Genomic DNA, 81,606 nt, shown 5'->3' on the forward strand with positions numbered 1-81,606 from the left:
CCCCTGAGGCACGCGATGGCCGCGGTCGACCGCGCCGCCACCCTGGTGCGCAGCCTGCTGGCCTTCGCCCGGCAGCAGCCCCTGGTGCCGGTGCCGCTGGACGTCAACGCGCTGGTGAGCGGCATTGCCGAGCTGATCGAGGGTGCGCTCGGCCCCTCCGGCCGGCTCGACACGCGCCTCGCCCCGGGCCTCGGCCCGGTCTGCGCCGACCGCAACCAGCTGGAGAACGCGATCCTGAACCTCGCGGTGAATGCCCGCGACGCCATGGCGGGCCAGGGCACGGTGACGATCGCGACGCGGGCCGTTCCGCCCGAGGAAGCCCGGCAGATCCCCTCGCTGCGGGACACGGACTACGTCCTGCTCAGCGTCACCGATACCGGCTGCGGCATGGCCCCGGAAGTGGCCGAGCGGGCGCTCGAACCCTTCTTCACCACCAAGCCGCTGGGCCAGGGCACCGGCCTCGGCCTCTCCCAGGTGTTCGGCTTCGTGACGCAATCCGGCGGCCACGTGGCGCTCGCCAGCGCGCCGGGCGCGGGAACCACCGTCTCCCTGTACCTGCCGGGGCAGGCAGCGGCGCAGGCGCGGACCGCCCCTTCCGGCCCCGCCACCGACCCGGTAGCATGCCTCGGGGGAACCGCGAGGCCGGCATGACACGGGTGGCGCACGATGGGGGGTGAGCGGACGGCCAGCGTCCTCGTTGTCGAGGATGAGATGCTCCTGCTCGACCTCGTCACGGCGGAGCTGGAGGATGCCGGCCTGTCGGTGATCCAGGCCTCGGACGGCGAAGCGGCCCTGGCGGTGCTGGAGAGCGATGCGGCGGTGGATCTCCTGTTCACCGACATCCGGCTGCCCGGCCGGCTGGACGGCTGGCATCTCGCCGAGGCGGCCCGCAGCCTGCGCCCGGACCTGAAGGTGATCTACGCCACGGGCTTCAGCAGCAACGCGCCGCGGCTCCTGCCGGACAGCCTGTTCTTCTCCAAGCCCTACCGTCCGTCGGTCATCCTCGCGGCCATCCGGAAGTTCGGCCTGTCCTGACCTGCCGTATCGTCCGGCCCGGCCCCCCGACAATCCCCTCTCTCACGCCGCCATCCCGGCGCCGGGAGGGCCGGCCGGACGCACCGCATCGATGCGTTACGCCCAAGAGGACTGCGCACCATTTCTTGACACCCGTTCGACCTCTAGGTCATCTGACGGTGGCACTTGCGCTCCGGACCGCCACCGGGCGACTAAGTCGCGCGGGACCGGAGGGAGGCGGGTCCGGATGGTCGGTTGGCTTGGCAGGTTCCTGGGGCATGGGCCGGTCTCTCCGGTCGCCGCATCGGTCGGCCTTCTGGCGGCAGGCTCGACCGCCCTGTTCGCTGTTCTCCTGGCCGCCCTCCTGACCACCGTCCTGGCCGCGCAGCCCTCGGCGGCGGTCGTCCTGCGCCTCGCCGCCGCCGCGGCGCTCGCCCTCGCGGGGGCGGTTCTCGGCGCCCTGACCCTGGCCCTGCTCGCGAACCGGGACGGGCGCGAGACGGCGGCGATCCTCGCCGCGGCGACCCACCCGACGGAGCACGGGCGGGCGCAGGATGCCCTGGCGCAGACATCGGCGCGCCTCGCCAAGACCCTCGACTGCATGGATCAGGGCCTGGTGATGGTCGGGCCGGACCGGACCGTGCAGGTGGCCAACCGCCGCGCGCTCGAACTCCTCGATCTCACGCCCGAGTTTATCGCGGCGCGGCCGACCTACCGCGCCTTCCGGGCCGCGGCGCGCCGCAGCCCGCGCTGGGGCAGCCTCGCGGACGACACGCCGCTGCGGCTCTCGGAGGAGGACGAGGGCGAGCGGCGGACGATCGCCCTGCGGCACACCCCGGACGGGAGGGCGCTCGAGATCCGCACCCTGCGTACCGACGACGGGGGGATGATCCAGACGCTCACCGACGTCACCGACCGGCGCAAGGCCGAGGACCGCTACCGGCTTCTGGCCGAGAACGCCACCGATCTCGTCTCCCTCTGGCCCAGCGCCGATTCGGGCCGCATCTACGTCTCGCCCTCGGCGCGGTCGGTGGTGGGCTGGGAGCCGGAGGAATTCGCGCGGCTGCCGCTGGCCCGGCGCATCCATCCGGACGACCTGCCGCGGGTGGCGGCCGAGATCGCCGACCTGACCGCCGCGAAGCCGCGGCGGGTGAGCGAGCACCGGATGCGCCACAAGGCCGGGCACCACGTCTGGGTCGAGGCGGCGTTCCAGCTCACCAAGGCCGGCACCCCGGAAGAGGCGCTGATCGTGTCGGCCCGCGACGTCACCGCCCGGCGCGCCGCCGACGCGGCCCTGCGGGAAAGCGAGGCGCGTCACCGCCTGCTGGCCGAGCGCACCGGGGACATCATCGTCCGGGCCGACCTCGACGGGACGCTGCGCTATCTTTCGCCCGCCGTGGAAGGGGTGACCGGCTACACCCCCGAGACGCTGCTGAACCGCAGGGCGACCGACCTCATCGATCCGGAGGATCGCGCGGCGGTGCGGCGGGCCTACCGGCGCCTGCTCGTGGCCGCGCCCGGGACGAAGACGAGTCTCACCTACCGGGCGCGCCACCGGCTCGGCCACGCCGTCTGGCTTGAGGTCAACCCGACACTGCTGCGCGACGAGACTACGGGGCAGCCGCTCGGCTACGTCGACGTGGCGCGGGACGTGACGGTGCGCATGGCAGTAGAGGCGGAACTCGCCGCCGCCCGCGAGCAGACCGAGGCCGCCCGCATCGAGGCCGAGCAGGCGAGCCGGGCCAAGAGCGACTTCCTGGCCTCGATGAGCCACGAGATCCGCACGCCGCTGAACGGCATTCTGGGCTACACGGAGCTGCTGCTCGACGATGCCGCCCTGAGCGAGGCCCAGCGCCGGCAGGCGGAGCGGATTCGGTCGGCGGGCTCGGCGCTGCTGACCGTCGTCAACGACATCCTCGACTTCTCGGAGATCGAGGCGGGGCGGGTCGAGCTCGACCCCGCCGCCTTCGACCTGCGCGGCCTGACCGACAACGCGGTCGCGATCGTGGGGCAACTCGCCGAGCGCAAGGGCCTGGGCATCGATGTGAGGGTGGATCCGGCCGTGCCGGCCCGGCTCGTCGGCGACCAGAACCGCCTGCGCCAGATCCTGCTCAACCTCCTCAACAACGCCCTCAAGTTCACGGAGCGCGGCACGATCGTCCTCGCGGTGACGCGCGCCGCCTGCGGCGCGGTGCGGTTCGCCGTCACGGATACGGGCATCGGCATCGCGCCCGAGCGGCAGGGCCGGCTCTTTCAGCGCTTCAGCCAGGTCGACGGCTCGATCCGACGCGAATTCGGCGGCACGGGGCTCGGGCTCGCCATCTCGAAGAAGCTGGTGGAGCGGATGGGCGGCACGATCGGCGTGGAGAGCCGCCTGGGCGCGGGCTCGACCTTCTGGTTCGCGGTCGGCCTGCCGGCGGCCGGGACGCCGCCGCGGCCGCCTCCCCCGCAGGCACCGGAGCGGACGGTGAGCCCCCGGCGGATCCTCCTCGCCGAGGACTTGGTCATGAACCAGGAACTCGTCCGCGCGGTGCTGGAGCGGGCAGGCCACACGGTCGAGGTCGCCCAGGACGGCTGGGAAGCGGTCATCGCCGTCCAGACGAATCCCTACGACCTCGTGCTGATGGACGTGCAGATGCCCGGCATGGACGGGGTGACGGCGACGCGGCACATCCGGTCGCTACCCGGCCCGATGGGCGAGGTGCCGGTCATCGCTCTCACGGCCAACGTCCTGCCCGCGCAGGTGGCGGCCTTCCGCGCCGCCGGCATGAACGACCACATCGGCAAGCCCTTCCGGCGGGAGGAACTGCAGGCGGCGGTCGAGCGCTGGACGAGCGGGGCGCCCGGCCGGCAGGCCCCGGTCGACCGGACGGTCTACGAGGACGTCGCGGGCCTGCTCGGCCCGGCGCGCCTCGCCCGCCTCCTCGACGACCTCGCCCGCGAGATCGGGGACCGGCTGAGCGATGCCTGCCTCGACGGCTCGGATCTCGCCCGGCTGCGGGGCGACGCCCACGGGCTCGCCTCGGCGGCGGGCCAGCTCGGCTTCGCGGAGCTGGCCCGCCTGTGCCGGGATCTGGAGCGGGCCTGCCGGGAGGAGCGCGACCGGCCGGGGCCGGACCTCGCGTCGATCCTGGCCGCCCTGCGCCAGGCCCGCGACCGTGCCCTCGGGGAGATCGGCCGCCTGCGTCCGGCCGCGTGAGCGGGCCGGCCGGGCCGCGCGGCACCGGCCGGGCCGCCGGTTCAGGCAGGAGGACAGGACGTCGCGCTGCAGCGCCCGGACCGATCTCGACGAGACGGTCTCGGCCGCCGGGCTCAGCCCTCGGTCAGCCTGAGCCCGATCACCCCCGCGGCGACGAGGCCGAGGCAGAGCAGGCGGGCCGGGTTCGCGGGTTCGCCGAAGGCCACGAGGCCGAGCGCCGCCGTGCCGATCGCCCCGACCCCCGTCCAGACCGCGTAGGCGGTGCCGACGGGCAGCACCCGCACGGCCTGCCCCAGCGCCGCCACCAGGGCGGCGAGGAGCAGGAGCGAGACGAGGCTCCAGCCCGGCCGGGTGAAGCCCTCGTTGAGCTTCATGGCGCCGGCCCAGGCCACGTCGAGCAGCCCCGCCAGCAGGAGGAGCGCCCAGGCGAGCGGGACGCTCACGGCCGCGCCCCGGTCGGCACCGCGAGGCCGCGCTGCACGGCCGGCCGCGCCGCCACCGCCTCGTGCCAGCGCCGCAGGTGCGGATAGGGCGCGAGGTCGAGCCCGAGTGTCGGACCGGCGATGCGGATCCAGGGCCACGTCATCACGTCGGCGACCCCGTAGGCCTCGCCCGCGAGGTGGGCCCCGCGCGCGAGCTGCCCGTCGAGGACGCGAAACAGCCGTTCGGCCTCGCGCTCGAACCGGGCGATCACGGCGGGCGGCTTCTCGGGGGAAAAGATCTTCCAGGTCCAGATCTGGCCGAGGGTCGGGCCGACATGGGCGGCCTGGAACAACACCCATTGCAGGGCCGTGTCACGCGCCTCGGCGGTGCCGGGCAGGAGCACGCCGGAGCGCTCCGCGAGGTAGAACAGGATCGCCCCCGACTCGACCAGCGTGCGGCCGCGGTCGGGATCGACGATCACCGGGATCTTGTTGGCGGGGTTGAGCGCCAGGAAGTCCGGCCGGTGCTGGTCGCCCCGCTCGATGTCGACGAGACGGACCTCGTAGGGAAGGCCGGTCTCTTCGAGCATGATCGAGGCCTTGTGCCCGTTGGGCGTGGCGTAGGTGTGGAGCTGGATCGGCGTCATGGCGGGGTCGGCATCCGGTGAGAGCCGGAAGCATGTGCGGACACCCCACCGCCTGCCATCTGGATTTCCGCCCGGCCGGCCTGCACAGATGCACAGGGTGACGGGGTTGAACGCCCGATCCGCGGCGCATCCGCCGCACAGGGGAGTGCACTCATGCACAGGACGATCGCCTGGGACGACCTGCGCCTCGTCCTGGCGGTGGCCGAGCAGGGCTCGCTCGCGGCGGCCGCACGGGTGCTCGGCGTCAACCACACCACGGTGCTGCGTCGGGTCAACGCGGTCGAGGCCGCCCAGGGCGTGCGCCTGTTCGAGCGGCTTCCCGGCGGCGTCGCGCTCACGGCGGCGGGCGAGGAGGTGCGGGACGCAGCCCGCGCGATGGCGGAGGCGGCCGCCGCGATTGAGCGCCGGCTCGCGGGCCGGGACCTGAGGCTCGCCGGCTCCCTGCGGGTGACGACCACCGACACCCTGATGGCCGCGGTCCTGCCCGGCATCCTGGCGGACTTTCGGGCGGCGCACCCGGGCGTGACGGTCGAGGTCTCGACCGCCCACGCGGTGGCGAACCTGACCCGGCGCGATGCCGACGTGGCGATCCGCCCCTCGCGCGAGCCGCCCGAGATCCTGGTGGGGCGGCGCGTGGCGGGCATCGCCTTCGCGCGCTACGCCCGTGCGGCCGATGCGGCGGGCTGGCGCGGCGAGGCTGCCGACCCGCCCTGGCTCGGCCTGGACGACAGCCTCGCGGCCACCGCGCTGGGGCGCTGGCTGCGCGGGATGCCGGGGGCGCGGGTGGTGCTGCGGGCCGATTCCCTGCTGGCGCTGGCCCAGGCCGCCGCGGCCGGCCTCGGGGTCGCCCCCCTGCCCTGCTATCTCGGCGACGCGACGCCCGGCCTCGCCCGGCTCGATCCGGCGCCGCTCGCGGAGGTGGAGAGCGCGCTCTGGGTGCTCACCCATCCGGACCTGCGCCGCACCGCGCGGGTGCGGGCCTTCACGGACTTTGCCGCGCGCGCCCTCGCGCAGCGCCGCGCCCTGTTCGAGGGGACGGGCGGACCTCCGTCCTGAGGCCGTAGCTGGCGAAGCCCTCCAAGACCTCGTCGATCTCCGCCCGCGACAGGATCACCGGGCCGCCTTCGAGTTGCAGGCTGTAGTAGTACTGCTTGGCGAGGGCTTCGAGTTCCACCGCGCGCCACATCGCCTTCTCCAGGCTGTCGCCGATGGCGATGATGCCGTGGTTGGCGAGCAGGCAGGCGGTGCGCCCGTCGAGCGCCGCCAGCGCCTCCCGCGACAGCGCCTCCGTGCCGTAGAGGGCATAGCCCGAGCAGCGCACGTCGTGCCCGCCGAAGGCCGCCACCATGTAGTGGCAGGCCGGGATCGCGCGCCGGGCGATGGCCAGGGTGGTGGCGAAGGTGGGGTGGGCGTGCACCACCGCGTGGGCGTCGGGCCGGCTGCGCAGGATGTCGCGGTGGAAGCGCCACTCGGTGGAGGGCTTGAGCGGCCCCTCCCACACCGTCCCGTCGCCGTCGAGCGGCAGGGCGGCGATCATCTCGGGCGTCATGCGGTCGTAGGGCGTGGCGCTCGGGGTGAGCAGCATGCGCGCGCCGCAGCGGGCCGAGATGTTGCCCGAGGTGCCCTGGTTGAGGCCGCTGCGGTTCATCTCCAGGCAGAGCGCCACGATGGTCTGCCGCAGGGTCGCCTCGTCCACACCGTCTCTCCCGCCCGGTTCCGAGCCCTGTGTGGCGCACGAGGCCGCCCGGACACAAGCACCCCGAAAATCCATCCCGCCCGCGCGCCGTCATCGGCGTGTCATCGATCAGCCGGCTGAATGTCGAGGTGCAATACAATGCATGCCCCGGCGACGTCTTCAGCCGGCAAGGTATCCTTCCGTGACGGCTTGAAGTCGTCATGTTTCTGTTAAGGACATCCACTACCGCTCGGTCCCCGAAACCGGGCGCGCGGACTCGGACCGCCCGACATCCGCCCGTCGCCGACGCGCCCTCCTCCCACCCGTCCCGAGGTGTCGATCGATGTCGCCCCATTCGAACAGCCACGCCGCTTCCGCCGACGACCTCCCGGCGCGCGACCTCGACACGGATGCGGTGGCGCGGGCCTACGGGCGCTGGGCGCCGGTCTACGACATGGTGTTCGGCCGCGTCTTCGCCCGCGGGCGCAGCCTCGCCATCGAGGCGGCCGAGCGCGCCGGCGGACGGGTGCTGGAGGTCGGGGTCGGCACCGGCATCTCGCTGCCCGCCTATCGCCGCTCCACCCGCCTGTTCGGGGTCGACATCTCGGAGCCGATGCTGGCCAAGGCCCGCGAGCGGGTCCGCGCGCTCCGGCTGCAGAACGTCGAGGGGCTCGCCGTCATGGATGCGGAGCGGCTCGACTTCCCGGACGGCGCCTTCGACGTGGTGGTGGCGCAGTACGTCGTGACCGCGGTGCCGAACCCGGAGGCCGCCCTGACCGAATTCGCCCGCGTGCTGCGGCCCGGCGGCGAGATCGTGATCACCACCCGCATCGGCGCCGAGGGGGGCCTGCGGGGCGTGATGGAGAAGGCCTTCTCGCCGGTCGCCAACCGGCTCGGCTGGCGCACGGAATTCTCCTTCGCCCGCTATGCGCGCTGGGCCGAGGCCCACGGCATCGCCATCGTCGAGCGCCGGCCGCTGCCGCCGCTCGGGCATTTCTGCCTGCTGCGGCTGGCCAAGCCCGCCCGCTGAGCGGGCCGGCGCCTCACCGCCCACCCCCTTTTCGCCAAGAACCCGAACCCGGAGGAGACCGGTCCGATGAACAGCTTTCTCGAAGCCCTGCGGGTGCAGCGCTGGGACGACCACCGCTACTACCACCACAGCCGGATCAACCAGGCGCTCCACCTCGTGAGCGCGGTGAGCTTCCTCGTCGCTTACGCGATGGCCTTCACCGACCCGGCGGTCGCCGCCCTGATCGGCTGGCTCGTCGCCATGACCAGCCGGCAGGCCGGCCACCTGTTCTTCGAGCCCAAGGGCTACGACGAGGTGAACCAGGCGACGCACGAGCACAAGGAGGAGATCAAGGTCGGCTACAACCTGCAGCGGAAGGTCGTGCTGCTCGCCATCTGGGCGCTGTCGCCGCTGCCGCTCTGCCTCGACCCGACCTTCTTCGGCCTGTTCGCGCAGCCCCAGGGACCGGGCGACATCGTCCGCCACGTCGGGATGATCTGGCTCGTGCTCGCGGGCGCCGGCCTGCTCTTCCGCACGGTCCAGCTCTTCGTCGTGCGCGACGTGCAGACCGGCCTCGTCTGGGCGGCGAAGATCCTCACCGACCCCTTCCACGACATCAAGCTCTACCACCGGGCGCCGCTCTACCTGCTCCAGGGCGAGCTGATCGACCGGGGCGTCGCCCACCGGCACCACTGAAGGGCGAGCCGGGCCGCGATCCGGTTCTCACCCCCAAACGAAGGGCGGGCCCCGCTCTCCCACCCGGGACAGGGGGCCCGCGCCCGATCCTTCGGCGGCGGTAAGAGGGCGGCGGCAAGAGTCGGATGCGCTCCCCCGATCTCCCCTCACGCCTCGCGCACGCTCCCGCGCCCGAACCACGCCGCCTTGCGGGCGGCCGCGACCTCGCGCAGGACGCCGCGCCGGAGCTGGCGGTTCGTCGCCCCGGTCTCGTGCCACCAGCCGTCCGCCTGCATGGCGCGGGCGGCGGCGACGAAGCGGTCGGCCACGGCCGCGAACTCGGCCTCGCCGTAGGCGAGGCTGAAGATCAGGCGGCCGGTGCCGATCCACGACAGGGCCAGCCCCTCGGCGCGCAGGTAGTATTGCAGCATCCAGTTGTAGCGCGACGGGCTCGTGTAGAGCACGGTCCAGATCGTCGAGAGGGCGGCGACTCGCACCGGCAGCCCCTCCGCGGCGAGCCGCCGGTTCAGCGCCTCGGCCCGTGCGGTCCAACGCGCATCGAGCCCCTCGTAGAGGGCGCGCGTCTCGGGCGCGTCGAAGTAGGCGAAGAACTCCGCCATCGTCCCCATCACCAGGGGATGGGCGTTGAAGGTGCCGCGGGCGAAGCACACGTCGACCGGGCGGTCGTCGCGGTAGCGCCGCATCAGGTCGGCCCGGCCGCACAGCACGCCGACCGGCAGGCCGCCGCCCACCGTCTTGCCGTAGGTCACCATGTCGGCCCGGACGCCGAAGTATTCCTGCGCCCCGCCGGGGGCGAGGCGGAAGCCCACGAACACCTCGTCGAAGATCAGCACGATGCCGCGCGCCGTGCAGACCTCGCGCAGCTCCGCGAGCCACGCCGCATAGGCCGCCCGGTCGAGCCCGGCCGCGCGGCCGCTGTCCACGAGCGCCGAATCCGCCGGGGCGGCGGCGTTCGGGTGCAGGGCCTGGAGCGGGTTGACGAGCACGCAGGCGATGTCGCGGCGGCTCCCCAGCACCCGCAGGGTCCGGCGCGACATCTCGGCGAGCGTGAAGGTGTCGCGGGCCGGGACCGGGTTGCCGATGCCGGGCTGCACGTCGCCCCACCAACCGTGATAGGCGCCGCAGAAGCGCACCACGCGGCGGCGGCGCGTGTGGTAGCGGGCGAGCCGCACCGCCTGCATCACCGCCTCGGTGCCGGACATGTGGAACGAGACCTCGTCGAGGCCCGAGACCGCGCGCAGGCGGGCGACGTTGCCGGCCACCACCGGGTGGGGAGCGCCCAGCACCGGCCCGAGGTCGCGCACCCGCGCGGCGGCGCGCTCGAGGAAGCCCTTGTAGACGTCCGGGCCGAACAGGGTGACGCCGTAGGAGCCCGCGAGGTCGTAGAACACGTTGCCGTCGAGGTCCGTGACCGTGACGCCCGCGGAGGCCTGCAGCGCCGAGCCCGCCGAGAGCTGGTCGCGCACCATGCGGGCGAACTGGAACGGCACCCGGTAGAGGCCGGTGAATTGCAGGTCGGAGAGGCCCTCGCGCATCTCCGCCGTCACCCGGCGGGTCTCGGGAAAGCGCTCCCGGTAGAGGGCGGCGAGGCGCGCAAAGCCCGCCTCGCGCCGCGCCGCCACCGCCTCGGGCGCCCCGTCCGCGCGGAAGAACGCCGCCGGATCGTATTCGTAGAACGGGATCAGCCCGGCGACGCGCCGGGCCATGCGGGCATGGCCCGCGAGCGAGCGGTGCTTGGCCCGCGAGAGCTGCAGGCGCTCCCGGGCCTTCCAGACCATGCCGGCGGCGGCCGCCGCGCCGAGGGGAGCGAGAGCGAGGGTCGACCAATGTGCATCCATGAATCCGTGGCGTACCGGGGCCGTTTCACGGGATGATGACACTCCGCTCCATGCTCGCGCGCATCGGCGCGCAGGAGGATCTGAACTTCCTCCTGACGAACCGCATCCCGCGCCGCCTCGCCACCCGCTTCATGGGCTGGTTCAGCCCGATCGAGCAGCCGCTGGTGCGCGACGCCTCGCTGTTCCTGTGGCGCCTGTTCTGCGACGTCGACCTCAGCGACGCCCGGACGACCCGCTTCCGCAGCCTGCACGACGCCTTCATCCGCGAACTGAAGGACGGCGCGCGGCCGGTCGCCTCCGATCCCGCCGTGCTGACGAGCCCCTGCGACGCGATCGTGGGCGCGCATGGCCGGGTGGAGGGCGGCCGGGTCTTCCAGGTCAAGGGCTTTCCCTACCGCCTGTCCGACCTCCTGCCGGATGCCGAGACGGCGGCGCATTACGCGGGCGGCACCTACGTGACCCTGCGGCTGACGGCGGGGATGTACCACCGCTTCCACGCGCCGCACGATTGCCGGGTCGAGTCCGTCACCTACGTGGCGGGCGACACCTGGAACGTGAACCCGATCGCGCTCAAGCGCGTCGAGGCGCTGTTCTGCAAGAACGAGCGGGCGGTGGTGCGCACCACGCTGCTGGCCTCCGGCCATCGCGTCACCCTGGTGCCGGTGGCGGCGATCCTGGTGGCGAGCCTGCGCTTCCGCTTCCTCGACATCACCCTCGACCTGCGCCGCAAGGGGCCGCGCACGCTCCCCTGCGACGCAGAGCTGCGCAAGGGCGAGGAGATGGGCTGGTTCCAGCACGGCTCGACCATCATCGTGCTGGCCCCGGAGGGCTTCGGCCTCTGCGAGGGCCTGCGCGAGGGCGGGCGCATCCGCATGGGCGAGCCGCTGATGCGCCTGCCGCAGGGTGATGCGCCTGAGGGCTCGATCCGATCAGATTGACCACGGGAACGGCTGCTTGCGACCGAGGCTGTGTGAAAACGCGGGCGCAGACCGAGAATATAGAAGAATCTTCTTCGACAGAAACGCCCGGCCGCTACAAGCCGCCCAGTATGCCGACAGGACGCCTGTTCCGGCATTGCCCAGAACGTCTGAGGGAAAATCCTTCTACCGCTTCAACGTTTTCACACAGCCTCGACCCATTGCAGAAGGCCGGAAGGTCCGCTTCCACGCGGTATGGTGGTCTCGCTTTGACAGCCCCTGGCCGCTTGCGGCCCGTCCGCTTTGAGGCTCGGGTTGCAGCCAAGCGGCCGTTCCGTGCGGCTAAGGTAGACGATCAAGAACTGGCTCGCGCGTATGTAATTGGTCAAGGTGATGCGCAGACACGGATCTATGGGTTCTCCCCTGACGAGCGCCTGATCGCTCAGCGCCGGGGAACTCCGATGCCCAGCCAAGAGCAAATGATGAAGCGCCAGCAAGTGCTGGCCGACTTCGGCGAGTTCGCCCTGGGCAGCGAGAACCTCGACGAGGTGCTGACCGAAGCCTGCCGCCTCGTCGCCGAGGCTCTCGGCACCATCCGCGCCAAGATCCTGGAGATCCAAGAGGACAGGCAAAGCCTGCTCGTGCGGGCTGGCGTCGGCTGGGATCCGGGCATCATTGGTCGGCTGCGCCTACCCATGGGAGAGCGCTCCTCCGAGACCTTCGCGATCAAGGAAGGCACGCCCGTCATCACGCAGGACATCCGCAAGGAGATGCGCTTCGACTTCCCCGATTTCATGAAGAAGGCCGGGGTCGTCGCGGTGGTGAACGCGCCGATCTTCCTGCCCCGCAAGAAGCCCTATGGCCTGCTCCAGGTGGACGCGACCGAGCCGCGCGACTTTACTCAGGAAGACACCGAGTTCTTGCGCACCTACACCATCATCCTGGGGCCGGTGATCGATCGCCTGCACAAGGTGGGCGACCTGCGCACGAGCGAGGACCGCTTCCGGCTCTTCGCCGAACATACGGCAAACGTTCTCTGGCTCGCCGATCTGGAGAGCGGACGGCTCGATTATCTCAGCCCGGCCTTCGCGCGGGTCTGGGGCATGCCCGCCGACGACATGCCGGACCTCGCGAGTTGGCTCGCTATCGTCCACCCGGAGGACCGCGATGCCGCCGCGCTGGCGCTGGAGCGGGTTGGTGGTGGCGAGACACTCGTATTGGAGTATCGCATCCAGCGCGGCTCAGACCACGCGGTGCGCCGCGTCCGGGACACCTTCTTCCCGATCCCGGGCACTGACGGACGGATCCGGTCAGCGGGCGGGATCGCGCAGGACATCACCACCGACACTCGCCTGCGCGCCTACGTGATCGCAGTTGGGGACGACGCCCGGCGCGGCCTCGTCGGCACTCTGCAAACCGCCGGTTACGAGGTGCGGGCCTTTGAGAGCGAGCAGGCCCTCCTCACGATGAAGGGTTCGCTGATGCCGGGCTGCGTCGTGCTCGAATTGACGGAAGCTGGCGACCTCGTTGTCGCAAGCGAGCTGAAGGCGGCACGCGCGCATCTGCCCGTGGTGGCGGTCGGCGCCAGCGGCGGCGATGTCGGCTTCGGGGTCCGGGTCATGAAGGCGGGAGCGGTCGATTTCCTCGAAGCCCCCTGGGCACCGGAGGCGCTGCTGTTCGCCGTCAAGACGGCTCTCGCCGAGATCCACGCCGACGCTGATCGGGCGCGCAAGGGCGACGAGGCCCATGCTCGGATCGCGGCGCTTTCCGCGCGCGAACGCGCGGTGCTGGAGGGTTTGCTCGCGGGCGGGACCAACAAGACCATCGCCCGCACGCTGGGCCTGAGCCCGCGCACGGTGGAGATCCACCGGGCTCGGGTCATGGAGGCGCTCGGTGCCCAAACCCTGCCCGAGGCCGTCCTCATCGCGACGGCTGCCGGTGTGCGCCCCGCCAATCACGACGACTAGGTCGCGCGCCTCGGCGCCCGGTAACAAGCACGCCGCCCTCGACCCTACGACTGCTGGTGAACGTCAGAGGCATCCGGCCTCGAACTTCACAAGCTGACACGGGTGGGACGGCAGCAATACGAGCCAAGCGGAATGTCGGCTTTCGGGCGGCAACCCAATGACGCCTCACCACCCTCAGCAGCCAGTCCCACCGCCAAGCGGATTGAGCTCAACCCCCAGCCCTCCCCGCCCGGAGCCCGGGCGGGGCCGCCCGCTCCGTCAGGTCGCGGGGGTCGCCGACGGGCCGGGCCCGGCGCCGGCGGGGTCGGATTTCGGCGCGGCGGCCGCCTTGGCGGCCTTGGCGGCGCGGCGGCGCTCGGCCCGTCGGCCGAACCAGGCGCCGATGCGCTTGGGCGTGTCGGCGATCACGCACATCAGGCAGAAGACCGCCGGCACGAAGATCAGCGACAGGACCGTGGAGAACAGGAGGCCGCCGATCACCGCGATCGCCATCGGCGAGCGGAATTCGCCGCCCGCGCCGAGCGCCAGCGCCGAGGGCACCATGCCGGCCACCATGGCGATGGTGGTCATCACGATCGGGCGGGCGCGCTTGCGGCCCGCATCGATGATCGCCTCCTCGCGCGACAGGCCGTGGCGCATCGACTCGATGGCGAATTCCACCAGCATGATGGCGTTCTTGGTCACGATGCCCATCAGCATCAGGATGCCGATCCAGACCGGGGTCGTGAGCTGCTTGCCGGTGATCAGCAGCGCCATCACGGCGCCGCCGAGCGAGAGCGGCAGCGAGAACAGGATGGTGATCGGGTGCAGGAAGGACCCGAACAGCATCACCAGCACCGCGTAGACCATCAGCAGGCCGGCCCGCATCACCTCGGCGAAGCCGTCCGAGAGTTCGGCGAGGTTCTCGGCATCGCCCGACTGGCTCACCTGCACGCCCTTGGGCAGGTTCTTCATCACCGGGAGATTGTTGATGGACTCCAGCACGTCGCCGAGGGCGGCATCGCCCACGAGGTCGGCCGCCACCGTGGCCTGCCGCTCGCGGTCGTAGCGGGCGATGTTGGCCGGCCCGTCCTGGAAGCTCAGATCCGCCACCGCCGAGAGCGGCACGCCGCCCTTGGCGGCGGGCGTCGGGATGCGCAGCTGCTCGATGATCTGCCAGTTGAGCCGGGCGCTGTCGTCGAGTTGCACCCGCACCGGGACGAGCCGGTCGCCCGCGTCGAACTTGGCGAGGGCAGGGCCGACATCGCCGATGGTGGCGACGCGGATCGTCTCCGAGAGCGTGTCGGCGGTGATGCCGAGCCGCGCCGCGAGGTCCATGCGCGGGCGGATGCGCAGCTCCGGCCGGTTGAGCGTGGCGCCGGAGATCACGTTGCCGACGGTGGGCAGGCGGCGCATCTGGTTGGCGAGTTCGTTGGCGACGCTCGCGACCTTGGCGCTGTCCTGGCCGTTGACCACGAGCGAGATCGCCCGCAGGCCGTTCTCGTCCACGAACCAGTAGCGCACGTCCGGCACTTGGCGCAGGCGCGCCTCGACCTGCTGCTCCAGCTGCCGCTGCGTCACCGAGCGCGTGGACTTGTCGGTGTAGTTCAGGATCAGGGCGGCGCGGCGCACCTCCACCTGGCCGGCCGCGCGCCCGCCATCCACGAACACGCTCTTGACCTGCGGGATGTTCTGCCGGAGGTCCTTCACGATCACGTCGGTGACGCGCTGGGTGTCGGAGGCTTGGCTCCCCGGCGGCAGCTCCACGAACAGGAGCGAGCGGGCGGTGTCCTGGGCCGGCAGGAAGCCCTGCGAGAGCAGCCCCATGCTGGCGATCGAGGCCGCGAAGATGGCGATGCCGAGCACCACGGTCAGCAGGTAGAAGCGGACCGACTTCGTCACCAGCCAGACATAGGCGCGCTCCACCCGGCCCGGCGGCTTCTCCTCGTGGACGTGCGGCTTCATGATGTAGGCCGCGAGCATCGGCGTCACGAGGCGCGCGGCGAGCAGCGAGAACAGCACCTGCACCGCGATGGTGATGCCGAACTGCTTGAAGAACTGGCCGGCGATGCCGCCCATGAAGCTCGCGGGCGCGAAGATCGCCACGATGGTGAGGCTGATGGCGATCACCGCGAGCCCGATCTCGTCGGCCGCGTCGATCGCCGCCTGATAGGGCGATTTCCCCATCCGGATGTGGCGCACGATGTTCTCGATCTCGACGATCGAGTCGTCGACCAGGATGCCGGTCGAGAGCGTGACGGCGAGGAAGCTCACGAGGTTGAGCGAGAACCCGAGCAGGTCCATCGCCCAGAAGGCCGGGAAGATCGACAACGGCAGCGACACCGCGACGATCACGGTGGTGCGCAGATCGCGCAGGAACAGGAACACCACGATGACGGCGAGCGCCGCGCCCTCGAACAGGGTCTTGATCGCCGCCTCGTAGTTGCCGAGCGTGTAGTCGACCGAGGTGTCGATCAGCGACAGCTTCACGTCCGGGTACTCGGCGTGGATCTGGTCGATCTTGGTCTGGACGGCCTTGGCCACCACCACGTCGCTCGCGCCCTTGGCGCGCTTGATGCCGATGGCGACCACCGGCTTGGCGTCGAGGCTCGCGAAGGTGCGCCGGTCGGCCACCGTGTCGGTGACCACGCCGAGATCCTGCAGCCGGATCTGCCCGCCCGTCGAGAGCGGGATCATCACCCCCTTCAGCTCGTCGAGGGAGCGCGCGCCCGCGAGCGCCCGGATGGCGAAGTCGCGCCCGCCGAGTTCGGTGCGCCCGCCCGCCACGTCGACGTTGATGCCGCGCAGGCGCCGGCTGACGTCGACGGCGGTGAGGCCGAAGGCCTGCAGGCGGTCGGGATCGAGGGAGACCAGGATCTCGCGCTCCGATCCGCCGATGGTCTCGACCTGCGCCACGCCGCGGATGCTCTGGAGCCGGCGCTTCACCACCGTGTCGACGAAGTAGGAGAGCTGCTCGGGCGTCTTGCCGGGCGAACTCGCCGCGTAGGTGACGATGGGCAGGCCCACCACGTCGACGCGCTGGATCAGGGGCGCCTCCGCCGAGCGCGGCAGCTCGGCCTGGATGCGGGTGATCGCGTCCTTGACGTCGTTGAGCGCCCGGTCGGTGTTGGTCTCCAGGCGGAACTGCACGGTCGTCACCGAGACGCCGTCGGTGACGAGGGAGGAGATGTGGCGCACGCCCTCGACGCCCGAGACGCCGTCCTCGATCGTCTTGGTGACCTGCGCCTCCAGCTCCGCGGGCGCCGCCCCGAACTGCGCCACCGCCACCGAGATGATCGGGATGTCGGCGGAGGGCAGCCGGGTGATCGGCAGCTTGCCGAAGCTGATCCAGCCGAGGATGAGCAGGATGAGGGAGATCAGGATCGACGGCAGCGGCCGGCGGATCGCCCAGGAGGACACGTTGAAGGACAAGGGGGCGCTCGCGTCGGTTCGGGGTCAGGGGAGCGTCGGCATCAATAGGCCGTGCCCGCGTTGGCGACCACGACGTCACCCTCCGCGACGCCGCTGCGGATCTCGACGTCGTCCTCCGAGGAGGAGCCCACGACGACGCGCCGGACGCTGATGCGCCCGTTGCGCACCACCTGCACGCTGGTGGTGTCGCTCCGGCGCAGGATCGCCGAGCGCGGGACGGCGACGCCGCAACTGCGCGCGGTGTCGACGAGGGCGCGCGCGAACATGCCGGGGCGCAGGTCGGGATGGGCGGTGACCGAGAGCATGGCGCGGCCGAACTGGGTCGCCGGGTCGACGTCGGTGGCCGGCACCCGCACCTCGCCCGGCAGTTCGAGGTCGTTGCCCACGAGGATGCGCGACTCGGCGCCCGCGCGGATCTTGGCGATGTAGAGGCTCGGCACCTGCACCATCAGGTCGAGGTCGCGGTCGAGGCTGAGCTGCAGCAGCGGCTCCATCTGCACGCTGGTGAGCGCCCCGACCCGGGCGGTGCTGCGGTTGACGGTGCCGGCGGCCGGCGCCTTGAGGGTGAAGCTGGCCGGCAGCGCCGAGGGCTGGGCCCGCGCCGCGGCGGCGGGATCGTCCGCCCCGATGCGCACGAGGCGCACGAGATCCTGGCCGGCCGTGACCGTGTCGCCCTCCTGCACGAGGACGTCCGAGATCCGGTAGCCGTCGACGTTGAGGCTGACGAAGGCTTGGCGGCGCGGCATCAGGTAGCCGGTCACCCGCACGTTGTCGGAGAAGCAGGCGCGGCGCGCCCGCACCGTCTCGGGGGCCGTCTCGCCCTCCGCCGCCGCGGCGGCGCCCGAGAGGCCGCAGGCGAGGAGGATCGTGCCCGCGAGGCGCAGGGCGGCGGCCGGAACCCGGTCGCGGTCAGGACGCATGCATCACTCTCCGGCGGGACCCGGACCGGCTGGGAACGAGCGCCGGATGCCCTTGCGGGCATCCGGCGTGGGAGACGTGGTTCACGGACCCGGGCCGCAGCGGCGGATCAGTAGCGCGAGGCGGATTTCACCCCGGACATGTTGATCGTCGTCACCCGGCGGTTCGCCGGGGCGGTCGGGTTTGCCGAATCCTTGAGCTGCGTCTTGCCGTAGCCGACGCTGACGAGGTTCGCGGCCGGGACGCCGTAATTCTGGACGATGTACTCCTTCACCGCCTCGGCCCGACGCTCGGAGAGCGTCTGGTTCGCCTGGTCGCCGCCCTTGCCGTCGGTGTGGCCGACGATGAGGAAGGTGTTGCCCTTCAGTTCGGGCCGGGCCAGGGCGGCGCCGAGGCTCTTGACCATCGGCAGGGCCTTCGCGCCGATCTTGGCGGAGTTGTAGTCGAACGGGATCTCCAGATCGATGCTCGGCTTGTCGGCCGAGGCCGCCGCGAGCTTGGTGCGCTCGCTGGAGGTCAGCGAGGCGCGGTTGCGCAGGCTGTCGAGGAAGCTGCGGTCCTCGCTGACGCCGCCGTCGCCCCGGACGCTGGTGGAGAGGCTGCGGGTCTGCCCCATCGTCGGCGGCGCCAGCGCCTTGACGATGTCGGCCTCGCTCACCGCGCTCTGGGCCTGGGCGCCCGCGACCGAGGCGAGCAGGAAGAATCCGGTCAGCCATGCCGCCCGCGCCTTGCGCGGCAGGGCGGTACCAAGCGATTCGGTCATCACGATGCTCCTGATCAAAGTCCTAACCACGTCCAGACGCTCATCGACGTTTCTCGGCATGCCGCCAAGCTCGATTGTTGTCGGCACCCACCTTATCCCCCGTGTCGAGCCGGCGGATGTGTGCCAGCTCACCGAAGACCGTACTGCGCAAACTCTTTCTCGAGCCCCGGATCCATCCTGAGGGCGTCGTTGATATCGCTCCGCCCCTCTTCGGCTTCTCCGGTCCGCACCCGAGCCAGCCCGCGGCCGTACAGTGAGGATGCCTGCCTTCCATTTCCCTTCAGGGCGGCATCGTAGTCTCGGATGGCGAGCCCGGGAAGTCCTATCTTCAGATTGACGAGGCCACGACTGTCGAGGGCGTCGGGAAAATTTGGCTTCAGCTTCAGAGCCTCGTTGCAGTCGCGCAACGCTCGATCGAGCTCGTCCATCATCGCCCGCACCCAGCAGCGGTTGTTGAGGGCCTCCACGTCCTGCGGGTTGAGCCGGATCACCTCGTCGAAATCGGCCACCGCGAGGTTGTACTCGCGGTGGATCGCGTAGAGTTGCCCGCGGCGGTAGAGAGCCGAGGCGTCGGTGGGATTGCGCTCCAGCACACGGTTGAGCTCGGCCTTCAGGCGCTCGTCCTCCCGGGTGTAGGGCACCACCTGTACGGCGACCTTCGGCGCGGGCTTGGGCGCCGGATCGAACTTCTCGATCTCGGCCCGTGCCCGCTCGGCCCAGGCTCCGGTCGGGAACTTGGCCAGGAAGCGCTCGTAGGCCGCCTTGGTGCCCGTGCGCTTGGCAGCCCCGAACTCGGCGGCCGGGTCGGGAGCGGGCTCGGCCGGGCGCGGCGGGTCCGGCCGGACAGGTGCCGGGATGTCGATGACGCGGGGCGGCTGCTTCTCGGGCAGGGCCGCCACCGGCTTCTCGGCCGGGGTGGGGGCCGGGGTGGGGGCCGGCCGCTCGGGCGCGGCAGCGACCGGCCGCGGATCGGTCCAGGCGCCGGGCGCACTGTCCTTGAGGGACGAGTAGACCCAGGGCACCTGGGTGTTCTGCGTGGCGTTCGACACCGCGGTGCGCACGCGGTCGAAGACCGGGCGGGACACCCCGTCGGCCCCGGCGATCTGGCGGGAGAGCTCTTCGGCAAAGACGCTCTTGGCCGTCGTGACCTGTCGCAGCATCAGCCCAGGCTGGGCCGAGTAGAACACCACGGTGTTCGGCGGCGGCTCTCCCATGGGCGCGAGGCCGGTCGAGAAGCTGCGGAAGCGCCGCTCGAACGGATTGCGGTTGGCCGCGTCGAGCACGACGTATTTCAGATCCGCTCCGCGCCGGTGCAGCTCGCTCAGCAGGCTGTCGACCCCGATGCCGTCCCGCCGCAGATCCGCCTCCGACCAGATCTGCGCATCCACGGGGACCAAGTAGTTCTGCTTGTTGGACTGGATGCCGTAGCCACTGAAATAGAACAGCACGACAGTGCCGGCCTTCACTTTGTCGTAGAGTCGAGCGACGGCCTCTTGCATTGTCCGCTTGGTCGTGTTCTCTTGAACATCGACCGAGAATCCCTTCTGCTGCAAAGCAGCCGCCAAGGCTCGAGCATCCTGAACCGGCGTCGTCAGGGGCGCATCACTGTCGGGGTACTGTGCGTTCCCGATCACAAGGGCGATTCGATCGCCCTGTCTGCTTTGCGCGATGGCAGGTTGAACCGTCTGGCACACGCTGATCGTGAGCAGAATGCCGACAACCCACAACGCACGCATGACGTCCTCAAAGAAGTGCTCAGCAGCCGCAACTCAGCGGCCGAAGCTTATGGCTTCCGCCCGGCGCTGACAAGTTTAACGGATGCGGCCGGACTGTCCGGCCACACCAGATCTCGCGGCCCGCCCCCGTCTGGATTGCGCAGGCCGGAACCCGGGCCGGCCGGGTTCGTCGCCGCCTCGCTCCGGGCCTGCCCTTCCTTAAGGCGCGCTCCGCCGCGTGGCCGTGCGGCCGCACACCCGCGCCGTCCGGGCCAGGCCGCGACCACAGGGACGGGGACAGCGACGCGGCGCGGAGCGGCCGACACTTGCCGAAAGCGGCGGCCTCCGTCAGGGTTGAGGCGGCCTGACGGTCCCGGTCGGGTCCAGAGGACGCCCGACGCACCGCCGCTTCGAGTACGGTGGGACCATGAAGAAAGACCCTTTCGGTTCCGGGCTGCGGCGCGCGGAGGCCGCGCTCGACCTGGGTTCGGCCTGCCATGCCGGCCGCGTGCGCGCGCTCAACGAGGACCGTTTCCTGCTCGCGCCCCAGAGCGGCATCTTCGCGGTGGCGGACGGAATGGGCGGCCACGAGGCGGGCGAGGTCGCGAGTTCGGCGGTGGTCGAGGCTCTGGCGGCCGTGACGCCGGCCGGCTCGGCGAGCGACCTCCTCGACCAGCTCAAGGCCCGTCTCGCCGCCGCCAACTCCGACATCCGCAAGGTCGGGCACGCGCGCGGGGCGATCGTCGGCACCACGGTGGCGATCCTGCTGGTCTACGAGCCGCACTTCGTCTGCCTGTGGTCGGGCGACAGCCGCGTCTACCGGGTGCGGGCGGGGGCGATCGCGCAGCTCTCGCGCGACCACACCGAGATCCAATCCCTGGTCGAGCGCGGCGTGATCACCCCGCAGGAGGCGCGGACCTGGCCGCGCCGCAACGTCATCACCCGGGCGATCGGCGTGCAGGCGGAGCCTGAGATCGACATCGATCACGGCCTGCTCGAAGCCGGCGACCTGTTCATCCTGTGCTCGGACGGGCTCACGCATCACGTGGCGGACGGCGAGATCCTGGCCGCGGCGACCGGGGAGCAGGCGGAGCGGGGCGCGCAGGCCGTGTGCGACGCGCTCCTCCAGCTCACCCTCGAACGGGGGGCCGCCGACAATGTCACGGTCGTGGCCGTGCGCTACCTCGGGCCGAGCGCCGCCGCGGCGCCCACGCGGCCGCCCGATGCTCCGGAAGGCCCCCGCGCATGAGCGAGGAGACGGTCTTCATCCCGCCTCCGGCCCGCGGCTCCTTCATCGAGCCCGGGACACGGCTCAACGACATCTACGTGATCCGCAGCCTGATCGCCTCGGGCGGGATGGGCGAGGTCTACAAGGGGGAGGCGCTCGCCACCGGGGACGCGGTGGCGATCAAGGTGGTGAAGCCGGACCTCGCCCGCAACACCTCGGCCCTGGCGCTGTTCCGGCGCGAGGCGTCGGCGCTGCACAACCTCCATCACGAGGCGATCGTCCGCTACTTCGTGTTCACGGTCGATCCGAAGCTCGGACTCCCCTATCTGGCGATGGAGTTCGTGGACGGCGTGTCGCTGTCCGAGCGCCTGGAGCAGGGGCCCCTCGACGGGCCGACCCTGTGCCTGCTGCTGCGCCGCCTCGCCGCCGGCCTCCAGGCCGCGCACGATCTCGGGATCATCCACCGCGACGTGTCGCCCGACAACGTCATCCTGCCCGGCGGCAACGTCGCGCGGGCCAAGCTGATCGATTTCGGCATCGCCCGGGCACCCAGCACCGACGGCACCGTCATCGGGGGCGGATTCGCCGGCAAGTATTCCTACGTCTCGCCCGAGCAGCTCGGCCTGTTCGGCGGGGAGGTGACGCCGAAATCCGACCTCTACAGCCTGGGCCTGCTGCTGGCGCACGCGGCGCGGGGCCGGGCCCTCGACATGGGCAGCAACCACGTCGACGTGGTCGAGAAGCGGCGGCGCGTCCCGGACCTGTCGGGGATCGACGAGCGGATCCGGCCGATCCTGCAGGCGATGCTGCAGCCGAACCCGAAGGACCGGCCCGCCGACATGGCGGCGGTCGCGGCCTGGGCGGCCGTGGAGCCGCGGGCTCCGCGCCGCCTGCCGATGGCGGCGCTGATCGCGGGGGGCGGCGGACTCGCGACCGCGGCGATCGCGGCGGTGGCCTATCTCGCCCTGCCGGCGCGCCAGCCGGACCCGCCCGCCCCGCCGACGCCGACCGCGAGCGTGGCGCCCGCCCCGCCCGTCACGGTCCCCCTCCCCCCTCCCCCGCCGGCCGAGCCGGTGCGGGTGGAGCCGTCGCCGGCGCCGGTCAAGCCGCCGATCGTCTCCCTGCCCGATCCCGGCGACGATCCGGACGAGCCGCCGCGCCAACGTCGCGACCAGCCCGCCGTGACGGTGAGCGCCGAGGAGGTCGAGAGCTTCATGCGGCGCTACGACGGCGGCGACTGCTTCTTCATCACGCCCGTCTCGACGCAGCCGCCCGACATTCTGGTGGACGCCTTCGGCCGGTCGACCCAGCCGTTCCACGCCTTCGACAGGGCGTTCCAGAGCGCGCTCGGGGTCGAGCCGCACATCAGCCTGCGGCAGGTCACCGAGGCGCAGTGCCCGCTCGTCAACTTCCTGGCCCGTCACTACCCGCAGCGCGACGCGCGGGCGGCCAACATCGCCATCACCTCCGATCTCCTGCACAACGGCCAGGACCTCGTCGGCACGGTGGAGACGCGCAGCGACCGCAACGTCGACCTGCTGCTGATCGGGGATGACGGGCGCGTGACCAATCTCGGGCGCTTTGCCCGGCGCAACGGCGACACGGTGCGCTTCTCGATGCGGGTCGAGGGCTCGGGCGCGCCGCGCCCGCAGGTGGTTCTGGCGGTCACGAGCCAGAAGCCGCTCACCAGCCTGCGGTCCGGGATCAACGCCCGGGCCGACCAGCTCTTCCGCCAGATCGGCGACGAACTCGACCGCGACCCCCGTCCGGCGGGGATCGCGGTCACCTACTTCAAGCTCGGGGGATGAGGGTCAGGGCATCCGCTGCAGCAGGCGGATGCCTTCGATCTCGAAGCGGGTGAAGCCGCGCGAGACGGCCACCGGCTCCCAGGCGTGCCACGCGGCGGGACCGCGCCATCCGGCCTCCGCGACGATGACCCGCGGCGCCCGCACCTCGCGCGGCCCGCTCCATTCGCAGGCGTACGGACCCCAGGCGCGGCAGGGCATCGCCTGCGCGGAGGTCGCCGCCAGGGGAGCCGCGAGGACGAGGGCCGACAGAAGCGTGGCAGCGCGCAAGGTCATGATGGTCTCCGGAAAGGGAAGGGATCAGACGTGATCCGGCGATGATTGTGCGTGCGGGGTCGAGATGGAGTGTCTCGCCGCCGAATGCAAGCTTCACCGCCGATGATATGCGCGCAGGACACCGATCTAGACTGTGCGCGAGCGCACGCGAGCGACGGATGGTCGGGCGCCTGGAGAGCGGCTCAGCGCATCCGCTCCAGGCGGCGCAGGCCCTCGATGGAGGCGCGGCCGAAGCGGCGCGGGGCTGCCGGCGGGCGCAGGCCCGGCCCGCGGGGGCGGGAGACGGCGGATGCGGACGAGGCGCGTGCGCGCAGCCGCGCATCGCTGCCGGGCGCCGCCGCCTCGACCGGCGCGGCGCCAGCGATCAGGAGGCCGAGCGTGAGAATGAAGCGGAGCACCCTGGATCTCCGGGCCGGTGGCGTGACGGGTCCCGTCGATGCCAACCGGCACCTGAACGCCGGATGAGAAAGAAGGCCCGGCCGTGAGGCCGGGCCTTCGGAGATCGCTTCGTGCGGATCGGTCAGAACGAGGAGAACTGGTAGCGCAGACCGGCGCGGCCGCCGCCCGCCACGAGATCCTCGCCGACCCGGAAGTCGCCCCGGATGAAGCCGGACAGGCCGGTCTTCAGGTTGAAGAAGTTGATCGACGCCTGGACTTCGCCGCGCGCCTTCCCCTGATCGCGCAGGCCGGACACGCTGGCGATGCCGCCCGTGAAGGCGCCGCTCAGGCCGGATTCGGTCAGCACTGTGTAGACGTAGCCGGTGATGCTCGGCTCGATGCGGATGTTGTCCTGCACGAACTCGGTGCCGACCCGCGCCCCGATGCGGCCGCGCAGGGCGTCGCCATCCACCAGCGGCACGCCGGTGGCGGTGAAGCGGGCCTGCTGGTCGAAGTGCGTCGAGATGTATTCGAGGCCGGCGGTGGGCTCGACGTAGACGTTGTTGTCGAGCTGGACGCGGTAGCCGACGTTGGTGGTGAAGTTGTAGTTCTGGAGACCCGTCGACTGGCGCAGCAGCGGCCCGACGATGTCGAGGCCGAGCAGGTCGACCTTGAACAGGGCGTCCACGAACCACGGCCCGTTCAGGTAGGTGCCGTACACGCCGACCGTGCCGCCGTCGTAATCCTGCTGGCCCGCGCCGCGGTTGAGCCGCACCGAGGAGGTCGTGTAGCCGGCCATGACGCCCAGGATCAGGCCGTCGTCGGGCTTGGTGAGCCCGCTCATCACCACGTCGGCGCCGCCGAGGAAGCCCGCGGTGGACTGGTTGTAGCCGAGGTCGCGGAAGAAGTTGTTGCCCGCGAAGGTGAAGCTGGTGGAGCCGGTGCGCCGCTCGAGGTCGCCGAAGCCGCGCGCCCAGATCGCCGGGCGGGACTTGGTCTCGGGCGGCGGCGGGGCGAGGTTCGGCGCGATCGGATCCTTGCTGACGAGCGCCGAGTACTGGGACAGGCCGTTGTACTGGAGCGCCTGCGGGATCGAGGTCTGGCCGGTCTGGAGCGCGGTGCGCACCTCGGTGACGCGGTCGAGCACGGCGGTGCCGCCCTGGGTCGAGATGGTGCGCGCCGCGATGACCGCCGTGGGGGCCGACAGGCCGACCGCGTTCGGCACCGCCCCGACGGCGATCGTGCTGCCGCCCCCGGCGAGATCCGAGCGCACCAGCACCGCTTCCAGCGTGCCGAAATTCTGGGTGCCGGCGAGCGTGAAGGCGTTCGCGTTGAGCGTGGTGCCGGTCTGGACGATCACCGGCGAGGTGGTGAAGGGCGTGGTCGGCGTGAGGTTGTTCACGAGCACGCCGGTCGTGCCGCTCGCCGCGCCGGTGATGACGAGACGGTCGGCGCCGCCGGTCTGGCTCGACGTGTTGACGAGCAGCGTGCCGTTGCGGCCGACATAGTCGCCGGCGATCGTGAGCTGGCCGCTCGCGGTCGGGGTGCGCAGGTCGAGGGTGCCCGCGTTGGTGACGCGCGACAGGTTCGCGAACGTCGCCGTCTGGCTGCCCAGGGCGACGACGCCGGTGTTGTCGAGGGAGCCGCCGCCGAAGTTGCTGGTGAGGGCCGTCGCGAAGCGGCCCGAGTTGGTGAAGGTGGAGCCGTTGCTGAGCAGGACGCCGCCCGTGATGGTGCCGGCGTTGTCGAGCCGGGTCGCCACCGTGCTCTGCGCCGTGTTGACGGCGTAGCCGGAGGTGCCGGTGATCGAGCCCGAATTGCCGATCGTGAGGAGCGCGGCCGAGGCGCCGGTGGTCGGGCCGGCGGCGGCGGCATCGATGCCGAGGGCGGCGATGATGCTGCCGGAATTGGCGAGCTTCAGGTTCCCGTTGAGGGTCCGGGCGAACACGCCGACGCCGTTCGCCGTGATGGCGCCGGTGTTGAGGATGCTGAGGCTCCGGGAGCCGGCCCCCTCGCCGCGCGGCGCCGCGACGGCCGCGATGCCGACGGCCTGCGCCGTGATGGTGCCGGCGTTGGTGACGGCGGCGTTGCCGCCGAGCGCCGCGATGCCGATGCCCGGGAAGGGCTGCGTGACGCCGTCGGACAGGATCGTGCCGCCGAACCGGCTGAATTCCTGGCCGATATCGGTGATGCCGGGCAATTGCCCGCGGACCCGGCTCGGGATCGCCGCGATGTCGGCGCCGTAGGTCAGCGTGCCGGTGTTGACCACCGAGACGGCCTCCGTCCCGTAGGCGGCGAGTCCCGCCTCGCGGAACGCGACGGTGCCCGAATTGGTCACAGCCGCATTGCTGGAGAGCGTCGCAGCGCCGATCGCCCCCGTGATGGTGCCGGAATTGGTGAGGGCGGTGTTGGCGGCGTAGACGCCGATGATCCCGACCGGCGCCGTGATGGTGCCGCCGTTCGTCACCGCGAGCGTGCCGAGGCCGTTGCGGGCCAGGATGCCCACCGTGCCGGCGGTGATCCGGCCGAGCGTGGTGACGGTGGCCGGGCCGGCGTAGCGCCCGCCGTCGATCTCGATGCCCGCGCCGGCCGGCGCGTTGATCGTCGCGCTCGCGTTGACGTTGACCGTCACGCCCGCGGTGGCGCTGGTCGGCATCACCATCACGGCGCTGCCGGTCGCGCCGGCGTTGATGGTCGTGTTGTCGAGGACGTTGAGCGTGAAGGTGTTGAGCGGCGTGTAGAAGATGCCGCCGTCGTAGACGCGGTTGGGGCCGCAATTGGCCACCGTGGTGGTCGAGGCGTTGTCGCCCGCGCCGCAGCTGCGGGCGAACACCACCGTGCCGTTGCGGACCGGGAACAGGAACTGCCCCGGCACCGTGCCGTTGCCGCCGGTGGCCAGCGCGTTCGGGCCGCCGTCCAGGAGGGCGCCGTTGACGAGGGAGCCCGGCAGTTCGAGGAAGGTGCCGGCCGCGCCCGTGCCCGCCGAGTAGCCGGCCGAGGCCGAGGTGCCGCCCAGGCCGTTGGTGCCGCCGCTCGCGTCGCCGGTCTCGAACTGGATGCGGTTGTAGTTGAAGTAGATGTCGAAGTTGCCGGCGCCGGTGTCCTGGCGCCCCGCCAGGATGAGCTGGAACGTGTTGGTCTTGTCGACCCTGTTCGAGAAGTAGCCGACGTTCGGCCACGTCACCCCGAAGGCGGTCTGGCCGTTGTAGGTGCCGTTGCCGTAGGAGGTGACGCCGCTCGCCGGGTTGCGGGTGTCCACGTCCGCGAAGAAGGGCGCGATGATCGGCGGACCGGTATAGCCCGAGCCGAGGCCGACCGGCGTGAACTGGCCGAGCGACTGGCCGAACGTCACGTTGCCGTTGTTGTTGACGAAGACCTGGTTGTAGGTCGTGCCGAAGAAGTTGGCCGCGAAGGGCAGCGCCACCGCGCCGGTGGAGCCGTCATCGTTGCGCGCGAGCTGGTTGGCGTCGAAGCCGGGCGCCACCGCCTGGGCCGCCGCCTCCCCCGCCGGCAGCAGCGCTCCTGCGACCGTCAATCCGACGCAGGAGACGCCCACGAGGAGCGCTCCGCGGACCCGCTCCAGACCCTGGGCGCGGACCGGCTCGCGCCCCACCCCCGCCACCATGCCATCCTGAACCATACCCGGCCCCAAGAAACCCCTGACCTTGGCCGTATGCAGACCACATCGACCACCGCTCGGACAACCGCTTTTCTGATCGCCCGTGCGATTGGCAGTCGAAGTTGCTCGGGCGCAACGCGCCGGCCGGCAGCCTGGCAATCGGAACGGCGCCGCAGGACAGATGACCATGCGCGATTCGCTGGCAGAATTCTTAATTTTGTCGTCAGGACGAACCGCGCGGACTGACAGGCGGCGCAGACTGTCCTGCCGCCTGCTTGGCAGCACGGTGCGCGACCTGAGGACTGCGCCGGCGGGGCGCCCGCACGGCAGCGCCGTCAAAAAGATGCCGCCCGCCCGTGGCATTTGGGCTTTCGCGCTGACGCAAGCTTGCATAGACGATGCGGCTGACGTCATCCTGCCCTACGGCCCGCTGAGGATCACTCCTCAAGATGAGCATCAACGAACCCTGCTCGATCGGTGTTCTCTTCTGCGACGTCGCCGGGAGCACGCGCCTGTACCGCGACCTGGGGGATGACGCCGCGCTGCGCGTGGTCGACCGCTGCCTCGGCGTCGCGGCCGATGTCGTCCAGAGCAAGGGCGGCCGGCTGGTCAAGACCATCGGCGACGAGTTCATGGCGGTGTTCGAGGATGTCTGCGCCATGTGCGATGCCGCCGTGGCGGTGCAGCGGCGCTTCGAGGACGAGGGCGTCGGCCATGTCGGCGACCACCGCCTGCAGCTGCGGATCGGCTTCCATCACGGCCCGGTGGTGCGGGCGAACGACGATTACTTCGGCACCACGGTGAACATGGCGGCCCGCATGGTGGCGCTCGCCAAGGGCGGCCAGATCATCACCACGGGCGAACTCGCCGACGGCCTGCCGCCGCTCCAGCGCGCCGCGACCCGCGCGCTCGTCGGCGTCTACGTCAAGGGCGCCGGCGACGACGTGCGGGTGGCGGAGGTGCTCTGGCACGTCGCCGCCAACCAGACGACGGTGTTCTCCCTCCTGCCGGCCGCCGAGCCGCGCCCCCCCGCCGGCAGCGGGCTGCGGCTCACCTACCGGGACAAGCGCTGGCTGTTCGACGAGAGCCGCCAGGCGGTGACGCTGGGCCGGGACGCGGCGAGCGACATCGTGGTGGACAACGACTACGTCTCGCGCCGCCACGCCACCATCGAACGGCGCGGCGACAAGTGGGTGCTGATCGACCACAGCACGAACGGGACCTACGTGACGCTGTTCGGTGCCGAGGAATTCTGCATGCGCCGCGAGGAGCTGGTGTTGCGCGACGTCGGCACCCTCGGCATCGGCCGCTCGATCGGCCTCGACCGGGCGAACGGCCTTGACTTCGCGCTCACCATCGGCGGGCCGGAGTGAGGCCGGAAGGCGCGGGACATCCGCCCCGGCCCGATCCGCGTTTGCGCGCCCGATCGCTGGCGTGAGCCCGACGGGCCACGTCGCCACCGCCTCGCGGTGCCCCCGAAGCGAAGCCACCCGTGAACGACAGCGGCGCCGGACGGGTGTCCGGCGCCGCTGCGTTTCAATCGGATCGTCGCCGGTTCGACGGCGACGTCGGGGGACGATGCTCAGGGCATCCGGCTCATCATCCGGGACGCGCCGATCTCGGCCGGGGTGAAGCTCGGGGCCGCGGCGGCCCGCGCCGGGGCCGGCGCGGCGCGCGGGGCGCGGGCGAGGGCCGGAACCGGCGTGCGGGCGCGGATCGGCTCGACCACCTTCACCTTCGGCTTGACCGGGCGCTCGACCTCGACCGGGCGGGCCGCCTGCTTCACCGGACGCTCGACCTCGACCGGACGGGCGGCGTGCTTCGCCGGGCGCGGGGTCTCCTTGACGGTGGCACGGGCGGGCTTGGGCTCCGGCTCGGGCAGCACGGCGGTCTTGGGACGCTTGGTCTCCTCGGCGGCCGGCTTCTTGGTGGTCTCGGCCGGCAGCGTGGCCTGGAGCGGACGGTGCTGCGGGCGGCACTCGTCACCGTCGAGGCTCATGCCGGGCGGGCAGGTGATGCGCACGCAGATCTCGCCGCGGGGCTGGGTGCCGGTCGGGCAGCTGATCGGGCAGATGCGGCCGCTATAGCCGTTGAGCGTCTCCAGCACGCCCTGGTCGGGCATCGTCGAGACGATCCGCACCGCGCGGGTCTTCGAGGCGTCGGTCCGCGTCGGATCGGTGCTCTGCGAGAAGCGGTAGAACCGCTCCAGCGCATCCATCGACTGGCGGCCCCAGGCCGATTCGGGCTGCTCGGTGTAGCAGCCGAGATCCACCAGGCGCTGCTGCACCGAACGGACCACCGCCTCGTCAGCGGTCGCCGGAGAAGCCTCCTTGGCGGCCGGCGCCTCCTCGCGGATCGACAGGGCCGCGTAGGCGGTCTGGGGTGCGTCGGCCGGCTTGGCGGGCTCGACGAGCCGGGACGGCTCGGCCGCGGTGGGCACCGCGAGGGCCGCCACCGTCTCGCGCTTGGCCTGCTCCTCGCGGCGCTTGGCCTCGTCGGCGAGCATCTGCACCCGGGCGGCGGCGATGCGGGCCTGCTCGGCGTCGCGGCCGGCCTGCTCCTGACGCGCCTGCTCCTCGCGGGCCTTGCGGGCGAGATCGGCGAGCCGGTCCTCCTCCTGGCGCCGGGCCTTCTGCACCTCCTGCTGGGCGGCCTGCTGGGCCTCCACCGGCCGCGCCAGGGCGAGGCGGTCGGGCTGGGCGCGCGGCCCGTCGCGCTCGCCGTCGGCCTGCGCCACGAAGCCGGCCCGGGCCTGCCCCTCGATCATCCGGATGCGGCTCAGCGCGTCCTCGACCAGGAAGCTGCGGGGATACTTCTCCACGAAGCGGCGCAGGTCGGCGAGCTGGGTCGTGCCGCGCAGCCGCCCCCAGGCCTGCATGTCGGTCTCGTCGCGGTTGATGAAGACCTCGCCCGGATAGGAGCGGGTGACCTCCGGGAGCTGGCGCCCGTCGGTGACGCTGGCCACCGCCTTGGCGACGTGCTGGAAGACCTGCCCGATCTCGAGGCCGGGCTCCTGCATCGCCTTGAGCAGGGCCTCCGCGTAGAAGCTGTTGCGGCCGTTGCCGTCGAAGGCGACGTGGTTGGCCTGCGTCGCGTAGGCCATGATCAGGCCCTTGCGGCCGACCACGCTCGCGAGACCGGGGCCGCCGTAGCTCTCGCGCTTGCCGGCATCCTTCAGCGGCAGGTCGCGGCAGGCATCCAGGATCAGGATGCGCGCGCCCCGGGCGTTGTCGAGGGCGCCGATGACGCTCTCGACCGCGATCGTCTCGAACGGCACGTCGAACCCGTCGCGCAGCAGCGCGTCGGTCGGCACGAGGTAGTTCTGGTTCTGGTACTGCAGGCCGTGGCCCGCGTAGTAGACCAGCGCGGTATCGGCATCGAGCGACAGCCGCGAGAACTGGGCCAGCTTGCGGTCCATGTCGCGGCGGGAGAGGTCGCGGCCGTCGAGAACCTCGAACCCGACCCGCCGCAGCACGGTCGCGATGTCCTCCGCATCGTTGCCGGGATTGCTCAGCCGGCCGAAATGGTCATAGGCGGCATTGCCGATGACGAGGGCGACGCGTCTGTCCGCCGGGGCCGAGACGGCCGCGGTTGCCCAGAGGGCGAGGAGGAGCGTGAGCAGGTTTTGCAGCGACCGTTTCATGCTCCAAACTTACACGCCGGGTCCCCGGCCGAGCAAGTGCTCGGACGCACATCCGACCGCCTCTCGACCTGATTTTCAGGTGCAGACATCTCGACAGACCTGTCCCCCAGAGATGAGGCCGCGTCGGTGATCTGCCTGATTCGAAGTCGAGCCGCACGGGCGTCTCTGCGTCGTCGGCCGCGCGCGATCCGAGCGCGCACGACGCGGCGGCCGACGCCGCGGCCCGTTGGGTGACGGCGAGCCGCCGTCCGCGCCGGGTCCCGGCCGGTCGTCGGCACTACGTCCGGTCCCTGGGCCGGCCGATTGATTCCGCTGCGACTTTGCGGTCTTGTCCGTGGCAGCGGCGGACGTTCGCGAGGACCGGATGAAGCTGCGCGTTGTCTTCCTTCTGCTTCTGGCCGGGAGCGTGGCGGCCGCCGGCGCGGCGGTGGCCACGAGTTCGGCCCGGATCGCGCGGGCCGTCGAGGAGCGGCTGGAGGCCGAGACCGGGCGCCCCTGGACGGTGGCGGGCGGGGCGAGCCTCACCCTCTGGCCGAGCTTCGCGGTCGTGGTCCGGGACGTCGGCACGCGCACCGCCTTCGCGGACGGCAGCGAGGCGCGTCTCGACATCGCGGCGCTGCGGGCGACCGGGGCGCCCCTCGACCTCCTGGCCGGACGCGGCGTGCGGGAGGTCGAGGTGGAGCGGCCGCGCCTGCGCTGGCCGGCCGAGTGGTGGCGCGTCGCCGACCCGCCGGCCCGAGGGCAGGACGCCGCCCGTCCGGCCCCGGGGCCGCGTCCGGACCTGATCCGGATCACGGACGGCTCCCTCGCCCTGGTCGAAGGCGATGCGGTGGTCGCCTCGGTGGAGGCGGTGTCGGCCGAGGCCCGGGCCGAGGCGGGCGGCTTTGCCGTGACGGCGCGCGGCCGGCCCGGCGGCGCGACCTGCGAGGTCGCGGCGGCGCCCGGCGGCGCGGCGGGGCCGGTCCCGCTCGACTTCACCTGCCGCCTGCCCCAGTTCTCCGCGCCGCTGACCGGCCGTGCGGATGCGGGCGTGCAGGGGGCCGAACTCACGCTCTCGCGCCTCACCGGCAGCCTCGGGACGTCGCGCTTCGCCGGGGCGGCGGTCGTCGACCTCACCGCCAAGCCCTTCGTGCGACTGGATCTCGGCTTCGAGCAGCTCGACCTGCCGCCCCTGCGCATGGAGGCCGGCGCGGACGACCTCACGCTGCTGCGCAGCTTCGACGGGAGGGCCAAGCTCAGGGCCGGCGCGCTGCGGGCCGCGGGCCTCTCGGCCAACGACGTCATGGTCGAGGCCAAGCTCACCGGGGGCACGGTCGAGGCGAGTCTCGCGCCCACCGCCCTCCACGGCGGCCAGATCCGCGCCACCCTCACCTCGGCGCTGGCCGCCCCCGGACCCGCGCCCTCCCGCCACGCCCTGCGGCTCGACCTCACCCAGGCGCGCAGCCTGCCGCTCCTCACCGCCATGGCCGGGTTCGGGCTCCTCGACGGCACCGCGGGGGCGAGCCTCGACCTCAAGGCCACGGGCGCGACGACGGCCGAGATCGCGCGCTCCCTCGCGGGCGAGGCCGTGGTCACCCTCGAGAACGGGCGCCTCAACGGGATCGACATCCCGGGGGTTGTGCAGTCGATCGCCTCGCAGATCTCCGCCGACCCGCGCCTGCGCGCCTCCGACGCCACCGCCTTCGACCGCATCACCGCGCGCCTGCGCATCGCGGACGGTCAAGCGACCACCCAGGACATCGCGCTCGCCGGCCCACTCGTGACGGCGCGTGGCGCCGGCACCATCGACCTCGCTTCCCGCTCGATCGCCCTGAGGATCGAGCCGAAGCTGACCCGCAGCGCCGCCCGTGCCCTGCCCAAGCTCCTCGACATCAGCCTCCCGGTCCTGATCACCGGGAGCTGGGATGCGCCGCAGGTGAGCGTCGATCTCGGCGGGGTGCTGAGCGGCCAGAACCTGTCGGGCCTCGGCGCGCTCGGGTCGAGCCTGCTGGAGGGGGGTGAGGCCAACCCGCTCGGAGGCATGCTCGACCAGATCTTCCCCGGTGCGGGGCGCGCCCGCGCGCCCGCGCCGGGCCGGACGGGTCCGCGCCGGAATGCCGCTCCGCCGTGAGGCGCACCGCCCTGACGCGGCCGCGGAATCGTGCTGTATTAGGCTTGGCAGCGCCACCATCGCAGGCTCACGCCGGTGCCGGCGGGGTCTGGTTCCGCGCCACCGCCACCTTCGGAGCCCCGTCCGTGCCGCGTCCCCCCCGTCCAGCCCCGGCCCGCCCCGCGCTCCTGCGCCGCCTCGCCTGCGCGGCAGGAGCGAGCCTCGGGGTGAGTCTTCTGGCCCCCGGGCCGGCGGGCGCCGAGACGGCGGGCGGCCAGAGCGCAGGCCTCGCCGTCAGCGTGGCGGCCTCGAAGCGGCGCTGCTTCGACGACCGCATCGACGTCACCGGCGTGCTCACGGCCCGGCAGGAGGTGCAGCTGCGGCCCGACCGCGACGGCCTGCGGGTGGCCCAGGTGCTCGCCAAGCCCCTCGACGAGGTGCGGGCCAACCAGGTTCTCGCCCAGCTCGTGCCCGACGACGCGCAGGCGGGCACCACCCAGGTCGCCATCCGGGCGCCGGTCGCCGGGGTGATCGGCCGCAGCACCGCGGCGGCCGGCTCGCCCGCGCCCACGCGGGCGGACCCGCTGTTCACCATCATCGCGCAGGGCGAACTCGAACTCGCCGCCGACGCGCCGATCGCCTCGCTCGGCAAGATCGCACCCGGTCAGAGCGTCACGGTGAAGCCCATCGGGCTCGGCAGCCTCCCGGCCCGGGTGCGGCTCGTAGCACCCGCGGCGGATGCGGCCAGCCAGCTCGGCCACGTGCGCATCCTGCTCTCCCAGGTCGGCGAGGCGCGGCTCGGCACCTTTGCCCGCGGCACCATCTCGGTGGGCGAGAGCTGCGGCATCGCCGTCCCGTTCTCCTCCCTGGTGAGCGGGCCGGACGGCACCACGGTCTACGTCGCCACCAACAACCACATCGAGGCCCGCCCGGTGACGATCGGCCTGTTCTCGGAGAACGAGGTGGAGATCCGCACCGGCCTCTCGGAGAGCGACCTCGTGGTGGTGCGCGCTGCCCCCTTCCTGCGGGAGGGCGATCTCGTCCGCCCGATCCCGGTCGCCGACACGCGGTCGACCGAGTGAGCCCGGGCGCCGGTGCGACGGCCCGTCGGACCTCCGGCGCATCGCGGCAGCCGGGAGGCACCCGGCTTGCCCCGGCCGCATCCGGCGCGGTGGAGGCTGAGCGCCCCGAATGACCAGTGGGGCCGCTAAGTATTTCTTGGCAAGTTGCCCATAGACTTCTCTGCTGCAGCTGCCGCGGGCCCCGCGGTCAGGAGTGTATCAGATGCACGAGGGGACCATCGTCCTCGTCACCGACCGGCCGGACCGCAGCGCAGATCTCGCGGCGGCGCTGCGGCAGATCGGGACATGCGAGGTGGTAGGAACCGACGAGCGCTGGACCGGCGCCGGCGCACCGCTCGGGATCGTGTCGGACCTCACGCTCAGCCGGCCCGAGGCGGTGCAGTGCCTCAAGGCGCTGGAGTCCCGCTACCGGGGCCAGCCCCTCCCGGTGATCGGCCTGCTGCGCCGCGCCACCCCCGAGGCCCTGCGGCAGGCCAAGTCGCTCGGTGCCACCGTGTGCCTGCCGGCCTACGTGCCGCCCCAGACGGTCGCCACCGCCCTCGTCAACCAGATCGAGCATACCGGGCCGGTGTCGGAGCGGCTCGTCGTCCACGGCGTGGCGCGGGCCGGCGAAGCGCTCACCAGCCTGCTCGCGGACGCGCGCACCGGCAGCCCGATCCACATGGAGACCGTGGAGGCCGGTCTCGGCCCGATCCTGACCGCCGTGCAGGAGGGCGGCCTCGCGCGCTGGCTCGACACGGTCTGGACGCACGACGACGCCACCTACCAGCACTGCCTGCTGGTGGCGGGCTTGGGGGCGCAGTTCGCCCTGCATCTCGGCTTCCGGCGGGACGACCAGCACCGCTTCGTGCGCGCCGCCCTGGTCCACGATGTCGGCAAGGCGCGCATCCCGCTGCCGATCCTGAACAAGCCCGGCCGCCTCGACGCCGACGAGGCGGCGGTCATGCGCACCCACGCGGCCCTCGGCTACGACATCCTGCAGGCGGGCGGCGAGTGCGACGCCCTCACCCTCGACGCCGTCCGCCACCATCACGAGATGCTCGACGGGACCGGCTACCCGGACGGGCTGAGCGGGGCGGCGGTGAGCGACACCGTGCGCCTCCTCACCATCTGCGACATCTACGCGGCCCTCACCGAGCGCCGCCCCTACAAGGCGCCGATGCCCCGCGCCGAGGCGATGGGCATCCTCCAGGGCATGGACGGCAAGCTCGAACCGCGCTTGGTGCAGTTGTTCGGGCAGGCGGTGACCTGACGGCGCCGGGCTTCCGGCGATCCCGCCGACGCGGATGCGCCCGCTGCCGCGATGCTGTAGGTGCTGGCGCGGCGCCGATCCCCGGCGCGGGAGCGTGAGCCGATGACGGGAGCGGCCGGGCCGGTGCCGGCGGAGATCGCGGACGGGCTGCCGGTCGCCGAGAGGCTGTGGGCGATGGCGGCGATCGGCATCGCCATGACGATGGCGGTGCTCGACAGCACCCTCGTCAACGTCGCCCTGCCGGTGCTGGCGCGCGACCTCGGGGTCAGCCCCTCGGCGGCGATCTTCGTGACCAACGGCTACCAGCTCGCCGTGACGGCCTCCCTGCTGCCGCTCTCCTCCCTCGGCGACATCCTGGGCTACCGGCGCGTCTACATCCTCGGCCTCGCCCTGTTCACCGGCGCGTCGCTCGCCTGCGCGCTGGCGGGCTCGCTGGAGGTGCTGATCGCCGCCCGGATCGTCCAGGGTCTCGGGGCGGCCGGGATCATGAGCGTCAACATCGCGCTCGTGCGCTTCATCTATCCGAGCCGGCTGATCGGGCGCGGCGTGGGCAACGTGGCGCTGGTCGTGGCGGTGGCCTCGGCCGCCGGGCCGACGGTCGCCGGCGCGATCCTGTCCGTGGCGCACTGGCCCTGGCTCTTCCTCGTCAACGTCCCGCTCGGGGTGGCGGCGCTGGCGGTGGCGGCCCGGACGCTGCCGGTCACGCCGCGCAGCGGCGGGCGCTTCGACGCGCTGAGCGCGGTGCTGAACGCCGTGTTCTTCGGCCTGCTCATCACCGGCGTCGACGGGCTCGGCGATCCACAAGCGCAGGCGCGCGCGCTCCTGTTGCTGGCCGGCGCCGCCGCGGCGGGAGGCGCCTTCGTCTGGTACCAAGTGAAGCTGCCCGCCCCCCTCCTTCCGGTCGACCTCCTGCGCATCCCGGCCTTCGCCCTGTCGATGGCGAGTTCGGTCTGCGCCTTCTCGGCCCAGATGATGGCGTACGTGGCGCTGCCCTTCTACTTCCACGACGTGCTGCAGCGGTCGAGCAGCGAGATCGGCCTGCTGCTGACGCCCTGGCCGATCGCCATCGCGGTGATCGCCCCCATCGCCGGGCGCCTCTCCGACCGCATCGCCCCCGGCCGTCTCGGCGGCATCGGCCTCGTCGGGCTCAGCCTCGGCCTGGCGCTGCTGGCGAGCCTGCCCGCGACGCCCGGGACCCTGGCGGTCGCGCTGCCGCTGACGCTCTGCGGCCTCGGCTTCGGGCTGTTTCAATCGCCCAACAACCGGGTGATCATCACCAGCGCGCCGCGCGAGCGGAGCGGCGGCGCCAGCGGCATGCAGGCGACCGCTCGGCTCCTCGGACAGTCCCTCGGCGCGGCGGCCGTGGCGGTGATCTTCGGGCGCCTGCACACCTCCGGCACCGTGGCGGTGCTGTGGCTCGCCGCGGGCCTGTCGCTCACCGGGGCGGTGACGAGCGTGCTGCGGCGGTAGCGCGACCGCTCACCCTGGACGCGCGCCGTCGCGCACCCATCTCCGGCGGCGGACCTGTCGCGAAGGAGGCCAGCATGGACATGGATCTGACCGGGCGGCGCGCCCTGGTCACCGGCTCGACCGCGGGCATCGGCTACGCCATCGCCCGCGCGCTCGGCGATCTCGGGGCGAGCGTGGCGGTGAACGGGCGCACGGCCGAGCGCGTGGCGGCGGCGATCGAGACCCTGTCGCGGGAGGCGCCGAAGGGCCGGTTCACGGCGGCGGTCGGGGACGTCGCCACGGCGTCGGGCGCCGAGGCGCTGCGGAGCGCCCTGCCCGACCTCGACATCCTGGTGAACAATGCCGGGATCTTCGAGCCCAAACCCTTCTTCGAGATCCCGGACGAGGATTGGCGCCGGTTCTTCGAGGTGAACGTGCTGAGCGGCGTGCGGCTCGCCCGGATCTACGCAGCGGGCATGCAGGCGCGCGGCTGGGGCCGGGTGGTGTTCGTGTCGAGCGAGTCGGCGGTGCAGATCCCGGTCGAGATGGTGCATTACGGGATGACGAAGACCGCGCAGCTCGCCGTGGCGCGCGGCCTCGCCGAGACCGTCTCGGGCTCCGGCGTCACGGTCAATACGGTTCTGCCGGGGCCCACCCTCTCGGAGGGGGTGGCCACGTTCATGACGCAGATGGCGGGCGGCGCCTCCGATCCGAACCTCGACGCGATGGGCCGGGCCTTCGTGAAGGAGCACAGGCCGACCTCGCTCCTCGGGCGCCTGATCGCGCCGGAGGAGATCGCCAGCCTGGTCGCCTACCTGTGCAGCCCGGCCGCCAGCGCCACGAGCGGCGCGGCGCTCAGGGTCGACGGAGGGGTCGTGCGCTCCATCCTGTGACGGGGCGCGGCCGGCGGGAGCGCGCGGCGCCCCCGCCGCGGCTCACTTCAGGTGCTGCGCCAGATACTTGTTCATCTCGAACATCGTCGCCTTGTCCTTGCCGAAGACCTTCTTCAGCTTGTCGTCGGCGAGGATCTCGCGCTTGTTCTCGGGGTTCTGCAGCGAGTTCTTGCGGATGTAATCCCACACCTTGCTGACCACCTCGCCACGCGGGATCGGCTTGGAGCCGACGATCGCGGCGAGTTCCTCGGTGGGCTGAAGCGGCTTCTGCAGCGCGTTCGGCTTGTCGCCCGTCTTCGGGGCGGCAACCTTCTTGGCCTTGGCCGGCGCCTTCTCTTCGGCGGCGGCCTTCGGGGCCTCCTTCTTGGTCGTCTTCGTGGTCGCCATCGGTCTCCTCCGGTCTCCCTGCGCCCCCCGGCGCCGGACAACCGGCCCTGCCGGGCACATAGCTGCAACAACTAAGCCGTGCTGACGGCGTTCCAAGAGGAAATTCCATCGCACGACCGGATCATCCACACCCTAACCGTGTGGAGCAAGGACGAAGGCGCCCGCTCACGCCTGCGTCCAGGTCCGGCGGCCCTCCAGGGGATAGGCCGGATCGGTGTAGCCGGGGGTCGAGGGGTGCCCGGCCGGGACCAGCCGGTCGACCAGGGCCTCGTCCTCCGGGGTGAAGCGGTAGGCCAGCGCGCCCGCATAGGCCTCCCATTGGGCGACGGTGCGCGGACCGGCGATCACCGCGGTGACCGCGCGGTTATTGAGCACCCAGGCCAGCGCCACATCCACCGGCGAGGCGCCCCGCGCCGCGGCATGCGCCTGGATCTCCCGGGCGATCGCGAGGCTCTCGGGCCGCCATTCGGTCTGCATCATGCGGGCATCGCCCCGCCCGGCGCGGCTGCCCTCGGGCGGGGCGGCGCCGGGCTCGTACTTGGCGGTGAGCACGCCGCGGGCGAGCGGCGAATAGGGCACGACGCCGAGCCCGAAATGCGCGCAGGCGGGCAGGTGCTCAACCTCCGGCATGCGGTTGAGGGCGTTGTAGTAGGGCTGGCTCGCCACGGGCCGGTCGAGGCCCATGTCGTCGCAGAGGCGGCAGATCTCGGCGACGCGCCACGCCCGGTAGTTCGAGACCCCGAAATAGCGCACCTTCCCGGCCCGGATCAGGTCGCCCACCGCCCGCACCGTCTCGGCGAGCGGCGTGTCGTGGTCCTCCTTGTGCAGGTAGTAGAGGTCGATCCGGTCGGTGCCGAGGCGCCGCAGGCTCGCCTCGCAGGCCCGGATCACGTGGGCGCGCGACAGCCCGCGGTCGTTCGGCCCCGGGCCCATCGGGTTGGCGACCTTGGTGGCGAGCACCCAGGCGTCCCGGTCCGGCGCGATCGCGCGCCCGACCACCTCCTCCGAGCGTCCGTCGTTGTAGGCATCCGCCGTATCGATGAAATTGAGGCCGCGCTCGCGCGCGTCGGCGATGATGCGGGCGGCCTCCGGCTCCTCGGTCTGCCCGCCGAACATCATGGTGCCGAGGCAGAGGGGAGAGACCTTGAGACCCGACCGGCCGAGCGTGCGGTACTCCATGGCGGCACTTGCCTCCGATGATGGCGCGACCGTGGCGGACGGGGCATTCCGCGCCCGCGCCCGGCCCCCTTGTGGAAGCCGGGGTTTTCCTCCTCTTCACCGTGTTCGGCAATCCCCCGTTAAGCACGCGGCGGTCAGGGTCGGGCCATGTTCCTCGCCGCCCTCACCCTCGCCCTCTGCGCCGCAGGCGCCCTCATCCTCGGCCTCGGGGCCGCGGTCTCGGCCGAAACGCCCCGGGACTGCCCGCACGAGCCGGGCTTCCTCTGACGCCGCGCGGACCGGGGGGATCCGTCCCTCCGGCCGCTCCCCGGGGCCTCGCCCCCGCCGATGCTGACGCGGTTCCTCGTCGTCTACACGGCGCTCTATGCCGGCTACGGGGTCACGACCCCGTTCCTGCCCTCCTTCCTGGCCGAGCGCGGGCTCTCGCCCGGCGAGATCGGGCTCGTGCTCGCGGGGGCCCAAGCCGTGCGCCTCGTCGCCGGACCGCTCGCCGGGCGCGCGGCCGACCGGCTGTCCGCGACGCGCGGCGTCCTCGCCGCCGCAGCCCTGCTCTCGGCCGTCACGGCCCTCGCCTACCTGGCCGGGAGCGGGCCCGCCGGGCTCCTCCTCGTGGCCATGGCGCATGCCGCCGCCACCGCTCCGCTGGCGCCGCTCGCCGACGCGCTGGCGCTGGCGGCCGTCCGCGCGTCCTACGGGCGGGTGCGCGGCACAGGCTCGGCCGCCTTCATCGCCGGCACGCTCGCCGCCGGGCAGGTGATCGCCTGGAGCGGGCTTGCCGCGCTCCTCGTCTGCGGCGCGGCCCTGTTCGGGTTCATGGCGCTCGCGGCCGGGCGCCTGCCGGGCGGCGCGATCCGGCCGGCGCCGGCCCGGCCCCGCGCCCTCCTGCGCTCGGCCCCGTTCCGCCGCCTCGTGCTGGTGGCCGCGCTGGTGATCGGCAGCCACGCCATGCACGACGCCTTCGCGGTGCTGCGCTGGCGGGCGGCGGGCATCGGCCCCGGCACCGCGAGCCTGCTCTGGGCCGAGGCGGTGGCGGCGGAGGTGCTGGTCTTCGCCGTCCTCGGCCCGCCGCTCCTCGACCGGCTCGGGGCCGCCCGGGCGCTGGCGCTGGCGGGGCTCGCGGCCGCCTTCCGCTGGGGCGTGATGGCCGAGACCGCGGCGCTGCCCGCGCTCGTCCTCGTGCAGGCGCTGCACGGGCTCACCTTCGCGCTCCTGCACCTCGCCGCGATGCGGCTCCTTGCGGCGACGGTGCCGCCGGCCCTGGCGGCCACCGCCCAGACCCTCTACGGCACCCTCGGCCTCGGCCTTGCCACCACGCTGACGACGCTCGCGGCGGGCCCGTTCTACGGGCTTGCCGGCCCGCGGGCGTTCTGGGGTATGGCGGTGCTCGCCCTCGCCGCGGTCCCGCTCGCGCGCACGCTGGCGGCGGACCCCGTCGCACCGACCGAAGACCCGTGATGCCCCTGCCCCCCGACCCCACCGCCCTCGACAGCACGGCCCACATCATCCAGGTGGCGCTGACCCCGGTCTTCCTGCTCGGCGGCCTCGCCACGCTGCTCAACGTGTTCTCGACCCGGCACGCGCGCATCGCCGACCGGGTCGAGCAGCTGGCCGGCCGGCCCGGAGACCGCGCGCGGCTCGAAGGCCTGCGGCGGCGCAGCCTCGCCCTCGACGTCGCGGTGGTGCTGGGCGCGCTCGGCGGGGTGGCGACCTGCGGGGCGGTGCTGACGCTGTTCGTGGGCGCCCTGCGCGACACCGTCGTGGCGGGCGTGCTGTTCTGGCTGTTCGGGGCGGCGATCCTGTGCACCCTGTGCGCGCTGTCGGTCTTCGCCGTCGAGATGATGCTGGCGAGCCGCGACGTGCGCGTCGAGGCGGCGGACCGGATGGCCGAGGAGGCGGGGCCCGCGCGCCCGCCGGAACCCGCGCGCCGGGGCAGGGTTCCCTGACGTGAGGATCCGGAGGGAGCCATGCCGACCGAACTGCCCAACGAACGCAGCATCCGCCCGCCGGGCTCGATGGAACTCGATCCCGGCGCCGAGGGCGTCGCCCTCGACGAGACCCGCCGCCTGATCGCCTCGAACAAGGTCGAGGGCACGGCGGTCTACGACCGGGCCGGCGCGCATCTCGGCAGCATCTACAATTTCATGGTCGACAAGGTCTCGGGGCAGGTCGCCTACGCGGTCCTGTCCTTCGGCGGCTTCCTGGGCTTCGGCGAGAGCTACCATCCGGTGCCCTGGCGGTCGCTGCGCTACGACGTGACGCTCGGCGGCTACGTCATCGACGTCGATGCCGACGCGCTCGCGGGCGCGCCGAGCCACGGCCCCGGCGAGGACCCGTTCGCGGATCCGGATTTCGGGCCGAAGGTCGACACGCACTGGGGCAGCCGCCGGGCCGTCACGGCCTGACGGCGATGCAGGCGGAGGCGCCCGAGGGAGAGGTCGACGAGGAGGTCGGGGGAGACGTCGACCGCGGCGCGGGCTTCGGCATCGCCCCGGGCGGCCTGAAGCGCCCCGGCGTGCTCGTGGCGATGCCCTTCGACCGCGACCTGATCGCGCGCTTCCGCGAGACCTTCCCGACCGCGCGGTTCCGGCGGGCCTCGCGGCGCTGGTTCGTGCCTGGCACCACCGCCGGGCGTCGGGTCGATGCCTGGATCGGCCGCGAGATGTCGCTGCGCGACGCCTACGCGGACGACAAGGGCCGGGACGCCTACGCGTTCGAGCCGCTGGAGAGCCGCTACCTCGCGGCCGCGCCCGAAGGCCTGATCGTGCGCACGCCCTATTCGCGCACGGTGGTCGAGACGCTGCGGGGCATCGCCCCGGCGCATTGGGACCCGGCCGTGCGGGCGTGGCGCGTGCCGTGGCGCGCCTACGAGGCGCTGAAGGCCGTCTGGCCGACGATCGAGGAGGCCGCCGCCCGCAACGAGCCGCACGCCAAGCGCGCGCGCCACGCGGCGCGCGATCCCGGGGCCGAGAGCGAGCGGCGGCGCCACCGCTTCCCGGTGCCCGCGCAGGATCCGCCCCCGCTCGGGGTGCCGGTGGAGACCGCCTCCTACGGGGTCGTCACCTTCGAGGCGCTCGATGCTGAGCCGCTCGACCCGGGCGCCCTGCCCGCCGCCTACGCGCCGCTGCCGGCTTCAGGCCGCTACGTCTGGGGCTGGTGGCGGATGCCGACCTTTGCGGAGCTGGCCGAGACCGTGCCCGCCGCCCGTCCGGACGACCTGCGCCGCGGCTGGTGGCCGGCGACGCGCGAGGGCATCGAGACGCGCCGCCGCCGCCTGCGCGAGGCCGAGCGCGCCCGCGCCACGCGGTCGCGCGCCGCCGAGGAGACCGCCCAGGAGACCGCTCAGGACGCCTCCGAGGAGGCGTGAGCGGATCAGAAGCTGCCGCCGAGCCCGACGCCGCCGGGCGTCATCCGCGGCGTGAGGCCGCCGCTGCCGGAGGCCTTGCCCTGCCCGGCATCCTCCAGGTCCTCGCGGCGGATGCGGCGCGTGGTCTCGGCGCTGGCGGTGCCGCTCCCGCGGGTGGTGGTCGGCACGTCGAGGCGGCGGGTCGGCTGCGTCGGCATCACGCGTTCGGGATCGACCTGCGAGGGGGTGGCGCTGCGGGCCGGCGCCCGCAGATCCGCCCGGGCCGAGGGCGGCGGGCCGACGTCGCTGGCCGGCAGGACGCCGCCGGTCTGGCCGAGCGGGTTGGTGATGCAGCCGGCGACGAGCGTGGTCGCCGCAAGGACGAGACAGCCCCTGAGACGGGCCTTGGTCAGGATGGACATCGGTCTCCCCGAAGAGTCGTTGGGGCGTCCCTCGAAGCCGGGCCGCTCTCCTGTGCGCGCCTGCTCTAGCGGCCGAGTGTGGCAAAGACCAGTCCGCCATCCGGCCCGCCGACGACACGTCTTGCCCGTCCGCTCTTGCTCGTCCGATCTTGCCCGTCTGGCCCGGCCCGTGCATTCGTGCACGGGCCGCCCGCTCCGCGACGCCCGACGAGAGAGCCCGCCGATGACCCGCCGCCGGTCCGCCGCCCTGCTGCTCGTCGCGTGGGCAGGTCTCGTCCCGGCTGCGGCCCAGACGCCGCAGGCCCCCGCCCAGCCTCCGGCGCCCGCGGCCAGCGCCCCGGACTTCGCCCGCCTCGAAGCCGAGCAGAGCGCCGCCAACGGCAAGGCCGGCCCACGCGCCGTGCCGGGGCGGCGCATCCCGGTGCCCGGCACCGTCAGCCCCGAGTTCCAGGCCGCCATCGCCGCCCCTTACCGGGCGCCCGCCTGGAACGCCAATCCGGGCAGCGCCGCGGAGTGGAAGGCGCTCGTGGCCAAGCTCGCGGCGCAGACCGCCGCCCCGCTGCCCGCCCTGCGCGAGCGGCTGGGGGTCGTCTCGACGCCCGAAACGATCGGCGGGGTCAAGGCCTGGGTCATCGCCCCCCGCGAGGTGCCGGCGCGCAACCGCAACCGCCTCCTCGTCCACATCCACGGCGGCGGCTACGTCTACAACCCGGGCGAGGCCGGCACGCTGGAGGCGGTGCTGATGGCGGCCTTCGGGGGCTTCACGGTGGTGTCCTTCGACTACCGCATGCCGCCCGACGCACCCTTCCCGGCCGCGATGGACGATGCGATGGCGGTGTGGCGGGCGGTTCTGCGCCTGCAGCGGCCCGAGAACATGGCGGTGTTCGGCACCTCGACCGGAGGCGCGATGACGCTCGCCCTGATGCTGCGCGCCCGCCAGGAGGGCCTGCCCCTCCCGGCCGCCATCGCCCCCGGCACGCCGTGGGCGGACCTCACCGAGACCGGCGACAGCTACAAGGCCAACGAGTGGCTCGACAACGTGCTGGTGTCCTACGAGGGCTATCTCACCCATGCGGCGAAGCTCTACGCGGGCACCCACGACCTGAAGGACCCGCAGCTCTCGCCGATCTACGGCGACCTGCGCGGCCTGCCCCCGACCATCCTCACCACCGGCACCCGCGACCTCTTCCTGTCGAACACCGTGCGCACCCACCGCAAGCTGCGCCAAGCCGGCGTGGAGGCCTCCCTCCAGGTGTTCGAGGGCATGAGCCACGCCCAGTACCTGTTCAACGCCGACGCGCCCGAGACCCGCGAGGTCTTCGCCGAGATCGCCGCCTTCTTCGACAAGCACCTTGGCACCGACAAGGATCCCGGCACCGACAAGCCTTCGGGCGCCGAGGCGGCGACGCGCTGACGCCCGCGCGGCGACCGGCGCGAACGCCCGCGGAACACCGCGAGGACCGTCCCCCGACCCTCGGCAAGGTCGGGCGCCGGCGCGACGAGGGGACCGGCGATCTCCCGCGGCATCCGCCGGCGATGCGCGGGATCGCCCGCCTCGGCATCCCGCAGCCACGCGACGCGAAACGGCCGGGGCTCGCGCCCCGGCCGCTCGTGTCTCAGGAGTGGGTCGAACCGATCAGCGCAGGAGCTGCAGGATGCCCTGCTGCGCCTGGTTGGCGAGCGAGAGCGCCGAGATCGCCAGCGAGTTGCGGGTCGACAGGGCCTGCGAGTTCGCCGCCTCCTCGTTCAGGTCGGCGTTGGTCAGGTTCGCCGAGCCGGTGTCGAGGATGTTGATCAGGTTCTTGGTGAAGTCCTGACGGTTCTGCACCACCGAGAGGTTCGAGCCGAAGGTCGAGGATTGCGAGCGCAGCGTGGTCGTCGCCGTAGTCAGGGCGTCGATCGTGGCGTTGATCTCGGCGTCCGACTGGAAGTCGCCCGCGACCGCGTTGAGGCCGAGGCCCGCCGCGTCGAAGCGCACGCCCTCGATGTCGAGGCCCGAGGTGTTCCTCTCGTTGAAGGCGATATGCAGGGTGTTGTCGCCGGCGCTGTTGCCGGTGCGGTAGATCAGGTTGACGCCGTTGAAGCCGGAATCCCGGGCCTGCTCGGAGATCTGCTGCAGGATCCGGTTGTACTGGGCGGCGAGCGAGGAGCGAACCGAACTCGTGCCCTTGCTGCCGCCGACGTCGGTGCCCGCGGCGGTCTGCGTCGTGGCGCTGCTCACCCCGAAGCCGATGTCGGTGGTGCCGGTCCCGACGACGGCGAGCCGCTGGGTCGATCCGGACGCCGTGGTCGCGATCTGGAGCTTGTTGTCGACCACGCTCGCCCGCACGTTGCCGGACAGGCCGGTATCCGCGTCGATGGCGTCGTTGATCCGCTTCGCCAACGCCGCCGCTGTGAGCGTCTCGCCCACGCCGGTGCTGATGTTGATCGTGGCCGCCTTGTTGTTCCCGAGCTTGAGGGTGAAGGAGGCGTTGGCGCTGGCGCCCACCGCCGTCGCGGGGAGCGTCAGGTTGCCCTTGATGGTCGCCGCGGAGGATCCGTCGGTGGCATCGACGCCGGAGGCGGTGATGCCGGCCACCGCCGTGCCGGTGCCGACCGCGGGCACGCTCTGGTTGCTGTTGGTCGTTCCGAGGCCCAGACCGGCCGTGTCGCTGGTCGTCGTCAGGGTCGGGGCCGTGGCGCCCAGGCCGACGGCGTTCGCGGTCACCTTGAGGGCGTCGGCGTCGAAGGCCACGGTGACCTCGACCGGGCCCGGCCCCGTCGCGGTGTCGAGCTGACGCTGGATGGCTTCGGCGACCTTGGCCTGGCTGGCGGAGGCGCCGATCGCGACGCCGTTCTTGTCGAGGCTCTGCGCGTTGATCGTAACATCGGCGGTGTTGGTGCCGTCGGAGATCGTGAAGACGCTCGACCGTCCGCTGCTGAGATCGATGGTCGGCGCCGCCGTTCCGCCGGCGGTCACGCTCGCGCCGGCACCGATCCCGAGCCCGATCGTGTCGCTAGCGGCGGTGATCGCGGGCGGGGTCGTGCCGGTGTTGGGTCCGACGAAGACGAGCTGGTCGGCGCCGTCCAGGTACGCCGAGCGGCCGCCGGTGAGCTGGGCGTTGATCGCGGAGACGAGCTGCGAGCGGTTCGGGTTCGAGCCGATCGCGTTGCCGTTGGCGTCGAGCGACGCCGCGTTCAGGGTGACGGCATCGCCGCCCACCGTGAAGGACGCGGTCTTGCCGGTACCGAGATCGAGGTTGGGCGGGATCGCGGCGCCAAGCGTGGTGCTGTTCGGGGTGCTGAACAGCCCGATCTGGTCGGTGAGACCCGCGCCCGAGGTCGTGACGGTCGGCGCCGCCACGTTGTTGGCGGTCGTGGCGATCGTCAACAGGCCGCCGCCGGAGATCGACGCGGTGATGGTCGAGTCGAGCTGCTCGTTGAGCGCGTCGACGAGGTCCGCCCGGGAGACGTTGGTGTTTCCCAGCCGGGTGCCGTCGGACTTCAGGCTCTCGGCGTTGATCGTGACCGTCTGGCCGTCGACCTGGAACGTCGTGGTCTGCCCGACGCCGAGATCGACCGTCGCCGGGATCACCGCCGTGAAGGCGACCGTACCGGGCGTGCCCGCGGTGCCCGCCGTCGAGGTCGGGGCCGGGATCGTGCCGTTGGTCGGGGTGGTGGTGCTCGTCGCAGCCGCGGCCGTGCTCGCGGCGGGCGTGAAGGTGCTGAAGCCGATGCCGCTGGCGCCGGTGCCGGTGGAGGTGTCGAGGCCGCCCACGACCGAGATCTGGGCATCGGGGCCGACATCGGCCGAGGTGATGACGATCTTGTTGGCGTCGGGGCCGGTGCCGAGGCTGGCGGTGGCGGTCGAGCCGGCGTCCTTGAGCTGCTTGTTGATGGCATCGATCACGCCCTGCCGCGTGGCCGAGGTGCCGAGCGTTCCGCCCAGGGCGTCCGTCGCCGAGGACGATGTCAGCGTGACGGCGACCGAGCGGGCGCCGTCGCCGACCGTGAAGGTCGCGCTGGTGCCGGCCGCGAAGGCCGTGGTGGCGGCCAGCGCCGCGTTCGCCGTGACCTTGGCGGCACCCGGGGCGGTGGTGGACTTGCCGTAGCCGATGTCCACGGTCGCGTTCGCCGACCCCGCGACCTTGAGCTGCGCGGCGGCGCCGGTCGCCGTCGTCGTGAAGGTGATGCGGCCGTCCGGGCTCGTGCCGGCGGTGACCTTGCCGCTGAGCGAGGCGCTGTTGGCGATCTGGCCGTTGATGGCGGTGAGGAGCTGGTCGGAGGTCACCTTGGTCAGATCGGGGCCGGAGCCGGCGAGCGTCGTCGCATCGAGCCGGATCGTGGTCTTGGTCACCCCGCCGTCGAGGGAGATGTCGAGGGAGGCGTCCTTGGCGGCGCTGGAGAGATCAAAGGTGGTGACGCCGGCGGCGCTGGTGGTGCCGAGGCTGGCCAGCGTCGCGCCGCCGGTGACCTTGGCGGCCTGGGCCGAGGCCCCGCCCAGCACCCCGCCGGTGCCGCCGGTCTTGTCGGCGAGCGCCTGCTGAGCGGTCGACTTCGCGGTGTCGATCAGCTTCTGGAGCGAGGTGATGCCCTGGTTCGCCGACTGGATCGCCTGGATGCCGTTGGAAATACCGTCGAGCAGGCTGCTCAGATCTGAGGACCGCGCCGTCAGACTCTGCGCCGTGAAGAAGTTGGTCGGGTTGTCGAGGGCCGAGTTGACCTTCTTGCCGGTCGAGAGTCGGCTCTGCGTCGTCGAGAGCAGGCTCGCGGTATCCTGGAGCGACAGCAAATTCTGACGCGTCGCGGCCGAAAGAGTGATGCTGGAAGCCATCGCGCGATGTCCAATCGAAGCGGAACGCCAAAATTTTTTTGGCCGGGTCAGTGAACGCCGCGAAGATTGATGGACTCGATAAAATGCTCAGCTTCGAAGCTCGATTATGTCGCTTTCGATTCGTTATATGTACCATTTTGTCTCAATGCAATTTTAAGGATGAAAATGTCTGAGATAAGGGTCGTTCCGTCTCAGTTCGTCTGATTTGCCGTTGGGGCAGGTTTGCGCGGCGTGCTACGACGATGCGTCGCCGCCTCCACCCGGGGCGCCGCTGCCCGCGGCGCGCCGCCCGCCACCGCATCCCCTCCCCCGTGCCGACGCTCCTTCATCACCGCTTCGCCCCACCCAGCGATCCGGCCGCCCTCGGCCCGGCATGGTGCGAGCAGATCGCCCCCATGTCCCGGGCGGAGCTGACGCGCCCGGCGGCGGGGCGCGTCGGCCTGTCGACCTTCCATCTCGGCGAGGTCATCGTCGGCGAGATGGCGGCCCCGGCCCAGCGCCTGGAGCGCACCGAGCAGATGATCGCCCGGCAGGGCCTCGACCACGTGCTGATGCAGTTCCACGAGAGCGGCACCAGCCGCGTCGAGACCGCCCGCCACCGGGCTTCCGTCGCGGCCGGCCAGGTCGTGCTGTTCGACCTCGCCCAGCCCGTCGTGGTGGAGGCGGATCCGGTCTCGGCGACGACGCTCCTGATGCCCCGCGCCCTCGTGACGGATGGGGTCGGCCCGATCGAGCCGCTGCACGGCCGCGCCTTCGCGTACGAGGCCGATCCGGTGAAGCAGCTGCTCCACACCTACCTGCGGGGGCTGATCGCCTGCGGCACGCAGCTCGCGCCGCACCAGCTCTCGGGCGTGTCGCAGGCCGCCTCCAAGCTGTGCGGCGCAGGCTTCCGCCCGGAGGCGGGCGCGGCCGATCCGGTCGAGTTCGGGACGCATGTCGCCATCCGGCAGTTCATCCAGCGCGAGCTTCATTCGGCGGATCTCGGCGTCGAGACGCTCACCGCCCGGTTCGGCCTCTCGCGCGCCACGCTCTACCGGCTGTTCGCGGCGGAGGGCGGCGTCGTCCACTACATCCGCGACCGCCGCCTGATGCAGGCGCTGCGGCTCCTGACCGAGGCCGGCAGCCATCGGCGGGTGTCGCAGGTCGCCTACGCCACCGGCTTCGCGGACGAGAAGACCTTCAGCCGCGCTTTCCGGCGCCGCTTCGGCATGCTGCCGCGCGAGGCGCGCGCCGCCGCGCCGGCCGCACCGCCCCCGTCCGGGGACGCCGCGGTGCTGCACGGCTGGATCCGCAGCCTCGCGGCGTGACCGGGTCTTGCCCTTCCGGCGAAACCTGCTATAGGCCGCGCCTCGCGTTCGCTCCGGCCGGGGGCTGAACGGACGGTGCCGCTTGCCGGCACAGGGGCTTCGCGCCCCGGCGTCCCGTGTCTCCGCCTTCGAACAACCGCTCGGGCCTTCAGCAGGCTCGAAGGGCTTGGCGCCGTGCGACGCGACCGAAACCGGCCCGACCGCCCCATCCCTGCGGCGCGACGGCCCCACCCGAGGACAAGGCCCAATGGCTCTCTACGAGCACGTGTTCCTGGCCCGCCAGGACGTGACCTCGCAGCAGGTCGAATCGATGGTCGACACCTTCAAGGGCGTCATCGAGGCGAACGGCGGCAAGGTCGAGAAGACCGAGATGTGGGGCGTGAAGTCCCTCGCCTACCGCATCCGCAAGAACCGCAAGGCCCACTTCGCGCTCCTCAACATCGACGCTCCCCCGGCGGCGCTCGCCGAGATGGAGCGGCAGATGCGGATCTCCGAGGACATCCTGCGCTTCCTCACCATCCGGGTCGAGGCGCTGGAGGCCGAGCCCTCCGCGATGATGCAGAAGCGCGACCGCGACGAGCGCAAGGACCGCGAGCGCGGCCGGCGCCGCGACGAGGACGGCTTCGGCGGCGGTGACCGCGGCGACCGTGGTGACCGCGGCGGCGACCGGAACGAGGAGAACTGATCATGGCGTTCGGTGCTGGTGGCGGCGGTGGCCGTCGTCCGTTCTTCCGTCGGCGCAAGACCTGCCCGTTCTCGGGCCCCAACGCCCCGAAGATCGACTACAAGGACGTGAAGCTGCTCTCCCGCTACGTCTCGGAGCGCGGCAAGATCGTGCCCTCCCGCATCACCGCGGTCTCGGCCAAGAAGCAGCGCGAACTCGCCCAGGCGATCAAGCGCGCCCGCTTCCTCGGCTTCCTGCCCTACGTGATCCGCTGAGCGCGCGACTCCCCCGATAATCCCAACCCGGCGGGCCTTTGGCCCCGCCGGGGTCGTTGGGGCGGCGCCCGCCCCTAACCCCGCCCGATCCCCGGGCGGCGGGACAGCGGATCGACCATGGCCCATTCCCTCGGCATCGGCGTCGTCGCCGGCCTCGTCTCGGCCCTCCTCATCGGGGTGATCGTCAAGGCGACGCCGCTGGCGCTCATCCTCTACCTGCTCGCTCCGCTGCCGATCCTGATCGTGGCGCTGGGCTGGAGCCACCGGGCCGGGCTCGTCGCCGCCGCCACCGGCACGCTCGCCCTCTGCCTCGCCGCCTCGCCCCTGCGGGGCCTCGCCTTCCTGGTCTCGACCGCGCTACCGGCCTGGTGGCTCGGCTACCTCTCGCTGCTCGGCCGCCCGGCGCCGAACGGCGGGCCGGGGCTCGAATGGTATCCCGTCGGCCGGCTGCTCGCCTGGGTCGCCGTCACGGCGGCGGTGGCGCTGCTCCTCGTGGTGATGCTCTCCTCGGGCGACCACGCGGCCTACGAGGAGCGCATCCGGCGCATCGCCCGGGCGGTGCTGCAGATCCAGTTCCAGGCCGTCCAGGAGGCCGGCCAGCCGCCCGGCGCCGCGCTCCCGCCCGAGAGCGACCTCGCCCGCCTCGCCGACCGCCTCGCCGGCATCGCGCCCGGCATCATGGCGGTGACCTTCACGCTGCTGCTCAGCTTCTACCTCTGGGCGGCGGGCCGCATCGTCCACCTCTCGGGCCGGCTGCCCCGGCCCTGGCCGGACATCCCCGCGACCGCGATGCCGCGCCGGGTGCTGTGGGGCCTCGCCCTCGCGGGCCTGCTCACCCTGGCGCCGGGCTATGCCGGCACCTTCGGGGTGGGGCTCCTGGGCGCGCTCAGCGCCGCGCTGGCGCTCCAGGGCCTCGCCGCGGTGCACGACCGCAGCCGGGGTCGGCCGGGCCGCACGCCGCTGCTGATCGGCCTCTACGTGCTGATCGTCCTCACCCAGGGCCTCGCCTTCGCGGCGCTGTCCCTGTTCGGCCTCATCGACGCCCTGCTCGGCCTGCGCCGCCGCACCGCGGAGGCGCCGACCCCGTGACCCATCCGGCCGGACTTCCGGCCGCATGCCGCCGGCCGCCAAGCGGCCGCACCCCATCCGACCCAAAGGAGAGACGACGATGGAAGTGATCCTGCTCGAACGCGTGGCCAAGCTCGGTCAGATGGGCGAGACCGTGAAGGTCCGCCCGGGCTTCGCCCGCAACTACCTGCTCGCCCGCGGCAAGGCCCTGCGCGCCACCGAGGCGAACAAGAAGCGCTTCGAGGACCAGCGCGCTCAGCTGGAGGCCCGCAACCTGGAGCGCCGCACGGAGGCGCAAGGAGTGGCCGACAAGCTCGACGGGCAGAGCTTCGTGCTCATCCGCCAGTCCGGCGAGACGGGCGTGCTCTACGGCTCGGTCTCGACCCGCGACCTCGCCGAGGTGCTGACCCAGAACGGCTTCACGGTCGGCCGTGACCAGTTCAGCCTCAACCAGCCGATCAAGACGCTCGGCCTGCACACCGTCCCGGTGGTGCTGCACCCCGAGGTCGAGGTGAACGTCACGGTCAACGTCGCCCGCAGCCCCGAGGAGGCGGAGCGCCAGGCCCGCGGCGAGTCGACCGTGGTGCGCGACGAGCTCGATCTCGAGGAGCTCGGCCTCGAGGTCGGCGCGGCGCTGGCCGAGGCCGGCCCCGAGGCGGACGACCGCTAGACCGTCCCGACGGGCGGGGAATCCGGGAGAACGGGGACAATCCGCACCTCCCGGCTTGACTTGTTCCGCTTTCGTTCCAGCATACCGGGGCCCGCCGCGCGACAGCCGGCGGGCCCCGTTGCGTTTGGGCGGGCCCGGCAAGGGCCGTGGATCCGTCCGGATCAAGCTTTGGTCAAGGATGGCGGTGCGATGGTCGCCGCCGGACGAATCAGGATCGCGCGCCTCCCGGGCCGCGACGAGACGGAGCCCGCCGGATGGCCATTCCCAGCACCCTGACGGCGAACCTGGAGCCGGTGACGCAGGAATACCGCGTCGCGCCCCACAACATCGACGCCGAGCAGGCGCTGCTGGGGGCCATGCTGGTCAACAACGACGCCTACTACCGGGTCTCGGACTTCCTGCTGCCCGAGCACTTCATGGAGGAGGTGCACCGGCGGATCTTCGAGGTGGCGGTCAGCCTGATCAAGGCGGGCAAGCTCGCCTCGCCGATCACCCTCAAGACCTATCTGGGCGACGCCGACCTCGGCGGCCTCACGGTGAGCCAGTACCTCGCGCGGCTCGCCGCCGAGGCCACCACGGTGATCAACGCCGAGCATTACGGCCGCACGATCTACGACCTCGCGCTGCGCCGCCGCCTCATCACCATCGGCGAGGACCTCGTCAACGGCGCCTACGAGGCCCCGGTCGAGACCTCGCCGCGCGACCAGATCGAGGCCACCGAGCGGCGCCTCTACGAACTCGCCGAGACCGGCAAGTACGACGGCGGCTTCCAGAAATTCTCCGACGCCCTGACGGCCGCCGTCGACATGGCGGCCAAGGCCTATCAGCGCGAGGGGCGGCTGTCGGGCATCGCCACCGGCCTGTCCGACCTCGACGCCAAGATGGGCGGGCTGCAGGCCTCCGACCTGATCATCCTCGCGGGGCGCCCCGGCATGGGCAAGACCTCGCTTGCCACCAACATCGCCTTCAACATCGCCAAGGCCTACACGGGCGAGAAGCAGCCCGACGGCACGGTGAAGACCGTGAACGGCGGCATCGTCGGCTTCTTCTCGCTCGAAATGTCGGCCGAGCAGCTCGCCACCCGCATCATCGCCGAGCAGTCGGGCGTCGCCTCCTACAAGATCCGCCGCGGCGACATCCGCCCGGAGGATTTCTACAAGATCACCGACGCCGCCCGGGACATGCAGACGATCCCGTTCTACATCGACCAGACCGGCGGCCTCTCGATCGCGCAGCTCGCCGCCCGCGCGCGCCGGCTCAAGCGCCAGCGCGGCCTCGACCTCCTGGTGGTGGACTACCTCCAGCTCCTCTCCGGCGCCGCCAAGAAGGGCGACAACCGCGTGCAGGAGATGACCGAGATCACCACCGGCATGAAGGCCCTGGCCAAGGAGCTGGAGGTGCCGATCATCGCCCTCTCGCAGCTCTCCCGCCAGGTCGAGACCCGCGACGACAAGCGGCCGCAGCTCTCGGACCTGCGCGAATCGGGCTCGATCGAGCAGGACGCCGACGTGGTGATGTTCGTCTTCCGCGAGGAGTACTACGTCAAGAACAAGAAGCCGCGCGAGGGCACGGAAGAATTCTTCACCTGGGAGGCGGAGATGAACCGGGTCTACGGCAAGGCCGAGGTGATCCTGGGCAAGCAGCGCCACGGCCCGACCGGCACCGTCGAGCTGCAGTTCGACGCCGAGATCACCCGCTTCTCGAACCTCGCCCACGGCGACCGGCTGCCCGAGCAGATGTGATAGGCTCCTGCGGGTGCCGACGCCTCCCCGCGCCGGCCGCGATGGAGATCGGCGGATGGCTCCTCCGGACACCCTGACCGCGGACCGCCCGATCGGTGCGCGGGACGAAGGCTACGACGGCGACCTCTACACCTGGGCGATGCAGCAGGCGGAGCATCTGCGTCGCGGCGAATGGTCGAAGCTCGACGCTGCGAACGTCGCGGAGGAGATCGAGGAGGTGGGGCGCGAGCTGTACAACCGCCTGGAGAGCGCGCTCAGGGTCATCCTCCTGCATCTCCTCAAGTGGGATCATCAACCGGAGCGGCGCTCGCGCAGCTGGACGGTCTCGATCCGCACCCAGCGGGTGATCGCGGAACGCATCCTCGCGCGACACAGGGGGCTGACGCATCGCCTGGACGAAGCCGTCGGGCAGGCCTATCGCCTCGCCGTGATCGAGGCGGCGGGCGAGACCGGGCTCGACGACGAGGTGTTTCCGCCGGATTGCCCCTATGCGCTCGACGAGATCATGAATCGTCCCATTCCCTGGCCTGCGACCGAGGGCGGCCGGTCATGACGGAGAGCCACGGCGCCCGCCTGACCATCGACCTCGGCGCGCTCGCGGCGAACTGGCGGATCCTCGCCGCGCAGGCCGCGGGCGCGGAATGCGCCGCCGTGATCAAGGCCGATGCCTATGGCTGCGGCATCGCCCGCGCCGCCCCCGCCCTGTGGCGGGCCGGCTGCCGGACCTTCTTCGTCGCCCATCTGTCGGAGGCTGAGGCCGCGCGGAGGGCGGTGCCGGAGGCGGTGATCTACGTCCTCAACGGGTTTCCGCCGGGGAGCGCCGACGCCTACCGGGCAGGCGGCTTCCGGCCCGTCCTCGGCGCCCGGGCCGAGATCGCCGAATGGGCGCAGACGGGCCGGGCGCCCGGCGGCGCCCTGCCCGCGGCGCTCCACGTCGATACCGGCATGAACCGGCTCGGCCTGAGCGTGCCGGAGGCGCTCGACCTCGCGGGGGATCCCGGGCTCGGCGCGCCCTCGCTCCTGATGAGCCATCTCGTCAGCGCCGAGGTGGCGGGCGATCCCCTCAACGCCCGGCAGGTGGCGGACTTTGCCCGCCTGCGCGCCGCCTTCCCGGGCGTGCCGGCCTCGCTGGCGAACTCCTCGGGCATCTTCCTCGGGCCGGAGGCCCGCCACCAGATGGTGCGGCCGGGCTACGCGCTCTACGGCGGCAATCCGACGCCGGAGCGTCCGAACCCGATGCGGCCGGTGGTGCGGCTCGACGCCCGGATCCTGCAGCTGCGCGACGTCTCGCGCGGCGAGACCGCGGGCTACAACGCCCGCTGGACCGCACCGGGGCCGCGCCGCCTCGCCACGCTGTCGGTCGGCTACGCGGACGGCTACCCGCGCTCGGCCTCCGGGCGCGGGGCGGCCCTGGTCGGCGGGGTGCTCTGCCCCTTCGTCGGCACCGTCTCGATGGACCTCATCATCCTCGACGTCACCGACGCGCCCGCGGCCGCGCTGGAGCGCGGGGCGCCCGCGACCCTGATCGGCGATCGACTCGACGTGGACGAGGTCGGGCGGCGGGCCGGCACCATCGGCTACGAGATCCTGACGAGCCTGGGGAAACGCTACGATCGTCACTATATCGGAGATGATCCCGCCGCCGGATGACGCACGGCCCCTCCCCTGCCTGCGGCGGGGCTTCCCCGCGCCTCACCCCGCCCCCGCCGCCCCCTGCATCCCATGGCCAAATCCCACCAGACCTTCGTCTGCCAGTCCTGCGGGGCGGTCTACAACCGCTGGCGCGGGCGCTGCGAGGCGTGCAACGGCTGGAACACGATCGTGGAGGAGACCGGCCCGGCGAGCCCGGCGGCCGGCCCGGTCGCCACGCGGCCGAGCCGCGCCAAGGGCCGGGTCTTCCCCCTCGAAGGCCTCACCGGCGAGGCCAAGCAGGCCCCCCGCACGCCGTCCGGCATCGCCGAACTCGACCGGGTCACGGGCGGCGGCTTCGTGCGCGGCTCGGTGATCCTGCTCGGGGGCGATCCCGGCATCGGCAAGTCGACGCTGCTGATGCAGGCCTCCGCGGCGCTGGCCGCCCGGGGGGAGCGCGTCGCCTACATCTCGGGGGAGGAAGCGGTGGGGCAGGTGCGGCTGCGGGCCGAGCGGCTCGGGCTGGCGCAGGCCCCGGTCGAACTCGCCGCCGAGACCAACGTGGAGGACATCGTCGCGACGCTGTCGCAGGGCCGCCCGCCGGCGCTGGCGATCATCGACTCGATCCAGACCATGTGGACCGAGACGGTAGAATCGGCGCCCGGCACGGTCACGCAGGTGCGCGGCTCGGCCCAGAGCCTGATCCGCTTCGCCAAGACCACCGGCACGGCGGTGATCCTCGTCGGCCACGTCACCAAGGACGGGCAGATCGCCGGCCCCCGCGTGGTCGAGCACATGGTGGATGCGGTCGCCTCCTTCGAGGGCGACCAGGGGCACCATTTCCGCATCCTGCGGGCGGTGAAGAACCGCTTCGGCCCCACCGACGAGATCGGCGTGTTCGAGATGACCGACGGGGGGCTGGCCGAGGTGCCGAACCCCTCGGCGCTGTTCCTGGCGGGCCGCGACCTCGCCGCGCCCGGCACCGCGGTCTTCGCCGGCATGGAGGGCACCCGCCCGCTCCTCGTGGAGATCCAGGCCCTGGTCGCGCCCTCCGCGCTCGGCATGCCGCGCCGCGCGGTGGTGGGCTGGGACCCCAACCGCCTCTCGATGGTGCTGGCGGTGCTGGAGGCCCACGGGGGCATCCGGCTCGGGGGCCACGACGTCTACCTCAACGTGGCGGGGGGCCTGCGCATCTCCGAGCCCGCCGCCGATCTCGCGGTGGCGGCCGCCCTAGTCTCGTCCCTGTCGGGCACGCCGCTGCCCTCGGACGCGGTCTATTTCGGCGAGATCGGCCTCTCGGGCGCGGTCCGTCCTGTGGCGCAGGCGCCCGCGCGGCTCAAGGAGGCCCAGAAGCTCGGCTTCGCCAAGGCGCTGATGCCGCAGGGCCGCGGCGAGGCCGCCGAGCGGGGCCTGTCCGCGGAGGCGCTGCGACACATCGCCGACCTCGTGGCGGGCGTGGCCGCGGGCCGGGCCGGCCGCAAGGGAGCGGACGCCAAGCGCGCGCGCCTGCCGGCCTACGACGACGAGAGCTGAGCGCGAAGCGGCGGGGGCCACCCCGGGTGACGGAATGGCCGCGGCAGAGTATAGGACGGAGGCGGCCAGGGGCGGCCGCACCGCTTGCCCTCAACGTCGCGCGCTCCCGGTCGTTCCTGAGATGCCGTTCTCCGTCCTCGATCTCGTCGTCCTCGGTGTGGTGGTGATCTCCGCCCTGCTCGCGGCGGTGCGCGGCTTCACCCGGGAGGTGCTGGCCATCGTCGCCTGGGTCGCCGCCGCGGCGCTCGCCTGGTACCTGCACCCGATGCTGCAGCCGACGCTGATGCAGCACATCTCGAGCGAGACCGTGGCCCGCGTGGTCTCGATCGCCGCGATCTTCCTCGCCACCCTGCTGGTCGTCTCGATCATCACGGTGAAGATCTCGGACCTCATCCTCGATTCGCGCATCGGCGCCATCGACCGCAGCCTCGGCCTCGCCTTCGGGGCGGCGCGCGGCTTCCTGATCTGCGTGATCGGCTGGGTCTTCCTGGCATGGCTGGTGCAGGGCAAGGTGCCGGACTGGGCGCAGCAGGCCCGCTCCAAGGACATCCTCGACAACACCGGCCAGAAGCTCGTGGCGATGCTGCCGGGCAACCCCGACGAACTGCTCAAGCAGTTCGGCAAGCGCAAGCCCGAGGCCGATCCCGGCACCGATGCGCCGGCCGAGGCCGACACGCCCCCGCAGCGCCGCACCGACGCGGCCCCGACGCGGCGGTGAGGCCTGCACCGGACGAGAGACCGGGCGATCCGGGACGAGGCGGCAGGCCAGCCCTGCACGCCACGCGCATCCGCGCCTTGGCTCCGCCCCACTCCATTCCTACATGAGCGGCACGGTGCCGGCCCGGATCTGCCGGAGACTCGTTTGTGTCGTGGATGAGCGGATCGTCGGCCTCGCGGGAGCATGCGGGGTGGGCTAGCCAGGGTCGTTGCAGGACCGGCCGCGAGGGATTTTGCATCATGGCAGATCGACAGGAAGCGCGCCGGTTCGCCCCCCAGGGCAGCGACGCGTTCGAGCCCGCATGGGATTTCGACGGCGACCAGCTTCGCGAGGAATGCGGCGTCTTCGGCATCCACGGCCATCCCGACGCCGCCGCCATCGTGGCGCTCGGCCTGCACGCCCTCCAGCACCGCGGGCAGGAGGCGGCCGGCATCGTCTCGTTCGACGGGCGGGTGTTCCACTCGGAGCGCCGCCTCGGCCTCGTGGGCGATTCCTTCTCCGACCTCGCGACGATCGAGCGCCTGAAGGGCACCGCGGCGATGGGGCATGTGCGCTACTCGACCACCGGCGAGACCATCCTGCGCAACGTCCAGCCGCTCTTCGCCGAGCTGGAGACCGGCGGCCTCGCGGTGGCGCATAACGGCAACCTCACCAACGGGCTGCTGCTGCGCCGCCAGCTCGTGCGCGACGGCGCCATCTGCCAGTCGACCTCCGACACCGAGGCCATCCTCCATCTCGTCGCCCGCTCGCGCCACGTGCGCATCGTCGACCGGGTGATGGATGCGCTGCGCCAGATCGAGGGCGCCTACGCCCTCGTGATGATGACGAACAAGAAGCTGATCGGCGCGCGCGATCCCCTCGGCATCCGCCCGCTGGTGCTCGGCGAACTCGACGGACGCTACATTCTCGCCTCCGAGACCTGCGCCCTCGACATCATCGGCGCGCGCTTCGTGCGCGACATCGAGAACGGCGAGATGGTGGTGATCTCGGACGAGGGCATCCGCTCGATCCGCTTCGCCCCCGAGCAGCAGCTGCGCCCCTGCATCTTCGAGTACATCTACTTCGCAAGGCCGGATTCGGTCGTGAACGGCAAGAACGTCTACGCGGTGCGCAAGAGCATCGGCGTCGAACTCGCCAAGGAGGCGCCCGCCGACGCCGACATCGTGGTGCCGGTGCCGGATTCCGGCGTGCCCGCGGCGCTGGGCTACGCGCAGGAGACCGGCCTGCCGTTCGAGATGGGCATCATCCGCAACCATTATGTCGGGCGCACCTTCATCCAGCCGACCCAGTCCGTGCGCGAACTCGGCGTGCGGATGAAGCACTCGGCGAACCGCGCCGCGATCGCCGGCAAGCGCATCGTGCTCGTGGACGACAGCCTCGTGCGCGGCACCACCTCGGTGAAGATCGTGCGCATGATGCGCGAGGCCGGCGCCGCCGAAGTGCATTTCCGCATCGCCTCGCCGCCGATCACGCATCCGGACTTCTACGGCATCGACACGCCCGAGAAGGAGAAGCTGCTCGCCGCCACCCACGACCTGGAGGGCATGCGCCGCTACATCGGCGCCGATTCCCTCGCCTTCCTGTCGATCCCGGGCCTCTACCGGGCGATGGGCGAGGAGGGCCGGGATGCGGCCTGCCCGCAATACACCGACCATTGCTTCACCGGCGACTACCCGACCCCGCTCACCGATCTGGCGGTGGCCTCGCCGCGGCGCATGGCGATCCTGGCCGAGGCGGACTGACCCGATGACCGACACCCTCACGGCCACTCCCCTCGCGGAGCGGATCGCCGTCGTGACCGGCGCCTCGCGCGGCATCGGCCGGGCGGCGGCGCTGGCGCTGGCCGCCGCCGGCGCCCACGTGATCGCGGTGGCGCGCACCCAGGGCGCGCTGGAGGATCTCGACGACGCGATCCGCCAGGGCGGCGGCTCGGCCACCCTCGTCCCCCTCGACCTCAAGGATTACGACGCCATCGACCGGCTCGGCGCGGCGATCAACGAGAGGTGGGGCCGGCTCGACATCCTGATCGGCAATGCCGGGGTGCTCGGCGCCCTGATGCCGCTCGGGCATATCGACCCGAAGGTCTGGGCCAACGTGATGGACGTCAACCTCACGGCGAACTGGCGCCTGATCCGCTCGCTCGATCCGCTGCTGCGCCGCTCCGACGCGGGCCGGGCGGTGTTCGTGTCGTCCGGGGCCGCAGCGAGCTGCCGGGCCTACTGGGGCCCCTACGCGGTCTCCAAGGCCGCCCTGGAGGCGCTGGTGCGCACCTACGCGGCCGAGACCGCCACCACGCCGGTCAAGGCCATGCTCCTCAATCCCGGCCCTCTGCGCACCGCCATGCGGCAGGCCGCGATGCCGGGCGAGGACCCCGAGACCCTGCGCACGCCCGAGGATCTGGCGCCCCATATCGTGCGCCTCGCGAGCCCGGCCTGGACGGACAGCGGCGTGATCTACGACTTCCCGACCGGCCGGGTGCTGTCGCCGCAAGGTCCCGCCTGACTCAGGCCCGATCCGCCGGATCGACCGGACCCTTCATGCCGGGCGCTGACCCGGCTTGATCCGAGCAAGGATTGTATCCGGAAAGATTCTTCGTAATACACGTGAGGCACCTGCCGTTGTGGGGGAGCCTCCGACATGGCATCCGGCTTCGCGCGCTCGCCCATCCTGATCGGGATCACCGGTCGCCGCTGGTTCGACCTGGGAGATCCGGACCGGGATAGAGCCGCAGCGGAAGCATTCAAGCACCGGATCGCGCTCTGCCTCGCAGTGCTGGACGACAAGTTCAAGTATACACCGAAAGTATTGCTGACAGGAGCGGCGATCGGGGCGGACCTCTTGGCGCTCCGGGCAGCGCTTGAACGGTCCGAATTGTGGTCCGCGGCGGTGATCCTGCCGTTCTCTCGCGATCTCTTCGAGGAGGATTTCCGTCCGGACGCCGACGAACTCCTGCGCCGGTGGCAGGGCCTGAACCGCGACGGCGAAGCGGAGGCGGGGACCGCGTGGCTGGCGGGCTGGGAGACCCGTCACGACGCGTACCGCAGGGAGCTGTCCGACTGCCTCGACAACCATCCCGACCGGGTGCTGGTGCGCTGCCTTCCCGGGCTGCGGATGGCGGACGGCCGGAGAGCGGCCGCCGCGGACCTCTCCCGCGACACGCCCGGGCGCGATCCCGCGGTGAGGCAGGCGCATTACGAGCAGGTCGGCCAGTGGATCGCCGCGGCCTCGACCGTGATGCTGGCCGTGCTGGGCGACGACGCGAGGCCGTCCGCGAAGGCCACCGGCGGGACCGCGCGGATCGTGGCCGTCCGCCGCGTGGGGCGTCCGGACGCGGCGGGCGTCGCGGTGGCCGAGCGGAGCGACGTGCTGCGCCAGCACTGGTCGCCGGTCCTGCGGCCCCCGGGCCGGCACGTGTGGCTGGTCGGCCCCGCCGCAGGAGGAGCGCCCGGCCTCCCCGCCGCGATCCTCGGCCCGCTCGGCCGATGGCCGGCCAGCGCCGACGCCCCCGCCGATGATCCACCGCTCCACGGCGAGCGGCACGGGCACGCCGAGCCGGCCCGCGGCCCGGACGCGCTTCTGGGCGAGAGCCTCACGACCGCGGCGATGTTCGCGCGCTTCCACCGGCACGCGACGTGGTACGGCGCGCGGCACAGGGCGGAACAGCGCATCGGGAGCCGGCACCGGGCGGCGTGGCTGCCGAAGCGGCTCCTTGCGCTCGGGTACTCTGCGCGAAGCCTGTGGGGCAGACCGCCGCTCAAGGTCTCGATGACCCCGCAACCCCCCGGCGACGCGATCGGGGAGGTCCGCGGTCGCCTGCGCTGGGGACAGAGCCGGTCGAAGTTCCTGGCGAAGGCGTCGTTCCTCGCCACGGCCCTCCTGTTCCTGGCCAGCCTTCTGGCCTTCGAGGTCTTCGCGAAGTTCGCGCCTCACCGTCCGGCCATTCTGGCCGCCTACGTCGTCTGCATCGCCGCAACCGGTCTCCTCATCGTGACGGCCACGCTGCGGCGATGGCAGCCGCTCTCGGAGGACAGCCGCTCGATCAGCGAGATGCTGCGGGTCCAGCGCGCATGGTGGGCCGCCGGTCTCCCGAACCGGGTCGACCGCGAGCACCTGCAGGGCGTCTCGGCCGATCTCGCCCCCATTCGCGACGCGACGACCACGCTGCTGGCCTGGATCTGGCTTCGCGGCGGCTGGCCGGGCGACACGCCGCAGCACCCTGACGGCACGCGGGCGTTCGACTGGCCCACCGTGTACGGCGACGCGCACCGGGTCCGCGCCGAGCGCGCGCCGCGCTCCCCGGCCGGGTGGATCGGCGAGCAGATCGGCTACTTCCGGAAGGCCGGACGGGCGCGCGAGAACGCCGCCCACAGGGCCGAGGCCGGCAGCTGGTTCGTCTTCGTCGGCGCGTGGTGGCTGGCGGTTCTGGTTCTGGTCTGGTCCGCATCCTACGCGGTGAAACACGCCTTCGCCGGGATCTCGCACCTCGTGCGCATCCTCGCGGGCGACGGCACCGCGCTGCCGGTCTCGGTGGCGGCGGCGCTGCTCCTTGCGGCGGCGGCGGCGCTGCCGCTCGGGTGGTGCCTGCGGATCTCGACGTTGCACGGCAGGGAGCCGACCCGGATCCGGCGCTGGATCAGGACCGGCCTGCGGCCGCTCCCGAGCGCCCTGCTCATCGGCGCCGCCTGCATGGCGCTCGCGCCGGCCCTGATCGAGACGACCACGGTGCCGGAGGAATCCGCGGCCAAGTATGCGGCCCTGGTGTCGATCGCCCTGATGATCGGAGCGACGGGCGCGTGGCGCTTCCTGGCCGAAAAACTCGGCTTCGAAGCCGAGGCGCTGGAGTACAAGGACGCCCTGGCGCGCTTCCGCCTCGCCGAGGAGGCGCTCGCAGCCGAGACCGACGAGCACGGCCGGCCCCGGGACGTCGCACGCGCGCAGGCCATCGTCCACGATCTCGGCCGTCTGGCCCTGGTCGAGAACGAGGCGTGGCTCAAATCGCGCCGGGAGCGTCCGCTGACGCCGCTCGCCGGATGATCAGGTGCTGCTGCCGCGCGAGGCGGGCCGGGACGGTCCCAGAGCGTCCTGGCGCTTGGCAATCTCGCTCTTCGCCCACAGCCGCCAAAGATCAGCGAGGCTGACCCCGGGAAACACCTCGGCCTTCTCCGGGTCACGTCGTCCCGCCTTGGCAGCCATGGCACCGGCACGAAAATCGGCCAAGTTGATCACGTCGGCCATGAACCTTGTCCTTGCTGCCACGGCGGCTTCAGATCGTATCCGGGCCGGCGCAGGATTTCTCTCGGGCTGATCGCATGTATCGCTCCTTATGGTTAGCAGTCGGTTAATCTCCCGCCGCTGGCATCCGTGACGGGTCTGTCTCAAATTGAAACAAAGCGTTGACGCAAAGATTTTTCTGTGCCTCATTCCCGACACCGCAATTATCACGACTTGACCGCCCATGTCGTTCAGGTTCGACACCGAGAAGTGCTTCATCATCAGCCCGATCGGGCGTCTCGACGATCCGGCCGACACGGTGAGGATCCATGTCGAGCGCGTCCGGACGGAACTGATCGATGCCGCTCTCGCGCTCGCCAACAAGACGCTTGGCATCAATCTATGCTCGTACCGCGCAGACATGCAGGCGGAGGCGCGCGACATATGGCGCGCCGTTCTGAAATCGATCCTCTCCGATCAGCTCATTTTTGTCGTCCTGACCTATGATCGCCCGAACGTCTACTACGAACTCGGGATCGCACACTCGGCCGCCCGGCCGGTCATCATCCTCAAGGACAGCCGCCTCCAGCGACGCGAGTTCGACACCTACCACCTGCAGACGATCTCCTACTCGCTCGGGGAGGCGGGAGCGGGCGGACAGTCGACCGATGTGAACCTTCCGGTCGAGGAACTCGCGAACGCCATCGTCGAGACCTACCGGAAGGGCGAAGGCGACGTCGCCTTCGACACACCCGTCTACGACCCGTTGAACAAGCAGAATGCCCGTCTGACCGTCTTCAACAAGTTCCTGGACCTCAAGTATCCGGACTGGAGCCGACTGCTGAATCAGGCGGAAAAGTCGATCGATTTCGTCGGGACGACCCTTCTGGATCTCAGCAAGGTCGACAACGATCACTTCCTGCTGCCGGACGGCAACAAGACCATCAAGGTTTCGCTGGTCGACTTCATCAGCTTCAAGGTGCTGTTCGCCGGCCTCGACGTCACGGTCTGCATCTGCCATGAGGACAACCCGTCCCTGGAATCGACGCTGAAGGGATCCCGGGCCGGGGTCGATCCTCGCTTCCACGATCAGGTCAAGGAGGAGATCGACTGGTCGACGCGGCGCTGGATGGCCGTTGCGGAAGCGATCGACCGCCACGACACGAGCATGCTGCGAGAGTTCTCCTTCGCCCGCCTGCGCGAGCAGGTCGCGGAGCCGTTGCCGCAGGAGAGACGGGGCACCTTCCGCTTCGTCAAGCTGCGGCACGGCCAGGTCAAGTTCCGCATGACCCTCACCGATCAGCACGTCCTGGCAACGCCCGTCCTCTACCGCCACGGCCGCAACAGCGGCGGGCCGGCGATCCGCGCCCGGGCCGACCACGCTTTCTACCAGGCGATGCGCGGCGAACTCGATCACCTGCTGGAGGTCAACCAGGACCACGTGATGGCCGTCGTCGGGCCCGGCTTGTCGCGTCGCTCCGGCTGAGCGGGTCAGGCGGCCGGGGAGCGGCAGCGATAGGCGTGGAATGCGATGATGCCGGCTGCCATGGCGACGTTCAGGTTCGGCGTTCCGTCGCGCGCCACCGTCTGGCGGCCGGGCTCGATCGACGAGAACGAGGGTGGCTTCGGCACCGGGATGTCCGGCATCGGGATGCGCAGCGGGATGTCCGCCCTCGATGCGACCTCGGCGGGCAAACCGTCGTATTCGTTGCCGAGCGCCACGATGTCGGACGGCTCCGATCGGTACTCGTCGAGGATGAGCCCGCCCGGGACAATCGTCGTCGCCAAGAATCGCCCCGTCCGGGCGAAGGCCGGAATCTCGGCGAGAGGCAGATGCCTGAATCCTCTGCGGGCGAGCGCGCCGCACGCGAAGTCGTGCACCACCCGCATCTTCTCCGGATCATCCAGAACGCGTGCGCTTCCGGCAATGACCACCGGACAGGCGAAGCTCTCGGCGACGCGCAGGATCATGCCGATATTGATGGGGGAGGCCAGATCCACCAGGAGGAGGGTCGGACCAGCGTGAGGGTCGGCCGCGCGTTGCTGGCATCCGATCACGACGCGATTTCCTGTTCGGCAGCCTGACGCGAACCTAGCATCCTCCCCGGCGATCGTGCAAAACGTTAACTCTGCGGCGAGGCGGTCCGATGTTCACGTCCGTGAAGCGAAGTGCGGTGCTGGCGAGGGAGGTGGTCCGGCTGGAGCCGCGCTACGCCGGCGAGGCCGAGGCGCTCGCCGCGCTGTTCGAGCACCCGGAGCGCGCGGCGACGGCGGCGTTGCCGGATCGGATCGTCGCGGCGCGGCGCGGCGCCACCCTGCGCGCCTGGGCCGACGGCCTGCCGGCCTGGAACGCGAGGGCCTCCGAGCGGATCGGGTTCCTGCGGCAGATCGGTCAGGACCCCCACCTCGTCCGGCTGGGCCAGCAGCTCCTCGCCGCGGATTTCGGCGGGACCACCCTCGCCCAGGGCCTGGATGCGGCGGGTGCGGTCTTCGCGGGGGATCTCATTCTGGAGCGCAGCGTGCTCGGCGGCGCGCTGCGCCTCGACGGCGCCGACGTTCTCGCCCGGTGCGATGCGGCCGATGTCCGGATCGGCCACGAGATCACGGCCGAGCAGGCACGTTTCGCAGGGCCCGTGGTTCTGGCGGGCGCGACGATCGCCAGAAGTGCCCGCTTCGGCTACGCCGCCTTCATGAGCGACCTGATCCTCGATCGCGCCCGGATCGACAAGGAGATGTGGCTCCGTCACGCCAGGATCGCGGGTGAGATCCAGATGCGCGGGGCGCATCTGCGGTCCGACGCGGGCCTGGGCGCGTGCCTGTACTGCAAGGCCGCCTCGTTCGACGGGACGGCGTTCGACGATACCGTCAGCTTCGAGGGCGCCACGTTCCAGGATCGCCTCAGCCTCGACGGGTGCGTGTTCGGCGGACGGCTGCGGCTCGCGGGCCTGACCCTCGGCGCGGGCCTCTCCGTCGCCGGCACGCGGTTCCGCGGCGAGATCATCCCGCCGCTCGATCAGATCGTCGCCTCGGCCTCGACGCCCCGCGAGATGCTGGCGACCCTGCGCAAGGCGCTCGGCGCCGAGTAGCGCGGACACGCCGGATCGCCGGCGTGTCCGCGCCGGGTCAGGCGGCCTTCATCTCCGACAGGAACTGTCCGACCTCCTGGGCGAGATTCGCGGAGTGGTGCGACAGCTCCTGGGCCGCGTGCAGCACCTGCGCGGCGGCGGTGCCGGTGGTGCTGGCCCCCTGGCGCAGCTCCGCGATGTTGCTCGTGACCTGCTCGGTGCCGCGCGCCGCCTCCTGCACGTTGCGGGTGATCTCCTGGGTCGCCGCACCCTGCTCCTCCATCGCGGCCGCGATGCTGGTCGAGTAGCGCGCCATCTCGGCGATCACCTGCCCGATGCGCTGGATGTCGGACACCGCCTCCCGCGTCGCCGTCTGGATCTCGGCGATCTGCCCGGAGATCTCCTCGGTCGCCCGGGTGGTCTGGCCGGCCAGTTCCTTGACCTCAGTCGCCACCACGGCGAAGCCGCGGCCGGCCTCGCCCGCCCGCGCCGCCTCGATGGTGGCGTTGAGCGCCAGCAGGTTCGTCTGCGCGGCGATGCTGGAGATCACCGACACGACGCTGCTGATGCGCTCGGCCGTGCCGGCCAGGCGCTGCACCGTCGCATCGGTGCGGCGGGCATCCTCCACCGCCTGACCGGCGATGTGGGACGATTGCGTGACCTGATGCACGATCTCCTGGATCGAGGCGGACATCTCCTCGCTCGCGGCCGCCACGGTCTGGACGTTGGCGGAGGTCTGCTGGGCGGCGCCCGCCACCGCGACCGATTGCCGGGCGCCCAGGTCGGCGGTGTCGGCCATCGCGGTGGCGGTGGCCTGCATCTCGCCCGCGGCACCCGAGAGCCCGCGCGTGAGGTCCGAGACCTTGGCCTCCAGCGTCCGCGTCAGCCCGTCGAGCAGGGCGGCCCGGCGCAGCTTGGCCTCAGCCTCGGCGGCCTGAGCGGCGGCCAAGTCGCGGGCGCGCAGGGCATTGTCCTTGAAGACCTGGAGCGAGCGGGCGAGCGAGCCGACCTCGTCGCGGCGCTCCGTCCCCACCACCGCGACGCCGAGATCGCCCTGCGCGAGGGCGTCCAGGGCGGCGGCCATGCCGCTCAGCGGGCGGCTCACGCCGAGCACCGCGATGGCGGCCAGCGCCGCGACCGCGAGGGCCAAGCCGCCCACTGCGATCAGGGTCAGGGACCACGAGGCGGAGGACGCCACCTCCTCGGCCTGCGCCTTGGCCGTCATGAGGTCGCGCATGTTCGCCTCGACGCGCTTCGTCACGGCCTCGACCGCCTTCTGGCGCGCCTCCCGGCCCTCGCCGGCCGAGAGCTTGAACGCCGCATCGTTCTCGTTCCTCAACCCGAAGGCCACCGAGCGGTCGCAGAGCGCGAAATAGGCCGCGATCAGGCCGCGGATGCCCTCGTTGATGGACCGGCGCTCGGGCGTGTCGGCCAGGGCGATCAGGCGGTCGGCCGCCGCGAGAGCGTTCCGCTGGGCCTGCCGGTATTGCGCCTCGTAACCCGCCATGGCGTCGGAGCGGGTCTCGATGATGATGTTCTTCTCCTGGATGGTCGCCTCGTTCACGGCATGCGCCATCTGCAGGGCGACGGTCGCGCGCGTCGCCCGGACATCGACGATCTCCTGCGTGGTGGCCTTCAGCCGCTCGATGCCGGAGCGGCCCATCATCACCAGCCCGATCGCCACAGCCAGCACCAGTGCCGTCGGAACGGCCAGCTTGCCAAGCAGCTTGATATCATTGAACATCTTCATCGAGGCGCCCGCCATCTCATCTGATCAGTCGTTCGTCCGGGTTCGATCCCGGATCGCCGACATACGAAGACTGGACGAATCCTGGATACTACCGGTTAACGATGGCACCGGCGGCGTGAGGCGGACGCGTTCTAACGGTTAGGTCCTGCCTGCCTCGGCGGCAGGCGTCGTCTCGGGCCCGGCTTGGACTGAGGCGCGGCTTGGTCTCAGGGCCGGCTTGGTCTCAGGGCCGGCTTGGTCTCAGGGCCGGCTTGGCGCCGGGGATCGGCACCGCTATCACCCCGGGAGCGGAGGAGTCGCGATGATCGACGTGCGGGCGATGTGCGCCATCGGGCAGCGGGGCCAACTCGGGCTGCACGGTCGCCTGCCCTGGGAGGGCAACACGGATCCGCTCTACGTCGAGGACGTGACGCGGTTCTTCGCCGAAACCCAGGGGCACGTGCTGATCGCCGGGCCCAAGACCATCGAGGCCGTGCCCGACTTCGCCTACCACGACCGCACCATCGCGGTGATCCGCTCGCACGAGGACCCGCGGGAGGTGCTCGCGCGCTATCCCGGCCGGCGCGTCTTCGTGGGCGGCGGCATCGCGGTCTGGAACGTCTACGCGCCCTTCATCCAGAACTGGGACATCACCCGGCTGCCCTATGACGGCGAGGCCGACCGCTGGTTCGATCCGGCGTGGCTGGTGGGCGGCCGGCTGCGCGCATGAGCCATGCGTCATCGCCCTGTCGGCTCAGGTGCGATAGGCTGGCCGCCGAGACCTGAGGGACGAGCCGGGGGCGGGCAATGAGCGAGAGCATGGACCAGTTCAAGCGCAAGCCGCGGCGCAAGAGCGAGCGCGGCCGCACCCTGACCGTCTCGGCGGAGCAGAAGGCGGCCTACGAGGCGCTGCTGCGCGAGAAGGAATCGCGCGAGGCTTACACCAAGCACCTCCCGGCCGACCCCAAGTTGCGCTGAGAAATCAGGCGTCCTTGTCGAACGGGTTCTTCGAGGTGCGCAGCGACAGCCGAATCGGCACGCCGGGCAGGTCGAAGGCGTCCCGCAGGGCGTTGACGAGGTAGCGGGTGTAGGATTTCGGCAGCGCGTTGAGCTGGTTGCCGAACAGGGCGAAGTGGGGCGGGCGCGTCTTCACCTGCGTGGCGTAGCGGATCTTGATGCGCCGGTCCGAGACCGCGGGGGGCGGGTTCGCCTGCACCGCCTCGCTGAGCCACTGGTTGATGCGCGCGGTCGCCACCCGGCGATTCCAGACCTCGTGGGCGGCCACCACCGCCTGCATCAGCCGGTCGACGCCCTCCCCCGCCAGCCCCGAGAGCGGCACCACGGCCGCGCCCCGCACCTGCGGCAGCAGCCGGGTGGCCTTCTCCTTCAGGTCCTTCAGCAGGCCCGGCTGGTCGGCGACGAGATCCCACTTGTTGAGGCCGATGACGAGCGCCCGCCCCTCCTGCTCGACGAGATCGACGATGGTGAGGTCCTGCTTCTCGAACGGGATCGTCGCGTCGAGAAGCACCACGACCACCTCGGCGAAGCGCACCGCCCGCAGGCCGTCCGAGACCGCGAGCTTCTCCAGCTTGTCGTCGATGCGCGCGCGGCGGCGCATGCCGGCGGTGTCGTGCAGCTTGATCCGGCGCCCGCGCCAGAGCCAGTCGAGGGAGATGGAATCGCGGGTGATGCCGGCCTCGGGGCCGACGAGCAGGCGCTCCTCGCCGAGCATCCGGTTGATGAGCGTCGACTTGCCGGCGTTCGGGCGCCCGACGATGGCGACCTTGAGGGGGCGGTCCCGGTCGGCCTCCTCGTCCTCCTCGGGCTCGGGCAGCACCTCGGCGAGCGCGTCGAGGAGATCGCCCATCCCCTCGCCGTGCTCGGCCGAGACCGGCACCGGGTCGCCGAGCCCGAGCCCGAACGCCTCGTAGGCGCCCGCCAGCCCGGCCCCGCCCTCGGCCTTGTTGGCGAGCAGGATCACCGGCTTGTCCGAGCGCCGCACGAGTTCCGCGAAGGGCTGGTCGGCCGGCAGCAGCCCGGCGCGGGCATCGATCACGAACAGCACCGCATCGGCCTCCGCGATGGCCGCCTCGGTCTGGGCGCGCATGCGGCCGGCGAGCGAGGCGGCATCCGCCTCTTCCAGGCCGGCGGTGTCGATGACCGTGAAGTGCAGGTGCCCGAGCCGCACCTCGCCTTCGCGCCGGTCGCGGGTGACGCCGGGACGATCGTCCACGAGGGCGAGCTTGCGGCCGACGAGCCGGTTGAACAGCGTCGACTTGCCGACGTTCGGACGCCCGACGATGGCGACGGTGGGCATCGGCATGGATTTCGGGTCCTGTTCAGATCTTCGTCGAACGCCGCAGGGCCGCGCGGGGTGCCGGCGGCCCTCTTCGGATGGGATTGAGCCGATGCGTACCCCGCGGCGCAAGGGGGTGTCGGCGAGGAACGGCGTCAGCAGATTCGGCACCGGTCGTTCGCGACCGGCGGAATGATGTTCTAGCGCGACGCCTCCGGCGGCGCCGCGGGCGGCGCGGGCGGCGCCTCGCTCACCTGCACGGGGCCGCCCGCCACCAGCGCGACGTAGATCTCCAGGCGCTGGCGCAGGCCCTGCGGGGTCTCGCGGTCGGCGGCGATCTGGTCGAACCAGCGGCCGGCGCCCTCGAAGTCGCCCTTGCGCATCGCCGTGAGGCCGAGCATCTCGCGGGCGGTGTGGCGGAAGGCGCTGGTGGGCGCGGCCAGGCCCTGGAGGCTGTTCAGCGCCTCCGGGTCCTCGGCGTCGAGGCGCAGCAGGGCCGCCCGCAGGCGGGCGAGGTCGCGCAGGCTCGCTCCCACGGAGGAATCGCCGGCGATGGCCGCGTAGGCCTTCGCGCCGGCCGCCGGGTCGGCCTTGCCGGCCTCCGCGGCGGCGCGCAGCCGCGCCAGCAGCCGGTAGCCGCCCGGCGCCTCCCCGGCGAGGGTCTCGAAGGCCTTCTCGGCCGCCTGCGGTCCGCCCTCCTTGGCGGCGCGCACCGCGGCGTCGAAGCGCTGGCTCGCCGCCTCGGCCTGGACGGTCTGCGCGTGCTGCCAGTAGCGCCAGCCGCCGACGCCGAGCACGATGAGCACCGCAAGCCCGATGAACACGCCGCTGTAGCGCGTCCAGACCTGCGCCGCCCGGTCACGACGGTATTCCTCGTTGACCTCGCGGATGAACTCGTCGTCCTTCATCGGGTGCTTGCTCGCCGGAATCGTGCCGCGCGCGCCCGCGACAGGGCGGCCCGCGTAGCACAGTCGGGGGCGGATGGCGAGGCTGCGGGCTTCGGGCGGAGCTTGGCCTCAGGCTTGGCCCGGCCAGACCGCGACGCCGATCAGCCAGGGGTGGAGCACCCGGGCGAACAGGAACCACGTCACGACACCGATGCCGACCGCGAGCGCGTCGTTGCGCCAGCCGGCCGGAGCCGCGGCCGGTCCCGCATGGGCCTTCACCTCGTCGCGCCGCTTGATGCTGATGCGGGCCGCCACCGCCCAGGCCAGAAAGGCCCCGAACAGCAGGATGGAGCCGAGGTCGCCGTTGGCGAGGAGGTGGGCGGTGGCCCAGAGCTTCACGCCGACCAGCATCGGGTGCTTCAGCCGGCTCTTGATCCGCCCCGGCAGGTAGGCGGCCGCGAAGGCCACGAAGGCGAGGAGCACGAGGAGCAGCGCGAGATGGCGCGTCCAGACCGGCGGCGACCAGACCTCCACGTAGGCGTTCGCCCGGTACTGGCCGTAGCCGAGCCCGAGCACGACCAGACCTGCGAGCGAGAGCAGCGTGTAGCCGATCTTGTAGGGCCCCTCCCCCACCCGCGCGATCAGCCGGGCGCGGGGGCCGCGCAGCATGGTGAAGGCGTGGGTGCCGAGAAACAGCACGAGGCCGACGAGGAGGAGCGTCATGGGCGGATCACCGGCGAGGGCAGGTCGGTTTCGCGGGAGGATGCTGCGCCGGGGCTGAGTCGGCGGTCCGCGCAAGCAAGCGGCAATCAATTCTGGGCAGGCTTCCGGCCCCTGTCCAGGTTCGCCGATGCGCCGTCCCCGTCTCGCCGCTCTCGTCTGGGTCGCGGCCCTCCTCGCCCCGGGTCCCGCGCCCGCCCAGGGCGATCCGCCGCTCTCGGCCCTGACCCTGGTCGGGCCGGCGCAGCCCGTGTTCCGGGCCGCCCACGACGCCTGCGACGGGCACGACGTGCCCGACGCCCCGGCCCGCGCCTTCCGGGATGCCGGCGGCGGGCTCGTTCTGTTCGGCCTGCACTACCGCAACCGGGCGCTGCGGGGCCCCGATTTCGACCGCCTGCGGCTCGACTGCCGGGTGGTGCTGGAATCCGGGCTCGACCCCGACCCCGCCCGCTACGACGACCGCACCTGGATCACCGCCACCTGGACCGAGGACGGCCGCAGCGTCGCGGGGCTCCTCCACCACGAGTATCACGGCGAGGCGCATCCCGGCCGCTGCATCGCCACCACGATGATGGCCTGCTGGTACAACACCGTGCTGGCGGCGCGCTCCACCGATGGGGGCGCGCGCTTCGCGCGGGCCGCGCCCCCCGTCGTGGTGGCCGGCGCGCCCTTCCGCCAGGAGGTGGACCAGGGCCGCCACCGCGGCTTCTTCAACCCCTCGAACATCGTGCGCGAGGGGCGCCACTGGTACTTTCTCGCCGCCACCACCGGCTGGGCCGGCCAGCCGCACGGGGTCTGCGTCTTCCGCTCGGACGACGCGGGCGATCCCGGCCGCTGGCGCGCCCATGACGGCCAGGGCTTCACGCTCGCCTACGCGGATCCCTACCGCAAGGGCGCGAAACCCTCCGGCGCCTGCCGGCCGGTCGGGCCGTTCCCCGGCCCGGTGGGCTCGGTGAGCCGCCACCGCGGCACGGGCGCCTGGATCGCGGTGTTCCAGGCCGCGGCGGGCGGCGTGTTTCCGCGCTCGGGCTTCTACTGGACCACCTCGCGCGACCTGATGACCTGGGACACGCCCCGCCTGCTGCTCGCCGGAGCGACGCTCTACGACGATTACTGCAAGGCGGGCGGCGGCCTGATCAGCTACCCGTCGCTCATCGACCGCGACGCCAAGGGCCGCAACTTCGACGACGTGGGCGACAGCGCCGAGCTCTACTACGCGACGCTGCCGGTGACGGGCTGCACGGTGACGGGCGAGCGCGACCTCGTGCGCCGGCCGGTGGCGATCAAGGTCTGGCCGTAGAAGCATCCGGCCACATCACCGGCCGCAAGATAACGAAGGGAGACGACACTTTATGCGCCCATCTACCGATGGCTGCCCTGCCGACCGATCGTATACATTCTGAATATTGATACTGCCTGCGCTCCACATCGGGACATCGTCGCACACTATCCAGGCCTTCGCTCCCGGTCACGAGCTCGATATTTTCCTGACGCCCGCCCGACACTTGCAGGATCCAAGACGAGAGGGCATTGCAGTTTTCGGTTCATGGCTTGTGCCGGCCCCCACCGCCCTGCCAAAGTACTGCATGCCACGCGAATGAGGGTCATGATCGTGTCTCTTGGCGACAAGATGAACTCTGATACGTCAGATCTGACCTTCGAGCAGAGGCTATCTCTCTACGAGAATTTTCGCTCTTATGTGAGACATGAGGATGGCTTAATCAATAACAGAATGACGTGGCTTCTGTCGATTCATGGCTTCCTGTACGCGACTTACGGCTTCACCATTCAGAAAAGACTAGAGGTGACGGAGAAGATCACGCCCACACTCGCGCAAGGCAAATCCGTCTGGAACCAGCCCTTCAGAGAACACATCTACTTGAGATGCGAGCAACTGCCAGCCCTGCTTCTCCAGCTAGAAATCTTCCTAATCGTACTATCTTTGGTAGGACTCGCAATCAGCGTCGCCGCCTACGTCTCGATCGACGCCGCGACCAAGGCGCTATTCAACCTAAGAGAGATTTTCTCAAAGAACGACTCCTTTAAGCCGACGTCATCCCCCGATCAACTACTCGAATTATCTTTCAAAACCGGACGAGCGACCGCTTTTCTTCCCGGACTTGCGGGAGGAGGATTGCAACAGAGCGTCCGCAAGGGGCGCTATTCATCGGTCATCATTCCGATCTTGATGGCGTTCAGTTGGCTGATCATCCTCACCCTATCGACTCTGAATATCGCAGCCGCCTGGAGCACGGATTATCGATGCATCATGCCGCTCATCGCGAGCTGGGTCGGTCGATAGCGTTCTCTCGAATCAGCAGCCGCTCGGCCGCCGCCCGCGCCGTGCCCTCCAGCGGACGCGGCCGGCGGGTCGCGGTGTCGATGAGGACGCAGGTCGCCTCCGCCTCGCCCGCAAGAACCTCCCCGCACAGGATGCGATTGCGAAAACCCATCGAGCTGCGCCCGAGCCGCGCGAGCCAGGTCGCGGTGCGCACGCTGCCGGGGAAGTGGAGTTCGGCCCGGTAGTCGATGACGAAGCGGGCGATCACCAGCATGCTGCCGGGCGGCAGGGCCGGGGTGATGTGGCGGGCGAAGAACTGCACCCGCCCGCTCTCGCAGAAGGCCGCGAAGACCGCGTTGTTGACGTGGCCGTTGGCGTCGGTGTCGCGGTAGCGCAGGACGTCGTCCGTCCAGAGCACCCGCGGATCGTCGGCGAGCGCCGACGGGTCGGTCGCCGGATCAGCCATTCCGCGCCGCCGTGCCGCCGAGGTGGAAGACCCGGTGCGGCACGAGTTCGCCGCGCTCGATGTCGCCCACCGCCACCAGCACGCCCCCGCAGGTGGCGTAGGCCTTGCCCGCCACCGGCGCGTCGCGCCCGCGCAGGATGACCGGCTGGCCGCGCATCAGGCGCAGCGCCATGTCGCGCGAGACCGGCACGCAGGGCACGGCGTCGAGGGCCGTCTCCACCGGGCGCAGCACCGCCGGGTTCGGCTCGCTCTGGGCCGCCTCCAGCGCCCCGATGGTGCAGGACTGGTCCTCCGCGAAGGGGCCGACCCGGGTGCGCCGCAGCGCCGAGACGTGGCCGAGGCAGCCGAGCGCCCGGCCGAGGTCGCGGGCGATCGCCCGCACGTAGGTGCCCTTGCCGCACTCGGCCTCGATGACCGTGCGGTCCTCGGAATGGGCCACCACCGCGAGCCGGTCGATCTGCACCGGCCGGGCCACGAGGTCGACCACCTCGCCGTCGCGGGCGAGATCGTAGGCGCGCTCGCCCTGGATCTTGATCGCCGAGTAGCGCGGCGGCACCTGCTCGATCGCGCCGACGAAGCGCGGCAGCAGCGCCTCCACGTCCTCGCGGGTCGGGCGCGCCTCCGAGGTCGCGACCGGGCGGCCCTCGGCGTCGTCCGTGTCGGTCTCGACGCCCCAGGTCACCGTGAACACGTAGGCCTTGCGGCCGTCCATCACGAAGGGGACGGTCTTGGTCGCCTCGCCGAGCGCGATCGGCAGGATGCCCGAGGCCAGCGGGTCGAGGGTGCCGGCATGCCCCGCCTTCTTGGCGTTGAGCGCGCGCTTGACCGCCGCGACCGCGTGGGTCGAGGTCATGCCCACGCCCTTGTCGAGGATCACCCAGCCGCTGATCTCGCGGCGCTTGGGCCGGTCGCCGGCCGGACGCCCGCGCCCGCGCGGCGGGCGCGCCTCCCGGGGTGGGGCCGGCGCGCGTTCGGCAGGCTGGTCCTCGTGCATCATCGTCTCGCGTTCCCACACCCAGGGGTGACGGCCATCCGGGGCCTCTCCGTGCCCGGGCCGCCGCCCCGTTCAGATCAATTCACGGCAGAGCCGGCCGGTTCGGCCGAGGCCCCTACTCCTCGGCGTCGGAATCCGGCGCGAGGTCGCGCTGGACCTTGTCGCTGCGCAGGAGCGCATCGATGCGCGCGGCCTCGTCGAAGGTCTCGTCGCGGCGGAAGCGCAGGTCGGGGGCGAACTTCAGGTTCACCCGCCGGGCCACCTCCTGGCGCAGGGCCTTGCGGTTGCGCTCCAGCGCCTCGATCACGCCGGTCTCGTCGCGCCCGCCGAGCGGCATCACGTAGGCGGTGGCGAGCTTCAGGTCCGGCGACATGCGGACCTCCGGCACCGTGATGACGTGCTGGCTCAGCACGGGATCCTGCAGGTCGCCGCGGCTCAGCACCTCCGCGATGGCGTGGCGCACGAGTTCGGCCACGCGCTGCTGGCGCTGCGAGGGGCCGGTGGATTCGGTCGGTTTGCGCACGTTCTCTCTCCGGGCCCGGCCCCGGGCGCACGGGCGCGGGACTCAGGCCTGAACCGACGAGCCCGAGGCGGTCGACGCCTCGGGCTCGGCAGATGCGGGGGCCGCCCGGCGTGAGGCGGCCGAACGGCTTCGGGGGCGGCAGCTCAGAGCGTCCGCCGCTCCTCGTGGACGATGTAGCACTCGATCACGTCCCGGACGCGCATGTCCTGGTAGTTCTCGAAGGCCATGCCGCATTCCTGGCCGGCCGAGACCTCGCGGGCGTCGTCCTTGAAGCGCTTGAGCTGCGAGAGCTTGCCCTCGTGGACCACCACGTTGTCCCGGATGAGCCGGACATGGGCGCCGCGCTCGACGCGGCCGTCCTCGACGCGGCAGCCCGCGATCTTGCCGACCTTCGAGACGTTGAAGATCTCGAGGATCCTGGCCTCGCCCAGGCGCTCCTCGCGGAGCGTCGGAGGCAGCAGGCCCGACATCGCCGCCTTCACGTCATCCACGAGGTCGTAGATGATGTTGTAGTAGCGGATCTCGACGCCGGCCCGCTCGGCGGCCTCGCGGGCCTCCTTGTGGGCGCGGACATTGAAGCCGATCACCACCGCGCCCGAGGCCTGGGCCAGCGTGATGTCGGATTCGGTGATGCCGCCCACGCCCGCGTGCAGGATGCGGGCCGCGACCTCGTCGTTGCCGAGTTTTTCCAGCGCGCCGCCGATGGCCTCGACCGAGCCCTGCACGTCGCCCTTGACGACGAGCGGGAACTCCTTGCGGCCGGCGCCCTCCTTGAGGTCGCGCATCATGTCCATCAGCGAGCGTCCGGCGCCGGTGCCGGCGGCGGCCGCGCGCTCGCGCTTCTGGCGCGCCCGGTACTCGGTGATCTCGCGGGCACGGGCCTCGTTCTCGACCACGGCCACGCGGTCGCCCGCCTCCGGGGTCCCGTTGAAGCCCAGCACCTCCACCGGAACCGAGGGGCCGGCTTCCTTGGTGCTGCGTCCGGTATCGTCGATGAGGGCGCGCACGCGGCCCCACTCGGCCCCGGCCACCACGATGTCGCCCGTGTGCAGGGTGCCGCGCTCGACGAGGACGGTCGCCACCGGACCGCGGCCGCGGTCGAGCTTGGCTTCGATCACCGTACCTTCCGCCGAACGGTCGGGATTGGCGCGCAGATTGAGGATCTCGGCCTGCAGCGCGAGACCCTCCAGCAGGTCCTCGAGGCCCTGCCTCGTCTTGGCCGAGACCTCGAATTCGAGGGTCTCGCCGCCCATCGATTCCACCTGCACGTCGTACTGGAGGAGTTCGGTGCGCACCCGCTGCGGGTTGGCATCGGGCTTGTCGACCTTGTTGATCGCCACGATCAGCGGCACCTCGGCCGCCTTGGCGTGCGCGATCGCCTCGATCGTCTGGGGCATGACGCCATCATCGGCCGCCACCACCAGCACCACGATGTCGGTCACCTTGGCGCCGCGGGCGCGCATGGAGGTGAAGGCCGCGTGGCCGGGGGTGTCGATGAAGGTGATCTTGCCGCCGGACGGCGAGGTCACCTGGTAGGCGCCGATGTGCTGCGTGATGCCGCCCGCCTCGCCCTCGACGACGTTGGCGTTGCGGATGGCGTCGAGCAGCGAGGTCTTGCCGTGGTCGACGTGGCCCATGATGGTCACGACGGGCGGGCGCGGCTGGGTGTCCTCGTCGGTGTCGGGCTCGTCGAACAGGCCCTCCTCGACGTCGGACTCCGCCACGCGGCGCACCGTATGGCCGAGTTCCTCGGCGATGAGCTGCGCCGTGTCCGAATCGATCACGTCGGTGATCTTGTGGATCTGGCCCTGCTTCATGAGCATGCGGATCACGTCGACCGCGCGCTCGCTCATGCGGTTGGCGAGTTCCTGGATGGTGATCGTCTCCGGGATCACCACGTCGCGCGACAGCTTCTCCTTCTGCTCCATCTGGCGATGGCCGGTCAGGCGCTGGGTGCGGCGGCGGAACGAGGCGAGCGAGCGGGTGCGCTCCTCCTCGCCGGAGGTCGCGGTGGCGATGGTGAGGCGGCCGCGGTTGCGGTCGCCGCCGGGCGACTTCGGGGTCTTGGGCGGCGTGATGATCTTGAGCGGCATGCCGGGCCGCCGGATCACCCGCTTGGTGTCCTCCTCCTCCGTGGCGGCTGCGGCCGGGCGGCCGGTGGCCGGGCGCGCGGTCGCAGCGCCGGGCGCCGCCTTGGCGGCGGTCGCCGCGGCGGGCTTCGGCTCGGGCTGCGGCTCGGGCTTGGGCGCGGGACGCGCCATGAAGTTCAGGTCGCGGGGCTTGCGCGCATCCGCGGTGATCACGCGGCGCGGCTCGGCCGGGGCGGGGCGAGGCGCGGCGGGACGGGGCGCGGCCGGGCGCGGTGCGGCCGGGCTGGCGGCAGCCGGCCGCGCGGCGGGGGCCGGCGTCTGCGCCTGTGGCTGTGCCGGGGCGGCGGGGGCCGCAGGCGCCGCGGGCGCGGCCGTTGGCGCGGCGGCCGCGGAGCGGGCCGCCTCCTCGTTCATGCGGCGCTCGGCCTCCTCGGCAGCGCGGCGCTTGCGCGCGTCCTCCTGGCGGCGGCGCTCGTCCTCCTCGCGCTTGCGGGCCTCGGCGGCCTCGCGCTCGCGGATCTCGGCGGCCTCGCGCTCGGCCCGGCGGCGCGCCTCGTCGGCGGCGCGGCGGCGCTCGTCCTCCTCGCGGCGGCGGGCATCCGCCAGGGCGTTCAGGCGGGCGCTCTGCTCCTGATCGCTCAGGGTGCGCAGCACCACGCCCGAGCGCGCCGGGGCCTGGCGCGGCTCGGGGGCGCGGGGCGCCGCGGCGGCCGGGCGGCTCGGAGCCGCCGGCGCGGGAGCCGTCTCCTTCGGGGCTGCCGGCGCGGGGGCGCCGATGACGCGACGCTTGACCGTCTCGACCACCACCGACTTCGAGCGGCCGTGGGAGAAGCTCTGGCGCACCACGCCCTGCTCGATCGGACGCTTCATCGAGAGCGTCTTGGCAGGACCCGCGTGCAGCGTCTTGTCGCCCGGATTCTTCGTCTCACTCATTCAGTTCAGACCCTGGGGGTTCTCGATCGTCCCGGGATCCGGCCTCCCGGAGGCCGCCTCCCACCTGCATCCCGGGAGCGGGCCGACCAGGCCGATCCCTGCCATTCACTCAATCACCGGCCTTCCGGGGGCCGGTCACAAACACCGTCGCATCCGCCTGGACTGTTGTCCGGGAGCGCCGCGTCGGCGCCGCTTGGCGCCGGTCCGACTTCCCCGGGCATCGCCGCCACGCCGCGAAAGGCGCGGAGCCGACGCCAACGCGCGAGCAAGCCGGCAGTGCCGGCTCCCGCGACGAGGGCAGCGTGTATCACATGATCCCGGCCCAAGGCCATGTCCAATTCTTCGCTGGACATGTCGTCCACCACCGGGATTCCCGATATGGCATCGCCGTAGCGGCGGCGCAATGTCTGGGCGAGCTTGCGCCGCCCGTCCTGGCTCGCGTCGCTCGCGTGCACGAGGGCGGCGACACCCGCGCGGCTCTCCACCGCGCTCTCCACCTTGGTGAAGCCCGTGACGACGCAGCCCGCCTTGTTGGCGAGCGCCAGCGCCTGACGCAGGTCGTGCCGCAGCGCCGTCTCGATCACATCCGCGAGATCGGGGCCGGCGACCGCATGCTTCGCCTTGAAGGCGCGCTGGAACAGGCGGCGGCGCACGGCCTCGGCGACCGCCGCGCGCGTCGCCGTGACCCAGGCGCCCCGGCCCGGCAGGCGGGCCTTGAGGTCGGGCACCACGGTCCCGTCCGGGCCGAGCGCGAAGCGGATCAGCCCCGACGGATTGCGCGACTCGCGCGTGACGAGGCAGGTGCGCTCCGCCTGCGCCCGGCCGCGCCCGATCCCGGCATCGAGGATGTCGGGCGGCAGATCGTCGGCAGGGGCCTCGGTGGACGGCATCGGGTCGGGAGCACGGGCGAGAGTGACGGGGTGGAACGATCGACGCGGACATCCCCCCGTCCGCACGGGCGAGGGGATCCCGCGCTACGCCGCGGCGAGAGGATCAGGTCGGCTGGCCCTCGGCCTCCTCCAGGGCCTGCTCGTCCTCGGCGGGCGCCTCGGGCGGGGCCTCGATCCAGCCCGCGCGGACGCGGGCCGCGACGATCATCGCCTCCGCCTCGGCGCGGGAGAGATCGAACCCGTCGAGGTAGCCGGCATGGCGCACGGCCTCCGGCCCGCGCCCCTCGGTGTAGCCCACGAGGTCGTCGGTGGCGCAGCCCGCCAGATCCTCGATGGTCCTCACCTCGTTCTCGCCGAGCGCCACCAGCATCGGGGTGGTGATGCCGTCGATCTCGCGCAGCTCGTCCTCCACGCCGAGTTCGCGACGACGCGCGTCGTTCTCGGCCTCGATGCGGGCGAGATATTCCTGGGCGCGGTTCTGGATCTCGGCGCCGGTCTCCTCGTCGAGACCCTGGATGTTGGCGATGTCGGCCGGCTCGACATAGGCGATCTCCTCCACCGAGCGGAACCCTTCCGCCGCGAGGAGCTGGCCCACGGTCTCGTCGACGTCGAGCGCCTCCATGAAGGCGTTGGTGCGCTCGACGAACTCCTTCTGGCGGCGCTCCGATTCCTCGGCCTCGGTCAGGATGTCGATGTCCCAGCCGGTGAGCTGCGAGGCGAGCCGTACGTTCTGGCCGCGCCGGCCGATGGCCAGCGAGAGCTGGTCGTCGGGCACCACGACCTCGATGCGGTCGGCCTCCTCGTCGAGCACCACCTTGACCACCTCGGCGGGCTGGAGGGCGTTGACGATGAAGGTGGCCTGGTCCTGCGACCAGGGGATGATGTCGATCTTCTCGCCCTGCAGCTCGCCCACCACCGCCTGGACGCGCGAGCCGCGCATGCCCACGCAGGCGCCGACCGGGTCGATGGAGGAATCGCGCGAGATCACGGCGATCTTGGCGCGCGAGCCGGGATCGCGGGCCACCGCCTTCACCTCGACGATGCCGTCGTAGATCTCTGGCACCTCCTGGGCGAAGAGCTTGGCCATGAACTGCGGGTGCGAGCGCGAGAGGAAGATCTGCGGCCCGCGCACCTCGCGGCGCACGTCGAACAGGTAGGAGCGGATGCGGTCGCCCGGCCGGAAGGTCTCGCGCGGGATGCCCTCGTCCCGGCGCACGATGCCCTCGCCGCGGCCGAGATCGACGATGACGTTGCCGTACTCGACGCGCTTCACGAGGCCGTTCACGACCTCGCCGATGCGGTCCTTGTACTCCTCGTACTGGCGGTCGCGCTCGGCGTCGCGGACCTTCTGGACGATGACCTGCTTGGCCGACTGGGCGGCGACGCGGCCGAAATCGAAGGGCGGCAGGGTGTCGGCGATCACGTCCCCGACCTGGGCGGCCGGGTTGTGGCGGCGCGCGGTCTCGAGGTCGATCTCGCGGGCGTCGTTCTCGACCTGATCGACGACGAGCAGGTGGCGCGACAGGCGCAGCGCGCCGGTGCGGGGATCGATCTCGGCGTGGACGTCGGTCTCGGCGCCGTAGCGGGAGCGGGCGGCCTTGGCGATGGCCTCCTCCATCGCCCCGATCACGATCGAGCGGTCGATCACCTTCTCGCGGGCGACGGCGTCGGCGATCTGCAGGAGCTCGAGCCGGTTGGCGCTGACGACGGCCATGGGTGCAATCCTTCCCTCTTCCTTGGCGGCCGCGCCAGCGGCGCGGCCATGATGCGCGGTGTCCGGTGCCGGGCGGGGCCCGGTCATGATCCTCTGCGGCTAAGCAGACTTGCGGTGGCAAGCCACCGCTTCGTCCGCTTAGGTTCTTGTTT

General features: G+C 71.9%; 68 protein-coding genes. 40 read left to right on the forward strand and 28 right to left on the reverse strand.

The genetic code is table 11. The features are described from left to right. The 3 genes from MFF61_RS20030 to MFF61_RS20040 form a co-directional block, all read left to right on the forward strand. Positions 1–651, forward strand: a 651-nt coding sequence (locus MFF61_RS20030) for an ATP-binding protein (RefSeq protein WP_238237385.1), incomplete at its 5' end; no start/stop codon positions are given. Between the two features lie 15 nt (positions 652–666). Continuing rightward, on the forward strand, positions 667–1,035 hold the full coding sequence (locus MFF61_RS20035) for a response regulator (protein ID WP_238237387.1): 369 nt from the start codon (positions 667–669) through the stop codon (positions 1,033–1,035). A 226-nt stretch (positions 1,036–1,261) separates the two neighbouring features. Next, on the forward strand, positions 1,262–4,213 hold the full coding sequence (locus MFF61_RS20040) for a PAS domain-containing hybrid sensor histidine kinase/response regulator (protein ID WP_238237388.1): 2,952 nt from the start codon (positions 1,262–1,264) through the stop codon (positions 4,211–4,213). Between the two features lie 113 nt (positions 4,214–4,326). Here the strand turns inward: MFF61_RS20040 and MFF61_RS20045 are convergent, their stop codons facing one another. Together MFF61_RS20045 and MFF61_RS20050 are read right to left on the reverse strand one after the other, a co-directional pair. After that, a complete protein-coding gene (locus MFF61_RS20045) occupies positions 4,327–4,656 on the reverse strand; it encodes a DMT family transporter (protein ID WP_283206017.1) in 330 nt (109 codons plus the stop codon). Further along, complete coding sequence (locus MFF61_RS20050; protein ID WP_238237389.1) at positions 4,653–5,282, reverse strand: glutathione S-transferase family protein; 630 nt, start codon at positions 5,280–5,282, stop codon at positions 4,653–4,655. Before MFF61_RS20050 ends, MFF61_RS20045 begins: the two co-directional genes overlap by 4 nt. A 153-nt stretch (positions 5,283–5,435) precedes the next feature. On the opposite strand from MFF61_RS20050, the gene MFF61_RS20055 reads away from it, so the two are divergent. Continuing rightward, positions 5,436–6,338, forward strand: coding sequence for a LysR family transcriptional regulator (locus tag MFF61_RS20055; RefSeq protein ID WP_238237391.1), 903 nt, complete (start codon positions 5,436–5,438; stop codon positions 6,336–6,338). On the opposite strand, the gene MFF61_RS20060 is transcribed toward MFF61_RS20055, so the two are convergent. Beyond that, positions 6,265–6,930 carry a class II aldolase/adducin family protein gene (locus MFF61_RS20060; RefSeq protein ID WP_238237510.1) on the reverse strand — a complete coding sequence of 222 codons (666 nt, stop codon included), beginning with the start codon at positions 6,928–6,930 and terminating at the stop codon, positions 6,265–6,267. The genes MFF61_RS20055 and MFF61_RS20060 overlap by 74 nt on opposite strands. A gap of 370 nt (positions 6,931–7,300) precedes the next feature. On the opposite strand from MFF61_RS20060, the gene MFF61_RS20065 reads away from it, so the two are divergent. Then, the gene (locus MFF61_RS20065; RefSeq protein ID WP_238237392.1) at positions 7,301–7,987 is read left to right on the forward strand and encodes a class I SAM-dependent methyltransferase; all 687 of its coding nucleotides are present in this window, start codon (positions 7,301–7,303) and stop codon (positions 7,985–7,987) included. Positions 7,988–8,053: 66 nt separating this feature from the next. Continuing rightward, positions 8,054–8,662, forward strand: coding sequence for a hypothetical protein (locus tag MFF61_RS20070; RefSeq protein ID WP_238237393.1), 609 nt, complete (start codon positions 8,054–8,056; stop codon positions 8,660–8,662). A 146-nt stretch (positions 8,663–8,808) separates the two neighbouring features. Here the strand turns inward: MFF61_RS20070 and MFF61_RS20075 are convergent, their stop codons facing one another. After that, complete coding sequence (locus MFF61_RS20075) at positions 8,809–10,500, reverse strand: aminotransferase class III-fold pyridoxal phosphate-dependent enzyme (RefSeq protein WP_238237394.1); 1,692 nt, start codon at positions 10,498–10,500, stop codon at positions 8,809–8,811. Between the two features lie 35 nt (positions 10,501–10,535). Here MFF61_RS20075 and asd point away from each other — a divergent pair, with 35 nt between their 5' ends. Continuing rightward, positions 10,536–11,438 carry an archaetidylserine decarboxylase gene (gene asd, locus MFF61_RS20080; protein WP_238237512.1) on the forward strand — a complete coding sequence of 301 codons (903 nt, stop codon included), beginning with the start codon at positions 10,536–10,538 and terminating at the stop codon, positions 11,436–11,438. A gap of 461 nt (positions 11,439–11,899) precedes the next feature. Next, entirely contained in the window at positions 11,900–13,384 is a 1,485-nt protein-coding gene (locus tag MFF61_RS20085; RefSeq protein WP_373324771.1) for a LuxR C-terminal-related transcriptional regulator, read from the forward strand. Positions 13,385–13,642: 258 nt separating this feature from the next. Here MFF61_RS20085 and MFF61_RS20090 read toward each other — a convergent pair whose 3' ends face one another. From MFF61_RS20090 to MFF61_RS20105, 4 genes are all read right to left on the reverse strand, one after another. Then, on the reverse strand, positions 13,643–16,795 hold the full coding sequence (locus MFF61_RS20090) for an efflux RND transporter permease subunit (protein ID WP_238237400.1): 3,153 nt from the start codon (positions 16,793–16,795) through the stop codon (positions 13,643–13,645). A gap of 41 nt (positions 16,796–16,836) precedes the next feature. Continuing rightward, positions 16,837–17,715: an efflux RND transporter periplasmic adaptor subunit gene (locus tag MFF61_RS20095; protein ID WP_238237401.1), complete on the reverse strand. Its 879-nt coding sequence runs from the start codon at positions 17,713–17,715 to the stop codon at positions 16,837–16,839. Positions 17,716–17,822: 107 nt separating this feature from the next. Next, positions 17,823–18,476: an OmpA family protein gene (locus tag MFF61_RS20100; RefSeq protein ID WP_238237402.1), complete on the reverse strand. Its 654-nt coding sequence runs from the start codon at positions 18,474–18,476 to the stop codon at positions 17,823–17,825. Positions 18,477–18,604: 128 nt separating this feature from the next. Continuing rightward, complete coding sequence (locus MFF61_RS20105; RefSeq protein WP_238237403.1) at positions 18,605–20,212, reverse strand: caspase family protein; 1,608 nt, start codon at positions 20,210–20,212, stop codon at positions 18,605–18,607. A 406-nt stretch (positions 20,213–20,618) separates the two neighbouring features. Here MFF61_RS20105 and MFF61_RS20110 point away from each other — a divergent pair, with 406 nt between their 5' ends. Beyond that, positions 20,619–21,440 (forward strand): PP2C family protein-serine/threonine phosphatase, encoded by an 822-nt coding sequence (locus MFF61_RS20110; RefSeq protein ID WP_238237405.1) that lies wholly within the window; start codon positions 20,619–20,621, stop codon positions 21,438–21,440. After that, the gene (locus MFF61_RS20115) at positions 21,437–23,227 is read left to right on the forward strand and encodes a serine/threonine-protein kinase (RefSeq protein ID WP_238237408.1); all 1,791 of its coding nucleotides are present in this window, start codon (positions 21,437–21,439) and stop codon (positions 23,225–23,227) included. The genes MFF61_RS20110 and MFF61_RS20115 overlap by 4 nt, the downstream gene beginning before the upstream one ends. A gap of 3 nt (positions 23,228–23,230) precedes the next feature. On the opposite strand, the gene MFF61_RS20120 is transcribed toward MFF61_RS20115, so the two are convergent. From MFF61_RS20120 to MFF61_RS20130, 3 genes are all read right to left on the reverse strand, one after another. Next, positions 23,231–23,500 carry a hypothetical protein gene (locus tag MFF61_RS20120; protein WP_238237411.1) on the reverse strand — a complete coding sequence of 90 codons (270 nt, stop codon included), beginning with the start codon at positions 23,498–23,500 and terminating at the stop codon, positions 23,231–23,233. A 182-nt stretch (positions 23,501–23,682) separates the two neighbouring features. Next, positions 23,683–23,898 carry a hypothetical protein gene (locus tag MFF61_RS20125; protein ID WP_238237413.1) on the reverse strand — a complete coding sequence of 72 codons (216 nt, stop codon included), beginning with the start codon at positions 23,896–23,898 and terminating at the stop codon, positions 23,683–23,685. 122 nt (positions 23,899–24,020) lie between these two features. Then, entirely contained in the window at positions 24,021–27,518 is a 3,498-nt protein-coding gene (locus tag MFF61_RS20130) for a nidogen-like domain-containing protein (protein WP_238237415.1), read from the reverse strand. A gap of 428 nt (positions 27,519–27,946) precedes the next feature. On the opposite strand from MFF61_RS20130, the gene MFF61_RS20135 reads away from it, so the two are divergent. Further along, complete coding sequence (locus MFF61_RS20135) at positions 27,947–28,870, forward strand: adenylate/guanylate cyclase domain-containing protein (protein WP_238237417.1); 924 nt, start codon at positions 27,947–27,949, stop codon at positions 28,868–28,870. 209 nt (positions 28,871–29,079) lie between these two features. Here MFF61_RS20135 and MFF61_RS20140 read toward each other — a convergent pair whose 3' ends face one another. Further along, a complete protein-coding gene (locus MFF61_RS20140) occupies positions 29,080–31,140 on the reverse strand; it encodes a caspase family protein (protein ID WP_238237418.1) in 2,061 nt (686 codons plus the stop codon). A 364-nt stretch (positions 31,141–31,504) separates the two neighbouring features. Between MFF61_RS20140 and MFF61_RS20145 the strand changes: the two genes are divergently transcribed. The 5 genes from MFF61_RS20145 to MFF61_RS20165 all read left to right on the forward strand — a co-directional run bounded on the left by MFF61_RS20145 (position 31,505) and on the right by MFF61_RS20165 (position 37,905). After that, positions 31,505–33,250 (forward strand): AsmA family protein, encoded by a 1,746-nt coding sequence (locus tag MFF61_RS20145; RefSeq protein ID WP_238237420.1) that lies wholly within the window; start codon positions 31,505–31,507, stop codon positions 33,248–33,250. A gap of 125 nt (positions 33,251–33,375) precedes the next feature. After that, the gene (locus MFF61_RS20150; protein WP_238237421.1) at positions 33,376–34,311 is read left to right on the forward strand and encodes an efflux RND transporter periplasmic adaptor subunit; all 936 of its coding nucleotides are present in this window, start codon (positions 33,376–33,378) and stop codon (positions 34,309–34,311) included. 202 nt (positions 34,312–34,513) lie between these two features. After that, positions 34,514–35,563 (forward strand): HD-GYP domain-containing protein, encoded by a 1,050-nt coding sequence (locus MFF61_RS20155; protein WP_238237426.1) that lies wholly within the window; start codon positions 34,514–34,516, stop codon positions 35,561–35,563. Between the two features lie 102 nt (positions 35,564–35,665). Continuing rightward, positions 35,666–37,033: an MFS transporter gene (locus MFF61_RS20160; protein WP_238237427.1), complete on the forward strand. Its 1,368-nt coding sequence runs from the start codon at positions 35,666–35,668 to the stop codon at positions 37,031–37,033. Positions 37,034–37,107: 74 nt separating this feature from the next. Then, positions 37,108–37,905: an SDR family NAD(P)-dependent oxidoreductase gene (locus MFF61_RS20165; protein ID WP_238237429.1), complete on the forward strand. Its 798-nt coding sequence runs from the start codon at positions 37,108–37,110 to the stop codon at positions 37,903–37,905. 42 nt (positions 37,906–37,947) lie between these two features. Here MFF61_RS20165 and MFF61_RS20170 read toward each other — a convergent pair whose 3' ends face one another. Both MFF61_RS20170 and MFF61_RS20175 read right to left on the reverse strand, forming a co-directional pair. Next, positions 37,948–38,292 (reverse strand): SWIB/MDM2 domain-containing protein, encoded by a 345-nt coding sequence (locus MFF61_RS20170; protein ID WP_238237432.1) that lies wholly within the window; start codon positions 38,290–38,292, stop codon positions 37,948–37,950. Between the two features lie 165 nt (positions 38,293–38,457). Then, positions 38,458–39,471, reverse strand: a complete 1,014-nt coding sequence (locus tag MFF61_RS20175) for an aldo/keto reductase (RefSeq protein WP_238237435.1) — start codon at positions 39,469–39,471, stop codon at positions 38,458–38,460. Between the two features lie 327 nt (positions 39,472–39,798). Between MFF61_RS20175 and MFF61_RS20180 the strand changes: the two genes are divergently transcribed. From MFF61_RS20180 to MFF61_RS20195, 4 genes are read left to right on the forward strand one after another with little or no spacing between them, the layout of a single operon-like run. Then, positions 39,799–40,926: an MFS transporter gene (locus MFF61_RS20180; RefSeq protein WP_238237438.1), complete on the forward strand. Its 1,128-nt coding sequence runs from the start codon at positions 39,799–39,801 to the stop codon at positions 40,924–40,926. Then, positions 40,926–41,414, forward strand: a complete 489-nt coding sequence (locus MFF61_RS20185; protein WP_238237439.1) for a DUF2721 domain-containing protein — start codon at positions 40,926–40,928, stop codon at positions 41,412–41,414. Before MFF61_RS20180 ends, MFF61_RS20185 begins: the two co-directional genes overlap by 1 nt. A gap of 21 nt (positions 41,415–41,435) precedes the next feature. Beyond that, positions 41,436–41,873, forward strand: a complete 438-nt coding sequence (locus MFF61_RS20190) for a PRC-barrel domain-containing protein (RefSeq protein WP_238237440.1) — start codon at positions 41,436–41,438, stop codon at positions 41,871–41,873. A 5-nt stretch (positions 41,874–41,878) separates the two neighbouring features. Continuing rightward, positions 41,879–42,835: a hypothetical protein gene (locus MFF61_RS20195; RefSeq protein ID WP_238237443.1), complete on the forward strand. Its 957-nt coding sequence runs from the start codon at positions 41,879–41,881 to the stop codon at positions 42,833–42,835. Between the two features lie 5 nt (positions 42,836–42,840). Here MFF61_RS20195 and MFF61_RS20200 read toward each other — a convergent pair whose 3' ends face one another. Continuing rightward, on the reverse strand, positions 42,841–43,236 hold the full coding sequence (locus MFF61_RS20200) for a hypothetical protein (RefSeq protein WP_238237445.1): 396 nt from the start codon (positions 43,234–43,236) through the stop codon (positions 42,841–42,843). A gap of 223 nt (positions 43,237–43,459) precedes the next feature. On the opposite strand from MFF61_RS20200, the gene MFF61_RS20205 reads away from it, so the two are divergent. Next, positions 43,460–44,650, forward strand: coding sequence for an alpha/beta hydrolase (locus MFF61_RS20205; protein WP_238237447.1), 1,191 nt, complete (start codon positions 43,460–43,462; stop codon positions 44,648–44,650). A 222-nt stretch (positions 44,651–44,872) separates the two neighbouring features. Here MFF61_RS20205 and MFF61_RS33885 read toward each other — a convergent pair whose 3' ends face one another. After that, complete coding sequence (locus tag MFF61_RS33885; protein WP_283206018.1) at positions 44,873–48,049, reverse strand: flagellin N-terminal helical domain-containing protein; 3,177 nt, start codon at positions 48,047–48,049, stop codon at positions 44,873–44,875. Between the two features lie 242 nt (positions 48,050–48,291). On the opposite strand from MFF61_RS33885, the gene MFF61_RS20225 reads away from it, so the two are divergent. The 13 genes from MFF61_RS20225 to MFF61_RS20285 all read left to right on the forward strand — a co-directional run bounded on the left by MFF61_RS20225 (position 48,292) and on the right by MFF61_RS20285 (position 62,689). Continuing rightward, positions 48,292–49,356: a helix-turn-helix domain-containing protein gene (locus tag MFF61_RS20225; protein WP_238237449.1), complete on the forward strand. Its 1,065-nt coding sequence runs from the start codon at positions 48,292–48,294 to the stop codon at positions 49,354–49,356. Between the two features lie 247 nt (positions 49,357–49,603). Continuing rightward, the gene (gene rpsF, locus MFF61_RS20230) at positions 49,604–50,041 is read left to right on the forward strand and encodes a 30S ribosomal protein S6 (protein WP_238237450.1); all 438 of its coding nucleotides are present in this window, start codon (positions 49,604–49,606) and stop codon (positions 50,039–50,041) included. Between the two features lie 2 nt (positions 50,042–50,043). Further along, complete coding sequence (rpsR, locus tag MFF61_RS20235; protein ID WP_012332436.1) at positions 50,044–50,295, forward strand: 30S ribosomal protein S18; 252 nt, start codon at positions 50,044–50,046, stop codon at positions 50,293–50,295. Positions 50,296–50,412: 117 nt separating this feature from the next. Then, a complete protein-coding gene (locus MFF61_RS20240) occupies positions 50,413–51,384 on the forward strand; it encodes a DUF2232 domain-containing protein (RefSeq protein ID WP_238237451.1) in 972 nt (323 codons plus the stop codon). Positions 51,385–51,463: 79 nt separating this feature from the next. Further along, positions 51,464–52,033, forward strand: coding sequence for a 50S ribosomal protein L9 (gene rplI / locus MFF61_RS20245; protein ID WP_238237452.1), 570 nt, complete (start codon positions 51,464–51,466; stop codon positions 52,031–52,033). Positions 52,034–52,287: 254 nt separating this feature from the next. Continuing rightward, the gene (locus MFF61_RS20250) at positions 52,288–53,775 is read left to right on the forward strand and encodes a replicative DNA helicase (RefSeq protein ID WP_238237453.1); all 1,488 of its coding nucleotides are present in this window, start codon (positions 52,288–52,290) and stop codon (positions 53,773–53,775) included. A 55-nt stretch (positions 53,776–53,830) separates the two neighbouring features. Continuing rightward, complete coding sequence (locus MFF61_RS20255; RefSeq protein ID WP_238237454.1) at positions 53,831–54,328, forward strand: DUF29 domain-containing protein; 498 nt, start codon at positions 53,831–53,833, stop codon at positions 54,326–54,328. Beyond that, positions 54,325–55,425: an alanine racemase gene (alr, locus tag MFF61_RS20260; RefSeq protein ID WP_238237455.1), complete on the forward strand. Its 1,101-nt coding sequence runs from the start codon at positions 54,325–54,327 to the stop codon at positions 55,423–55,425. Before MFF61_RS20255 ends, alr begins: the two co-directional genes overlap by 4 nt. A 72-nt stretch (positions 55,426–55,497) precedes the next feature. Further along, entirely contained in the window at positions 55,498–56,937 is a 1,440-nt protein-coding gene (radA, locus tag MFF61_RS20265; RefSeq protein WP_238237460.1) for a DNA repair protein RadA, read from the forward strand. A 121-nt stretch (positions 56,938–57,058) separates the two neighbouring features. Next, positions 57,059–57,655 carry a CvpA family protein gene (locus MFF61_RS20270; RefSeq protein ID WP_238237464.1) on the forward strand — a complete coding sequence of 199 codons (597 nt, stop codon included), beginning with the start codon at positions 57,059–57,061 and terminating at the stop codon, positions 57,653–57,655. A 239-nt stretch (positions 57,656–57,894) separates the two neighbouring features. Next, on the forward strand, positions 57,895–59,397 hold the full coding sequence (gene purF, locus MFF61_RS20275) for an amidophosphoribosyltransferase (RefSeq protein WP_238237466.1): 1,503 nt from the start codon (positions 57,895–57,897) through the stop codon (positions 59,395–59,397). 4 nt (positions 59,398–59,401) lie between these two features. Beyond that, complete coding sequence (locus tag MFF61_RS20280) at positions 59,402–60,157, forward strand: SDR family NAD(P)-dependent oxidoreductase (RefSeq protein WP_238237468.1); 756 nt, start codon at positions 59,402–59,404, stop codon at positions 60,155–60,157. 135 nt (positions 60,158–60,292) lie between these two features. After that, on the forward strand, positions 60,293–62,689 hold the full coding sequence (locus MFF61_RS20285) for a hypothetical protein (RefSeq protein ID WP_238237470.1): 2,397 nt from the start codon (positions 60,293–60,295) through the stop codon (positions 62,687–62,689). Here MFF61_RS20285 and MFF61_RS20290 read toward each other — a convergent pair whose 3' ends face one another. Continuing rightward, positions 62,690–62,890, reverse strand: a complete 201-nt coding sequence (locus MFF61_RS20290; protein ID WP_238237473.1) for a hypothetical protein — start codon at positions 62,888–62,890, stop codon at positions 62,690–62,692. It abuts the gene before it with no gap. 397 nt (positions 62,891–63,287) lie between these two features. Between MFF61_RS20290 and MFF61_RS20295 the strand changes: the two genes are divergently transcribed. After that, positions 63,288–64,352, forward strand: coding sequence for a hypothetical protein (locus tag MFF61_RS20295; RefSeq protein ID WP_238237475.1), 1,065 nt, complete (start codon positions 63,288–63,290; stop codon positions 64,350–64,352). A gap of 5 nt (positions 64,353–64,357) precedes the next feature. Here MFF61_RS20295 and MFF61_RS20300 read toward each other — a convergent pair whose 3' ends face one another. Continuing rightward, positions 64,358–64,924, reverse strand: coding sequence for a TrmH family RNA methyltransferase (locus tag MFF61_RS20300; RefSeq protein ID WP_238237478.1), 567 nt, complete (start codon positions 64,922–64,924; stop codon positions 64,358–64,360). An 89-nt stretch (positions 64,925–65,013) separates the two neighbouring features. On the opposite strand from MFF61_RS20300, the gene MFF61_RS20305 reads away from it, so the two are divergent. Continuing rightward, positions 65,014–65,952 (forward strand): pentapeptide repeat-containing protein, encoded by a 939-nt coding sequence (locus MFF61_RS20305; protein ID WP_238237479.1) that lies wholly within the window; start codon positions 65,014–65,016, stop codon positions 65,950–65,952. 37 nt (positions 65,953–65,989) lie between these two features. Here MFF61_RS20305 and MFF61_RS20310 read toward each other — a convergent pair whose 3' ends face one another. Next, a complete protein-coding gene (locus MFF61_RS20310) occupies positions 65,990–67,681 on the reverse strand; it encodes a methyl-accepting chemotaxis protein (RefSeq protein ID WP_238237481.1) in 1,692 nt (563 codons plus the stop codon). A 301-nt stretch (positions 67,682–67,982) separates the two neighbouring features. On the opposite strand from MFF61_RS20310, the gene MFF61_RS20315 reads away from it, so the two are divergent. Together MFF61_RS20315 and MFF61_RS20320 are read left to right on the forward strand one after the other, a co-directional pair. Further along, positions 67,983–68,390 carry a dihydrofolate reductase gene (locus MFF61_RS20315; protein WP_238237482.1) on the forward strand — a complete coding sequence of 136 codons (408 nt, stop codon included), beginning with the start codon at positions 67,983–67,985 and terminating at the stop codon, positions 68,388–68,390. An 89-nt stretch (positions 68,391–68,479) separates the two neighbouring features. Beyond that, positions 68,480–68,638, forward strand: a complete 159-nt coding sequence (locus MFF61_RS20320) for a hypothetical protein (protein WP_238237483.1) — start codon at positions 68,480–68,482, stop codon at positions 68,636–68,638. Between the two features lie 4 nt (positions 68,639–68,642). Here MFF61_RS20320 and der read toward each other — a convergent pair whose 3' ends face one another. The 3 genes from der to MFF61_RS20335 form a co-directional block, all read right to left on the reverse strand. Then, positions 68,643–69,983: a ribosome biogenesis GTPase Der gene (gene der, locus MFF61_RS20325; RefSeq protein WP_238237495.1), complete on the reverse strand. Its 1,341-nt coding sequence runs from the start codon at positions 69,981–69,983 to the stop codon at positions 68,643–68,645. Between the two features lie 173 nt (positions 69,984–70,156). Further along, on the reverse strand, positions 70,157–70,864 hold the full coding sequence (locus tag MFF61_RS20330) for a tetratricopeptide repeat protein (RefSeq protein WP_238237496.1): 708 nt from the start codon (positions 70,862–70,864) through the stop codon (positions 70,157–70,159). Between the two features lie 108 nt (positions 70,865–70,972). Further along, positions 70,973–71,566 (reverse strand): NnrU family protein, encoded by a 594-nt coding sequence (locus MFF61_RS20335; protein WP_238237498.1) that lies wholly within the window; start codon positions 71,564–71,566, stop codon positions 70,973–70,975. Between the two features lie 127 nt (positions 71,567–71,693). On the opposite strand from MFF61_RS20335, the gene MFF61_RS20340 reads away from it, so the two are divergent. Then, complete coding sequence (locus MFF61_RS20340) at positions 71,694–72,863, forward strand: hypothetical protein (protein WP_238237501.1); 1,170 nt, start codon at positions 71,694–71,696, stop codon at positions 72,861–72,863. A gap of 306 nt (positions 72,864–73,169) precedes the next feature. After that, complete coding sequence (locus MFF61_RS20345) at positions 73,170–73,865, forward strand: hypothetical protein (RefSeq protein ID WP_238237502.1); 696 nt, start codon at positions 73,170–73,172, stop codon at positions 73,863–73,865. Here MFF61_RS20345 and MFF61_RS20350 read toward each other — a convergent pair. From MFF61_RS20350 to nusA, 6 genes are all read right to left on the reverse strand, one after another. Further along, positions 73,840–74,310: an acyl-CoA thioesterase gene (locus tag MFF61_RS20350; protein ID WP_238237503.1), complete on the reverse strand. Its 471-nt coding sequence runs from the start codon at positions 74,308–74,310 to the stop codon at positions 73,840–73,842. The two genes, MFF61_RS20345 and MFF61_RS20350, sit on opposite strands and share 26 nt — an antisense overlap. Further along, positions 74,303–75,307, reverse strand: coding sequence for a tRNA pseudouridine(55) synthase TruB (gene truB / locus MFF61_RS20355; RefSeq protein ID WP_373324773.1), 1,005 nt, complete (start codon positions 75,305–75,307; stop codon positions 74,303–74,305). Before truB ends, MFF61_RS20350 begins: the two co-directional genes overlap by 8 nt. Positions 75,308–75,419: 112 nt before the next feature. After that, positions 75,420–75,827 carry a 30S ribosome-binding factor RbfA gene (rbfA, locus tag MFF61_RS20360; protein ID WP_238237504.1) on the reverse strand — a complete coding sequence of 136 codons (408 nt, stop codon included), beginning with the start codon at positions 75,825–75,827 and terminating at the stop codon, positions 75,420–75,422. A gap of 143 nt (positions 75,828–75,970) precedes the next feature. Beyond that, the gene (gene infB / locus MFF61_RS20365; RefSeq protein ID WP_238237505.1) at positions 75,971–78,850 is read right to left on the reverse strand and encodes a translation initiation factor IF-2; all 2,880 of its coding nucleotides are present in this window, start codon (positions 78,848–78,850) and stop codon (positions 75,971–75,973) included. 113 nt (positions 78,851–78,963) lie between these two features. Next, the gene (locus MFF61_RS20370) at positions 78,964–79,740 is read right to left on the reverse strand and encodes an RNA-binding protein (RefSeq protein WP_238237506.1); all 777 of its coding nucleotides are present in this window, start codon (positions 79,738–79,740) and stop codon (positions 78,964–78,966) included. Between the two features lie 103 nt (positions 79,741–79,843). Beyond that, the gene (gene nusA, locus MFF61_RS20375; RefSeq protein WP_238237507.1) at positions 79,844–81,454 is read right to left on the reverse strand and encodes a transcription termination factor NusA; all 1,611 of its coding nucleotides are present in this window, start codon (positions 81,452–81,454) and stop codon (positions 79,844–79,846) included. Between the last annotated feature and the right edge of the window lie 152 nt (positions 81,455–81,606).

Source organism: Methylobacterium isbiliense (assembly GCF_022179325.1).
Taxonomy (GTDB): domain Bacteria; phylum Pseudomonadota; class Alphaproteobacteria; order Rhizobiales; family Beijerinckiaceae; genus Methylobacterium; species Methylobacterium isbiliense.

What these genes read in the sequence shown, in the direction of transcription:
- MFF61_RS20035 (WP_238237387.1), top strand. Translation starts at nt 667, where the DNA reads ATGGGGGGTGAGCGGACGGCCAGCGTCCTCGTTGTCGAGGATGAGATG.
- MFF61_RS20040 (WP_238237388.1), top strand. Translation starts at nt 1,262, where the DNA reads ATGGTCGGTTGGCTTGGCAGGTTCCTGGGGCATGGGCCGGTCTCTCCG.
- MFF61_RS20050 (WP_238237389.1), bottom strand. Translation starts at nt 5,282, where the DNA reads ATGACGCCGATCCAGCTCCACACCTACGCCACGCCCAACGGGCACAAG.
- MFF61_RS20055 (WP_238237391.1), top strand. Translation starts at nt 5,436, where the DNA reads ATGCACAGGACGATCGCCTGGGACGACCTGCGCCTCGTCCTGGCGGTG.
- MFF61_RS20060 (WP_238237510.1), bottom strand. Translation starts at nt 6,930, where the DNA reads ATGAACCGCAGCGGCCTCAACCAGGGCACCTCGGGCAACATCTCGGCC.
- MFF61_RS20065 (WP_238237392.1), top strand. Translation starts at nt 7,301, where the DNA reads ATGTCGCCCCATTCGAACAGCCACGCCGCTTCCGCCGACGACCTCCCG.
- MFF61_RS20070 (WP_238237393.1), top strand. Translation starts at nt 8,054, where the DNA reads ATGAACAGCTTTCTCGAAGCCCTGCGGGTGCAGCGCTGGGACGACCAC.
- MFF61_RS20075 (WP_238237394.1), bottom strand. Translation starts at nt 10,500, where the DNA reads ATGGATGCACATTGGTCGACCCTCGCTCTCGCTCCCCTCGGCGCGGCG.
- asd (WP_238237512.1), top strand. Translation starts at nt 10,536, where the DNA reads ATGACACTCCGCTCCATGCTCGCGCGCATCGGCGCGCAGGAGGATCTG.
- MFF61_RS20085 (WP_373324771.1), top strand. Translation starts at nt 11,900, where the DNA reads ATGAAGCGCCAGCAAGTGCTGGCCGACTTCGGCGAGTTCGCCCTGGGC.
- MFF61_RS20095 (WP_238237401.1), bottom strand. Translation starts at nt 17,715, where the DNA reads ATGCGTCCTGACCGCGACCGGGTTCCGGCCGCCGCCCTGCGCCTCGCG.
- MFF61_RS20100 (WP_238237402.1), bottom strand. Translation starts at nt 18,476, where the DNA reads ATGACCGAATCGCTTGGTACCGCCCTGCCGCGCAAGGCGCGGGCGGCA.
- MFF61_RS20105 (WP_238237403.1), bottom strand. Translation starts at nt 20,212, where the DNA reads ATGCGTGCGTTGTGGGTTGTCGGCATTCTGCTCACGATCAGCGTGTGC.
- MFF61_RS20110 (WP_238237405.1), top strand. Translation starts at nt 20,619, where the DNA reads ATGAAGAAAGACCCTTTCGGTTCCGGGCTGCGGCGCGCGGAGGCCGCG.
- MFF61_RS20115 (WP_238237408.1), top strand. Translation starts at nt 21,437, where the DNA reads ATGAGCGAGGAGACGGTCTTCATCCCGCCTCCGGCCCGCGGCTCCTTC.
- MFF61_RS20120 (WP_238237411.1), bottom strand. Translation starts at nt 23,500, where the DNA reads ATGACCTTGCGCGCTGCCACGCTTCTGTCGGCCCTCGTCCTCGCGGCT.
- MFF61_RS20130 (WP_238237415.1), bottom strand. Translation starts at nt 27,518, where the DNA reads ATGGTTCAGGATGGCATGGTGGCGGGGGTGGGGCGCGAGCCGGTCCGC.
- MFF61_RS20135 (WP_238237417.1), top strand. Translation starts at nt 27,947, where the DNA reads ATGAGCATCAACGAACCCTGCTCGATCGGTGTTCTCTTCTGCGACGTC.
- MFF61_RS20140 (WP_238237418.1), bottom strand. Translation starts at nt 31,140, where the DNA reads ATGAAACGGTCGCTGCAAAACCTGCTCACGCTCCTCCTCGCCCTCTGG.
- MFF61_RS20145 (WP_238237420.1), top strand. Translation starts at nt 31,505, where the DNA reads ATGAAGCTGCGCGTTGTCTTCCTTCTGCTTCTGGCCGGGAGCGTGGCG.
- MFF61_RS20155 (WP_238237426.1), top strand. Translation starts at nt 34,514, where the DNA reads ATGCACGAGGGGACCATCGTCCTCGTCACCGACCGGCCGGACCGCAGC.
- MFF61_RS20160 (WP_238237427.1), top strand. Translation starts at nt 35,666, where the DNA reads ATGACGGGAGCGGCCGGGCCGGTGCCGGCGGAGATCGCGGACGGGCTG.
- MFF61_RS20165 (WP_238237429.1), top strand. Translation starts at nt 37,108, where the DNA reads ATGGACATGGATCTGACCGGGCGGCGCGCCCTGGTCACCGGCTCGACC.
- MFF61_RS20170 (WP_238237432.1), bottom strand. Translation starts at nt 38,292, where the DNA reads ATGGCGACCACGAAGACGACCAAGAAGGAGGCCCCGAAGGCCGCCGCC.
- MFF61_RS20175 (WP_238237435.1), bottom strand. Translation starts at nt 39,471, where the DNA reads ATGGAGTACCGCACGCTCGGCCGGTCGGGTCTCAAGGTCTCTCCCCTC.
- MFF61_RS20180 (WP_238237438.1), top strand. Translation starts at nt 39,799, where the DNA reads ATGCTGACGCGGTTCCTCGTCGTCTACACGGCGCTCTATGCCGGCTAC.
- MFF61_RS20185 (WP_238237439.1), top strand. Translation starts at nt 40,926, where the DNA reads ATGCCCCTGCCCCCCGACCCCACCGCCCTCGACAGCACGGCCCACATC.
- MFF61_RS20190 (WP_238237440.1), top strand. Translation starts at nt 41,436, where the DNA reads ATGCCGACCGAACTGCCCAACGAACGCAGCATCCGCCCGCCGGGCTCG.
- MFF61_RS20195 (WP_238237443.1), top strand. Translation starts at nt 41,879, where the DNA reads ATGCAGGCGGAGGCGCCCGAGGGAGAGGTCGACGAGGAGGTCGGGGGA.
- MFF61_RS20200 (WP_238237445.1), bottom strand. Translation starts at nt 43,236, where the DNA reads ATGTCCATCCTGACCAAGGCCCGTCTCAGGGGCTGTCTCGTCCTTGCG.
- MFF61_RS20205 (WP_238237447.1), top strand. Translation starts at nt 43,460, where the DNA reads ATGACCCGCCGCCGGTCCGCCGCCCTGCTGCTCGTCGCGTGGGCAGGT.
- MFF61_RS33885 (WP_283206018.1), bottom strand. Translation starts at nt 48,049, where the DNA reads ATGGCTTCCAGCATCACTCTTTCGGCCGCGACGCGTCAGAATTTGCTG.
- MFF61_RS20225 (WP_238237449.1), top strand. Translation starts at nt 48,292, where the DNA reads ATGCGTCGCCGCCTCCACCCGGGGCGCCGCTGCCCGCGGCGCGCCGCC.
- rpsF (WP_238237450.1), top strand. Translation starts at nt 49,604, where the DNA reads ATGGCTCTCTACGAGCACGTGTTCCTGGCCCGCCAGGACGTGACCTCG.
- rpsR (WP_012332436.1), top strand. Translation starts at nt 50,044, where the DNA reads ATGGCGTTCGGTGCTGGTGGCGGCGGTGGCCGTCGTCCGTTCTTCCGT.
- MFF61_RS20240 (WP_238237451.1), top strand. Translation starts at nt 50,413, where the DNA reads ATGGCCCATTCCCTCGGCATCGGCGTCGTCGCCGGCCTCGTCTCGGCC.
- rplI (WP_238237452.1), top strand. Translation starts at nt 51,464, where the DNA reads ATGGAAGTGATCCTGCTCGAACGCGTGGCCAAGCTCGGTCAGATGGGC.
- MFF61_RS20250 (WP_238237453.1), top strand. Translation starts at nt 52,288, where the DNA reads ATGGCCATTCCCAGCACCCTGACGGCGAACCTGGAGCCGGTGACGCAG.
- MFF61_RS20255 (WP_238237454.1), top strand. Translation starts at nt 53,831, where the DNA reads ATGGCTCCTCCGGACACCCTGACCGCGGACCGCCCGATCGGTGCGCGG.
- alr (WP_238237455.1), top strand. Translation starts at nt 54,325, where the DNA reads ATGACGGAGAGCCACGGCGCCCGCCTGACCATCGACCTCGGCGCGCTC.
- radA (WP_238237460.1), top strand. Translation starts at nt 55,498, where the DNA reads ATGGCCAAATCCCACCAGACCTTCGTCTGCCAGTCCTGCGGGGCGGTC.
- MFF61_RS20270 (WP_238237464.1), top strand. Translation starts at nt 57,059, where the DNA reads ATGCCGTTCTCCGTCCTCGATCTCGTCGTCCTCGGTGTGGTGGTGATC.
- purF (WP_238237466.1), top strand. Translation starts at nt 57,895, where the DNA reads ATGGCAGATCGACAGGAAGCGCGCCGGTTCGCCCCCCAGGGCAGCGAC.
- MFF61_RS20280 (WP_238237468.1), top strand. Translation starts at nt 59,402, where the DNA reads ATGACCGACACCCTCACGGCCACTCCCCTCGCGGAGCGGATCGCCGTC.
- MFF61_RS20285 (WP_238237470.1), top strand. Translation starts at nt 60,293, where the DNA reads ATGGCATCCGGCTTCGCGCGCTCGCCCATCCTGATCGGGATCACCGGT.
- MFF61_RS20290 (WP_238237473.1), bottom strand. Translation starts at nt 62,890, where the DNA reads ATGGCCGACGTGATCAACTTGGCCGATTTTCGTGCCGGTGCCATGGCT.
- MFF61_RS20295 (WP_238237475.1), top strand. Translation starts at nt 63,288, where the DNA reads ATGCAGGCGGAGGCGCGCGACATATGGCGCGCCGTTCTGAAATCGATC.
- MFF61_RS20305 (WP_238237479.1), top strand. Translation starts at nt 65,014, where the DNA reads ATGTTCACGTCCGTGAAGCGAAGTGCGGTGCTGGCGAGGGAGGTGGTC.
- MFF61_RS20310 (WP_238237481.1), bottom strand. Translation starts at nt 67,681, where the DNA reads ATGAAGATGTTCAATGATATCAAGCTGCTTGGCAAGCTGGCCGTTCCG.
- MFF61_RS20315 (WP_238237482.1), top strand. Translation starts at nt 67,983, where the DNA reads ATGATCGACGTGCGGGCGATGTGCGCCATCGGGCAGCGGGGCCAACTC.
- MFF61_RS20320 (WP_238237483.1), top strand. Translation starts at nt 68,480, where the DNA reads ATGGACCAGTTCAAGCGCAAGCCGCGGCGCAAGAGCGAGCGCGGCCGC.
- der (WP_238237495.1), bottom strand. Translation starts at nt 69,983, where the DNA reads ATGCCGATGCCCACCGTCGCCATCGTCGGGCGTCCGAACGTCGGCAAG.
- MFF61_RS20330 (WP_238237496.1), bottom strand. Translation starts at nt 70,864, where the DNA reads ATGAAGGACGACGAGTTCATCCGCGAGGTCAACGAGGAATACCGTCGT.
- MFF61_RS20335 (WP_238237498.1), bottom strand. Translation starts at nt 71,566, where the DNA reads ATGACGCTCCTCCTCGTCGGCCTCGTGCTGTTTCTCGGCACCCACGCC.
- MFF61_RS20340 (WP_238237501.1), top strand. Translation starts at nt 71,694, where the DNA reads ATGCGCCGTCCCCGTCTCGCCGCTCTCGTCTGGGTCGCGGCCCTCCTC.
- MFF61_RS20345 (WP_238237502.1), top strand. Translation starts at nt 73,170, where the DNA reads ATGATCGTGTCTCTTGGCGACAAGATGAACTCTGATACGTCAGATCTG.
- MFF61_RS20350 (WP_238237503.1), bottom strand. Translation starts at nt 74,310, where the DNA reads ATGGCTGATCCGGCGACCGACCCGTCGGCGCTCGCCGACGATCCGCGG.
- truB (WP_373324773.1), bottom strand. Translation starts at nt 75,307, where the DNA reads ATGATGCACGAGGACCAGCCTGCCGAACGCGCGCCGGCCCCACCCCGG.
- infB (WP_238237505.1), bottom strand. Translation starts at nt 78,850, where the DNA reads ATGAGTGAGACGAAGAATCCGGGCGACAAGACGCTGCACGCGGGTCCT.
- MFF61_RS20370 (WP_238237506.1), bottom strand. Translation starts at nt 79,740, where the DNA reads ATGCCGTCCACCGAGGCCCCTGCCGACGATCTGCCGCCCGACATCCTC.
- nusA (WP_238237507.1), bottom strand. Translation starts at nt 81,454, where the DNA reads ATGGCCGTCGTCAGCGCCAACCGGCTCGAGCTCCTGCAGATCGCCGAC.